The sequence below is a fragment of the Rhizobium terricola genome (genome assembly GCF_012927355.1).
GTDB lineage: Bacteria > Pseudomonadota > Alphaproteobacteria > Rhizobiales > Rhizobiaceae > Allorhizobium > Allorhizobium terricola.
In genome coordinates this window covers 1-114,067 of sequence record NZ_JABBGK010000007.1, presented here as the reverse complement: position 1 = coordinate 114,067, position 114,067 = coordinate 1, and the positions used below count along the sequence as shown (strand labels likewise).

The 114,067-nt window shown below is 63.5% G+C and carries 105 protein-coding genes (1 of these 105 cut by a window edge); 54 read left to right on the top strand and 51 right to left on the bottom strand.

Annotated features, from left to right (window positions below):
• The 24 genes from HHL25_RS21250 to HHL25_RS21135 form a co-directional block, all read left to right on the top strand.
• Positions 1-371: the final stretch of an ABC transporter ATP-binding protein gene (locus HHL25_RS21250; protein WP_169595241.1), read on the top strand. The gene continues 478 nt to the left of window position 1, outside the view; only the last 371 of its 849 coding nucleotides appear in the window; its start codon lies beyond the left edge, outside the window; its stop codon occupies positions 369-371.
• Complete coding sequence (locus tag HHL25_RS21245) at positions 371-1,444, top strand: DUF2218 domain-containing protein (protein ID WP_169595240.1); 1,074 nt, start codon at positions 371-373, stop codon at positions 1,442-1,444. Before HHL25_RS21250 ends, HHL25_RS21245 begins: the two co-directional genes overlap by 1 nt.
• A gap of 232 nt (positions 1,445-1,676) precedes the next feature.
• Positions 1,677-2,702 carry an NADH-quinone oxidoreductase subunit B family protein gene (locus HHL25_RS21240; RefSeq protein ID WP_169595239.1) on the top strand — a complete coding sequence of 342 codons (1,026 nt, stop codon included), beginning with the start codon at positions 1,677-1,679 and terminating at the stop codon, positions 2,700-2,702.
• The gene (locus tag HHL25_RS21235; RefSeq protein WP_169595238.1) at positions 2,699-4,141 is read left to right on the top strand and encodes a nickel-dependent hydrogenase large subunit; all 1,443 of its coding nucleotides are present in this window, start codon (positions 2,699-2,701) and stop codon (positions 4,139-4,141) included. Before HHL25_RS21240 ends, HHL25_RS21235 begins: the two co-directional genes overlap by 4 nt.
• Before the next feature lie 249 nt (positions 4,142-4,390).
• Positions 4,391-5,473, top strand: coding sequence for a hydrogenase small subunit (locus HHL25_RS21230; protein ID WP_169595237.1), 1,083 nt, complete (start codon positions 4,391-4,393; stop codon positions 5,471-5,473).
• A 26-nt stretch (positions 5,474-5,499) separates the two neighbouring features.
• Positions 5,500-7,290, top strand: coding sequence for a nickel-dependent hydrogenase large subunit (locus HHL25_RS21225; protein ID WP_169595236.1), 1,791 nt, complete (start codon positions 5,500-5,502; stop codon positions 7,288-7,290).
• A gap of 12 nt (positions 7,291-7,302) precedes the next feature.
• Complete coding sequence (gene cybH, locus HHL25_RS21220; RefSeq protein ID WP_169595235.1) at positions 7,303-8,022, top strand: Ni/Fe-hydrogenase, b-type cytochrome subunit; 720 nt, start codon at positions 7,303-7,305, stop codon at positions 8,020-8,022.
• Positions 8,023-8,619, top strand: a complete 597-nt coding sequence (locus tag HHL25_RS21215) for a HyaD/HybD family hydrogenase maturation endopeptidase (RefSeq protein WP_169595234.1) — start codon at positions 8,023-8,025, stop codon at positions 8,617-8,619.
• Positions 8,620-8,630: 11 nt separating this feature from the next.
• Positions 8,631-9,206, top strand: a complete 576-nt coding sequence (locus HHL25_RS21210; RefSeq protein WP_169595233.1) for a HupE/UreJ family protein — start codon at positions 8,631-8,633, stop codon at positions 9,204-9,206.
• A 111-nt stretch (positions 9,207-9,317) separates the two neighbouring features.
• Entirely contained in the window at positions 9,318-9,614 is a 297-nt protein-coding gene (locus HHL25_RS21205; RefSeq protein WP_169595232.1) for a HypC/HybG/HupF family hydrogenase formation chaperone, read from the top strand.
• A 170-nt stretch (positions 9,615-9,784) separates the two neighbouring features.
• A complete protein-coding gene (locus HHL25_RS21200; RefSeq protein WP_169595231.1) occupies positions 9,785-10,234 on the top strand; it encodes a hydrogenase accessory protein in 450 nt (149 codons plus the stop codon).
• Positions 10,231-11,079, top strand: a complete 849-nt coding sequence (locus HHL25_RS21195) for a hydrogenase expression/formation protein (protein WP_169595230.1) — start codon at positions 10,231-10,233, stop codon at positions 11,077-11,079. Before HHL25_RS21200 ends, HHL25_RS21195 begins: the two co-directional genes overlap by 4 nt.
• On the top strand, positions 11,076-11,291 hold the full coding sequence (locus tag HHL25_RS21190; protein WP_169595229.1) for a rubredoxin: 216 nt from the start codon (positions 11,076-11,078) through the stop codon (positions 11,289-11,291). Before HHL25_RS21195 ends, HHL25_RS21190 begins: the two co-directional genes overlap by 4 nt.
• Positions 11,281-11,811, top strand: coding sequence for a [NiFe]-hydrogenase assembly chaperone HybE (hybE, locus tag HHL25_RS21185; RefSeq protein ID WP_169595228.1), 531 nt, complete (start codon positions 11,281-11,283; stop codon positions 11,809-11,811). Before HHL25_RS21190 ends, hybE begins: the two co-directional genes overlap by 11 nt.
• Positions 11,808-12,923 carry a hydrogenase assembly protein HupF gene (locus HHL25_RS21180; RefSeq protein ID WP_169595227.1) on the top strand — a complete coding sequence of 372 codons (1,116 nt, stop codon included), beginning with the start codon at positions 11,808-11,810 and terminating at the stop codon, positions 12,921-12,923. The genes hybE and HHL25_RS21180 overlap by 4 nt, the downstream gene beginning before the upstream one ends.
• Complete coding sequence (hypA, locus tag HHL25_RS21175) at positions 12,916-13,257, top strand: hydrogenase maturation nickel metallochaperone HypA (protein ID WP_169595226.1); 342 nt, start codon at positions 12,916-12,918, stop codon at positions 13,255-13,257. The genes HHL25_RS21180 and hypA overlap by 8 nt, the downstream gene beginning before the upstream one ends.
• Positions 13,257-14,174, top strand: a complete 918-nt coding sequence (gene hypB / locus HHL25_RS21170; protein WP_169595225.1) for a hydrogenase nickel incorporation protein HypB — start codon at positions 13,257-13,259, stop codon at positions 14,172-14,174. Before hypA ends, hypB begins: the two co-directional genes overlap by 1 nt.
• 3 nt (positions 14,175-14,177) lie before the next feature.
• On the top strand, positions 14,178-16,454 hold the full coding sequence (gene hypF / locus HHL25_RS21165; protein ID WP_169595224.1) for a carbamoyltransferase HypF: 2,277 nt from the start codon (positions 14,178-14,180) through the stop codon (positions 16,452-16,454).
• Positions 16,445-16,672 (top strand): HypC/HybG/HupF family hydrogenase formation chaperone, encoded by a 228-nt coding sequence (locus HHL25_RS21160; RefSeq protein ID WP_169595223.1) that lies wholly within the window; start codon positions 16,445-16,447, stop codon positions 16,670-16,672. Before hypF ends, HHL25_RS21160 begins: the two co-directional genes overlap by 10 nt.
• Positions 16,669-17,826, top strand: coding sequence for a hydrogenase formation protein HypD (hypD, locus tag HHL25_RS21155; RefSeq protein ID WP_169595222.1), 1,158 nt, complete (start codon positions 16,669-16,671; stop codon positions 17,824-17,826). The genes HHL25_RS21160 and hypD overlap by 4 nt, the downstream gene beginning before the upstream one ends.
• Positions 17,823-18,875 carry a hydrogenase expression/formation protein HypE gene (gene hypE / locus HHL25_RS21150; RefSeq protein ID WP_169595221.1) on the top strand — a complete coding sequence of 351 codons (1,053 nt, stop codon included), beginning with the start codon at positions 17,823-17,825 and terminating at the stop codon, positions 18,873-18,875. Before hypD ends, hypE begins: the two co-directional genes overlap by 4 nt.
• A gap of 3 nt (positions 18,876-18,878) precedes the next feature.
• Positions 18,879-20,564, top strand: coding sequence for an enoyl-CoA hydratase-related protein (locus tag HHL25_RS21145; protein ID WP_169595220.1), 1,686 nt, complete (start codon positions 18,879-18,881; stop codon positions 20,562-20,564).
• Complete coding sequence (locus HHL25_RS21140) at positions 20,561-22,015, top strand: sigma-54-dependent transcriptional regulator (protein ID WP_169595219.1); 1,455 nt, start codon at positions 20,561-20,563, stop codon at positions 22,013-22,015. Before HHL25_RS21145 ends, HHL25_RS21140 begins: the two co-directional genes overlap by 4 nt.
• Entirely contained in the window at positions 21,999-23,369 is a 1,371-nt protein-coding gene (locus HHL25_RS21135) for a sensor histidine kinase (protein ID WP_169595218.1), read from the top strand. Before HHL25_RS21140 ends, HHL25_RS21135 begins: the two co-directional genes overlap by 17 nt.
• Before the next feature lie 65 nt (positions 23,370-23,434).
• Here HHL25_RS21135 and HHL25_RS21130 read toward each other — a convergent pair whose 3' ends face one another.
• The 5 genes from HHL25_RS21130 to hutI are packed head-to-tail and all read right to left on the bottom strand — an operon-like array spanning position 23,435 to position 29,314.
• Positions 23,435-24,019 (bottom strand): HutD/Ves family protein, encoded by a 585-nt coding sequence (locus HHL25_RS21130; RefSeq protein WP_169595217.1) that lies wholly within the window; start codon positions 24,017-24,019, stop codon positions 23,435-23,437.
• A gap of 11 nt (positions 24,020-24,030) precedes the next feature.
• Entirely contained in the window at positions 24,031-25,704 is a 1,674-nt protein-coding gene (gene hutU / locus HHL25_RS21125; RefSeq protein ID WP_169595216.1) for a urocanate hydratase, read from the bottom strand.
• A gap of 13 nt (positions 25,705-25,717) precedes the next feature.
• Positions 25,718-26,518, bottom strand: a complete 801-nt coding sequence (hutG, locus tag HHL25_RS21120; protein WP_169595215.1) for an N-formylglutamate deformylase — start codon at positions 26,516-26,518, stop codon at positions 25,718-25,720.
• 1 nt (position 26,519) lies between these two features.
• Positions 26,520-28,055: a histidine ammonia-lyase gene (hutH, locus tag HHL25_RS21115; protein WP_169595214.1), complete on the bottom strand. Its 1,536-nt coding sequence runs from the start codon at positions 28,053-28,055 to the stop codon at positions 26,520-26,522.
• A complete protein-coding gene (hutI, locus tag HHL25_RS21110; protein ID WP_169595213.1) occupies positions 28,052-29,314 on the bottom strand; it encodes an imidazolonepropionase in 1,263 nt (420 codons plus the stop codon). Before hutI ends, hutH begins: the two co-directional genes overlap by 4 nt.
• A gap of 121 nt (positions 29,315-29,435) precedes the next feature.
• On the opposite strand from hutI, the gene HHL25_RS21105 reads away from it, so the two are divergent.
• Positions 29,436-30,782 (top strand): formimidoylglutamate deiminase, encoded by a 1,347-nt coding sequence (locus HHL25_RS21105; RefSeq protein WP_315853106.1) that lies wholly within the window; start codon positions 29,436-29,438, stop codon positions 30,780-30,782.
• A gap of 97 nt (positions 30,783-30,879) precedes the next feature.
• On the top strand, positions 30,880-31,599 hold the full coding sequence (gene hutC, locus HHL25_RS21100; protein WP_169595271.1) for a histidine utilization repressor: 720 nt from the start codon (positions 30,880-30,882) through the stop codon (positions 31,597-31,599).
• A 6-nt stretch (positions 31,600-31,605) separates the two neighbouring features.
• Here hutC (HHL25_RS21100) and HHL25_RS21095 read toward each other — a convergent pair whose 3' ends face one another.
• On the bottom strand, positions 31,606-32,718 hold the full coding sequence (locus tag HHL25_RS21095) for a histidinol-phosphate transaminase (protein ID WP_169595211.1): 1,113 nt from the start codon (positions 32,716-32,718) through the stop codon (positions 31,606-31,608).
• Between the two features lie 132 nt (positions 32,719-32,850).
• Here HHL25_RS21095 and HHL25_RS21090 point away from each other — a divergent pair, with 132 nt between their 5' ends.
• The 10 genes from HHL25_RS21090 to HHL25_RS21045 all read left to right on the top strand — a co-directional run bounded on the left by HHL25_RS21090 (position 32,851) and on the right by HHL25_RS21045 (position 43,737).
• On the top strand, positions 32,851-33,618 hold the full coding sequence (locus HHL25_RS21090) for an SDR family NAD(P)-dependent oxidoreductase (RefSeq protein ID WP_169595210.1): 768 nt from the start codon (positions 32,851-32,853) through the stop codon (positions 33,616-33,618).
• Positions 33,619-33,930: 312 nt separating this feature from the next.
• Positions 33,931-35,064: an ABC transporter ATP-binding protein gene (locus HHL25_RS21085; RefSeq protein ID WP_169595209.1), complete on the top strand. Its 1,134-nt coding sequence runs from the start codon at positions 33,931-33,933 to the stop codon at positions 35,062-35,064.
• Positions 35,065-35,098: 34 nt separating this feature from the next.
• Positions 35,099-36,214: an ABC transporter substrate-binding protein gene (locus tag HHL25_RS21080; protein ID WP_205927960.1), complete on the top strand. Its 1,116-nt coding sequence runs from the start codon at positions 35,099-35,101 to the stop codon at positions 36,212-36,214.
• A 124-nt stretch (positions 36,215-36,338) separates the two neighbouring features.
• A complete protein-coding gene (locus HHL25_RS21075) occupies positions 36,339-37,283 on the top strand; it encodes an ABC transporter permease (protein ID WP_169595208.1) in 945 nt (314 codons plus the stop codon).
• The gene (locus HHL25_RS21070) at positions 37,280-38,080 is read left to right on the top strand and encodes an ABC transporter permease (protein ID WP_169595207.1); all 801 of its coding nucleotides are present in this window, start codon (positions 37,280-37,282) and stop codon (positions 38,078-38,080) included. Before HHL25_RS21075 ends, HHL25_RS21070 begins: the two co-directional genes overlap by 4 nt.
• A gap of 39 nt (positions 38,081-38,119) precedes the next feature.
• The gene (hisD, locus tag HHL25_RS21065; RefSeq protein WP_169595206.1) at positions 38,120-39,448 is read left to right on the top strand and encodes a histidinol dehydrogenase; all 1,329 of its coding nucleotides are present in this window, start codon (positions 38,120-38,122) and stop codon (positions 39,446-39,448) included.
• Positions 39,449-39,451: 3 nt separating this feature from the next.
• On the top strand, positions 39,452-40,465 hold the full coding sequence (locus HHL25_RS21060; RefSeq protein WP_169595205.1) for a zinc-dependent alcohol dehydrogenase: 1,014 nt from the start codon (positions 39,452-39,454) through the stop codon (positions 40,463-40,465).
• A gap of 59 nt (positions 40,466-40,524) precedes the next feature.
• Positions 40,525-41,256, top strand: a complete 732-nt coding sequence (hutC, locus tag HHL25_RS21055; protein WP_169595204.1) for a histidine utilization repressor — start codon at positions 40,525-40,527, stop codon at positions 41,254-41,256.
• A 41-nt stretch (positions 41,257-41,297) separates the two neighbouring features.
• The gene (locus HHL25_RS21050) at positions 41,298-42,590 is read left to right on the top strand and encodes a hypothetical protein (RefSeq protein ID WP_169595203.1); all 1,293 of its coding nucleotides are present in this window, start codon (positions 41,298-41,300) and stop codon (positions 42,588-42,590) included.
• A gap of 1 nt (position 42,591) precedes the next feature.
• A complete protein-coding gene (locus HHL25_RS21045) occupies positions 42,592-43,737 on the top strand; it encodes an alpha-hydroxy acid oxidase (RefSeq protein WP_169595202.1) in 1,146 nt (381 codons plus the stop codon).
• Here the strand turns inward: HHL25_RS21045 and HHL25_RS21040 are convergent.
• The 10 genes from HHL25_RS21040 to HHL25_RS20995 all read right to left on the bottom strand — a co-directional run bounded on the left by HHL25_RS21040 (position 43,700) and on the right by HHL25_RS20995 (position 52,921).
• Positions 43,700-44,662 (bottom strand): DMT family transporter, encoded by a 963-nt coding sequence (locus HHL25_RS21040; RefSeq protein WP_169595201.1) that lies wholly within the window; start codon positions 44,660-44,662, stop codon positions 43,700-43,702. The genes HHL25_RS21045 and HHL25_RS21040 overlap by 38 nt on opposite strands.
• 67 nt (positions 44,663-44,729) lie before the next feature.
• Positions 44,730-45,305 (bottom strand): TetR/AcrR family transcriptional regulator, encoded by a 576-nt coding sequence (locus tag HHL25_RS21035; protein ID WP_169595200.1) that lies wholly within the window; start codon positions 45,303-45,305, stop codon positions 44,730-44,732.
• Between the two features lie 246 nt (positions 45,306-45,551).
• Positions 45,552-46,670: a DmpA family aminopeptidase gene (locus HHL25_RS21030; protein ID WP_169595199.1), complete on the bottom strand. Its 1,119-nt coding sequence runs from the start codon at positions 46,668-46,670 to the stop codon at positions 45,552-45,554.
• Between the two features lie 30 nt (positions 46,671-46,700).
• Entirely contained in the window at positions 46,701-47,462 is a 762-nt protein-coding gene (locus HHL25_RS21025) for a DeoR/GlpR family DNA-binding transcription regulator (RefSeq protein WP_169595198.1), read from the bottom strand.
• Positions 47,459-48,136 carry an adenosylcobinamide amidohydrolase gene (locus HHL25_RS21020; RefSeq protein ID WP_205927959.1) on the bottom strand — a complete coding sequence of 226 codons (678 nt, stop codon included), beginning with the start codon at positions 48,134-48,136 and terminating at the stop codon, positions 47,459-47,461. The genes HHL25_RS21025 and HHL25_RS21020 overlap by 4 nt, the downstream gene beginning before the upstream one ends.
• A 65-nt stretch (positions 48,137-48,201) precedes the next feature.
• On the bottom strand, positions 48,202-48,903 hold the full coding sequence (locus tag HHL25_RS21015; protein ID WP_169595196.1) for a cysteine hydrolase family protein: 702 nt from the start codon (positions 48,901-48,903) through the stop codon (positions 48,202-48,204).
• 10 nt (positions 48,904-48,913) lie between these two features.
• Positions 48,914-49,720 (bottom strand): ABC transporter permease, encoded by an 807-nt coding sequence (locus HHL25_RS21010; RefSeq protein ID WP_169595195.1) that lies wholly within the window; start codon positions 49,718-49,720, stop codon positions 48,914-48,916.
• Positions 49,721-49,723: 3 nt separating this feature from the next.
• Positions 49,724-50,620, bottom strand: coding sequence for an ABC transporter permease (locus HHL25_RS21005; RefSeq protein ID WP_169595194.1), 897 nt, complete (start codon positions 50,618-50,620; stop codon positions 49,724-49,726).
• 1 nt (position 50,621) lies between these two features.
• The gene (locus HHL25_RS21000; RefSeq protein WP_169595193.1) at positions 50,622-51,752 is read right to left on the bottom strand and encodes an ABC transporter ATP-binding protein; all 1,131 of its coding nucleotides are present in this window, start codon (positions 51,750-51,752) and stop codon (positions 50,622-50,624) included.
• A gap of 29 nt (positions 51,753-51,781) precedes the next feature.
• Positions 51,782-52,921, bottom strand: a complete 1,140-nt coding sequence (locus HHL25_RS20995; RefSeq protein ID WP_169595192.1) for an ABC transporter substrate-binding protein — start codon at positions 52,919-52,921, stop codon at positions 51,782-51,784.
• Between the two features lie 305 nt (positions 52,922-53,226).
• Between HHL25_RS20995 and fabG the strand changes: the two genes are divergently transcribed.
• A complete protein-coding gene (gene fabG, locus HHL25_RS20990; protein WP_169595191.1) occupies positions 53,227-54,000 on the top strand; it encodes a 3-oxoacyl-ACP reductase FabG in 774 nt (257 codons plus the stop codon).
• 58 nt (positions 54,001-54,058) lie between these two features.
• Here the strand turns inward: fabG and HHL25_RS20985 are convergent, their stop codons facing one another.
• Complete coding sequence (locus HHL25_RS20985) at positions 54,059-55,387, bottom strand: aspartate aminotransferase family protein (RefSeq protein ID WP_169595190.1); 1,329 nt, start codon at positions 55,385-55,387, stop codon at positions 54,059-54,061.
• A gap of 10 nt (positions 55,388-55,397) precedes the next feature.
• The gene (locus HHL25_RS20980; RefSeq protein ID WP_169595189.1) at positions 55,398-56,387 is read right to left on the bottom strand and encodes a phosphotransferase enzyme family protein; all 990 of its coding nucleotides are present in this window, start codon (positions 56,385-56,387) and stop codon (positions 55,398-55,400) included.
• A gap of 272 nt (positions 56,388-56,659) precedes the next feature.
• On the opposite strand from HHL25_RS20980, the gene mog reads away from it, so the two are divergent.
• The 4 genes from mog to minE all read left to right on the top strand — a co-directional run bounded on the left by mog (position 56,660) and on the right by minE (position 59,583).
• The gene (gene mog / locus HHL25_RS20975; RefSeq protein ID WP_169595188.1) at positions 56,660-57,181 is read left to right on the top strand and encodes a molybdopterin adenylyltransferase; all 522 of its coding nucleotides are present in this window, start codon (positions 56,660-56,662) and stop codon (positions 57,179-57,181) included.
• A gap of 561 nt (positions 57,182-57,742) precedes the next feature.
• On the top strand, positions 57,743-58,480 hold the full coding sequence (gene minC, locus HHL25_RS20970; protein WP_169595187.1) for a septum site-determining protein MinC: 738 nt from the start codon (positions 57,743-57,745) through the stop codon (positions 58,478-58,480).
• Positions 58,481-58,510: 30 nt separating this feature from the next.
• Positions 58,511-59,326 carry a septum site-determining protein MinD gene (gene minD, locus HHL25_RS20965; RefSeq protein WP_169595186.1) on the top strand — a complete coding sequence of 272 codons (816 nt, stop codon included), beginning with the start codon at positions 58,511-58,513 and terminating at the stop codon, positions 59,324-59,326.
• Positions 59,323-59,583: a cell division topological specificity factor MinE gene (gene minE, locus HHL25_RS20960; RefSeq protein WP_169595185.1), complete on the top strand. Its 261-nt coding sequence runs from the start codon at positions 59,323-59,325 to the stop codon at positions 59,581-59,583. The genes minD and minE overlap by 4 nt, the downstream gene beginning before the upstream one ends.
• Before the next feature lie 83 nt (positions 59,584-59,666).
• On the opposite strand, the gene HHL25_RS20955 is transcribed toward minE, so the two are convergent.
• A complete protein-coding gene (locus HHL25_RS20955) occupies positions 59,667-60,128 on the bottom strand; it encodes an Lrp/AsnC family transcriptional regulator (protein WP_169595184.1) in 462 nt (153 codons plus the stop codon).
• A gap of 127 nt (positions 60,129-60,255) precedes the next feature.
• Between HHL25_RS20955 and alr the strand changes: the two genes are divergently transcribed.
• The 3 genes from alr to recQ all read left to right on the top strand — a co-directional run bounded on the left by alr (position 60,256) and on the right by recQ (position 64,639).
• The gene (alr, locus tag HHL25_RS20950; protein ID WP_169595183.1) at positions 60,256-61,374 is read left to right on the top strand and encodes an alanine racemase; all 1,119 of its coding nucleotides are present in this window, start codon (positions 60,256-60,258) and stop codon (positions 61,372-61,374) included.
• Between the two features lie 23 nt (positions 61,375-61,397).
• On the top strand, positions 61,398-62,648 hold the full coding sequence (locus HHL25_RS20945; RefSeq protein WP_169595182.1) for a D-amino acid dehydrogenase: 1,251 nt from the start codon (positions 61,398-61,400) through the stop codon (positions 62,646-62,648).
• A gap of 131 nt (positions 62,649-62,779) precedes the next feature.
• The gene (gene recQ, locus HHL25_RS20940; protein WP_169595181.1) at positions 62,780-64,639 is read left to right on the top strand and encodes a DNA helicase RecQ; all 1,860 of its coding nucleotides are present in this window, start codon (positions 62,780-62,782) and stop codon (positions 64,637-64,639) included.
• Between the two features lie 13 nt (positions 64,640-64,652).
• On the opposite strand, the gene HHL25_RS20935 is transcribed toward recQ, so the two are convergent.
• The 9 genes from HHL25_RS20935 to HHL25_RS20895 form a co-directional block, all read right to left on the bottom strand.
• Complete coding sequence (locus tag HHL25_RS20935) at positions 64,653-67,058, bottom strand: polysaccharide biosynthesis tyrosine autokinase (RefSeq protein WP_169595180.1); 2,406 nt, start codon at positions 67,056-67,058, stop codon at positions 64,653-64,655.
• A 107-nt stretch (positions 67,059-67,165) separates the two neighbouring features.
• Positions 67,166-68,071 (bottom strand): UTP--glucose-1-phosphate uridylyltransferase, encoded by a 906-nt coding sequence (locus tag HHL25_RS20930; protein WP_169595179.1) that lies wholly within the window; start codon positions 68,069-68,071, stop codon positions 67,166-67,168.
• 5 nt (positions 68,072-68,076) lie between these two features.
• Entirely contained in the window at positions 68,077-69,081 is a 1,005-nt protein-coding gene (locus HHL25_RS20925; RefSeq protein ID WP_169595178.1) for a glycosyltransferase family 2 protein, read from the bottom strand.
• Complete coding sequence (locus tag HHL25_RS20920; RefSeq protein WP_169595269.1) at positions 69,078-70,007, bottom strand: glycosyltransferase; 930 nt, start codon at positions 70,005-70,007, stop codon at positions 69,078-69,080. The genes HHL25_RS20925 and HHL25_RS20920 overlap by 4 nt, the downstream gene beginning before the upstream one ends.
• Before the next feature lie 14 nt (positions 70,008-70,021).
• Positions 70,022-71,044, bottom strand: coding sequence for a glycosyltransferase family 2 protein (locus HHL25_RS20915; protein WP_169595177.1), 1,023 nt, complete (start codon positions 71,042-71,044; stop codon positions 70,022-70,024).
• On the bottom strand, positions 71,034-72,251 hold the full coding sequence (locus HHL25_RS20910) for a glycosyl transferase family 1 (RefSeq protein ID WP_169595176.1): 1,218 nt from the start codon (positions 72,249-72,251) through the stop codon (positions 71,034-71,036). The genes HHL25_RS20915 and HHL25_RS20910 overlap by 11 nt, the downstream gene beginning before the upstream one ends.
• Before the next feature lie 33 nt (positions 72,252-72,284).
• Positions 72,285-73,067: an endo-1,3-1,4-beta-glycanase ExoK gene (exoK, locus tag HHL25_RS20905; RefSeq protein ID WP_169595268.1), complete on the bottom strand. Its 783-nt coding sequence runs from the start codon at positions 73,065-73,067 to the stop codon at positions 72,285-72,287.
• A 15-nt stretch (positions 73,068-73,082) separates the two neighbouring features.
• Positions 73,083-74,162 carry an acyltransferase family protein gene (locus tag HHL25_RS20900; RefSeq protein WP_169595175.1) on the bottom strand — a complete coding sequence of 360 codons (1,080 nt, stop codon included), beginning with the start codon at positions 74,160-74,162 and terminating at the stop codon, positions 73,083-73,085.
• Positions 74,163-74,608: 446 nt separating this feature from the next.
• Positions 74,609-76,087 carry a lipopolysaccharide biosynthesis protein gene (locus HHL25_RS20895; RefSeq protein WP_169595174.1) on the bottom strand — a complete coding sequence of 493 codons (1,479 nt, stop codon included), beginning with the start codon at positions 76,085-76,087 and terminating at the stop codon, positions 74,609-74,611.
• Between the two features lie 120 nt (positions 76,088-76,207).
• Between HHL25_RS20895 and HHL25_RS20890 the strand changes: the two genes are divergently transcribed.
• Complete coding sequence (locus tag HHL25_RS20890) at positions 76,208-77,173, top strand: glycosyltransferase family 2 protein (protein WP_169595173.1); 966 nt, start codon at positions 76,208-76,210, stop codon at positions 77,171-77,173.
• A 74-nt stretch (positions 77,174-77,247) separates the two neighbouring features.
• Positions 77,248-78,201, top strand: a complete 954-nt coding sequence (locus HHL25_RS20885; protein ID WP_169595172.1) for a polysaccharide pyruvyl transferase family protein — start codon at positions 77,248-77,250, stop codon at positions 78,199-78,201.
• On the opposite strand, the gene HHL25_RS20880 is transcribed toward HHL25_RS20885, so the two are convergent.
• From HHL25_RS20880 to HHL25_RS20870, 3 genes are all read right to left on the bottom strand, one after another.
• Positions 78,192-79,208 carry a glycosyltransferase family 2 protein gene (locus HHL25_RS20880; protein ID WP_169595171.1) on the bottom strand — a complete coding sequence of 339 codons (1,017 nt, stop codon included), beginning with the start codon at positions 79,206-79,208 and terminating at the stop codon, positions 78,192-78,194. The genes HHL25_RS20885 and HHL25_RS20880 overlap by 10 nt on opposite strands.
• 128 nt (positions 79,209-79,336) lie before the next feature.
• Complete coding sequence (locus HHL25_RS23730; protein WP_169595170.1) at positions 79,337-79,618, bottom strand: exopolysaccharide production repressor protein; 282 nt, start codon at positions 79,616-79,618, stop codon at positions 79,337-79,339.
• 129 nt (positions 79,619-79,747) lie between these two features.
• On the bottom strand, positions 79,748-80,062 hold the full coding sequence (locus HHL25_RS20870; protein ID WP_169595169.1) for a hypothetical protein: 315 nt from the start codon (positions 80,060-80,062) through the stop codon (positions 79,748-79,750).
• A 308-nt stretch (positions 80,063-80,370) separates the two neighbouring features.
• Between HHL25_RS20870 and HHL25_RS20865 the strand changes: the two genes are divergently transcribed.
• From HHL25_RS20865 to HHL25_RS20850, 4 genes are read left to right on the top strand one after another with little or no spacing between them, the layout of a single operon-like run.
• The gene (locus tag HHL25_RS20865; RefSeq protein ID WP_169595168.1) at positions 80,371-81,048 is read left to right on the top strand and encodes a sugar transferase; all 678 of its coding nucleotides are present in this window, start codon (positions 80,371-80,373) and stop codon (positions 81,046-81,048) included.
• Between the two features lie 58 nt (positions 81,049-81,106).
• Positions 81,107-82,375, top strand: coding sequence for a polysaccharide biosynthesis/export family protein (locus tag HHL25_RS20860; protein WP_169595167.1), 1,269 nt, complete (start codon positions 81,107-81,109; stop codon positions 82,373-82,375).
• Positions 82,376-82,382: 7 nt separating this feature from the next.
• Positions 82,383-83,690: an O-antigen ligase family protein gene (locus HHL25_RS20855; protein ID WP_169595166.1), complete on the top strand. Its 1,308-nt coding sequence runs from the start codon at positions 82,383-82,385 to the stop codon at positions 83,688-83,690.
• Complete coding sequence (locus tag HHL25_RS20850) at positions 83,687-84,661, top strand: acyltransferase family protein (protein ID WP_169595165.1); 975 nt, start codon at positions 83,687-83,689, stop codon at positions 84,659-84,661. The genes HHL25_RS20855 and HHL25_RS20850 overlap by 4 nt, the downstream gene beginning before the upstream one ends.
• 21 nt (positions 84,662-84,682) lie before the next feature.
• On the opposite strand, the gene HHL25_RS20845 is transcribed toward HHL25_RS20850, so the two are convergent.
• The 11 genes from HHL25_RS20845 to HHL25_RS20795 all read right to left on the bottom strand — a co-directional run bounded on the left by HHL25_RS20845 (position 84,683) and on the right by HHL25_RS20795 (position 94,806).
• Positions 84,683-85,876, bottom strand: coding sequence for a saccharopine dehydrogenase family protein (locus tag HHL25_RS20845; protein ID WP_169595164.1), 1,194 nt, complete (start codon positions 85,874-85,876; stop codon positions 84,683-84,685).
• Between the two features lie 48 nt (positions 85,877-85,924).
• Positions 85,925-87,436: an aldehyde dehydrogenase family protein gene (locus HHL25_RS20840; protein WP_169595163.1), complete on the bottom strand. Its 1,512-nt coding sequence runs from the start codon at positions 87,434-87,436 to the stop codon at positions 85,925-85,927.
• Positions 87,433-88,470: an aminoglycoside phosphotransferase family protein gene (locus HHL25_RS20835; protein WP_169595162.1), complete on the bottom strand. Its 1,038-nt coding sequence runs from the start codon at positions 88,468-88,470 to the stop codon at positions 87,433-87,435. Before HHL25_RS20835 ends, HHL25_RS20840 begins: the two co-directional genes overlap by 4 nt.
• A 46-nt stretch (positions 88,471-88,516) precedes the next feature.
• On the bottom strand, positions 88,517-88,864 hold the full coding sequence (locus HHL25_RS20830; protein WP_169595161.1) for a cupin domain-containing protein: 348 nt from the start codon (positions 88,862-88,864) through the stop codon (positions 88,517-88,519).
• Positions 88,865-88,880: 16 nt separating this feature from the next.
• Positions 88,881-89,222 carry a cupin domain-containing protein gene (locus HHL25_RS20825; protein ID WP_169595160.1) on the bottom strand — a complete coding sequence of 114 codons (342 nt, stop codon included), beginning with the start codon at positions 89,220-89,222 and terminating at the stop codon, positions 88,881-88,883.
• Between the two features lie 12 nt (positions 89,223-89,234).
• A complete protein-coding gene (locus HHL25_RS20820) occupies positions 89,235-89,597 on the bottom strand; it encodes a cupin domain-containing protein (protein ID WP_169595159.1) in 363 nt (120 codons plus the stop codon).
• Positions 89,590-90,885 (bottom strand): nucleotide disphospho-sugar-binding domain-containing protein, encoded by a 1,296-nt coding sequence (locus HHL25_RS20815; RefSeq protein ID WP_169595158.1) that lies wholly within the window; start codon positions 90,883-90,885, stop codon positions 89,590-89,592. The genes HHL25_RS20820 and HHL25_RS20815 overlap by 8 nt, the downstream gene beginning before the upstream one ends.
• Positions 90,886-90,902: 17 nt before the next feature.
• Entirely contained in the window at positions 90,903-91,961 is a 1,059-nt protein-coding gene (locus HHL25_RS20810; protein ID WP_169595157.1) for an ABC transporter ATP-binding protein, read from the bottom strand.
• A complete protein-coding gene (locus HHL25_RS20805; RefSeq protein ID WP_169595156.1) occupies positions 91,958-92,746 on the bottom strand; it encodes an ABC transporter permease in 789 nt (262 codons plus the stop codon). The genes HHL25_RS20810 and HHL25_RS20805 overlap by 4 nt, the downstream gene beginning before the upstream one ends.
• The gene (locus HHL25_RS20800) at positions 92,743-93,606 is read right to left on the bottom strand and encodes an ABC transporter permease (protein WP_169595155.1); all 864 of its coding nucleotides are present in this window, start codon (positions 93,604-93,606) and stop codon (positions 92,743-92,745) included. The genes HHL25_RS20805 and HHL25_RS20800 overlap by 4 nt, the downstream gene beginning before the upstream one ends.
• A 129-nt stretch (positions 93,607-93,735) precedes the next feature.
• Complete coding sequence (locus HHL25_RS20795) at positions 93,736-94,806, bottom strand: polyamine ABC transporter substrate-binding protein (protein WP_315853105.1); 1,071 nt, start codon at positions 94,804-94,806, stop codon at positions 93,736-93,738.
• A 215-nt stretch (positions 94,807-95,021) separates the two neighbouring features.
• Between HHL25_RS20795 and HHL25_RS20790 the strand changes: the two genes are divergently transcribed.
• The 3 genes from HHL25_RS20790 to HHL25_RS20780 are packed head-to-tail and all read left to right on the top strand — an operon-like array spanning position 95,022 to position 98,773.
• Entirely contained in the window at positions 95,022-95,954 is a 933-nt protein-coding gene (locus HHL25_RS20790) for a GntR family transcriptional regulator (RefSeq protein ID WP_169595154.1), read from the top strand.
• A 19-nt stretch (positions 95,955-95,973) separates the two neighbouring features.
• Positions 95,974-97,242 (top strand): glycosyltransferase, encoded by a 1,269-nt coding sequence (locus tag HHL25_RS20785; protein WP_169595153.1) that lies wholly within the window; start codon positions 95,974-95,976, stop codon positions 97,240-97,242.
• A 55-nt stretch (positions 97,243-97,297) separates the two neighbouring features.
• Entirely contained in the window at positions 97,298-98,773 is a 1,476-nt protein-coding gene (locus tag HHL25_RS20780; RefSeq protein WP_169595152.1) for an aldehyde dehydrogenase family protein, read from the top strand.
• A 90-nt stretch (positions 98,774-98,863) separates the two neighbouring features.
• On the opposite strand, the gene HHL25_RS20775 is transcribed toward HHL25_RS20780, so the two are convergent.
• The 6 genes from HHL25_RS20775 to HHL25_RS20750 form a co-directional block, all read right to left on the bottom strand.
• Complete coding sequence (locus HHL25_RS20775) at positions 98,864-101,425, bottom strand: GcvT family protein (protein ID WP_169595151.1); 2,562 nt, start codon at positions 101,423-101,425, stop codon at positions 98,864-98,866.
• A 187-nt stretch (positions 101,426-101,612) separates the two neighbouring features.
• A complete protein-coding gene (locus HHL25_RS20770) occupies positions 101,613-102,110 on the bottom strand; it encodes a MaoC family dehydratase (protein ID WP_169595150.1) in 498 nt (165 codons plus the stop codon).
• A 17-nt stretch (positions 102,111-102,127) separates the two neighbouring features.
• Positions 102,128-103,777, bottom strand: coding sequence for a long-chain-fatty-acid--CoA ligase (locus HHL25_RS20765; RefSeq protein ID WP_169595149.1), 1,650 nt, complete (start codon positions 103,775-103,777; stop codon positions 102,128-102,130).
• A gap of 130 nt (positions 103,778-103,907) precedes the next feature.
• Positions 103,908-105,671, bottom strand: a complete 1,764-nt coding sequence (locus HHL25_RS20760) for an acyl-CoA dehydrogenase C-terminal domain-containing protein (protein WP_169595148.1) — start codon at positions 105,669-105,671, stop codon at positions 103,908-103,910.
• Positions 105,672-105,695: 24 nt separating this feature from the next.
• Positions 105,696-107,993: a 3-hydroxyacyl-CoA dehydrogenase/enoyl-CoA hydratase family protein gene (locus HHL25_RS20755; protein WP_169595147.1), complete on the bottom strand. Its 2,298-nt coding sequence runs from the start codon at positions 107,991-107,993 to the stop codon at positions 105,696-105,698.
• A gap of 2 nt (positions 107,994-107,995) precedes the next feature.
• Positions 107,996-109,117, bottom strand: a complete 1,122-nt coding sequence (locus tag HHL25_RS20750; RefSeq protein WP_169595146.1) for a thiolase family protein — start codon at positions 109,115-109,117, stop codon at positions 107,996-107,998.
• A 445-nt stretch (positions 109,118-109,562) separates the two neighbouring features.
• Here HHL25_RS20750 and HHL25_RS20745 point away from each other — a divergent pair, with 445 nt between their 5' ends.
• Complete coding sequence (locus HHL25_RS20745) at positions 109,563-110,207, top strand: TetR/AcrR family transcriptional regulator (protein WP_169595145.1); 645 nt, start codon at positions 109,563-109,565, stop codon at positions 110,205-110,207.
• 2 nt (positions 110,208-110,209) lie between these two features.
• Here HHL25_RS20745 and HHL25_RS20740 read toward each other — a convergent pair whose 3' ends face one another.
• The 3 genes from HHL25_RS20740 to HHL25_RS20730 form a co-directional block, all read right to left on the bottom strand.
• Positions 110,210-112,399: a methyl-accepting chemotaxis protein gene (locus tag HHL25_RS20740; protein WP_169595144.1), complete on the bottom strand. Its 2,190-nt coding sequence runs from the start codon at positions 112,397-112,399 to the stop codon at positions 110,210-110,212.
• 201 nt (positions 112,400-112,600) lie between these two features.
• On the bottom strand, positions 112,601-113,878 hold the full coding sequence (locus tag HHL25_RS20735; protein ID WP_169595143.1) for an L-fuconate dehydratase: 1,278 nt from the start codon (positions 113,876-113,878) through the stop codon (positions 112,601-112,603).
• Positions 113,879-113,906: 28 nt separating this feature from the next.
• Positions 113,907-114,067: fumarylacetoacetate hydrolase family protein (locus HHL25_RS20730; RefSeq protein WP_205927962.1), on the bottom strand; the 161-nt coding region annotated here is incomplete at its 5' end.

The following is a 114,067-nucleotide window of genomic DNA, read 5'->3' as shown; positions in this document are numbered from 1 at the left end:
CGGATCTGCTGCTGTTGGACGAGCCGACCACCTTTCTCGACATCAGCCACCAGGTCGAGGTGCTCGATCTTCTGACCGACCTGAACCACACCCGTGGAACCACCATCGTCATGGTCCTCCACGACCTGAACCTTGCCGCACGTTACGCCGACCATCTGGTTGCGATGGCGCAGGGACGCCTGCATGCCTCCGGCAGACCGGAGGACATTCTGACCGCAGAAAACGTGCGCGATGTCTTCGGACTGGAGAGCCGCATCATCGCCGACCCGACGTCGGGAAAGCCGATCATGTTGCCCATCGGCCGGCACCGGATGATTGCGGAACGGGACTATCCGGCACGAATGGACAATCTCGGGAAAGAGGAGCGGTGATGAACGGAGTTCAGGAATTCAAGCTCACGGGTACCGCCGTGCCGATGAACCCATCGGCCATGCTCGATGAGATCTGCGAGCATTTTGTCGAGCACTCCGATGTCCGGCGAAACGGGAGAGCCGTCCAGCTGACGAGCGAGACGGGAACCGCGGATATCCGCATCGAGGACGACCGGTTGCTGATCGCATTGACAGGCCCGAGCGAGGAGGCACTGCAGCTGAGCCGCAACAATATCGCCGAGCACCTCTTCTACTTCGCCGGCGATGACCCGTTCGAGCTGACCTGGTCCGATCCTTCACGGATCAAGGTCGTGCCGAACATCCACGAGGCAACGGTGGTGTCCGCCGAAGACGTGACGCCGCACATGCGTCGGGTGAAGTTCGCTTGTGCCGATGTCGCGCCCTTTGTCGGCGGCGACATGCATGTGCGCCTGCTTGTACCGCCGAAAGGCAGGACACCGGTCTGGCCTGGCCTGCGCGAAGACGGGCGTGTAGATTGGCCGCAAGGCGAGGATGAACTGCTGGTACGGGTCTATACGATCCGGGCCGTCGATCCGGAACGTCGTGAACTCTGGGTCGATTTCCTCCAGCATCGGGCGCCCAGCGTCCCGACCCCGGGCGCCGACTTCGCTCGCGACGCGCTGCCGGGCGACAGGGTAGCGTTTTTGGGGCCGGGTGGCGGGGACCTCCCCGTCGCCTCGTCCATTCTGCTGGCCGGCGACGAGAGTGCGCTTCCCGCGATCGCCCGCATCGCTGCCGAGGTCACTCCGGGTACCCGGATGCAGGCGATAATCGAGGTGAAGAATGCCGCGGAGGAACAGCCGCTGCCGACAGCGGGTGAGCTCGCAGTCACCTGGCTTCACCGCGATGGTTATCCGTCCGGTTCGTCCGGCAAACTTGTCGCCGCGATCCGGGATGCGATCACCGCGATTGACGAGGAGACCTTTGTCTGGGTGGCCTGCGAGAAGGAGGATGTGCGGACGGTTCGCCGCCTCCTCAAGCAGCGGGGACATGACCGGAAGCGGATGTATGTGGCCTGGTATTGGGAACGCGACGGCGGTGGAAAAGACTGAGCATCGAACGGTGCCCGCTTGATCCACAGGTTTCGGCTCCAGACGACCTTGCGCATCGAGCAGAAAAATAGCCGGATATTGAATATGCCAGCCGAGGGCGTCCCGGCATCTTCAATGCGCTGATATGTCTGACCCTATGACGATCGCTCGGCCACTGGCATCCGTCAGGCGGCGGACTGTTGTCCGAACGCTTGGTTGACCGACCCGCTCCGAGATGCGAGGTTCGCCAACTATGTTCACCGGCAAGACCACAGTTGATCGACCGAAGAGCTTGCTTTGGCTGCAAGCCGGCAGTTGCGGCGGATGCACCATGTCCGTGCTGGACAATGGCGCCCAGGGCTGGGCGCGTGAACTGAAGGCCTTTGGTATCGACCTGTTGTGGCACCCATCCCTGAGTGAGGAGACGGGCGTCGAGGCAATCGAGATTCTTGAAGCTGTGGCCGAGGGCCGCACGCCACTCGATTTTCTCTGCATCGAAGGCTCAATCCTGCGCGGTCCAAACGGCACCGGTCTCTTCAACCGCCTCGCCGGTACCGACCGCACCATGTTCGAATGGGTGAAGCGTCTGGCACCCCACGCCGAATATTGTCTGGCGGTCGGCACCTGCGCATCCTATGGCGGCATTCATGCCGCCGCTCCGGACCCGACCGATGCCTGCGGACTGCAATATGAGGGCTCGCTTTCGGGTGGGGCGCTCGGCAGCGATTTCCGCTCTCGGTCCGGCCTGCCGGTCATCAACGTGGCAGGCTGCGCGCCGCATCCCGGCTGGATCATGGAGACGATCGTCGCCTTGCAGATGGGCGATTTCGACGACCGCGATCTCGACCGGCTCGGCCGGCCGAAATTCTACGCCAAGACGCTTGCCCATCACGGCTGCGAGCGCAACGAATACTATGAATTCAAGGCGAGCGCCGAAAAGTTCTCCGATCTCGGTTGCATGATGGAGCATCTTGGCTGCAAGGCGACGCAGGCGGTCGGCGACTGCAACCAGCGCGGCTGGAACGGCGGCGGCTCGTGCACCCATGGCGGCTTTTCCTGCATCGCCTGCACCTCGCCGGCCTTCGAGGCCGCGACGGGCTTCCTCGAAACGACGAAGGTCGGCGGCATCCCGGTCGGCCTGCCCCTCGACATGCCGAAAGCCTGGTTCGTCGCCCTTGCGGCCCTGTCCAAATCGGCGACACCGGACCGTGTGCGCGAAAACGCCACCTCTGATCGCGTCATCCTCGACCCCCGGCGCAACGGGAAGTCTGGCGAATGAGCCGCGTCGTCGCAGGGCCGTTCAATCGCGTCGAGGGTGATCTCGAGGTAACCCTCGACATCAGCGACGGCGTCATCAACAAGGCCGAGGTCACCACTACGCTCTATCGTGGTTTCGAGCAGATGCTTGCCGGGCGACCGGGCCTCGATGCCCTGGTGGTCGCACCGCGCATCTGCGGCATCTGTTCCGTGTCGCAGTCGATTGCCGCTGCCGCTGCCCTGCGCGACCTGGCGGGCGGCCGCGCCGCGCCGAACGGCTATCTTGCCGCCAACCTGGCGCACGCGGCCGAAAACATCGCCGATCACCTGACCCATTTCTACCTGTTCTTCATGCCGGACTTCGCGCGTGACGAATATGCCGGGCGTCAGTGGTTTGGCAGTGCCGTCGAGCGCTTCAAGGCGGTGAGTGGCGGAGGCTCGGCCGAATTCCTGCCGATGCGAAAGCGTCTGCTGGAGGTCATGGGCGTCATCGCCGGCAAGTGGCCGCATTCGCTGGCCTTCCAGCCCGGCGGTACCACGCGGGCGATCGATGTCGGCGAGCGTGTCCAGTTGGCGACCCTTCTCGGCGAGTTCGAGGTGTTTCTCGAGAGGGTGCTTTACGGCGTGCCGCTGGCGCAGGTCTTTTCCATGGAGACGGAGGACGAGCTTGCCGCCTATGCGGGCGAACCCGGTGGCGACTTCCGCTTCTTCCTGCGCCTCGCCGACGATCTGGCCTTGTCGCGGCTCGGCATGGGACCGGGCAGGCTGTTGTCCTACGGCGCCTACCACACGGCGGACGGATCGCTGATGCCCGCGGGTGTAGCGTCAGCCGACGGCACGGTAGCGCCTCTCGATGTCGAAGGTATCTCCGAGGACGTCGCGCATTCGTGGTTCATGAAGACCGGGGACAGGCCGTGGGATTCCGAGACCGTGCCGACCGCGGAGAAGGAAGGGGCCTATTCCTGGGCCAAGGCCCCGCGGCTGGCCGGTTATCCCGCGGAAACCGGCGCGGTCGCCCGGCTCGCGGTTGCCCGGCATCCCCTGATCCTCGCCCTCATTGCCCGCGACGGCGGTACCTCGGTGCGAACCCGGATCGTCGCCCGGTTGGTCGAGACTGCTTTCCTCGTCCACAGCATGCAGGGGTGGCTCCGCCAGCTTCGGCTGAAGGAAGAGTTCTGCAGTCATTTCGCCCTGCCGCATGAGGCAACGGGTGTCGGGCTCGTGGAAGCCGCCCGCGGCGCGCTCGGTCATTGGGTGAGCCTCCGTTCCGACAGCATTGAGCGCTATCAGATCATTGCCCCGACCACTTGGAACTTCTCGCCGCGCGATGTCGCCGGTGTTCCCGGGCCGCTCGAGAGCGCCTTGGCCGGCCTCGACACCGGCGGCCTCGGTGCGAAGTCGGCCGCCCTCCAGCATGTGATCCGGTCCTTTGATCCCTGCATGGTTTGCACGGCACACTAAGCCTGGCCGGCAGCGGCGCCCGAAGCCGGCAAGACCGTTTGCAGCGATGTAAGCCACCTTTACGGCCAGCTCTCCTGCTGACGCCGGGCTGCCATTCCCGAATCCAGAAATAGTTCATTTATATCAATAGTGTGACAGGGAAGTTTTCGACGCGGTCCCAATTGGTCCGCTTCTTGCTGTTCCTTCCTGAGACAGAACTGCGACGTCCGTCGGGCGCCGTGATCGGGGATGGAATGCCGGAGGAGCACTATGGCAACTGCTGAGACTTTCTATGACGTCATTCGCCGCCAGGGGATCACCCGGCGCAGCTTCACCAAATTCTGCAGCCTGACGGCCGCCAGCCTGGGCTTCGGTCCTGGTGCTGCGACGGCAATGGCCGAGGCGCTTGAGACCAAGGAGCGCGTCCCGGTCATCTGGATGCACGGGCTCGAATGCACCTGCTGTTCGGAAAGTTTCATTCGCTCGGCGCATCCGCTGGTCAAGGACGTCGTCCTGTCCATGATCTCGCTCGACTATGACGACACGATCATGGCGGCAGCCGGGCACCAGGCCGAAGCGATCCTCGAAGAGACCAAGGAGAAATACAAGGGCAAGTACATCCTTGCTGTCGAGGGAAACCCGCCGCTCAACGAGGACGGCATGTTCTGCATCGACGGCGGCCGCCCCTTCGTCGAGAAGCTGAAATGGATGGCGGAAGACGCCATGGCGGTCATCGCCTGGGGCGCCTGCGCGTCCTGGGGCTGCGTTCAGGCGGCCAAGCCGAACCCGACCCAGGCCACCCCGATCGACAAGGTCATCCGCGACAAGCCGATCATCAAGGTGCCCGGCTGTCCGCCGATCGCTGAGGTGATGACCGGCGTCGTCACCTTCATCACCACCTTTGGCCGGCTGCCGGAGCTCGACCGCCAGGGGCGCCCGAAGATGTTCTATTCGCAGCGTATTCACGACAAGTGCTACCGCCGCCCGCATTTCGATGCCGGCCAGTTTGTCGAGGAATGGGACGATGAGGGCGCACGCAAGGGCTACTGTCTCTACAAGATGGGCTGCAAGGGTCCGACGACCTACAACGCCTGTTCCACCGTCCGCTGGAATGGCGGCGTTTCCTTCCCGATCCAGTCGGGCCATGGCTGCATCGGCTGCTCGGAAGACGGCTTCTGGGATCAGGGCAGCTTCTATGACCGCCTGACCAACGTCCACCAGTTCGGCATCGAGTCGAACGCCGACAAGATCGGCATGACCGCAGCCGGCGTCGTGGGCGGGGCAATTGCCGCGCATGCGGCCCTGACCGCCGTCAAGCGCGTCACCACGAAGCGCGAAAAAGCCGACGCTTAAACAGATCCGGGGTAGGAAACAGCATCATGACCATTCAAACGCCGAACGGCTTCTCGCTGGACAATTCCGGCAAACGCATCGTCGTCGATCCCGTCACCCGCATCGAGGGTCACATGCGGGTCGAGGTCAACGTCGACCAGGACAACATCATCCGCAATGCGGTCTCGACCGGCACCATGTGGCGCGGCATCGAGGTGATCCTCCGCAATCGCGACCCGCGCGACGCCTGGGCCTTTACCGAGCGGATCTGCGGTGTCTGCACCGGCACGCACGCCCTGACCTCGGTGCGCGCGGTTGAAAACGCGCTTGGCATCACCATCCCGGAAAACGCCAACTCGATCCGCAACCTGATGCAGCTCGCGCTGCAGGTTCATGACCACGTGGTGCACTTCTACCACCTGCATGCGCTTGACTGGGTCGATGTCGTTTCGGCGATTTCGGCGGATCCAAAGGCCACCTCGGCGCTGGCGCAGTCGGTATCCGATTGGCCGCTCTCCTCGCCGGGTTATTTCAAGGACATCCAGACCCGTCTGAAGAAATTCGTCGAATCGGGACAGCTCGGCCCGTTCAAGAACGGCTACTGGGGAAGCCCGGCCTACAAGCTGCCGCCGGAGGCCAACCTTATGGCGGTCGCGCATTATCTCGAAGCGCTCGACTTCCAGAAGGAGATCGTCAAGATCCACACCATCTTCGGCGGCAAGAACCCGCATCCGAACTGGCTGGTCGGCGGTGTTCCCTGTCCGATCAACATCGACGGCACCGGTGCGGTTGGCGCGATCAACATCGAGCGCCTGAACCAGGTGACTTCGATCATCGACCAGCTCATCGAATTCAACGACAAGGTCTACGTTCCAGACGTCATCGCCATCGGCTCGTTCTACAAGGACTGGCTCTACGGCGGTGGCCTGTCGAGCAAGAACGTCATGTCCTACGGCGACGTGCCGGAGCATGCCAACGATTATTCGGAAGCCAGCCTGAAGCTGCCGCGTGGCGCGATCATCAACGGCAATCTCGCCGAGGTCCTGCCCGTCGACCATGCCGACCCCGAGCAGATCCAGGAATTCGTTGCTCATTCCTGGTACAAGTATCCGGACGAGACCAAGGGCCTCCACCCGTGGGATGGCGTCACCGAGCCGCACTATGAACTCGGCCCGAACGCCAAGGGAACCAAGACCAACATTGAACAGCTCGACGAGGGCGGCAAGTATTCCTGGATCAAGTCGCCGCGCTGGCGCGGCCATGCCATGGAAGTCGGGCCGCTGGCGCGCTGGATCATCGGCTACGCCCAGAACAAGGCGGAGTTCAAGGATCCGGTCGAAAAGCTGCTCAAGGACCTCGACCTGCCGGTCTCGGCGCTGTTCTCGACGCTCGGCCGCACCGCCGCCCGCGCGCTGGAGTCCCAGTGGGCCGGCTACCAGATGCGGTACTTCCAGAACAAGCTGATTGCCAACATCAAGGCCGGCGACCAGAGCACCGCCCATGTCGACAAGTGGAAACCGGAGACCTGGCCGAAGGAGGTCAAGGGCGTCGGCTTCACAGAAGCGCCGCGCGGTGCGCTTGCCCACTGGATCAAGATCAAGGACGGCAAGATCGAAAACTACCAGTGCGTCGTTCCGACCACCTGGAACGGCAGCCCGCGCGATCCGAACGGCAACATTGGAGCCTTCGAGGCGTCGCTGCTCGACACGCCGATGGCCAATCCCGAACAGCCGCTGGAAATTCTCCGCACGCTGCATTCCTTCGATCCGTGCCTGGCATGCTCGACGCATGTCATGAGCCCGGATGGACAGGAAATGGCCAAGGTTCAGGTCAGGTGAGGAGGAGCCGCCATGAGTGTGAACAAACCACTGGCGGGCGACTCGCACGGTGAGGCCGTCGTCGAGCGCGAAACCGTCTACGTCTACGAAGCACCAGTGCGCATCTGGCACTGGGTGAATGCCTTCGCTATCTTTATGCTGGCCTTGACCGGCTATTTCATCGGAACGCCGCTCCCGAGCATGCCGGGGGAGGCAAGTGCACACTTCCTGATGGGTTACATCCGGTTCGCGCACTTTGCGGCCGGTCAGATCCTGACGGTCTTCCTGCTGCTGCGGATCTACTGGGCCTTCGTCGGCAATCCGCATGCCCGGCAGATCTTCTACGTGCCGTTCTGGAGCGGGCAGTACTGGAAAGAATGGCTGCATGAGGTCAAGTGGTACAGCTTCCTCACCAGCCAGCCGAAGAAGTACATCGGCCACAATCCGCTGGCGCAGTTCTCGATGTTCCTGGCCTTCACCGTGCCGCTCGTCTTCATGGTCGTCACGGGCTTCGCACTCTACAGCGAAGGAGCCGGACGCGACAGCTGGCAGTATGCCCTGTTCGGCTGGGTGTTCTCGATCTGGCCCAACAGCCAGGACGTCCACACCTACCATCACTTCGGCATGTGGGTGATCCTGCTCTTCGTCATGATCCATATCTACGTGGCCGTGCGCGAGGACATCATGAGCCGCCAGAGCATCATTTCTTCGATGATCTCGGGCGAACGCCTCTTCAAGGATCGGGAGGACTAGATGGAGACCTCCGCTTCCTCCGGGCCGAGCATTCTCGTGCTCGGAATCGGCAACATCCTCTGGGCCGACGAAGGCTTCGGCGTTCGTGCTGTCGAGGCTTTCCACAAGGCTTACGAGGTGCCCGACAATGTCACCATCCTCGACGGCGGCACGCAGGGGCTCTACCTCGTGCAATTCGTCAATGATCACGACCGCCTGATCGTTTTCGACGCCATCGACTATGGCCTGGTTCCCGGCACGATGAAGGTCGTCGAAGACGACGAGGTCCCGAAGTTCACCGGGGCCAAGAAGATGAGCCTGCATCAGACCGGCTTCCAGGAGGTGCTGAGTGCCGCCGACTTCATGGGGCACTACCCGGAGCGCCTGACGCTCATCGGCTGCCAGCCGCTGGATCTCGAAGACTGGGGTGGTCCGTTGACCCCCCCGGTCAAGGCGGTCATCCCGGCGGCGGTCGAAACGGCGGTCCGCATTCTGCGCGGCTGGGGCGTGGCCGTGAAGGCAAGGCCGGAAGGGGTGGACGTTCTGCCGCTCCTCGAGAACGACATCGATTTTGAAAACTACGAGCGGCGCGTCGAACTGGCCGCACTCAATCCTTGAGGAGGAACCCAATGAACCACAAGACCTTGGCGATGACGCTTGCCGCGCTGGCGCTGCCAGGCGTAGCCAATGCCCATGTCGGCCTCCATACCGATGGGGCGCTTGCCGGAATCAGCCACCCGTTCGGTGGCCTCGACCATGTCCTGGCCATGGTTGCCGTCGGCTTCTGGGCTGCATCCCTCGGCGGGCGGGCCCGCTGGATCGTTCCCCTGACCTTTGTTGCCGTGATGGGGCTTGGCGGTGTCCTCGGCATTCTTGGAACCCAGCTTCCGATGGTCGAGACCGGGATTGCCCTGACGGTGGCCGTACTGGGTCTGTTGGTGGCCTTCGAAGTGAAAGTTCCGACTTCGGCCGCAGTCGGCATCGTCGGTCTCTGTGCGCTGTTTCACGGCCATGCCCACGGCAGCGAGCTTCCGTCAATGGCCAGTGCCGGCGGCTATGTGTTCGGCTTCATGGCGGCGACGATCGTCCTGCATCTGATCGGCATCGGCCTTGCATCGCTGCGTTTCGGCAGTGCCGGGCGGTTTGCCGGACGAGCAGCAGGCGCGGCCGTTGCCCTTGCGGGCGCCGCCCTGATGGCTGGTTGATCTCTCCCGGGGCCTGAGCCCTCCCGGAAGCCGCGCGGACCCCGCCGCCGCGCGGCTTCTCCTTTCACGGAATCGGAAAACGTCGCGGGTATCACGAGGGAGACGGACGTCATGTGCATAGGAATTCCGATGCGGGTCATCTCGAACGGTGATTTCGTCGCCGAATGCGAGCGCCATGGCGTGATATCATCGGTTTCGCTCATGCTGGTCGGCCCCCAGGCTGCCGGAACCTATCTCCTGACCCATCTTGGCTCGGCCATACGCGTTCTCGATCCGGTGGAAGCGCGCGCGATTGATGATGCACTCGCCGGGCTTGCCGAGGCAGTCGAGGGCAGATCCTTCGAATCCCTTTTCGCCGACCTCGTTTCCCGCGAACCGGAATTGCCGCCGCATCTCCGTTCGGAATGAAAAGTAAACTTTCAGTATGGAAATTGACTTTCCACATTTTCGACGAAACTATCTCCGCGCCCTGAAAATTTCCCTTCCAGAACAACGGAATCTTTCTTTTCTCAGTTTGGCACGGCGTTTGCTGTTCAGTTTCTGAGAATGTTCTGAATAGTGAATCTGTGGAGGAGATAATGCCATCCAATCTGGTCCGCGCCCTGAGCGAAAGGGCGCGCCTGCCTATAGTCGATGAGACGAGCATCGATGCCTTTCTCTCGCCGGCAGCCGGCGAGCCCGAAAATACGGTGCTGTTCTTCACCGGCGATCCTGCGCAGCGGCCCGAAGCCGACGACGTTGCCGTCGTCCTCCCCGAACTCCTCCAGGCATTTGATGGCCGCCTGCGCGGTGCGGTCGTGCAGCGCGGCACGGAGGACAAGCTCAAGTCACGCTTCAACGTGGTGGTCCTGCCGAGTCTCGTCGTGACCCGTCGTGATCAGCCGGTCGGTGTGCTGGGCAAGATCCGCGACTGGTCCGAATATGTCGAGAAGATCGGCGGATGGCTGTCGCCCGATGCCCCGGTCATGCTGCCGTCCGGCGGACCGAAGGTGGAAATCACCCATGCTGGCAAGGAGATCGTAAGATGAAGGCAGGTTTCTGGGTTGCCCCCGAGGGCGAGGATGCCGCAATGACGGTAATGCCGATCGGCGCCGAACCGCCGCTGCGTGCACGCAAGCTGAATTTCCTTGCAACGAGCACGGCCGAGGAGATGATCCGGCGATGTCGCCGGACGGCAGAGCTTCTTCCGGAGCTCGCCGATGCGCTCGCGGTCCAGATGGCCGATCAACCGGGCAGGCTTTTCGACATCACCGACTTTCCCGACGACGACCGCGAGCTGATCACCCAGACCCTCGGCGAAGGTGAGGTGGCCGGTGTTGCTGCATTGGCTGGCGGAATTACGGCACAGATGCAGGAGGCCGTGATGGCCGGTGTCTGGCGTATCCGCTTCACCGACGCGGACGGCCGCTTGCTCGCGGATTACATCGAAGTGGCGAGCATTCCGGCCGCCGTGCGCCAGGCCTGCTCCGTGCTGCAGCCGACGGTCAGCCATGGTCCGGCTCCGGCTGGCGCGATGAACGTCATGCCGGTTCTCACCGAGATCGGCGACCGGACGGGCCGCTATCGTGAAGGAGACTCTGCTCACATCATCACGTTCTCACTCTTTCCGATGAGCCCCGAGGACATGAGCTTCCTGCAGGACACGCTGGGCGCCGGACCGGTACAGCTGACCTCGCGCGGCTATGGCACCTGCCGGATCGTCGCGACCGGCGTGCGCAATGTCTGGTCGGTCCAATTCTACAACGCCATGGACACGATCATTCTCGATACCCTGGAGATCTGCGACATTCCCGCCGTCGCGATCGCGGCGGAAGAGGATTTCCGCGATTCGGAAGTACGTCTGCGCGAGATCGAGGAGGCCTATTTCAAATGAGCGCCTTCGAGAACTTCGGCAAGCGCGAGACCGTGTCGGACGACGACCGCATGGAATGCGGCATCTGCTGGTATGTCTACGATCCTGCCGAAGGCGATCCCGTCTGGCAGATCCCCCCGGGCACGCCTTTCTCGGCGCTGCCCGAGGACTGGCGCTGTCCGAATTGCGATGCGCTCCAGTCGAAATTCATGAGGCTCGGCGATGCAGGCTGATTTGGCTGCGGACGAGCTAGCCGGCGGAGATCCGGCACTGGCGCTGGGGCAGCGGCTGGAGACGTGCTACCGGCACATCCATGCCACGGCCATGGCTGACGTGCCGATCTGCAATCCGGCGCTCGGCGTGGCGGCGACCGGTTTCAGGACCTATGGCGGGCGTGCCTTCGGCATCGTCACGACACCCTGGTTCATGAACCTGGTGGCCAGCGACCTGCCGGACGGCACGCCGTCTGCACCGACAGGCACCGGCATGACCGTACGCATCGGCTTGCCCGCCGGCGAGGTCGATTTCATCGCCGGCGAGCTCGATGGTTTCGGCAGGGTCGATTCCTGTTCGCTGTTTTCGCCAGTCTTCGAATTCGTCTCTATGGAGGCGGCGCTGGAAACGGCGGACGAAGCCGTTCGCGCCTTCTTCGATCCGGCCGCCCTCGAGCCACCACCGCCGCCACCCGCTGCCGTCAACCGGCGGGATCTTCTGCGCGGCAGCTTCGGAAAACGCGAGGAGGTGTCGGAATGACGTTTCTTCTCGGAGCTGGTGTCATCAGGATCGACGTGACGGTGTCGCGCGCGCTCGCATGCTCCGTGGCGGTCAAGGCGAACCGGCCCCAGGGTTTGACGCGGATGTTTGTCGGGCGCCGGCCCGAGGAGGCTCCCTTACTCGCGGGACAGGTCTTTTCGCTTTGCAGTTTCTCGCAGTCGGTCGCAGCGCGGCTCGCAGTTCTCAATGCGGCTGACCTCCCGATGGGCGATGACGAACGGCGGCGCGCCGCTGCTGGCCTGCTGGCTGAGAGGATTTTTGAATCCCTTAGGGCGCTGATCCTTCATTGGCCGGTTTCATTGCCCGAACCCCTGACGGCCGCGGCTGGAAAGCACTTGCGGGAAGCGCTTGCCGCATCGCAGGCGATCATCGCGGAAGTCAAGGCGAAGGATGTCGACCGCCAGAGACTGGCGGCGGCCGCTGCTCGCTTGTCCGGCGCAGCGACGGGCCTCGGTATTCCCGCGCAGGGTTCCATGCCGCTGGCCGGTACCGCCTGTGCGGCAATCCTCGGTGATGCCACCAGTGACCACGCCTTTGCGGGCCGTCGGCCCGACCGCCTGACGATTGCCGACGATGCGGAAGTTGTTGCCCGTCTTTGTGACGAAGCCGACTATGCGGCACTGCCTCATCTGTCCGGCCGGATTGCGGAAACCGGCGCCTATAGCCGGCCTGGCGGGGCCGACGGAAACCGGCAAAGCTCGCATCTTGCCGATCGTTTTCTCGCCCGGACCGGTGACGTTGGTCGCTGCCTGGGAGCACTTCACGCACTTGTCGAAACCGGCGAGCAGGACTGGGCCTTGCTCGCCGACTCTGGACCCAGCCCCGGGGTGGGCGGCTATGGCGCGGTGGAATGTGCGCGTGGCAGGCTCTATCATCAGGCCGAACTGGGTGCCGACGGCAGGCTTTCGGCCTACCGCATCCTTGCGCCGACGGAGTGGAACTTCCATCCGGCCGGCCCCTTCGTGGAAACCGTCCTGTCCTCGCGCATCGGCACGGGAGAAATGGCGGTGCGGTCGGTCTCGCGGCTCGCGGTGCTTTTCGACCCTTGTGTCGCCTTCGAGGTGGACGTCCGGGAGGCGACCCATGCATGAGATGTCATTGATGGAAAGCGTGATCGACATTGCCTGCGAGACGGCCCGGCAGAACGGCGCGACCAGGGTGAAGTCGATCCGTCTCGATGTCGGCGTGCTGTGCCATGTCGATCCGCATGCGCTTCTGTTCTGCCACGAGGCGGTCCGCCATGGCACGATCGCCGCCGATGCGGAGCTGGAGATCAACCGCGTTGCCGGACAAGGCTGGTGCCTCGACTGCGGCAAGACGGTCGCCTTGCAGGAGCGCTTCGGGGCGTGCCCGGACTGCGGAAAGTACCGCGTGCAGATGACTGCGGGCGATGAATTGAAGATCAGGGACATGGAGGTGATCTGATGTGCACGGTATGCGGTTGCGGAACTTCGACCATCGAGGGCCACAAGGGCGGGTCAGACGCTCATGGGCACGACCATCACCATGTGCACGACCACGAACATCACCACGGCCATGGGCACCATCATGACCATGATAACGCCCACCAGCACCATGCCGACGAGCACGACCATCATCACGCGGAAGATGGCAGCGTCCATTATGGGCAGGGGATCGCAGGGGTTCATGTTCCGGGCATGAGCCAGGAACGCATCATCCAGGTGGAGCGTGACATTCTGTCGAAGAACGACGCTTACGCGATCGAGAACCGGCGCTATTTCGGCGAGCATGGCATCTTTGCGCTGAACTTCGTCTCCAGTCCTGGTTCGGGCAAGACCAGCCTGCTGGTGCGTACGATCAGCGATCTCAAGGGACGCCTGCTCATCAACGTGATCGAAGGCGATCAGCAGACCTCGAACGACGCCGCCCGCATCCGCGAGACGGGCGCGCGGGCAATCCAGATCAACACCGGCAAGGGTTGCCATCTCGACGCCCATATGGTCGGTCATGCGACCGAGGATCTTGCTCCGGAGCCGAACTCGGCGTTGTTCATCGAGAATGTCGGCAACCTGGTCTGTCCTTCGGCCTTCGATCTCGGCGAGGCGCACAAGGTCGTGGTCCTCTCGGTGACCGAAGGCGAGGACAAGCCGCTCAAATATCCCGACATGTTCGCTGCCGCCGACCTCATGATCCTCAACAAGGCCGACCTGTTGCCGCATCTCGACTTCAATGTCGGGCTCTGCATAGCGAATGCGCTGCGCGTCAATCCGCGCCTGCAGACGCTCACCGTCTCGGCTCGCACCGGCGAGGGCATGGAGGCCTTCTACGCCTGGCTCGAAACCTCGGCCGCTCGCAGATCCACCCGGACAAAGGTGGCCTGACCGATGACGGCTGCGCTCGCACGATCGCTGGAAAGTCCGGTGCGCCGGCTGCGGCTGAGGGTGCGCGGCGCGGTTCAGGGCGTGGGCTTCCGACCCTTCGCCTACCGACTCGCCCGCTCGATGCAGCTTTCCGGCTTCGTCCTGAACGACAGCGCGGGCGTGTTGATCGAGATCGAGGGCGCTGCTGCCGGAGGCTTTTCCGAGGCTATGCGAAGCGGAGCGCCGCCGCTTGCCCGCATTGACGATGTCGACGTGATGGAACTCGCACCGGCCGGTGGCGAGAGCTTCGAGATTCTGGAGAGCCTCGGTGGCCGCACCGCCACGCGCATCGGTGCGGACGCCGCGACCTGTCCCGACTGTCTCGGCGAACTGCGAGACCGGGGAAGTCGTTTCTTCGGCTATGCCTTCGTCAACTGCACCCATTGCGGTCCGCGTTTCACCATCACCCGCGCGCTTCCCTATGACCGGGTGCAGACGTCGATGGCGCCCTTTCCCATGTGCCGGGCCTGCGCGGCCGACTATGCCGACCCTGAGAACCGGCGCTTCCATGCCGAGCCGGTTGCCTGTCCCGCCTGTGGCCCGAGGCTCAGCCATCCGATCGAAGACGTGGCCGTCGCCATCGAGACCGGGGCAATCGTCGCGTTGAAAGGCATCGGTGGTTTTCATCTCGTCTGCGACGCCAGCAACGACGGGGCGGTTTCCCGGTTGCGTCAGCGCAAGGCGCGCGACGAAAAGCCGTTTGCCGTGATGGTTGCCGACATCGAAGCGGCGCGAAGGCTCTGCATTTTGACGGACGTCGAGGAAGCCCTGCTGGCGTCCGTCGCCCGGCCGGTCGTTCTGGTTGAGGGGCGTGCGGCAGGACTTTCGCCGCTTCTTGAGCCGGGCCTTCGCCGTATCGGCGTGATGCTTGCCTATGCGCCGGTCCATCACCTGCTTTTCGATGCGCTGGCTTCGATGGATCCGCATCGTCCTGCCGCGCTGGTCGCGACCAGCGCCAATCCCGGCGGCGAGCCGCTGGTCGCGGACAATGCCGATGCCGAACGCCGCCTCGGCGCCATCGCCGACCTGATCGTCACGCACGACCGCGATATCGCCGTACGCGCCGACGATTCGGTCATGCAGGTGATCGATGGCGCTCCGGCCTTCCTCCGCCGTGCGCGCGGCTTCGTCCCGGAGCCGGTCGATCTTGGCGAGGACGGGCCATCGGTCATCGCGACGGGCGCGGACCTGAAGAATACCGTCTGCGTGACGCGCGGGCGGGAAGCGTTTCTCTCGCAGCATGTCGGCGGCCTCGACAATGCCGAGGCGATCCGCTTCCAGGAAGAGGCGATCGCCCATCTCTGTTCGATCCTCGACGTCAGGCCGGACTACGCCGCCTGCGATCTGCATCCGGATTTTCGTTCGGTACGGATCGCCGAAAGCCTCGCCCTGCCGCTGATCAAGGTTCAGCACCATCTGGCCCACGTCGCCGCCGTTGCCGCGGAACATCGTCTTGCCGGCCCGGTTGTCGGGCTGGCGCTGGACGGTCACGGTTTCGGGGCGGACGGAACGGCCTGGGGCGGTGAGATGCTTGTGGTTGACGGCAGCCAATGGCGGCGCGCGGGCTCACTCGCGCCCCTGTCTCTGCCGGGCGGCGACAAGGCGGCGCGCGAGCCGTGGCGCATGGGTGTCTCAGCGCTGGTTGCCGCAGGCCGCGTTGATCTTGCCGCCGACCTCTGGCCTGGGCATCCGGGCGTCTCGCAATTGGTGACGATGTTCGCCCGCGGCATGCAGCCTGCCATGACGACGAGCCTCGGCCGCCTTTTCGATGCGGCGGCAGCGATTGCGGGTGTCCGCCTCGTCCAGACCTATGAAGGGCAGGCGGCGATGGAGTTCGAGGCGCTGGTCGGCGAACCACGCTGTCTCGAGGGGGGCTTCGTCATCCGCGGCGGCATTGTGGATTTCGGCCCTCTTGTTCTACATCTGGCAGAGCAACAGCCCGGTCCGTCCGTGGCCGCCGATCTCTTCCATGGCACGCTGATCACCGGTCTTGCGGAATGGGCGGCCGCCGAAGCGCGCCGTCTTGGTATCAGGCAGGTCGCGCTTGGCGGCGGATGCATGATGAACCGCGTCTTCGCGGGTGGTTTGGCCCGGGCCATTCGAGCGCATGGCCTTGAACCGCATCTGCCACGCCTCGCACCCGCCAATGACGGCGGCATCGCGCTCGGCCAGGCGGCCCATGCGCGGCAGGTCATCATGCAAGAATCTATGCAAGGGGAGGAAGGCCGGACATGTGCCTAGCGATACCGGTTCAGGTCAAGGAAGTATTGCCCGACGACATGGCAAAGGTGACGCTCGACGGCGTCACGAAGGTCGTGTCCATCGCGCTCGTCGATGATGTGAAGCCCGGAGACTATCTGGTGCTTCATGTCGGCTACGCGCTCGCCAAGATCGACCCCGAGGAGGCGGAACGGACGCTTGCACTCATCCGCGAAGCGGCGCTGGGAGAGGTGGTATGAAATACATCGACGAATATCGCGACGGCAGGCTCGCCAAGGACATCGCCCGGCAGATCGCCGCGGCTGCCGATCCGGCGCGTTCCTATCATTTCATGGAGTTTTGTGGGGGCCATACCCATGCGATCTCCCGCTACGGCCTCGAAGACCTGCTGCCTTCCAATGTGCGCATGATTCACGGGCCGGGCTGTCCCGTCTGCGTACTGCCGATCGGCCGCATCGATGCGGCAATCGCCCTTGCCATGCGGCCCGAAGTCACGCTCTGCACCTATGGCGACCTGATGCGGGTCCCGGGCTCCAACGGTTCGAGCCTCCTGAAGGCGAAGGCCGCCGGTGCCGACATCCGCATGGTCTATTCGACGCTCGATGCCTTGAAGATTGCCGAGGCCGAACCGCACCGGGAAGTCGTTTTCTTCGCCATCGGCTTCGAGACAACGACGCCGCCGACGGCGCTGGCGCTCAAGGCGGCGATCGCAAAGAAACTTCCCAATTTCTCGATCTTCTGCAACCACGTGCTGACCCCGGCGGCGATCCAGAACATTCTGGAAAGCCCGGATGTGCGCAAGCTCGGCACGATCAAGATCGACGGTTTCATCGGCCCGGCGCATGTCAGCACGGTAATCGGCACGGAACCCTACGAGTTCTTTGCGGAAGAGTTCCAGAAGCCGGTGGTGGTCGCGGGATTCGAGCCGCTCGACGTCATCCAGGCGATCCTGATGCTGGTGCAGCAGGTCAATGACGGCCGGCACGAAGTGGAAAACCAGTATATCCGCGCAGTCACGACGCTCGGCAACGAAAAGGCGCAGAACGAGGTGGCGACCTTCTTCGAACTGCGCGAGAGTTTCGAATGGCGTGGCCTCGGAGAAGTGCCCTACGGCGCGTTGCGCCTCAGGCCGGAATATGCGCAGTACGACGCCGAAAAGCGGTTCTCGATGGTGACGCCTGCGGCAAGGGACAATCCCGCCTGCGAATGCGGGGCCATCCTGCGTGGCGTCAAGAAGCCGGCGGACTGCAAGCTGTTCGGCACGGTCTGCACCCCCGACACGCCGATGGGGTCCTGCATGGTGTCTTCGGAAGGCGCTTGCGCTGCACACTGGACCTATGGCCGCTTCCGGGAGAAGGCGCGCACGCAGGACGACGGGAGGGCCGTCGCATGAACGTTGCGATAAAGGCTTACAAGCGCAAGCTCGACATTGCCAACGGCCGGGTGGATCTGTCCCACGGGGCGGGCGGCCGGGCCATGGGCCAGTTGATCGAGGGGATCTTCCATAAGGCCTTCGACAATGAATGGCTGAGGGCCGGAAACGACCAGTCGGCCTTTGTCGTACCCGGTGGCCGCATGGTCATGACCACCGACGGCTATGTCGTCTCACCGCTGTTCTTCCCCGGCGGCAATATCGGCACACTTGCGGTGCACGGCACGATCAACGACATCGCCATGGCCGGCGCAGTGCCGCTCTATCTTTCCGCGAGCTTCATCATCGAGGAAGGCTTTCCGTTCTCCGATCTGGAGCGCATCGCCGAAAGCATGGGGGACGCCTCGCGCGAAGCCGGCGTTCCGATCATCACCGGCGACACCAAGGTGGTGGAGCGCGGCAAGGCCGATGGCGTCTTTATCTCGACGGCTGGCGTCGGCATGGTTCCGGCCGGCCTCGATCTGCGTTCGGACGCAGCCCGGCCGGGGGATGCGGTTATCGTCTCCGGCTCCATCGGTGACCATGGCGTCGCCGTCATGTCGAAGCGGGAAAACCTCGAATTCGACACCGCCATCGTCTCCGACAGCGCCGCACTGCACGGGCTCGTGGCGGCAATGGTCGAGGCGGGTGGCCAGCACATCCGCCTGATGCGCGATCCGACCCGCGGTGGCATCGCTGCGACGCTGAACGAGATCGCGAACCAGTCGAAGCTCGGCTTCCGCATCGATGAGGAGGCGATTCCGCTGAAGCCGGAAGTGGCGGCAGCCTGCGAGTTCCTCGGGCTAGACCCGCTGAACGTCGCGAACGAAGGCAAGCTCGTGGCGGTCGTTGCGCCGGAGGCTGCCGAGGCGGTTCTCGCAGCCATGCAGGCCCATCCCTTGGGGGCCGAGGCGGCGTTGATCGGCCATGCGGTCGCCGACGACCATTGTTTCGTGCAGATGGCGACCAGCTTCGGCGGTGGTCGGATCGTCGACTGGCTTTCCGGCGAACAGTTGCCGCGGATCTGCTGAACGATGCGCATCCTGCTTCTCTGCCACAGCTTCAACTCCTTGTGCCAGCGCCTGCATGTCGACCTCCGTCGGGCGGGACACGAGGTTTCGGTGGAGCTGGACGTCCACGATGACCTGACCCGCGAGGCGATTGCGTTGTTTTCGCCGGACCTCGTCGTCGCGCCTTTCCTGAAGCGGGCCATCCCGGCCGACGTCTGGCGCCGCACGCTCTGTCTTATCGTCCATCCCGGAATTCGCGGCGACAAGGGGCCGAGTGCGCTCGACTGGGCGATCCTTGATCAGCAAGAGATCTGGGGCGTGACGCTGGTCGAAGCCCGCGAGGAGATGGACGCTGGCCCCGTCTGGGCCTGGCGGGAATTCCCGATGCGCCCTGCGCGAAAGTCGAGCCTCTATCGCCATGAGGTGACCGAAGCCGCGGTGGCCTGCGTGTTCGAGGCCATCGGTCGACTGAAACGGCAGGAAGGCGCTGCCATGACGGCGAACTGGGGGCCTGGGCGCGAACGTCCCGCCTGCCGTCGGGCCGACCGGATGCTTGATCCGGCGCGACACACCGCGGAAGAGGCATTGCGTATCATCCAGGCATCCGATGGGGATCCCGGCGCTTCTCTGACGATTGCATCGGAGACGTTTCTCGCTTTTGACGCCAGCCTGGCATCCGGGCTCTGCGGAGCACCCGGCACGCTTCTCGGGCGTTGCGGCAAGGCCCTGGCTGTTGCGTTCCGCGAGGGTGCTCTGTGGATCGGCCATCTGCGTGCTGCACGGCCGGGAAGCCTCAAGCTGCCGGCGCTGACCCTGCTGGGTTCGGAAGCGATGGAACTCCCGATGGTGCCGGGACCGGAAGCCTGCCGGTACCGCGAGGCAGATGGTGTCGGCTACCTCGATTTCCGATTCTACAACGGTGCCATGTCTGCCGAAGACTGTGACGAACTGCGCGAGGCGATTTTTGCGGCCAGGGAGCAGGCACTGCCGGTGCTCGTTCTCCAGGGGGACGCAGATTGCTGGTCGAACGGGATCCATCTCGGCCTGATCGAAAACGCGGACAGTGCGGCAGACGAATCCTGGCGTAACATCAATGCCATGAACGATCTCGTGCGGGAGATCATCGTCTCGGACGACCGGTTGGTGATTGCCGCCGTTCTTGGCAATGCGGGTGCCGGGGGCGTCTTCCTGTCGCTTGCCGCCGACGAGGTCTGGATGCGCGACGGCGTCATCCTCAATCCGCATTACAAGGACATGGGGAACCTCTACGGTTCCGAGTATTGGACCTATCTGCTGCCCGCCCGTGTCGGCGAGGCGCGTGCCCACCGCGTGACGCAGGCGAGGCTGCCGATGGGCGCAGACGAGGCCCTCGAGCTGGGTCTCGCGACTCATGTGCTTCCGGTTGATGTTGATCTTGCCATGCGCGAAGTTCGTCGGCGTGCCGCCGAACTCGCGCGCGCGCCCGACATCGCCGACCGGATTGCGGCAAAACGCGAGCGCCGGATCCGGGACGAGGCCGAAAAGCCGCTCTCGGCCTATCGGGCCGAAGAACTGCAGCGGATGCGGCGCAATTTTTACGGTTTTGATCCGAGTTATCACGTGGCGCGGTTCAATTTCATCCGCAAGACGCCGAAGTCGCGCACACCGGTCACACTCGCCGTTCACCGTGCCGGAGGGGACACGGCGGGCCGCAGGAGGAAAGTCCAATGACAAACCCGCACGCTACCGTTCTTGTTGTCGACGACGAGGTGCGCTCGATCGAAGCGATCCAGCGGGTGTTGTCCGATGAGTTCGAGGTCATCGGCGCCCGTAATGCCAAGGAGGCGGAGGAGGTGCTGGAGGGCGAGATGGTGCAGGTGATCCTGTGCGATCAGCGCATGCCCGGTGAATCCGGCGTGGAATTCCTCAAGCGCGTGCGCGAGCTTTGGCCGGATACCATTCGCATCATCATCTCCGGCTATACTGACAGCGTCGACATCATCGAGGGCGTCAACAATGCCGGGATCTACCAGTACATCACCAAGCCGTGGAGCCCGGACAAGCTGATCGACTGCGTGCGCGAGAGCGCCAACCTCTGGCGCCTGCAGCACGAAGTCTCCGACATGCGCATCGAGGTGAAACCGGCGAGCGAGGCCTTGCAGAAGGTCATCAGCGATCGTCGCCGCAGCCAAGGCCAGTCCTTCGGCTTCGATCGCATCATCCACAGGCCGGAGAGCCCGCTGGTCGGCTCGATCTCGCTGGCGAAACGGGCCGCCCGCTACGATGTCTCGGTCCTTGTCACGGGCGCGTCCGGCACCGGCAAGGAACTCCTGGCACGTGCCATCCATCAGGAATCGGCCCGCGCCGATAGGCCCTTCGTGGTCGAGAACTGCGGTGCGCTGCCGGACGAGCTGCTCGAAAGCGAACTTTTCGGCTGCAAGAAGGGTGCCTATACCGGCGCCTACCAGGATCGTATCGGGCTCTTCGAACTCGCCGACAGCGGCACGATCTTCCTCGATGAAATAGGCGAGACCTCGCCGGCCTTCCAGGTCAAGCTGCTGCGCGTGTTGCAGGAGGGCGAAATCCGCCCGCTCGGGGCGCAGCGCCCACGAAAGGTGAATGTCAGGGTCATTTCCGCCACCAACCGGGACCTGCTGGCCGAAGTTGCCGCGGGCCGCTTCCGACGCGACCTCTACTACCGCCTCGCCGCCTTCCCGATCCACATGCCGGCACTTAAGGACCGCGTCGAGGACATTCCGGCGATCGCGGCCCGGATCCTGACCCAGATAAACCAGTCCTTCAACCGGCAGGTGGCCGGGTTCCATCCGCGTACCCTCGATCTCATGACGGGCTATGCATGGCCAGGCAATGTGCGTGAACTGCAGAACGAGATTCAGCGCATGACGGTGCTCTCCGACGGCAACGCGCCGCTGGCGCCGGATCTTCTGTCGCCGGCGATCCGCAACGGCGAAACCGTGGTAGCGCCGGTCTCGGACGGTGCACCGCGCCAGCTGAAGGACATGGTGGAGGAGATCGAACGGGCCGCGATCGAGGCGAGCCTTGCGCGGCACGAAGGCAACATCAGCCGCACGGCCGATGAACTGGGCTTGTCGCGGGTCGGATTAAGAAGCAAGATCGAGCGATACGACCTCAGGCGCTATCGCGATGACGAAACTGACTGATACGGCGGAACGTCCGGGTGGCGAGGATCTCATAGGCAAGATCTCTCTGCCGGGCGTCTTTGCGCTTGATGGTTCGAGCGAGGCCATGTGGGTGGATGTCATTCACCGCATGGAGGAGGTCTATTCCGAACTCCTGCGCAACGAGACGGATCTCGAGCGCAAGAATGCCGAGCTGGAGGAAGCGCAGACCTTCATCTCGAGTGTCGTGGCGTCCGTCTCGGATATCCTGATCGCCTGCGGCAGCGACGGCGTGATCCGCAAGGTCAACCCTGCATTCCTGACGCTGGTCGGGCTCGAAGAGGCCACGGTCATCGGTACGCGTATCTTCGATTATGTCGTCGAGACCGACCGCAAGGAGGCCGAGAGGTTGATGAGCGCCGGCCAGGAGGGGCGCGTTCTGGAAGGCGACCTGCATTTCAGGGCCGCTGCCGGGCGTGAGGAATGCCTTGCAATGCGCTGCGCCGCGCTGTTCGACGGTCGCCGGCGACGCTTCGGCGCCGTCCTGACCGGCCGTCCGATCAGCGAGCTCAGACAGGCCTATCAGGCGCTGCACCAGGCACATCTCGATCTGCAACGGGCTCAGCGAAAGCTGATCGAGCAGGAAAAGATGGCAAGCCTCGGACGGCTCGTCGCCGGCGTGGCCCATGAACTCAACAACCCGATCAGCTTCGTCTATGCCAACATCTACACGCTCGATCGTTATCGCAAGAATCTCGTTTCCTATCTCAATGCGGTGCACGAGGGTGCGGGTGACGACCAGATCGCCGAGCTGCGGAAACGCCTGAAGATCGACGCGATCCTCGCAGACATTGCCCCCTTGCTCGAAGGCACGATCGAGGGCGCCGACCGGGTGAGCGACATCGTCAAGAACCTGCGACGGCTTTCATTCAGCGAGACGGCGGAGCGCCGGCCGGTCGATCTCGACCGCGTGTTGCGCAATTCGGCCCATCTCGCCACGCGCGCCAAGAACTCCCGGGCCAGCCTGACGATCGACAGCGATCCCGACCTGTTCATCGACGCCCATGAGGGGCAGATCCACCAGGTCGTGGTGAACCTGATCGACAACGCACTCGATGCTGTCGCAAATCGGGCCGATGGCAAGGTGCACCTCAGCGCGAGGCGCAGGGGAAAAGCCGTCGAACTCGTCGTCAGCGACAACGGACCCGGTATCGCCGAGGCCGAGATGAGCAAGGTGTTCGAGCCTTTCTTCACCACCAAGGATGTCGGCGAAGGAACCGGGCTGGGGCTCTGGATATCCTTCACCATCGTGCAGGATTACGACGGCGAGATCACCGTCAATAACAATGCCGACGGCGGCGCCGAATTCCACGTGATCCTGCCGCTTTCCAGCTAGGAGACGTCCAGCTTCCGCGATCGAAAATACCGTCTGGATGGCGGAGGATCCGACAAGCTACCGTGTCATTCCCCGGAGGACGCCGCCCCGGTGAGAACGATCACAAAAGCGTTTGTGGGCCCGTCGGTCTCGATGGTCGTATGCTCGCCGGCCTGGAGCGTCAGCGTGTCGAAAGAGTGGAGGCGCGACCAGGTCCCGCCCGTCAGCACCTGCATCGCTCCGGTCGGGATGAAGAGGGTCAGATCGCTGGCGCGAAGCGGTCGTAAGCCGTGGATCGTCTCGTGCGACATGGCATGGGCGAACCGCCCGCGCCGCGTCATCACGTTCAGATCCATCGTGGGTCCACCGATGTTGCGGCTGGAAATCGTCCAGTCGCCGGGGAAGGCAAAAGGCGGTCCGCCGCGCGTCAGCGCGACGGTCCGGTTTTCGGGCAGGTCGAGCAACAGGCCGTCGCCGTCAAGCAGTGCGATCGTGCGGTCGACCCCGGGGAACAAGGAAAACGGACCATCAGCGCCGACATGCGCGATCGACAAACGCCAGTCGAATGCGTCGATGCCGCCGTCTTGCGGCACCACCATGATCTCTTCCGTCATGCCCTGGCCGTTCTTCCAGGGCATGCGGCTGTAGCTCTCGCGCCGGATGATCCGCATGGCGCTTCGCCTCAGTTGCCGAGGATGCCGGGCAGGCGAAGCCCCTTTTCCTTGGCACACTCAACGGCGATGTCGTAGCCCGCATCGGCATGGCGCATGACGCCGGTTGCCGGGTCGTTCCACAGGACCCGCTCAAGGCGACGGGCGGCATCATCGGTGCCGTCGGCGCAGATCACCATGCCGGAATGCTGGGAGAAGCCCATGCCGACCCCGCCGCCATGGTGCAGCGAGACCCAGGTGGCACCCGAAGCCGTGTTGAGCAGTGCATTGAGCAGCGGCCAGTCGGAGACGGCGTCCGAACCATCCTTCATCGCTTCGGTTTCGCGGTTCGGTGAGGCGACGGAGCCGGAATCGAGATGGTCGCGGCCGATGACGACCGGGGCTTTCAGCTCGCCGTTGCGCACCATTTCGTTGAAGGCAAGGCCGAGCTTGTGGCGATCGCCCAGACCCACCCAGCAGATGCGTGCCGGCAGACCCTGGAAGGAGATGCGCTCGCGCGCCATGTCGAGCCAGTTGTGCAGGTGCTTGTTGTCGGGGAGAAGCTCCTTCACCTTGGCATCGGTCTTGTAGATGTCTTCCGGATCGCCGGAGAGAGCGGCCCAGCGGAACGGGCCGATGCCGCGGCAGAAGAGTGGACGAATATAGGCCGGAACGAAGCCTGGGAAGGCGAAGGCGTTTTCCAGGCCTTCTTCCTTTGCGACCTGGCGGATGTTGTTGCCGTAGTCGAGGGTCGGCACGCCCATGTTCCAGAAATCGACCATGGCGGCGACATGGGTCTTCATCGAGGCACGGGCGGCGTGTTCCACCGCCTTCGGATCGCTTTCCTGCTTGGCGCGCCATTCGGCGACCGTCCAGCCGAGCGGCAGGTAGCCGTGGATCGGGTCGTGTGCCGAGGTCTGGTCGGTGACGATGTCGGGCTTCACGCCGCGCTTGACCAGTTCCGGGAAGATTTCCGCCGCATTGCCGAGCAGGCCGACCGACTTGGCTTCGCCGGCCTTCGTCCATTCGTCGATCATCGCCAGCGCTTCATCGAGCGTCTTCGCCTTGGCATCGACGTAGCGGGTGCGCAGCCGGAAATCGATGCGGGTCTCGTCGCATTCGACGGCGAGGCAGCAGGCGCCGGCCATGACGGCGGCGAGCGGCTGGGCGCCGCCCATGCCGCCGAGGCCGCCGGTCAGGATCCACTTGCCCTTCAGGTTGCCATTATAGTGCTGGCGGCCTGCTTCCACGAATGTCTCGTAGGTGCCCTGAACGATGCCCTGCGTGCCGATATAGATCCACGAACCGGCCGTCATCTGGCCGTACATGGCAAGACCCTTCTTATCCAGTTCGTTGAAATGCTCCCAGGTGGCCCAGTGCGGCACGAGGTTGGAGTTGGCGATCAGGACGCGCGGCGCATCCTTGTGGGTACGAAACACGCCGACCGGCTTGCCCGACTGCACGATGAGGGTTTCCTCTTCGGTGAGCGTCTTCAGCGTCGCGACGATCCGGTCGAAATCCTCCCAGGTACGCGCCGCGCGGCCGATGCCGCCATAGACGACCAGCTCGTGCGGGCGCTCGGCGACGTCGGGGTCGAGATTGTTCATCAGCATCCTGAGCGGCGCTTCGGTCATCCAGCTCTTGGCGTTGAGTTCGGTGCCCTGCGGCGCACGAACGTCACGGGTGTTGTGGCGTGGGTTGGTCATGGTCTTGTTCCTCTCAGGCAGCGAGATGGAGCGCGATCTCTTCGATGCGCTCAAGGATCGATTTCAGGTGGTTGCGCAGGCGCTCGGCCCGATCCGGGTCGTAGGCGAATGGGGGCTCTTCGGTCGTCAGATGGCTGCTCTGCGCGAGTTCCATCTGGATGGCGTGCACGCCGCTCTCGGGCTTGCCGTAGTGGCGCGTCGTCCAGCCACCCTTGAAGCGGCCGTTGACGATCGCCGTGTAACCTTCCGCCGCGCGGGCGATCTCGGCGACAGCCGTCTCGATGCGCGGATCGCAGGTCTGGCCCATGTCGGTGCCGATGTTGAAATCGGGAAGCCGTCCCGTAAACAGGAAGGGGATCAGCGAACGGATCGAGTGGCAGTCATAGAGCACGGCGATGCCATGGACCGCCTTGACGCGCTCGATCTCGGCGACAAGAGCCGCATGATAGGGTGCGTGGAAATTCTCCAGCCGATCGCCGATGTCGGCCTCGGTCGGTGTGGCGCCATCCTTCCAGATGGGCAGTCCGTCGAAATCCGTGTCCGGAACCAGGCCGGTGGTGTTCTGACCCGGATAGAGGCTGGCGCCTGTCGGGTCTCGGTTCGCGTCGATCACATAGCGGTGGAAGGTCGCGCGCACCGTCGTCGCGTTCGGCAGGAGACCGGCGTAGAGGTCATGGATGTGCCAGTCGGTGTCGGCCAGCAGTCGGCCGTTGTCGTTGAGGCGTTCCCAGATGTCCGCCCGCACCTCCGTGCCCGTGTGGGGGAACGCGAGAATGACGGGCGAAGTGCCGCGGGTGACGTCGAATGCCGCCATCTCAACCCTCCAGGGCCGGCAGCAGGCCACCCGACACGCTGGCCGTCAGCCTTCCGTCCGCCACCAATGCGCTGGCCGCGGCAAGATCGGGCGCCATGAAGCGGTCCTCGTCGAGCGTTGCGACCACGGCGCGCAGGGCGGCGATCGCCCTCTGCAGTTCCGGGCTTGTCGTCAGCGGCTCGCGCAGTTCCACGCCCTGGGCGGCCGTCAGCATCTCGATGCCGACGATCGAGAACAGGTTGTCGGTCATCTGCAGCAGGCGCCGCGCCCCATGGCAGGCCATCGATACATGGTCTTCCTGGTTGGCGGAGGTGGGGGTCGAGTCCACCGAGGCCGGATGCGCCATCTGCTTGTTTTCACTCATGAGCGCCGCCGAGGTCACTTCGGCGATCATCAGGCCAGAATTCAACCCCGGCTTCCGGGCGAGGAAGGCGGGCAGGCCATAGGAAAGGGCAGGGTCGACCAGAAGCGCGATGCGCCGCTGGGCAATCGCCCCGATCTCGCAAACTGCGATGGCGATCTGGTCGGCGGCGAAGGCCACCGGTTCCGCATGGAAGTTCCCACCGGAGACGACGCTGTCGTCGGACAGCACCAGCGGATTGTCGGTGACCGCATTGGCCTCGATTTCCAGCGTGCGGCCCGCCATGCGCAGAAGGTCGAGGCAGGCGCCGTCGACCTGCGGCTGGCATCGGATGCAATAGGGGTCCTGCACCCGCTCGTCCCCTTCGAGATGGCTCTGGCGGATGACCGAGCCGTCGAGGAGCGCACGCAGCGCCGCGGCTGTATCGATCTGGCCCTTGTGGCCGCGAAGCGTGTGTATGTCGGCGGTGAACGGGGCGGACGAGCCCATCGCTGCATCGGTCGACAGCGCGCCGGTGATCAGCGCCGCCTGCGCGGCCCGATGGGCGCGGAACAGACCGGCCAACGCCAGCGCCGTCGAGGCCTGGGTGCCGTTGATCAGCGCGAGCCCTTCCTTGGCGGCCAGCACGACGGGGACAAGGCCCGCACGCTCCAGTGCCACCCGGCCGGGCAGGCGCTCGCCGTTGTGGAAGGCTTCCGCTTCGCCCATCATGACGGCGGCCATATGAGCAAGCGGCGCGAGGTCGCCCGATGCGCCGACGGAGCCTTTTTCCGGAATCAGCGGCGTCACACCCCGTTCCAGCATGCCCTCAATGAGGCGAACGAGTTCCAACCGGACACCGGATGCGCCGCGACCGAGCGAGATCAGCTTCAGCGCCATGATCAGGCGAACCACATTTTCCGGCAGCGGATTGCCGACGCCGCAGCAATGAGAGAGGATGAGGTTGCGCTGGAGCGTCGCGACGTCGGCGGCATCGATCTTGATCGACGCGAGTTTGCCGAAGCCGGTGTTGATGCCGTAGACCGGGGCGTTGCCGGCCGCGATCTGTGCGATGCGGGCGGCGGCACGTTCTATCCCTGCGTCGAAGGCGCGGTCGAGCACGGCCGTCTCGCCGTTCCAGTAGATGGCTTCCAGTTGCTTCAGCGAAACCTCGCCGGGGCGCAGCGTCACGGTCATCGGTCTATTCTCTTTCCCTTGAAGACATGTGCGGACAGTGGATTGAAGCCGATGCGGTAGACGAGCTCCGCCGGGCTCTCGATGTCCCAGATGGCGAGATCGGCGGATTTGCCGATCCCGATCGTTCCGGTGGTTGCGCCAAGGCCGAGCGCCTGCGCGGCGACACGCGTCGTGCCTGCTAGGCATTCCTCGACGGTGAGGTAAAACAGCGTCGCCGCCATGTTCATTGCGAGCAGCAGCGAGGTGAGCGGCGAGGTGCCGGGATTGCTGTCGGTCGCGACCGCGATCGGCGTACCGGCCTGGCGCAGCAAGTCGACCGGTGGCTTCTTCGTCTCGCGGATCGCATAGAAGGCACCAGGCAGAAGCACGGCGACCGTTCCGGTCTCGGCCATCGCGCGCGCACCGTCGTCGTCCAGATATTCGAGATGGTCGGCCGAAAGCGCGCCGTAGGACGCGGCCATCCTGGCGCCGCCGAGATTGGAGAGCTGTTCGGCGTGAAGCTTGACGGGCAGACCAAGCGCCTTTGCCTTGTCGAACACCCGACGCATTTCGTCGACGGAAAAGGCAATCCCCTCGCAGAAGCCGTCGACCGCGTCGACAAGCCCTTCCGCATGGGCGCGCTCGAGCCCGGGCAATACCACGTCGGTGATGTAGTCGTCGTTCCGGCCCTTGTACTCGACCGGTGTCGCATGAGCGGCAAGATAGGTGGTCACGACGCGCACCGGCCGCAGGCTTTCGAGCGCGCGGGCGGCTCGGAGCATGCGCAGTTCCGCCTCGATGTTGAGGCCGTAACCCGACTTGATTTCGAAGGTGGTGACGCCTTCGGCGATGAGCGTGTCCAGCCGGGGCAGGACCGTCTCGACCAGGCCTTCAACGGTAAGCGCATTCGTGGCGCGCACGGAGGAGACGATGCCGCCGCCGGCGCGCGCAATGTCCTCATAGCTCGCGCCTTCAAGCCGCATCTCGAACTCGCGGGCGCGGTTGCCGCCATAGACGAGGTGGGTGTGGCAGTCGATCAGGCCCGGCGTCACCCAGCGGCCGCCGAGGTCGTGGGGTACGGAGTTCGCTCGCATATCCTGCGTCACGTCGGCCATTTCCCCGACCCAGGTGATCCGTTCGCCTCGGGTCTGGATTGCGCCACCGTCGATGATCCCGAGCCCCGCCTTCGACGGGTCGAGCGTCGCGATGCGCGCATTGGTCCAGAGCGTCTGTTGCTCCGGCGGTGTACCTTCCCAAGTTGCAGATTCGTTCCCGGCCATCTGTATTGACCCTTTCATTCGTTGAAAACATGTATATACATAATGAAGTGATTGGCAAGGCCGAATTTGAAATTGGCGGTGCGCCAGGCATACTGGTCCGCCCGAACCGGAGACGATGTCCGTGATGACGATCTATGCGAAGTCCGCGCTCTTGGCCGATGGATGGGCCTCCAATGTCAGGATCGACATCGACGGTGCGAGGATCGCGGGTCTCACCAAAGATGCCGACGCCGCGCCCGGTGATGATCGTCGTGACGTCGTCGTGCCGGCCCTTGCCAACCTTCACAGCCATGCCTTTCAACGCGCCATGGCCGGGCTTGCCGAAACGAGGGGGCCGTCGGACGACAGCTTCTGGAGCTGGCGGACCACCATGTATCGCTTCGCGCTGTCGATGACGCCGGATCAAGTCGAGGCGGTCGCCGCCCAGCTCTATATGGAAATGCTGGAGGCCGGCTATTCGCGGGTCGGCGAGTTTCACTATCTGCACAACGACAGGGATGGCGGCCACTACGGGGACATTGCCGAAATGGCTGGTCGTATCGTCGCCGCCTCGGCCGAGGTCGGCATCGGATTGACGCTGCTGCCGGTCTTCTATGCGCATTCCGGTTTCGGCGGGCAGGCGCCGATCGAGGGCCAGCGCCGCTTCATTCAAACGCCTGAGAGCTTCGGCCGGCTGATGGAGCGCTGCACTGCATTGGTCCACGCAATGCCCGGTGCCGTTCTCGGCATCGCTCCGCACAGCCTCAGGGCGGCGACAGAGGAGGAATTGAGCGCGGTGCTACCGCTTGCCGGCACTGGACCGATTCACATCCACGTTGCCGAGCAGGTGAAGGAAGTCGAGGACAGCCTGGCCTTCTCGGGCGCGCGCCCCGTCGAATGGCTGATCGACAACATGCCTGTCGATGGCCGCTGGTGCTTCATCCATGCCACCCACATGACGGATGACGAAACGCGGCGGATGGCGCGAAGCGGTGCGGTTGCCGGGCTTTGCCCGATCACCGAGGCCAATCTCGGCGACGGTGTCTTCAATGCCCCACTCTTCCTTGGCGAAGGCGGACGGTACGGTGTGGGTTCCGATTCGAACGTTCTAGTTTCACTGCCGGAAGAATTACGTGTCCTCGAATACTCCCAGAGGCTGATCCGCCGGGCGCGCAACGTGATTGCCGATCCGGGTGGTTCGACCGGCCGCAAGCTGTTTGACGGTGCTCGGATCGGCGGCAATGCGGCGCTCCAGTCCTCCACCGGTCTTGAGGTTGGCGGCGATGCCGACATCGTCGCGCTTGATGTCTCCGCGGCGCCGCATGTCGAGGGTGACCAGCTGCTCGATCACTGGATCTTTGCCGGCGGCATCAAGGTGGACGCCGTGTGGGCCGGCGGCCGCAAACAGGTCGAGGGCGGGCGGCATCTGCAGCGGGAGGCGATCACGCGCCGGTTCCGCACGGTGATGGCGGATCTGCTCGGCAGTTGAGCCGTCGAAGCGCGGCGCAATATTTCCTTTCTGTCGTGGCCGATGCTGGGCTACATCAGCGCGAGGCCCATACAGAAAGCGGCGAGTCGTGGCGGATATCATCGGCAGGGACCCGACCCTGCACCAGCGCATATTGAGCGATATCGAAGGCAAGATCGTTTCCGGCGAGTGGCCGCCGGGCCATCGTTTACCGTTCGAGGTCGACCTGGCAGCGCAGTATGACTGCTCGCGCATGACGGTGAACAAGGTGATGACGCAGCTCGCCAAGTCCGGCCTCATCGAGCGTCGCAAGAAGTCGGGCAGTTTCGTCACCCAGCCGCAGGCGCAATCCGCCGTGCTTGAGATCAACGACATCGAGGCCGAGGTTCGGTCGCTGAACCTTGCCTATTCCTTTGCGCTCAAACGCAGCGAAACGCGCAAGGCGACAGCCGCCGACGTCCGCCTCCTCGAGGTCTCGCCCGGAACCAGGGTGTTGTCGATGACCTGCGTCCATTTTGCCGGAACGCGGCAGTTCTGCGTCGAGGAGCGGTTGATCAATCTTGCCAACGTGCCGGAAGCGGAGACCGCCGATTTTGCCAGCCTTCCGCCCGGCCAGTGGCTGATCCGCCAGGTGCCCTGGAGCACGGCGGAGCATCGGATTCGGGCCGTTTCGGCTCCGGCCGACATGGCCTCGATGCTCGGCATATCCAAGGGGACGGCCTGCCTGGTCGTCGAGCGTCGCACCTGGAGTGGGCTCGGGCCGATCACGCAGGTCCGCTTCACCTATCCGGGCGACACGCATGCGCTCGTCGCCCGGTTCACGCCGGCGTCCCAATAGGCCGCGTTAGCCGGCCGTGCCGATGTCCTTCAGCGCACCGAGGAAGTGGTCGTTCTCCGCGCGGGATCCGATGCTCACCCGGATGAAGCTTTCGAAGCCCGGCTGCTTCCACGGCTTGACGATGACCCCGCGCCTGAGCAGCGCTTCGGCGACTTGGGTCGCGCCCGTCCGCATGTCGACAAACAGGAAATTGCATTTCGATGGTGCCGTTCGATAACCCAGCGCGTCGAGTGTGGCCTTCATGCGCTCGCGCTCGTCGAGGGCAAGCTCGATCGAACGCTTGAGGTGGTCTGCGTCATCGAGGGCGGTGACGGCCGATGCCTGGGCGATGGCGTTGGTGTTGAAGGGGGTGCGGGCGCGGTTGAGGAAGTCGCAAAGGCTTCCGTCACTGACGATGCCGTAGCCGATCCGCAGGCCAGCCAGACCGAAGGCCTTGGAGAAGGTGCGCAGGACCACCCAGTTGCGACCGCTATCCCTCAGCATCTCGACGGCGTTCGGATAGTCCTCGCCGGCGGCATATTCGGCATAGGCTTCGTCGACGACGATCAGCGTTTCCGGATGCAGCGCAGCGACGACCGACGACAGTTGCGCCGGCGTCAGCCAGCAACCGACCGGGTTCATCGGGTTCGAGAACATCAGCATGCGCGGCTTGCGGGAAACGGCATCCAGAAGTGCGTCCATGTCGACGGTGAGCTCCGCCGTGACAGAAATCCGCTCGACCTTGCCGCCCATCAACGTTGTGTAGTCTTCATGCAGGGGAAAGGACGGATAGAGGGTCACCACGGTGTCGCCGGGGCGGACCACCGACCGGCAGATGACGGCGATCAGGTCTTCGGAGCCGTTGCCCAGGATGACCTGGTTGTCCTCGACGCCGAAATCGGCGGCCAGTCGGGTGCAGAGTGCGCGACCCTGCGGATCCGGATAGAGCCGGGCCAGTTCACCGATGTCGGGAAAAAGCCGCCGCAGCGTTGGCGAGGGGCCTAGCGGGTTCTCGTTCGAGCCGAGCTTGGCGATGTCATCGACTTTGTACTTCGCCCTCACCTCCTCCAGCGTCAGGCCTGCATTGTAGGGAGCGATCGAGCGGATTTCCTCCCGGATGGGGCTTGAAGGGTTCGCCATTTTGCAGTCTCCATGAGGTGCGTTTGCCATGCCTCATTCATAGGTCCGGATTGTCGGTCTGTATATATGTATAGACATGTTATTGCGAAAATGCTGTGATCCCTGTCGGGGAATTCGAAACAAGGAGCCGTCATGACCCGTCCAATCTTCGACCTTTCCGGCCGCCGCGCGCTCGTGACCGGCGCCAGTCGCGGCATAGGTCAGTCCATCGCGGTCGCCCTGGCGGAGGCTGGAGCCGATGTGGCCGTCACCGCGCGGACGGTCGAAGGGCTGGTGGAAACGCGGGCACTCATTGAGAAGGCCGGCAGGCGCGCGGTGACGCTGGCTCAGGACGTGCGCGACGTCGAGGCCTGCGGAAGCGTCACCCGGGCGGCGGCCGACGCTTTGGGCGGCCTCGACATCCTGATCAACAATGCCGGGTTCGAGAATGTCCGGCCATCCTTCGACGTGGACGAGGCGCTCTGGGAGCAGATCCTGTCGACCAATCTGAAGGGTGCGTTCTTCTGCGCCCAGGCTGCGGGGCGAATCATGGCCGAAACGGGTGGGGGCGCGATCGTCAATCTCTGTTCGCTTACCTCCTATGTCGGCATTCCGACGGCGGTGCCGTATGGTGCCTCGAAGTCCGGGCTTCTCGGCGTGACACGCGCTTTGGCCACCGAATGGGCAACGCATGACATTCGCGTCAACGCCATTGCGCCCGGCTATTTTCGAACCGCCATGACAGAAGTCTTCTACGAGAACGACGACTGGCAATCGCGCATGCTGGACAAAATTCCCCAGCGTCGTTTCGGCAAGGAAAGTGACATCGGCGGCGTCGCCGTCTTCCTCTGCAGCGATGCTGCGGCCTACATCACCGGCCACTGCATTCCCGTCGATGGCGGCTATCTGGCCTCCATCTGACGCAAGCCGCACACGCCGCGCCCACGCGCTATCCGGCGGTGTAAACCGTACCGGACACGCGCGGAGCGCGCTTGCTTTTCCCGCGGCGGGCGACAAGACTGGTCGCCGCGATCGATCCTGTTTTTCGCATCTGCACAAATATTGGTCAGAAAAATTTGCGGCGCAAAAAATACGCAAACTTGGTTGACGGTACTTGTACGAATATGTATAGACAACTTAATGCAAGGGCCGGGCGGTCGCCTTCCGCCGGGTCGGTAAAATGAAGTTTCGCGGCGGCTTCGGTCGCTCGACGAAACAGGACAGGGGAATGTCATGGGCGTTGTTGCTGCAGACCTCCATCCGGCCGGATCGACCGGTCAGATCGCTGTTTCCGTCCAGGATGTTGGCATGGTTTTCGGCGATGTCCATGCCGTCAGGAATGCCTCGTTCGATCTGCCGAAGGGCAGGTTCCTGACGATTCTCGGCCCCTCCGGCTCGGGCAAGACGACGCTCCTGCGCATGATCGCCGGCTTCGATCGTCCGACCAGTGGCGAGATCTTCATCAATGGCCAGCCGGTCAGCGCCGTCCCGCCGCACAGGCGGGCGATCGGCATGGTGTTTCAGAAGCTCGCCCTCTTCCCCCACATGACGGCGGCCGAAAACGTCGCCTTCCCGCTCAAGATGCGCCGCCACGATGCCCGCACGATCCCGGAAAAGGTCGAGCGCTATCTCGATTTGGTGCGGCTCGGCGGCTATGGCGGCCGGCGCATCAACGAGCTTTCCGGCGGTCAGCAGCAGCGCGTCGCGATCGCCCGCGCCCTCGTGTTCGAGCCGGACCTGCTCCTGCTTGACGAGCCGCTCGCCGCGCTTGACCGCAAGCTGCGCGAGGAGATGCAGCTCGAATTCCGCCGCATCCAGAAGGAGCTTGGCGTGACGACGATCAACGTCACCCACGATCAGCGCGAGGCGCTGGTGGTGTCCGACGAGATCATCGTCATGAGCGGCGGCGAGATCCAGCAGAAGGCGCGGCCGGTCGATGCCTATCGCGCGCCGTCCAATGCCTTTGTCGCCAACTTCATCGGCGTCACCAATTTCATCGAGGGCAAGGTTGTCGATCTTGCCTCGCCGACGGTCGTGATCGAGGCAAACGGTTTGCGCCTTGCGGGTGTCGCAGCCGACGCCGCGCTTTCGGCGGGGGCTGCCTGTGCCGGCGCGGTGCGTGCCGAACAGATCCGAATCGCGCCGAAGGATGGACGACTTGAGGGCCTCGATACGGTCGTCGAAGGTCAGGTCGCGGATTGTATTTTCGAGGGCGAGCGCGTCGTCTATGAAATCCGGGTTCCGGGACTGGCCGGCGTGCTGATGCGCGTCTTCGACCACGATCCCGAATCGCATCTGCAGTTCGGCCCGGGCGACGAAGTTCGCCTCGGCTGGAATGCGCGAGATATGCATGTCTTTCAAAAATGACCCCGAGAAGGTCCAGCCAGAGGAGAATTCAGTAATGTCGAATGAAAAATTCCTGTCCGCGCAGATCCGCCGCCGGACGCTGCTTGCGTCCATGGCTGCGGCCGGTGCTTCCGCCGGTTTCTCGACCCTCGGTGTCGGCCGCGCCTTTGCCCAGGAACCGGAAAAGCCGGCCGAGATCATCGTGCGCGCCTGGGGCGGCAGCTGGGTCGATGCGCTGAAGGCCGGCGTCTCCGACAGCTTCACCAAGGCGACCGGCATCGCGGTGCGTCACGACCTGACCGAAGACAATGAAATCCAGCCGAAGGTCTGGGCTGCCGTCGCTCAGGGTCGCGTTCCGCCGATCCACATCAACTGGGATACCACGACGAACGCCACCAAGTCGGCGCTGCGCGGCGTGACCGAGGACCTGTCGGACCTTCCGAACCTCAAGAACGCCACCGCACTCGCCAAGCCGGTCGGCCTCGACGGCTATCCGATCGTCAACACCTACGGCTATGTCTACGTGCTGGCCTATCGCCCGTCGGCCTTCCCGAACGGCGCGCCGAAGTCCTGGAAGGATCTGCTTGATCCCAAGCTGAAGGGCCGCATCGCGCTCTACAATGACGGCATCGGCTTCCACTTCCCGGCCCAGGTCGCCGGCGGCGGCAAGCTCGAGGATATTCCCGGCAACATGCAGCCGGCCTGGGACTTCATTTCCAAGATCAAGGAACAGCAGCCGCTGCTCGGCGAGGACCCGGATTTCACCACCTGGTTCCAGAAGGGCGAGATCGACGCCGCTTGCACCATCTCGACCAATGCCCGCGAAGCCAAGAAAAACGGCATCGAAATCGCTTGGGTCGTGCCGGAGGAAGGCGCCAAGTTCGACACCGATGGCCTGTGGATCCCGAAGGGCCTGTCGGAAAACGAGCTCTACTGGGCCAAGCAGTACATCAATCATGCACTGACGAAGGAAGCCCAACAGATCTGGCTCGACGGCCTCGGCCTTCCGGGCGTCATCCCGGGCGTCAATCCGCCGGCTGACCTCGTGGGCGATCCGTCCTACCCGACGACCGAGGAAGAGTTCAAACACCTGATCCGCATCTCCTCCAAGGTTCAGGTCGAGAACGAAAGCCAGTGGTTCGCCAAGTTCAAGGAAATCATGCAGGGCTGATGCCTTGCCTGCCCGCCGCGTCCCCTCTGGCGGCGGGCACCCTCCTTTCGCGACTTAGAATTTTACGCAGTCCGGACGCAAAACCGCTTCGCACTTTTGCTGGAACTGCCTGAGGATCCGTAACATGCGCGCTCCCCGTGCCGCATATCCCCTGACGTGGCGCGTCATGGATGTGCTTGAACGCCTTGCGGCCATGCTCTGGTCATCGAATTTCCAGCGAGGCCTGCCTTATCTCATGCTGTTGCCCGCGCTCGTGCTCGTGGGCCTGCTTGTGCTCGGCATGATCCAGATCGGCGATGCCAGCCTCCGGACGCTCGACACCAATACCTTCCTGATGTCGGAAAACTACACGCTGGCAAACTACCAGCGCGCGCTGACGGAGAACTTCTTCGCGATCGTAGCCGGCCGCAGCCTGATGGGATCGGTGATCGTCACCGCGATCACGCTGCTGTTTGCCTTCCCTTACGCCTATCTGATGGTTCGCACACCATCCTCAGCACTTCGCAAGTTCCTGCTCGTCGCGCTCTTCCTGCCCTTCTTCATCGGCCAGGTGGTGCGCGCTTATGGCTGGCTGATCATTCTCGGCAACCAGGGCATGGTCAACGAGGCTCTCGGCCTCGTCGGCGTGCCGCCCATTCGCCTCCTGTACAACTATCCGGCCGTCCTGTTCGGCCTCGTCCAGTACATGCTGCCGTTCGCCGTGCTGATGCTGGCGCCCGCGCTGACCGCGATCCCGAGCGAACTGGAATCGGCCGCCGCCTCCCTCGGTGCCGGCTGGGTCCGCACCTTCCGTCACGTGGTCCTGCCGCTGTCGCGCCCTGGACTGGTCGGTGCCGGCCTTGTCGTCGTGACGCTTTCGCTCACCGATTTCGCCATCCCCGCCATTCTCGGCGGCGGCACCCAGGATTTCATCGCCAACGCGATCTACGACCAGTTCTTCCGCACCTCCGACCAGGGCATGGGCGCCACGCTGTCGCTGATGCTGGTCGCGGTCGGCTCCATGCTCGTCGGCGTGGTGTTCATGCTGTTCGGCGCCGGTACGCTCGCCATGGGGGAGACCCGCAAATGACCGGAAGCCGCAGCAAATCCATCACCCTCTGGGCTTTCGTCGTGACCGCGCTCGTCATGCTCTCGGCACCCACCATCGTCGTGCTCGGTGCGTCCTTCACCGCAGGCAACATCATCACCTTCCCGCCTGATGGCCTGTCGCTGCAGTGGTACGGCAAGATCGCGCAGGCCGCCGACCTTCGCCAGGCCTTTGTTCGCTCGCTGATCGTCGCCACGATCTGCACGGTGATCGCCATCCCCGTCGGCACGCTTGCCGGCATTGCGCTCGCCAAGTACCGGGTGCGGTTCGCCCGCTCGATCCAGATCTATCTGCTCCTGCCCTTCACCATCCCGCTGATCGGTTCGGGCATAGGCATGATGCTCGTCTTCGGCCAGATGGGTGTGGTCGGCAAGCTGTGGCCGCTCGGCATCGCCTGCTGCGTCATCAACCTGCCTTTCATGATCTGGGCGGTGACGGCGAGCGCCAGCAACCTGTCGCCCGATCTGGAACTGGCCGCCGCCAATTGCGGGGCGCCGCCGCTTCAGCGTTTCCTCTACATCACCTTGCCGGCCGTGCTGCCGGGCGTCATCACCGGATCGCTGCTGATGTTCATCCTGGCACTCAACGAGTTCCTGGTGAGCCTGCTGTTGGTCGATGCCCGGAGCGTGACGCTGCCCGTGCAGATCTACAATTCCATCCGCTCGATCATCACGCCGGATCTTGCCGCCATTTCGGTGGTGTTCATCGCCTGCGCCGGACTGGCGATCGCGCTGCTCGACCGCCTGGTCGGCCTCGACATCTTCCTCAAATCGAAATGACCCTTCGGCCCTTGCCGGCCACACCTCAAGGACAAGACGATGACCAACGTGTCTTTCTACGAATATTCCAAGCTCAACGCCGAAGAGAAGGCCGCCCTGCTGCGCCGTTCGGAAACCGATATCTCGAGCTTCATCGAGAAGGTCGCGCCGATCCTCGAAGCGGTGCGTACCGAAGGTGACAAGGCGATCGCCCGTTTTGGCCGCGAGCTCGACAAGGCCGATGTCACGGAAGCCAATCTCAAGGTGACCGAGGCCGAATTCGACGCCGCCTTCAAGCTGGTCGACAAGAGCGTTATCGAATCCGTCCAGTTTGGCATCGACAACATTCGCCACTTCCACGAGGAGCAGAAGCCGGAGGCCATGTGGCTGAAGGAAATTCGTCCCGGCGCGTTTGCCGGCGACCGTTTCACCCCCATCCAGTCGGTCGCGCTCTATGTCCCGCGCGGCAAGGGATCCTTCCCGTCGGTGACCATGATGACCTCGGTGCCGGCCGTGGTCGCCGGTGTGCCGAACCTTGCCATTGTCACGCCGCCGGCCCCGGACGGATCGGTTGATGCCGCGACGCTGGTCGCCGCGCGTCTCGCCGGCGTCGAGACCGTCTACAAGGTGGGTGGCGCGCAGGCCGTCGCCGCAGTCGCTTACGGCACTGAAACCGTCAAGCCGGCGCTGAAGATCGTCGGCCCAGGCAGCCCGTGGGTGGTCGCCGCCAAGCGCTCGCTGTCGGGCGTCATCGACACCGGCCTGCCTGCCGGTCCCTCCGAGGTGATGATCCTCGCCGACGATACGGTCCATGGCGGCCTTGCCGCGCTCGACCTGCTGATCGAGGCGGAACATGGCCCCGACTCCTCCGCCTATCTTGTCACCCATAGCCGTCGCGTCGCGGAAGAAGCGCTCGCCGCTCTGCCCGAGCACTGGGCGAAGATGACCGAACAGCGCGTCGCCTTCTCCAAGGCCGTGCTGACCGGCAAGACTGGCGGCATCGTTCTCACCTCGTCGATCGAGGAGAGCTACGCCTTCGTCAACGCCTATGCGCCCGAGCATCTGGAACTCTTGTCGGAAGAGCCCTTCATCCACCTCGGCCACATCACCGAAGCCTCCGAAATCCTGATGGGCACGCATACGCCGGTCAGCATCGCGAACTTCTCGCTTGGCCCGAACGCGGTTCTGCCGACCAGCCGCTGGGCCCGCACCTTCGGTCCGTTGTCGGTCACCGACTTCGTCAAGCGCAGCTCGATCGGCTACGTGACCGCGCCCGCCTATCCGGAATTCGCCAGGCATTCCCACAATCTGGCGATCTACGAAGGTTTCTCCTCCCATGCGCTGGCGGTTTCGCCAGTCCGGGATGCCTATCTGAAGAAGGGCGCCTGAGCCATGAAGGCCGTGCGGCTCCACGATGCCAAGGACCTGCGGGTGGAGGAGGTGACGGCGCCCGCCCCGCCACCACCCGGCTTCGTCAATCTCGACGTCCGGGCCGCCGGCATCTGCGGCTCCGACCTGCACAATTATCGCACCGGCCAGTGGATCTCGCGGCGGCCCTCGACAGCCGGGCATGAATTCTGTGGCCGCGTCACCGCTGTCGGCGAAGGCGTCAGCGACCTCGCCGTCGGAGACGTGGTTTCCGCGGATTCGCGGATGTGGTGCGGCACCTGCCCGGCCTGCACCAGCGGCCGAAGCAATGTCTGCGAGGCGCTGGGTTTCGTCGGTGAAGTCTGTGACGGTGGCTTTGCCGAGGAGGTGCAGCTGCCGGCGCGGCTGGTCCTGAGGCACGATCCCGCGCTCTCTCCGCACATCGGCGCCATGGCCGAACCGCTGGCGGTTGCGCTGCATGCGGTTCGCCGCCTGGCCGTCCCGGTCGGCGAGCCGGTTCTCGTCGTCGGCTGCGGAACGATCGGCGGGTTGAGCGCGCTTCTTCTGTCACGACTGCATGACGGGCCGCTGCTGGTCGCCGATCTGAACGCCGAGAAGGCCGCGCTTGTCGCCGGGGTGACCGGCGGTGCGGTCGTCGGCCTCGACAGAGCGAAGATCGAAACGGCGCTTTCCGGCGGCAGGCTGCGCCATGCGCTGGATGCCACCGGCAGCATTCAGGCGATCGCCCGCGCGCTCGACCTTTTGTCAGGCGGCGGGGCGCTGGCGCTGGTCGGCATCAGCCATGGCAAGCTCGACTTCGATCCCAACATTCTCGTCGAGCGCGAGATTTCTCTCGTCGGTTGCCACGCCTTTGCCGACGAGCTGCCGGAAGCCGTGCGCCTGCTCGGCGATCTCGCGCCCGCGCTGCAGCGTTTCATCGAGGTGTTGCCGGCCCTCGATGACGTGCCCGGAGCCTATGAACGCCTGCTGCGGGGCGAGAGCAGGGCCCTGAAGACGATCATCGAGGTGGCGGGCTAGTCTGCCCGTCGCGTCATCCCGGATGCCGGCCTGTCAGGCGGCGGTGGAGGCAGTGAACCATGAATACGCTTTCAGATTCCGCATCGCCGCTCTACGAGAAGGTGAAGGACTTCGTCCTCGGCAATATCGGCAGCGGCAAATGGGCCCGCAACAGCCGGTTGCCATCGGAGAACGAACTCGTCTCGACCCTCGGCGTCTCCCGCATGACCGTGCACCGGGCGCTGCGCGAACTCACCTCCGAAGGACACCTGCGCCGCATTCAGGGCGTCGGCACCTTCGTTGCTCCGCCGAGACCACAATCGACGTTGATCGAGATCAGCAACATCATCACCGAGATCAAGGCGCGCGGCAGCCGGCACCGGGCCGAGGTGGTCGTGCTCGAACGCATCGAAAAGCCGGAGGCGGAACTGCTGCTCGCCTTCGAGTTCGAGACGGTGAAGCCCGTCGACCATTCGGTCGTCATCCACTTCGAGAATGACCTGCCGGTCCAGCTCGAGGAACGCTACGTCAATCCCGACCTCGTTTCCGGCTATGTCGATCAGGACTTCACGGTGATCGCCACCTATGACTACCTGCAGAACGCCACGCCGTTGACTGAGGTGGAGCATCTCATCAGCGCTCTGCCGGCCGGTGCGGATCAGGCCCGCCTGCTGCACATCCGTCCGGGAGACTGCTGCCTGATCCTGCATCGCAAGACCTGGACTGGGCCAGTGGTCGCCACCGTCAACACGCTGACCTATGTCGGCAGCCGCTATTCGCTTGGCAGCCGCTACCTGCACGGCGGCAAGTGACCGCCGTTCCCCGCACCAGAAAACCATCCGGAAAGAATTCCATGAGCCAGCCCACGAGCCGCACCGCGGAAATCAGGAAGATCGCCAAAGCCGGGGACGGCAGGGCGGAACGATTGCTGGCTGAACTGCTGCGCGATCTTTTCCGGATCGACGCGGAAAACGTCACGATCAACCACGATCAGTACAGCCTCAACTCGCTCAACGGTTTCTTCGAAACCGCCGATGGTGCCTTCTTCTTCAAGTTCCACCAGGAGGAGGGCGAAGAGGTCATGAGCGGCGAATACTATCGCGCCGACATCCTGGCCCGGGCCGGCCTGCCGGTGGACCAGCCATTGCTGATGTCGGTGCTTCCCGGCGAACAGATCCTCGTCTATCGCCGTCGCACCGATCCGCGCTTTTCCGACGTCCTGAGGGCTCTGGACCTGAAGGACGAGCCGGCGGCGCGGGAAAGGGCCGTCGAGGCCGAACGCCAGCTGAGCGAAGCCGTGCTGAAGGTCTATCTCGACACACTGCATCCGGTCAGCGCCGACGCGGTGGCGGCAGAGCCGATCCACCGCCTGTTCTACGAACGGCTCATCGACCCGCCGGCCGGAACCTATCCGGGCGGGCGCATGGCGAGCTTCTATGTCGGCAAGGACTTCGCCTTTCCCGGCCTGACACTCGATTGGCACACGCTTTCGCGTTGCCGGTTCGTCGTGAACGGCATCGAATATCGGGACAGCATCGGGACCCTCTTCGATGCTGCGCATGAGCGGCTGGCCCCGACGCGCCTCGCGGATGCGGGCGGGGTGACGGCGCATGGCGACGCCCACAACGCCAATGTCTGGTATGAGGAACGCGATGGCGCGGCCCGGCTTTCCTTCTTCGATCCCGCCTTTGCCGGCGAGCACATTCCGACGCTGCTGGCCGAGGTGAAGACGACGTTTCACAACATCCTCGCCCACCCGTTGTGGCTCTATGATCCGGCGATGGCGGCGGAACGCTACACGGCAAGCGTGGCACGCGACGGCGATCTCCTGCGGGTCACCACCGACTTTGCGCCGAGCGCGGTTCGCCGGGCGCTTCTGGATGTGAAGGCTGAAGCGCTCTGGCGTCCGCTGCTTGCAGAACTGAAGGCGCGCGACATGCTTCCGGCCGATTGGCGCCGGGTCGTGCGGCTCGGCCTGTTCCTCTGCCCGACGCTGGTCATGAACCTGCGGGCCGGCGCCACGACCCATAACCCGGTTTCGTCTCTCGTCGGCCTCTCCATTGCGGTCATGGCCGGCAGCGAGCCGGTGGCTGGTGAGGATGCCATTTCACGCTTCTTCGACATGATCGACCCTGACAGAGACTGACATGACCCTGGTCAACATCCACGACTTCCGTGACCTCGCCCGGCGCCGCCTGCCGAAGATCTTCTTCGACTATATCGACGGCGGCTCGTTCGAAGAGGAAACCATGCGCGCGAACCGGGCAGATTTTGCCGGTTTCGAGCTGCGCCAGAACGTGCTGGTGGAGCCGCGACCGCAGGACCTTTCCACCACCTTTCTCGGAGCCCGTCATCCCCTTCCGTTCATGCTGGGGCCGGTGGGCTTCCTCGGGCTCTATTCGGGCAAGGGTGAGGCGAAGGCGGTGCGGGCGGCCCATGCAGCCGGCATCCCCTTCTGCCTGTCGACCTTTTCGATTGCCTCACTCGCCGACCTTCGGGCGGTCACGAAGGGGCCATTGCATTTCCAGCTCTATGCGCTGGAGGACCGGTCCCTGTGCGAGGAGTTCCTGCAGGCCGCGGAGCACGCTGGCGTCGATACCCTGTTCGTGACCGTCGACACTGCGATCACCGGCATCCGCGAGCGGGACGTGCGCAACGGCTTCCGGTCTTTGACGCGCGTGACGCCGGGTCTCTTCGCCCGCCTTGCCATGAAGCCGCGCTGGCTCGCCGATGTAGCCCTCGCCGGCATGCCGTCGGTCAGGGCGATCGAGCATCGGCCGGAATTTGGTCGCGGTGCGTTGGAACAGGCGGCCAATCTCTCCCGAGGGATCGACAAGACGCTCTCCTGGAAGGACATCGTCTGGCTGAGGGAGAGGTGGACGGGCAAGCTCGTCATCAAGGGCGTTCTTTCTGCCGAGGATGCCGTGAAGGCGCGTGATATCGGCTGCGATGGCGTGGTGATTTCCAACCATGGCGGCCGCCAACTGGACGGTGCGTCGAGCACGATCCGTGCGCTGCCGGGCATCCGGGAGGCTGTCGGATCGGACTTTTGCCTGATGCTGGACGGCGGCATTCGCCGCGGCTCCGACGTGATCAAGGCGGTCGGCCTCGGTGCCGACGGTGTGATGCTCGGCCGTGCCTATGCCTATGGCCTTTCGGCTGCGGGGCAGGAGGGGGTCTCCGAGATCATTGCGATCCTTGCGCGGGAGATTTCGATCAGCCTCGCCCTGATGGGGGTCGCCTCGATCGATGAGCTCAAGAGCCTGGGGACGGAGGCGGTTCGTCCGCGTTGACGTCCCGGGTGGTGGTCTTTCGGGATCGCGCGATCAGCATGATGCCGGCCAGCGAAACGAGAAGTCCGGCAAACATGGCGAGGGACAATGCCTCGTCAAACATCAGCCAGGCCCAGATCATCGTGACCGGTGGGCTGAGATAGAGGATAGCGGTCACTCGCGCCGGCGAGGACTTTCGCAGCGCGATATAGTAGAGGCTCCAGGAGCCGAAGGTCGCGACGACCACCAGCCACAGGATGCCGAACGCGAAACCCGGCTCCGCGATCGGCACAATGCGACCCTCCCGCCAGGCGAACAGCGCGAAGATCGCAGCCGCCGTAAGGCACTGGATGCAGAGGCTCTGGTGCACCGGCATCGCCACGGCCGGGCTGCGTTTCTGCAGGAGCGAGGCGAGCGCGAAGGCGAAAGTGCCGAGCGCGGGCAGCGCGTAGGACCAGAGCGGCACCATGCCGAATTCGAGCGACGCACCGGAGGCGATGAGCACGCCTGCGAGACCGACCGCCGATCCGAGCCACTGGCGCCCGTTCAGCCCCTGTCCGAGGATCGGCCAGGACAAGAGCGCGACCGCAAGCGGCAGCATGTCGGAGATCAGGGCCACGAGGCCCGTCGGAACGCCTTGTTCGATGGCGAGCGCGAAGCTTGCCAGATAGCCGGTCATGCCGATTGTTCCGAACAGCATGTGGGAGAGCACGTCCCTCCGCTTGAGCTTCGGTCCGACCGTCAGCGCCAGTGGCAGCAGCAGAAGCCCCGAAGCGAGGCTGCGCCACAGCAGAATGAGGAAGATCGGCGCATGCTCGACCGCAAAGCGAGTGCCGACAAAGCCGGCGCTCCATGAAATGACGAGCGCCGCTTCGAGAAGCAGCATGACAAGGATGGCGCCGGGCCTGGTTCTTGCGCCTGGCAGGCTGGGCAGGACGTCGGTCATGGTCTGGATCTTTTCGGACTATGGAAAGGGCGAAGGGTGAAAGACGGGCGCCTGGCGGAAATGTCCGTCAGAACTGCTCGAGCAGTGAGACGGCCATCCGACGCGCACTCTTCAGTCGGCCGTCATGACCATCGAGCCCGGCGCGGGACATGGCTCCCTCGAGGAGGTAGGACAGATGTTCGGCGGTCTCTTCGATGATCGGGCCACCCTCCGGCCTGAGCTCGAGGAGATATTGCCGGAACAGCCGCTCGACCTCTACTTTCTGCGCTGCGACGGTCGCCCGACCGGGATCGCCAACGCCCAGCTCGGCGGCGGCATTGAGCAGGCCGCAGCCGCGAAAGCCGCACTCATAAGCAAGATGGGCATGATCGACGTAGGAATCGAACACTGCCAGCACCCGTTCCTGCGGTGTTGATGCCCGTGCCAGCCGTTCTTCGCGGAACGCTCTCCATTCCGAGCAACGGCCATCGAGATAGGACTTCACGAGATCGGCCTTGGAGGAGAAGTTGTTGTAGAGGGTCATCTTGGCGACACCCGCCCTTGCCGTGATCGCGTCGATGCCGGTCGCCCCGACGCCTTCCGCATAGAACAGTTCTGCAGCGGCTTTCAGCAGTCGTTCCTTTGCCGTCGCCTTTTCGGTCATGTGCGTCTCCAATTGGTAGGTAGATCGATCTACCTAATTCGAGATGCTGTCAAGACCTCCAAGGCCCTCGGCGGCTGGTCGGCTGCGGTCGGCCCGGCGCCCGCGGCAGCGGAAACCGTCTCTTCTAAGCAGCCGTCATGTGGATGGGTCCGAACGCTCGTGGTCTGCGTTCGCGTTCACCCTCGAGGAGGAGCTCCCGCGTCCGCGAGCGAGTCGGTCAGGGGATGGAGACGGGCGGCGTGCTGCTCACTCGCCGCTGCGTCGCATCAGGTGCGCGACCGCCTCGGCATCGATCGCCGGGATGAGATAGCGGTCGTGGATCGTTCCGCCGGTCGTTTCCGCCGCGATCATCGCATTCACCACCGCCTCTTCCACGCTTTGCACCACGGCCTGATAGACCGGGTCAAGCACATCGTCATTGATCATGGCGATGGTCAGAACGGCCTCCGCCTTGTGACGCATCGGGTGGGGATTGGCGGTCGAGAAGGCAAGGAAGATGTCGCCGGAATTGTTGCCGCCGATCGTGCCGTTGCGGCCGATGCCGATCGCGGCACGGCGGGCGAGCTTCTGCAACTGGTGCGGCGCGAGCGGCAGGTCCGTGGCGATTACCACGATGATCGAGCCACGCTCGGAAAGGCCGGGATTGTCCTGCTTCGAGAGTTTGCCGACGGGCACGCCGCCGATCGTAAGCCAGTCCCGCTGGCCGTGATTGGCCTGCACCAGCGCCGCCACGGTGAAATCCGTGCCGTCGATGGCGATCCGCCGCGAGGCGGTGCCCGTGCCTCCCTTGAAGCCGTAGGCGATCATGCCGGTGCCGCCGCCGACATTGCCCTCGGCGACCGGGCCGGTATTCGCCCCGTTCAACGCTTCGAAGACATGGCCGGCCGTGACATGCTGGCCGTTGATGTCGTTGAGTAGGCCGTCATAGGTTTCCGCCACCACCGGCATGATCCACAAATGCTCGTCGCCTTCGTAGGTCGCGGCATAGCGGTCGATCATCCAGCGCACCGCGCCATGATGCGCCATGCCGACGCCATGGGTATTGGTGATCAGCACGGGGCCGATAAAGTAGCCGCCGTCCTCGATCCAATGCGAACCCGTCATCTCGCCATTGCCATTGAAGCGATGGATTCCGGCGAATACCGGAACGGGTTCGCCGGCCGTCGCATGCGGCAGGATCGCGGTCACGCCGGTGCGCACCGGCAGTTTGCGGCCGGGGCGGGGTGTTTCCTCACGGATCGTGGAGAACCCGACATGAATGCCTGCGACATCGGTGATCGCGTTCATCGGGCCTGGCGTCCCGTCGAAGGGGATACCGAAATCGCGGGCGCGTTTTCGCTTCTGGGAGGATGTGTCGGTGGCCATGCGTCCTGCCTTGTCTTCGCGCTCTTGCGGTCAGCAGATGGTGAGCATCACGCCGTTGTCGTCCAGGCTGGTCTTCAGCTCGTCCCCCGGCATCCTGTCCGTGACCACGTGTTTGATGTCGCGCCAGGGCGCATAACGGGCTGGAAACAGCCGGTCCTGCTTGGAATGGTCGGCGACGACGACGGTACTGGCGGCGCGCGCCACCATGGCGCTGTAGACCGCGCCACATTCGAGAAGGGCGTCCGACGGCCCGTCGGGACCGAGGCCGCTTGCGCCGAGAACGGCAAAATCCGCGTAGAAGGAGTTGAGAAACGACACCGCATGCGCGCCGATGGTGGCCCCCTCGGTGGCGTGATAGTCGCCGGGCAGCATGACCACCTTGATCGTCGGATTGATGGCCAGCACGGTTGCGACGCCGAAGGAGTGCGTGAGCACGGTGATGTTCTTCATCTCGACCGCGATGCGCCGCGCGGTGTGCACCGTCGTCGAGCCGGAGCCGATCATCAGGACCTGAGCGCCTTTCAGGATCTGTACCGCCGCTTTGGCGATCCGCTCGCGCTCGGCGACGAAGAGGGTGTGGCGTTCGGTGACCGATGGTTCGGTGGACAGCGAGCGCACGGCACCGCCATAGGTGCGGTTCAGCAGGCCCTGTTCGGTCATCTCGTCGAGGTCGCGGCGGATGGTTTCGGTCGAGACGTCGAGCCTTCGGGCGAGTTCGGCCACGCGCAGGCTCGGCGCCTGGTTGAGTTCGGTCAGGATGCGTTCCTGGCGCACGCTCTTCGGTTTCTTCATCGCCGCTTGCTCCCCTGCCGTCCGTCCGTCTTTTCGTCCACCCATTCCCGCCCGCCGGCGAGCACCGCGTCGTAGACCGCGCCGCCGATGGCCCGGCCGACATCGGTGTGAAGCCCGGCATAGGTCTCACGCCGATCGGCGACCGGGCAGGCGACCGCGATGCAGTCGGTTCCGGTGCCGGTGACGACGAGGCCGTCCCTGGTCCAGCCGAGTTCGATCACCGCTGCGGTGCGGGCCTCGGTGGCGATCGACAGGGCCTCGATCAGGCCCGCCTCGTCGAGCGGCTGGTCGATATGGGCGACCAGATTGATGGTGCCCGGCTGCCCGGAATGTGGCGTGTCCGCGCCGACGCGGCCGGCATTGGCAAGGCCGACGGTCGCCAGGCAGAAGGCCGACGCATCGCCGCTTTGCCGGACGGCCTGATGGTGTTTGCGCACGTCGCGCGAGGTCATCAGCTGTACCGCATCGCCGTAGCCCGCCGCCGTGGACCGGTCGCGAAGAAGGGCCGCCGGATCGACGCCGATCGGCAGGTCCGCTTCGGAGACTTCGAGCCAGGCGATGGTGTCGGCGCGGACAAAGCCCGGCCGGGTCAGGGACCAGCTCAGCACCGCCTGTTCGGCGGCGAAGCGGACGGCGAGGGTCTTGCCGATACAGAGGATTTCGGGCGCTTTCATCGGCCAAGTTGTGTCAGGAACGGCCAAGGGGGACAAGTCTCGGGCGCGCGCCATCCCCGACTGTCTCATCCCTTAGCGGCCGGCAGATAGCCGATCAGTTCGTCCGTGTTCATCACATTGGCATAGATCATGTGCAGCCGCTGGAGCTCGCTTTCGTGCAGCGCCATGGAGCCGGCGGCGCAGGCGTCATCGACGACGATCACGTCGAAGCTTTCGTCGGCGAGGCTGCGCACCGTCGAGGAGACGCACTGGTCGGTGAAGATGCCGGTGCACACGACATGGGTGATGCCCATATTGGCGAGCACGAGCCTGAGATTGGTGCCGGTCAGCGCGCTGTCGGTGGTCTTGGTGACGACGATCTCGCCGTCGCGCGGGGCGATCTGCGGCAGGATCTGCGAGGCCTCATCGTCCTTCGGCAGCAGCAGGTTGTTCCAGCCGGGCTTCTTTTGGCTGAGCGACCGGTCGCGGCCATCGGTGCGCAGACAGGCGATGCGCGCGAAGAGCACGTCGAGACCGAGCGTGCGGAACCGCTCCAGCAGACGCTGGTTGTTGGGGATGACGGTGCCGTACATGCGCTCGTGGAACGGCGTCCAGGCGTGATAGCGGGCAAGGTCGCCGGCCGACAGCGTCGCCGGGTCCGGGCGGTCGAGATAGGTGTTCTGCATGTCGATGACGAGCAGCGCCACCTTGCCCTTATCGAGCACCGGATCCTCGGGCTCCGGCGCGCCCTGGTAGTAGAAGGAACGGCGATCGGTTTTCCAGCTCATGCGATGATCCTCATGCTTCGGCCTGGCGGCGGCGCACCAGCATGATGACAAGCCCGCCGGCAAGCAACAGGGCGGCGGCCGAAAGCGTGCTCATCGTGCCGAGCGCCGGGACCATCGGGGAATAGCCGGCGACCATCTTCGAATAGAGCCATTTCGGGATCGTCGAGTCGACGCCCGCGGTATAGAGCGAAAGCGGGAAATTGCCCCAGGAGAGCAGGAAGGCGAAGAGCGCGCCCGACCAGATGCCCGGCCAGAGGATCGGCAGGGTGATCTCGCGCAGGATGAACCAACGGCTTGCGCCGAGGTCGCGGGCGGCTTCCTCCAGCGTCGGGTCGAAGGAATAGACCTGGATCGCGATGACCAGCGTCACCACCGGCACGATCCAGACGAGATGGGCGACGACGGCCGTCTGCCAGCTCGGATTGATGCCGAGCGCATTGAACCACAAGAGGAGGGCGAGCCCCAGCACCGGCTGCGGAAAGAAGACCGGCAGAAGGATCGCCTTCTGAAAGAGCTTGCGGCCCTTCCAGTCGTAGCGGGCGAAGGCGAGCGCGCCGAAGAAGGCGAAGACCACCGAGACCAGCGTGACGATGAAGGCGATCAGCAGCGAGTTCTGCACCAGCGTCTGGATTTCCAGCGAGGCAAAGGTCTTGCCCCACCATTCGGTCGAAAAGATGCGGATGGGGAAGGCGAAGTAGCGGCCCTTGGACAGCCCGGCCAGCGCGCCGCAGACGATCGGCAGGTAGATGGCGAGAACGACGAAGGCGGTCCAGAGCTTGACGAAGGCGCGGGCGCGGATCTGCGAGCGGGTTTCCATGTCTCACTTCTTTCCGAGAATGCGGTCGAGATCGAGCTTCGACAGGACGTAGAGGGCAAGCCCGCTGACGATGATGACGAGCAGGATGGCGAGCGCGGAACCCAGCGGCCAGTTCTGCGCATAGGTGAAGGCGACCTCGATGTCCTGGGCGATGGTGATGACCGACTGGCCGCCGAGGATCTTGGATTCTGCGATGGCGCCGGCGCCGAGCACGAAGGTGAGCAGCATGCCGATCAGGATGCCAGGCATGGCGAGCGGCAGCTCGATCTCGCGCCAGATCATCAGCCGGCCCGCACCCAGGTCACGGGCCGCATCGACGAGATCCTTCGGGATCATGGCGATGCCGAGCGACATCGGAAACAGCATGAAGGGCAGATAGACGTAGAGCATGCCGAAGAGAATGGCGCCGGGCGTGTAGAGGACTTCCGGGCCGCCGGAAAAGCCGAGCCATTTCAGGCCGCCGTCGAGCACGCCGTTCTTGATGAAGAACAGCACCCAGCCATAGAGACGGACGTTCTCCGAGACGAACAGCGGGAAGACGAAAAGCACGCCGACGAAGCCCGACCATTTGCCGAACATGCGGTTGAGGCCGTAGGCGATCGGATAGGCGATCACCGCCAGAAGCACCACGGTGGCGAATGCGTAGGCGAGCGACCAGGCGAACGACATCCACACCGTGTTGGAGGTGTCGAAGATCGCCGCGAAGTTGGCGAAGGTGAAGGAGCGAAAGACGTCAAAACTCTTCGGCGTGGCAAAGGCGTAGGCGGCCACCGTCAGCAGCGGAGCGAGGAAACCGAGCACGAGCAGGATGACGACGGGGCCGGCGGCGCGAAGGCCGGCGGAGATTGCGGGCAGCGCACTGGTGCGGCTTGCCGTATCCTCATGGGTAACAGCCGCCATGTCAGTCTCCCACCACGATCGCGTCGCTGGCGTCCCAGCCGATGGTGACGGTGTCGCCCGCGGAGATGCCGGCGACTGCCGTGCGGGCAGCCTCGACGAGATAGATCCGTTCGCCGGAATGCACCTGGTACTGCATGCGCGAGCCGAGCGAATACTCGTTGTAGATCTTGCCGGTGATCAGGTTGTCGGCGCTCGAGGGGCCGGTGACGAAGCGCATGGTTTCCGGCCGCACGATGACGGTCGCGGTGTCGCCGATCGCTTCGCCGACCGGTGCGACGATGATTGCCCGCCCATCGCCGAGCGCCCAGTCGCCGTCGCCGTCACGCTTCACTTCGAAGCTGTTCACCTCGCCGAAGAACTCCGCGACGAAGCGTGTTGCCGGCTTGGTATAGATTTCCTCCGGCGTGCCGATCTGCACGAGGCGGCCGCGGCTCATCACGCCGACGCGGTCGGACATGACCATGGCTTCCTCGAGCGAGTGGGTGATGTAGACGAAGGTCTTGCCGCTTTCGCGGTGCAGGTCCTTCAATTCCTTTTCCAACACCTTCTTCAGCTTGTAGTCGAGTGCCGACAGCGGTTCGTCGAAGAACAGCACGTCGGGATCGTAGGCAAAGGCGCGGGCCAGCGCCACGCGCTGCTTTTCGCCGCCCGAGCAGCGCATCACGTTCTTGGAATAGTAGCTCTCGGGCAGGCGCACCATGCGCATCAGCTCGAGCGCGCGGGCCTTGCGCTCGGCGGCCGGCATCTTGCGCACCTTCAGCGGGAACTCGATGTTCTCGCCGACGGTCTTGTGCGGAAAAAGCGCCAGCGACTGAAAGACGAGACATGTCGGCCGCTTGTCGGCCGGCACGTCGTTGATCAGTTCGCCACGCAGGGTGATGTAACCCTGCGACGGCGATTCCATGCCCGCCAGCATGCGCAGAAGCGTCGTCTTGCCGGACCCGGAGGGTCCGACAATGGTGACGAACTCGCCCTCCTTGATGTCGACATTGATGCCGTCGACCGCGGCGAAATCGCCGAAGATCTTGCGGACATCGACCAGCTGCAGAACCGGTGCCGTTGTGGCCTGGACTGCGTCTTCGGTCTCCGATGGGGTGTCGGTCAGGGTGGGCGAGATCATCGCAAGGCTCATTTCGTTTGCTCCGTCGGGACAGGACCGGCTCAGCCGCGCAGGCGCTTGGCCGCCGTCATCAGTTCCAGTGCCTTGTCGTAGTCGGGCACGATGTCGTACTCGGCCGAACGCGCCATGTCCTCTTCAAGGCTGTCCCACTGGATGGCGTCCAGCTCGTCCTTGGTGAAGAGTTCAAAGCACTTCGGATTGCCCATCTGGCTGACCGGGTTGAAGGTGCCCTCGGCAAAGGCCACCGTGTGGGCGACTTCCGGATCCTGGACGTATTTGAGGAATTCGACGGCGAGCGGCGACAGATCCGGATTGTTGACGGTGGAGGTGATCTCGATCCAGGAAATGCCGCCCTTGCCGTCGATCGGACCCTTGAGCGGGGTGATGGCCCGTAGATTCGGGTAACCATCGGCGCGGGCCGGCGATACGGAATAGGTGCCGCCCGTCATGTAGAGGTCGATTTCGCCGGACACGAGTGCCTGGTTGAGCGAGGCCATGTCGCCGACCATCTTGGCGCCTTTGAACACCTTCTCGGCGGTCGCAGAGAAGGCCTTGAATTCCTCTTCCGTGTGTTCCTTGAACGGATTGATGCCGGCGATCAGGAAGATGTTGAAGACGTTCCAGTCGTCGGACTCCTGGATGCCGTACTTGCCGGCGAGCGAGACGTCGTTGAAGAGGTCCCAGCCCTGTTCTTCCGCCGTCGTCTTGCTGACCTTGTCGGTGTTGACGACGAAGCTGTAGGGCCCGAAGCGCTGGGCCATGCCGAGTAGGTCCTTGCCGTCGTCGCTCATCGCCCAGCGATAAGGCGCCTTGAAGTCGGGCAGCATGGTGTCGAAAAAGGGCTCGAACTCGGCGCGCGGCAGCGGCTTGATCAGGCCGGCCGGCGCCATGACCTTGCGGGCCCAGGGATTGTTGACGTTGATGAGGTCCCAGATCTTGGTCTCGCCGGCGCGCAGCCGGTTGATCATGGTCGGGTCGTTGGTCAGGCTCTCGGCCTTGACGGTCGCCGACTGGCTGGAGCGGAAGGGATCGAGCACCTGCGCGGAATTGTAGCCTTCCCAGCACAGGATGTTGAGCTCCTTCTCGCGCGCCGCGAAGGCGCGGGTCGCACTTGCGAGCGGTCCGGAGAAAGCGGCCGCGCCCATCATCTGCATCATGTTGCGTCTGGAGATTTTCATCATTGTCGTTCCCCTTGTCATGGCCGGATTGATCGGCTCGTGGATGCCTTATGTTGGAAGTGTGTCGCAAAAATGTGTGGTTTACAACATGTATTTTGTTGTTCATTGTGCGTTGCGCAATGAGGCTATCGGGAGCATCCGGGTATCGTTCCCAATTTCGTGACGCAGCTTGAAATCCGCGTAATCACGCGCATTTGCTTTGCATTCCTTTTGTGCAGACGGCGTGGCGACGTTTTAATCTGACGCACGAAATTGATGCAGGTGCGACACTCAATTTGTGGAAATCACAACAATAAAGCGAGCAGGACATGTTGAAGTCACTTCAGGGCAAAACCGTCATCGTGACCGGCGCAAGCCGGGGTATCGGCAAGGGTATCGCCTTGCGTTTCGGGGAGGCGGGACTGAATGTCCTCGTCGTGTCGCGCAGCCGGGCCGATGCTGACGGGGTGGCGTCAGAAATCGGAGCGAATGCCTCGGGATTTGCCGCGGATGTCAGCACCGAGGAAGGGTGCAAGGCGATGGTCAAGGCAGCCGTCACCCGCTACGGCGGCGTGGACGTACTGTGCGCCAATGCCGGCATCTTCCCGGCGGCCAAGCTGGGCGAAATGACGGCGGCCGATTTCGACCACGTCATCTCGACCAATCTCAAGAGCACCTTCCTCAGCGTCTCGTCGGTGCTACCGGCGATGACCAGGGCAGGTGCGGGCCGTATCATTATCACCTCTTCGATCACCGGACCGATCACCGGCTATCCGGGCTGGGCGCATTACGGGGCGAGCAAGGCCGGCCAGCTCGGTTTCATGCGCACGGCGGCGATCGAACTGGCGCCGAAGAACATCACGGTCAATGCCGTGATGCCGGGCAACATCATGACGGAAGGCCTCGAGGGCAATGGTCCGGATTACATCGCCGCCATGGAGGCTTCCGTGCCGTTGCGCCGTCTGGGCACGCCGGCAGACATCGCCAATGCCGCCCTGTTCTTCGCCTCGGAAGAGGCGGCCTACATCACCGGCCAGTCGATCGTCGTCGATGGCGGCCAGATACTGCCGGAATCGGTCGGCGCGCTGGAAGCGATGGGCTGAAAACGGAAGAAGCCGGGCGAGACCGTCGCCCGGCTTGCCTGCGAGGTCTTCAGGCGCCTCAATGCAGCTTGAGAATGCTGTCCAACGTACCGGTGAAGAGATCGGCATCCTCGACGGAGAAGCACAGTGGCGGACGGATCTTCAGCGTTGCGCCATATTTGCCCGCAGCCCCGATGAGGATCCCGTTCTGCTTCAGCTGGTTGATCGCATGGGTCGCGAGCGCGGTGTCCGGAGCGCCGTTTTCCGGGTCGACGAAATCGAGGCCGATGAAGAGGCCCGCGCCACGGACCTCACCGATTTCCGCATGGGTCGCCCACAGGTCCGTCAGCGACTGCCTGAAATAGGCGCCGACCGTGTTCGCGCGCGCAACCAGTTCTTCCTCTTCGATCACCTTGAGGACGGCGTGACCGGCCGCCGCCGCCACCGGGTTTCCGCCGAAGGTGTTGAAATAGCCCGTTTCCTCGCAGAACGTCTTCAGGAGTTCCGGTCGGGTCACGACGCCGCCCATCGGGAAGCCGTTGCCCATGGGCTTGCCCATGGTGACGATATCCGGCGTCACGCCGTGCCGCTCGAAGCCCCAGAGTCCCCCACCCGTACGGCCGAAGCCCGGCTGGACCTCGTCGGCGATCAGCAGGCCGCCGGCGCGATGCACGACATCGGTGGCCGCCTTCAGGAAGCCCGCGGGATCGGCATAGATGCCGTCGCTCGAAAAGATCGTATCGATGATAAGCGCGGCAAGGCCGATGCCGCGCGAGTTCAGGTCCGAAATCGCCCCTGCGACCGAGGCCGCGAAACTTTCCTCGACGCTCATGCCGTCGCGGGCGGTCGGCGCGGGGATGATCGCCACGAAGGGGGCAGGCTTGCGCTTGCGCAGCGAGGAGGGGGAGATCTCCGTCACCAACGCCGTGTTGCCGTGATAGGCGGCCTCGGTGACGATGAAACCTTCCGCACCGGTCGCGATGCGGGCGATCCGCATGGCGAGATCGTTGCTCTCGCTGCCGGTGCAGGTCATCACCACATTGCTGAGACCCGCCGGAAACGTGGAGAGCAGCTTTTCGCTGTAAGCCTCGACGACGCGATTGAGGTAGCGCGTGTGGATGTTGAGTTCGCCGACCTGGCGTGCAACGGCCTCGACCACTTTGGGGTGGCAGTGGCCGACCGACGGTACGTTGTTGTAGACGTCGAGATATTTGCGGCCGTTGACGTCATACATGTAGGCGCCCCTGGCGCGCACCATCTCGATCGGCTGCTCGTAGAAGAGAACGGAGGAGGCGCCGAAGGCGGCCTGGCGCCGGGAAACGCGCTCGGCGAGATCCGGCGGAAAGCCTTCCGTCCGGGATGCATCGAAGCGGTTGAGGTCGAGGATTTCCTTGGTGGCGGTGCTCATTGCAGCCTCCTCAGCCGTGTTCTGCCAGGTAGCGCTCGGCGAGCGCCACGGTGCCGTCGGTATAGGCCGTGTCCATGGACTGCGCCGTGGGGGTCTCTGCATGCGAGGCGATCCACGCGGTGAGTTGCATGCGCCGAAGCATGATGAACATCGGAAGTGCCGCCTCGTGTTCCGGACCGAGCGGCGCGACGCGACGGTAACCTTCCAGCCATGCTGCCATCAATTCGGGGATGAAGGGCTCATGCTCCATGAAGCTGATCGCGGCGGCGAAGTCATAGGCGAACCAGGAGAGGCCACAATCGTCGAAATCGATGACGCCGAGCCGGTCGCCCTCGACCAGCAGGTTGGCGGCCCGCATGTCGCAGTGAACGAGGCCGAACCGGTCGGCGCCGTATCCATAGGCCCGGGTCTGCCTTTCCAGGAGCGCGTGGGTCCGCTCGAGAACCGCCTTGCCGTCAGGCGTCAGACCGAGGGCGGCGCGCCAGTCGCCCCAATAGGCGCCGCCGCCGATGATGCGCTCGAAATCCCATGTCTTGCGGATGAAGCGCTCCGGACGCGCCCAGCTTCGGCTGTGACCATGCAGGCGAGCATTGATCTCGCCCAGCGTCCGGTACCATTTCGCCAGGTCGGCCTCGGCATCCGGCTCCTTGCCGGCCATGAACTCGAAGGCAACGGCGCGGCGCATCGTCTCTCCGTCTGAAAAGACCTGCAGCAGATTGCCGTCGCTGGCCGCCATGGGCCGGGGGGTCGCAACGATTCCCGCCTCCCGCAGGGCCTCGATCCAGGCAAGTTCGGAGAGGATCTCCGAATCGGTGTGATAGTCGGGGCGGTGCACCCGGATGATCAGGTCGCGCCCGTTCCCCGGATCGGTCAGCCGGAACGTTGCGTTCTCGGAAATCGTCAGCAGCCTCAGACGCGAATCGGGCGAGGCGCCCCAGGCTGGGGTGAGGTCCTGCAGGCCGTGCTCAAGTCTGGAAAGGAAATCTGCATCGTACAACAAATCGGCTGCCTCAATCGCATTATAGTTGGCAAATCCAACATCATTAATGTTGGATTTGCAACATAAAAGATGTGAGGTCCATCTTCACATATGGCAGCGAATGCTGGCAGGAAGGCCGTCAGGCCGCTCTATTCTCGCTTGGCGGTCACGGAAAGAGTTTGTGAAGAGCCTTGTTCGGGTGGCGGTTTCATGCAAACCGGAAGGTCATCCGTCAGAAAACGCGCGATCCGTCAGCGGGTATCGCAGCACAAGTCCGTCTTCGGAGGTTCAAAATGCAGATTGCCATCGTCACCGTGTCGGATCGCGCCAGCAGTGGTGAATACGAGGATCTGAGCGGTCCGGCGATCGAGGGCTGGCTGAAGGAAACGGTCGTTTCTCCCTATGAGATCGTCCGGCGCGTCATTCCCGATGGTGTCGCCTCGGTCAGGGACACGCTGATCGCGCTCTGTGATCAGGAGGGCGTGGACCTCATTCTTACAACCGGTGGCACCGGACCTTCCCCGCGGGACGAAACGCCGGAAGCGATGCGCGAGGTTCTGGTGAAGGAACTGCCGGGTTTCGGCGAACAGTTGCGGCGTGCAAGCCTCGAACAGACGCCGACTGCCATCCTGTCGCGCCAGACGGCCGGCACGCGCGGCAAGACGCTGATCATCAATCTCCCGGGCAAGCCGAGCTCGATCCGTTTCAGTCTCGACACTATCTTCGCCGCAGTGCCCTATTGCCTTGACCTGATCGGCGCGGGCCGGATCGAGACCGACCCTGCCAAGATCAAGGCATTCCGCCCGCCCGTTTGAAGTACTGCTCGATACATCGTATCCACTGCATTCACTAAATATCGAGGGCTATCCTTTTTGTGAATTCCGTGGCACTCTGAGCAGGCTGGCGAACCCGCCCCCCTTACTTCGCCGGCAATAATCTCCCGCCTTCTTCGTGGAGGCGGGTTCTTTTTGATCGCATGCGATCGATGGAAAGGACCCTTGGGCGGGCGACACCCCCGACGTTTATCAGAACGCAGCCCATGCCGACCCGACGGCTTTTCGAATCAGCGGTAATCGCTACCCGTTGCAGGTGGAGTCCCGGCAGTTTTCGGTACGTGGCTCAATTGGCCGACCGGCACGCAACGGCGCGCCCGTGTCCGTGGAAAACCGGCCATGTGCATTGATCTCCCCCTCTTAAGCGGCCGAGCAAGTCCGGCAAAAAAGGCGGACGGTCATATCTGCCTTAAAATGTCTAAGGCTCGGGAAAATATGTATTTTCCTGAAATTTTCGGCGATCCGGCGCAACTGCATCGCGGCCGATGTTAACCATTTGTTAACCATCTCGAAGGTACCAAGGATAACCAATTCTTAACGCAGATGACCAAAGTGCTAACAGACGCCCGCTCGATCCGAATCAAGGGCCGCTCCTTTCTGGCGGTGGTGTTGTCGCCCGACCTTCCCCTCGAGGACTGGTTGGTGCGGCTCGACGATCTTGCAGCGCGCTCTGCCGGCTTCTTTCTTGGTCGTCCCGTCGTGCTCGATGTCACCGATCTGGAGATCGACCGTCCGCAATTGAAGGGGCTGATCGCCGAACTCGGCCGCAGGAATGTGAGCGTCATGGGCATTGAGGGCGGGCGGCCATCGCTGGTCGAACCCGGAATGCCCCCGGCGCTGAAGGGCGGCCGGCCGGCGGCGGATTTCGAGGTGGCCGTCGCAGAACCGGCTAACGAGGCTGCCGCCCCGGCAGAGGCCGCCAAGCCTGAGCCGCCGGTGACGCGCCAGGCGCTCCAGTCGCTGATCATCAGCGAACCGGTCCGCTCGGGCCAGTCGGTGATCTTTGCCGATGGCGATGTGACCATCATCGGGTCCGTCGCTTCGGGCGCCGAGGTGATCGCCGGTGGTTCCATACACATCTATGGCGCCCTTCGGGGGCGCGCGATGGCGGGATCGATCGGAAATGCGAGCGCGCGGATCTTTTGCCGCAAGCTCGAAGCCGAACTGGTCGCCATCGACGGCATCTACAAGATGGCGGAAGACATGCCCCAGAACCTCCGCGGACAACCGGTCCAGTGGTGGCTCGAAGGCGAAACGATCATGGCAGACAAACTCAATTGAGCCGCAGCCGGCCGAAGACAGGAGAGCAAGATGGGGAAGGTAGTGGTCGTCACTTCAGGCAAGGGCGGGGTCGGCAAGACCACCTCGACGGCCGCATTGGGTGCTGCCCTCGCACAGAGAAATGAGAAGGTCGTCGTCGTTGATTTCGATGTCGGCCTGCGCAACCTCGACCTCGTGATGGGCGCCGAGCGTCGCGTCGTCTACGATCTGATCAACGTGATCCAGGGCGATGCCAAGCTTCCGCAGGCGCTGATTCGCGATAAGCGTCTGGAAACCCTCTTCCTCCTGCCGGCTTCACAGACCCGCGACAAGGACAACCTGACGCCGGAAGGCGTCGAGCAGGTCATCAACGAACTGAAGCGCTATTTCGACTGGGTCATCTGCGACAGCCCGGCGGGCATCGAGCGTGGCGCGACGCTTGCCATGCGCCACGCGGACATGGCCGTGGTGGTCACCAATCCGGAAGTATCGTCGGTGCGCGATTCCGACCGCATCATCGGCCTGCTGGACTCCAAGACGGCAAAGGCGGAGGTCGGCGAACGCATCGAGAAGCATCTTCTGCTGACCCGTTACGACGCGGCCCGCGCCCAGCGTGGCGACATGCTGAAGGTCGACGACGTTCTGGAGATCCTGTCCATTCCGCTGCTCGGCATCATCCCGGAAAGCATGGACGTCCTGCGCGCCTCCAACATCGGTGCGCCGGTGACGCTGGCCGATGCGCGTTGCGCTCCGGCAATGGCCTATTTTGATGCGGCACGCCGGCTGGCGGGCGAAGCCGTGCCGATAGAGATTCCCGGCGAAAAGCGCGGGCTCTTCGGCAAGATCTTCGCGCGGAGGGCGGCATGAGCATATTCAGTCTGTTCCGTAAGCAGAGATCGGCGCCGATGGCGCGCGAACGCCTGCAGGTCCTGCTCGCCCACGAGCGTGCTTCGGTCGGATCCGACCTCGTCGCCGTGCTGCGGGAGGAAATCCTCGCCGTCATTGCCAGACACGTCCAGGTCGATGGCGATCGCGTTCAGGTCAAGATGGATCGTGACGAGCACGTCTCGATCCTCGAGATCGAGGTCGAAATCCCGCTCGACGCGGCACGCCTCGCTGCCTGAGCTTTGAAGACAAACGGAGCGCCGTAGGGCGCTCCGTCCGAGTCCGGGTCATGCGTTCACAGCGCTGCAGACCGCCTCCACCCCTAGCGTCGCTTCGGCGCGACGGCCAGCACGTTCCGGATCGAGAAGCTGGAATGAATGCGCAACACGCCCGGAAGCTTGGCAAGGATCTCCTTGTGGATCCGTTCGAAATCGCCTGGCGTCTCCACCTCGACCCGCAGAAAATAGTCGGACCCGCCGGTCATCAGGTAACATTCACGGATTTCCGGGTGTCTCCTGACGGCCTCCTCGAAGCGGTTGAGGTGGTCCTCGGTCTGCCGTTCCAGAGTGATGTTGATGATGACCGCAATCGCGCTGGTCTCGTCGCCAAGTCCGACCAGCGCGGTATAGCCGCGGATCACCCCGCCCTTTTCCATCAGGTGAATGCGACGCAGGCAGGCGGACGGGGATAGCCCGACGGCCTCGGCCAGCTTCGTGCTGCTGATGCGGGCGTCTAGCCGCAGCATGCGAATGATATTGCGGTCTATGGCGTCCAAGGCTTGCAAGGGAATTTTCCGATTTCGCGCGTGAATCTATCACTACGGTCAAGAATTGCTCGTTATTTGCATGATTTGCAAGTTTCACGATTGATATTTGCGTTACAGTTTTCTCAGGTTCTTACGGAGTGGCTTGATGGACGCGCAACGCTTCAAGGTATCGGCAAATGTGGGGTCGGCCGGACGGCTGACGATCGATCTCTCAGCCCTCCGGGCGAATTATCTCCGCCTCTGCGCAACGGTGGCTCCGGCTCGCGCGGCGGCCGTCGTCAAGGCCAACGCCTACGGTCTCGACGTTGCGCGTGTTGCACCGGTGCTCGACGCGGCCGGTTGCCGCGATTTCTTCGTCGCCCAGTATGGCGAAGCCCTCGAATTGAAGCCGCATGTTTCGGCAGAAGCCCGCATCTACGTCCTGAACGGTCTCCTGCCTGGTTTTGAAGGCGATTGCGCGACCCGTGGCATCGTGCCGGTGCTCAACTCCCTGGAGCAGGTGGAAAACTGGAACGAGCTGGCAAAGGCCCGCGGCCAGAAACTGCCGGCGCTGCTGCAGTTCGACACCGGCATGTCACGGCTCGGCCTGTCGATGGAAGAAGCTGTCCTTCTGGCGCACCAACCCTCGCTCCTGGATGGCGTCGACGTTCTCTACATCATGAGCCATCTTGCATCGGCCGATGAGGCCGAGAGCCCGCAGAATGCCGCGCAGGCGGCTGCGATGCGCGAATTCGCCGAGCTCTTCCCTGACCATCAGCTGTGCTTCGCCAACTCGGGCGGCATCTTTCTCGGGAGTGACCTCCACGGCGCGCTCGTGCGCCCGGGGATCGCCCTCTACGGCGGTCGCCCGACCGATGTCATCGACACCCCGATGCAGCCGGTGGTCAGCCTCGACGTGCCCGTCGTCCAGACCCGCACGGTGCCCGCGGGAACGCTGGTCGGCTATTCCGGCGCCTATGTGGCGAAGGCAGAACGCCGGCTCGCGACCTTGTCGGTCGGTTATGCCGACGGCCTTCCCCGCTCCCTGAGCGACCGCGGTGCAGTCTCTTGCGACGGTGTTCGCCTGCCGATCGTCGGCCGCGTCTCGATGGACAGCCTGATCGTCGACATCAGCGATCTGCCCGCCGGCCGGTTGAAGCTCGGTGATCACGTCGAAGTCATCGGCCCGCATCAGTCTCTGGAAGACCTTGCGGCGGATGCCGGAACCATCTCCTATGAAATCCTGACCGGCCTCGGTCGCCGCTTCCAGCGGCGCTATCGCTGAGCTCCATCGAAACTGGGTCTGCCATGAAAGTCACTATCCTCGGTGCCGGCGTCGTCGGCGTAACCTCCGCCTATTATCTCGCCAAGGCCGGTCATGAAGTAACCGTCATCGACCGTCAGGCGGGTCCGGCTCTGGAAACCAGCTTCGCCAATGCCGGCGAGGTTTCGTTCGGCTATTGCTCACCCTGGGCCGCACCCGGGATCCCGCAGAAGGCGCTGAAGTGGATCTTCATGGAACACGCGCCGCTGATCCTTCGCCCGAAGGTCGACGGGGCGATGATCTCCTGGATGCTCAAGATGCTGTCCAACTGCACGTCCTCGCGATATGCGATCAACAAGAGCCGCATGCTCCGCCTCGCGGACTACAGCCGCGTTGCCCTTGCCGAGGTCCGCAGCGAGACCGGAATTGCCTATGACGAGCGGATGCAGGGAACCCTGCAGCTCTTCCGCACCGAGGCACAGCTCGACGCCTCCGCAAAGGACGTAAAGGCACTGGCCGCGGACGGCATTCCCTATGAAGTCCTCGATCCGGAGGCCTGCATTCGCGTCGAGCCGGCCCTGCGCCATGTACGCGAAAAGATCGTCGGCGGCCTGCTGACGCCGAAGGACGAAACCGGCGACTGCTTCAAGTTCACCAACGCGCTTGCCGCGAAGGCCGAGGCTCTCGGTGTCGTCTTCGACTACGGACGCACCATCAAGTCGATTGTCGTCGAAGGCGGCGAGGCCAAGGGTGTCGTGACCGATCGTGGCGTGACAAGATCCGACGCGGTTGTCGTCGCGCTCGGCAGCTTTTCGCCGCTGATGGTCAAGCCGCTCGGCATCAGCCTGCCGGTCTATCCGGTCAAGGGCTACTCGCTCACCATCCCGATCACCGATGCGACCCGCGCCCCGGAATCGACCGTCATGGACGAGACCTACAAGATCGCCATCACCCGCCTCGGCGATCGCATCCGCGTCGGTGGCATGGCGGAAATCTCCGGCTATACCAACGATCTCGGCCTCGCCCGACGCCGTACGCTGGAGCATTCGGTGACCGACCTGTTCCCGGGTGGAGACGTGTCAAAGGCCGACTTCTGGTCGGGCCTTCGTCCGATGACGCCCGATGGAACGCCGGTCATCGGCGCGACCAAGGTTCGTGGCCTCTACATGAACACCGGCCATGGCACGCTGGGCTGGACCATGAGCTGCGGTTCGGCCAAGGTGCTGAGCGACATCGTGACCGGCAAGACGCCGGAAATCGAGACCAAGGATCTGGCAATCGCCCGCTACAACTGAGCCGGAACGAGCGGCAATTGACGGCCGGCACGAGGCTTTCGCTGAGGACGAAGGCGTCTGCCGTGTCGTCTCCACTCGCGGCAACGGCGCGATCTGTGCCATAGTGAACGCCTTCTCACGAAAGCGATTCCATGCCGCAGACGACAAACCGTATCGATTCCCTGTTTGAAAACGAGGGCGCGAAGAACCCGCTTGCGGTGCTCAAGCAGGTCTACGGCTATCCCGCCTTTCGCGGAAGGCAGGCCGAGGTGGTCGAGCGCGTAGTGTCCGGTGGGGACGCCGTGGTTCTCTTCCCGACCGGGGCCGGCAAGTCCCTGTGCTTCCAGATCCCGGCCCTCTGCCGCGATGGGATCGGCATCGTCGTTTCCCCGCTCATTGCCCTGATGCGCGATCAGGTCGAGGCCCTCAGGCAGTTGGGCGTGCGCGCTGCCGCCCTCAACTCATCACTGTCGCGCGAGGAGTATGTCGAGGTTCGCCGTGCGATCGACAGAGGAGAGCTTGATCTCCTTTATGTCACCCCAGAACGTATCGTCACGTCGGGCTTCAAGGACATGATCGGCAATGCCCGGATCGCGTTGTTTGCGATCGACGAAGCACATTGCGTCTCCCAGTGGGGCCATGATTTTAGGCCGGAATACCGCGAACTCGGGCGGCTCGGCGAAGACTATCCGGGCGTGCCGCGCATCGCATTGACCGCGACCGCCGACCCTCACACGCGCGAAGACATCATCGACAAGCTCGGTCTTCACTCGGCCGAGGTCTTCACGACCTCCTTCGACCGCCCGAACATCTCCTATGAAATCGTCGAGCGTGATCAGCCGCGCCAGCAGCTCCTGCGCTTCCTTTCACGCCATGAGGGATCGAGCGGTATCGTCTACTGCCTCTCGCGTGCGAAGGTCGAGGACACAGCCGAATGGCTGAACACGCAAGGCGTTCGCGCGCTGGCCTATCATGCCGGCATGGAGCGCCCGATCCGCGATGCCCATCAGGACGCCTTTCTGAAGGAGGAAGGGCTATGCCTGGTCGCGACCGTGGCCTTCGGCATGGGCATCGACAAGCCCAACGTGCGCTATGTCGCACATCTCGACTTGCCCGGATCCGTCGAGGCCTATTACCAGGAAACCGGGCGCGCGGGCCGCGACGGCCTGCCGTCCGACGTCTGGATGGCCTATGGCATGGCCGACGTCATCCAGCGGGGGCGGATGATCGATGAAGGCGGCTCATCCGACGAGGTGAAGCGTGTGGAACGCGCCAAGCTCAACGCCCTGTTGGCGATCTGCGAGACGCCGGGCTGTCGGCGCCAGGCGATCCTTGCCCATTTCGGCGAGCCGCATCCCGGCGGCTGCGGCAACTGCGACACCTGCCTGAAGCCGGTCGAGACCTGGGACGGAAGCGAAGCGGCCATCAAGGCGCTGGCGGCGATATACCGGACCGGCGAACGCTTCGGTACGGGACACCTGATCGACGTCCTGCTCGGCGTCGAAAACGAGAAGACGATTCGCTTCGGGCACGTGGACATGCCGGTCTTCGGTGTCGGCAAAGAGCTTTCGTCGAAAACCTGGCAATCGGTTTACCGTCAGTTGCTTGCTGCCGGCCTCGTCAGTGTTGATCATTCGGCCTTCGGGGCGCTTCGTCTTGAGCCGGACGCCCGGGCCGTGTTTCGGCGCGAACGCGAGGTGCGCTTCAGGAAGGACCGTCCGACAAGCGGCAAGGCATCGAAAGGGGCATCGGCGAGTTCCGCCAACGCACGGTCGATATTGGTGGGGTCGGATATGGAGCTCTTCGAGGCCCTTCGGGTGGCGCGCATGGCGATCGCGAAGGAGCTCTCGGTTCCGCCTTATGTCGTCTTTCCCGATACGACGCTGGTCGCCTTCGCGACCGACCGTCCGACGAGCCACAAGGCTCTCCTCGGCATCTCCGGCGTCGGCCAGTCGAAGCTCGAACGCTACGGCGACGCCTTCCTCGAAGTGATCCGCTCGCACCAGGAATGACCGTACAAGCCGATCAGGTTCGGACCGGCTGGGTCTCCGTTGTCGCGGCGGCGGCAGCCGGCGACGGCGGGCGCCGTGGCGGACCGACGTCCGGCATGCGCGACTGGTAGTATTTGTCATAGGCATTGCGGAACTTCTCCGGCCCCCCGAAGTCGCTGTATCGGGCGAGCTGATCCATGTCCGTCTTGTTGAGAAGCACGCCGAGGATCTTGGAGGCGATCAGAGGTTCGGCATCCAGCAGATCGGAAACCAGGCGGGTCGGCGTCTTGCCCCACTCCACGACGAACACGAAGCCATCGACCTGTCCGGCAAAAGCCTTGGCATCAACGACAGGTCCGAGCGGAGCAAGGTCGACGATGACATAGTCGAAGACCTGGCGGGCGCTGTCGATGAGGCTCGACATGCCGGAAGACGCCAGAAGCTCGTTGGTGTGCGGAAGCTGCTCGCCATAGGGGCGCGGCAGGATCGGTAGGATGGCGAGTTTCGATTGCGGGTCGACCCGGACGAGGCTGGTCCAGGACGCATCGCCGATGACGGCCTCCACGAGCCCGGCCTTGGGAACGGGCCTCAGCATGCGGCTCAGCCTCGGATTGCGAAGATCCGCATCGATCAACAGGGTGCGCTTGCCGCTTGCCGCGAGAAGCGCTGCGAAATTCGCCGCGACCGTCGTTTTTCCCTCGCCTGGCAGCGCCGAAACCACGCCGATGACGCGGCTCGCCCGGCCCTGAAGAACGATGTCGCAGGCGAGCTTGGCGTTTCTCAGTGTCTCAGCAAAGGCGGAACGCGGCGCCTCGAGAACGAGACGCGTCATACGCTCGAGCGGCAGTTCGGGCGGCGGCTCGGGCGCAGGTTCGCGACCCCGCTTTATCCATGCATTGAGCCTGTCAAATGGCTTCTTCTGCGCGGCTCCGACAAGCGGCAGGTAGCCGAGCGGTGTCTGGCCGAGCACGGAACGCACGTCGCCGCCGAGCCGGAAATATCGCTCGCGTATCTCCTGCACGAAGGCGAGCCCACCGCCGGCCATCAGGCCGAGCACGACAGAGAGCGCCAGGACCATCGTTTTCTTCGGACTCGACGGTGAAACGGGCACACCCGCCTCTGATATGACGCGGGCTTCTGCAATCGGGAATGACTGCTGTTGCGAGGCCTGTTCGTAACGGTCCAGATAGGACTGGTAGAGCGACTTGAGTGCCGTCGCCTTCTGTTCGAGTTCGCGCAGCTGAACGAGCGACTTGTTCGCCTCGGAATTCTTTCCAGTGACCCCCGCGATGCTTTCCCGCAGCGACTTCTCCCGGGACTGGGTCACCTCGAATTCGTTGCGGTAGCCGTCGGCGAGGCGCTGGATTTCCTGGAAGATCTGCTGGGCGACGTCGCTCTTCTCCGTCTTGAGCGCGACCGCTTGCGGGTGGTCGGCGCCGAAGCTTCCGGTCACCTCGCGTTCGCGTTGCTCGATCGACAGATAGCGCCCTCGCAATTCGCGGATCACGGTGTTATCCGTCTCTCCCGAGCCGATCATCGCATTCTTGACCGCATTGTCCGGGCCTTGGTCGATGATCGCCTTGAACTGGTTGTAGCGCGCCGAGGCCCGTGCCACGTCGGCCTGGGCGATGATCAGCTGGCTGTTGAGGTCGGTGAGCTGCTGTTCGGACATCAGCTCGCCGCGCGTGGATGTGAGCCCGTTCGCCGCCTTGTAGCGTTCGGCCTCGAGCGAGGCCGCCTGGCCCCGTTCGCGAAGATTGTCGAGCCGGCCCTGCAGCCACACGGAGGCGCGCTCGGCGGCGTCGAAATTGGCGTTGAGCTGGTCTGCCAGATAGGCATCGGCATAGGCGCGAGTGACCTTGGCGGCGAGCTGTGGGTCTGGCGAGCGATAGGAAAGTGCCACGACCGCACTGCGGCCGACCCGTTCGACCGCGATGCCCTGCTGCAGCATGGCGGCTGCCTTCTGTCGCCGGCCTTCGAGTGCCGCCTCGTCGGACACGGCGGAGAGAAAGAGGCTGACCGTCCCGCGCAACCAGGACTTGGCTGTTCCCGCCAGAGATTTCGGGGGATCGAGAATGGTTTCATTGTCGGCAAGCCCGGCCTCGTCGACGACGCGCAAGGCGAGCTTGTTCGATTTCAGGATTTCGACGGCGCTGGAGATCTGTGTGTCTGCCTGCTGTTTGCTCTGTTGGGAGGCGAGTTCCTCTTCCGCATAGCGGGAAAGCTTCTCGTCGAGCAGGATCTGCGTCATCGAGGTATAGATGGGGGTGGTGACGAGCAGGTATGCGATACCGAGCACGACGAAGACGGCGGTGGTAAGACCGATCGTCGTTGCACGCCTCAGGATCGAGGCGAACAGCCGGTCGAGATCGATGAAGGAATCGGCGTCGTCCTTTTCCCGGTGCAACACGCCGTTCAATGGCAGGGTTCTCTGGTTCATGGGCGCGTTCGTCTCCAAATGGGGGTTCCTGCCGGGGCGAATGCCCCCGCCGGCCAGTCGTTGAACATGGGGCCGGCGTCCACGGAAGGAGAGACCGGCGGATCGCTTCACGCTGCCTCTATCCGGCATTCGTGGTTGAGCACCATCTCGCGCACGGAATCGAAGACCAGGCCGCTGATGTCGGTGCGTGCGAGCGCGAAGGCAACGTTGGCTTCGATGAAGCCGTGTTTCGAACCGCAATCGAAGGTCCGCCCGTCATAGGGATGGGCGTGGAAGGGCTGGCGTTTCGACAGCGTCACCATGGCATCGGTCAGCTGGATCTCGTCTCCGGCACCGCGCGGCTGATGGGCGAGGATCTCGAATATCTCCGGCTGAAGGATGTAGCGGCCGTTCAGGTAATAGTTGGAAGGCGCTTCGTCCGGACGGGGTTTTTCCACCATGGCGGTAACCTCGAAGCCGTGGGGCACGGGCGATCCCTTGCCGACGATCCCGTATTTGGAGGCGTCTTCCGGAGAGCATTGTTCGACCCCGAGAACATTGCCGCCCGTCGTCGCATAGAGGTCGGCAAGACCGGCCATGCAGCCGCGCGTCCCATAGGAAATCATGTCCGGCAGAAGCAGGGCGAAGGGCTCGTCGCCGATCAGGTCGCGGGCGCACCACACCGCGTGGCCGAGGCCAAGCGGCGCCTGCTGGCGGGTAAAGCTTACCGATCCCGCGACGGGCAGCATCTCGGCCAGCTCGGAAAGCTGGGCTGTCTTGCCGGAGCGGGAAAGCGAGGAAACGAGCTCCGGCGTGTCGTCGAAGTGATCCTCGATCGCCTGCTTGTTGCGGCCGGTGACGAAGACGATGTGTTCGATGCCGGCCTCGCGCGCTTCCTCGACCGCGTATTGCACGACTGGTCGGTCGACGATCGTCAGCATTTCCTTCGGCATTGCCTTGGTGGCAGGAAGAAATCGTGTTCCGTTGCCGGCAACGGGAATGATCGCTTTCCTGACGGTCTTCTTGAGGTCCATGGCACTTATCCTTTGCTGGCGTGAGGGCCGTTGGCCGGGTTGTGGCGTTTCGATGGGGTTCCTGAGGGGCGGCCTTTCGCGCTGATGAGCCGCCTCAGGCGAACGGCGATCGGCATCCGGAGGTGGCGAAGGGCGGTGGGATCTAAGATCGCCGTGCACAGCGCGCCGGTATAGGAACGCCGCTTCAACTGATCGACCAGTGTCAGGAAGGAGCGCGCCTGCCGCAGGCTTCGGTGACGCAGATGTTGTGCGGCAAACGCCTTCCGATCAAGGCGGTAGCGGCGCAGGAAGGTCGCATCGGCGGCCAGCATGGCCTCCACATGGTGCACCTCAAGGGCGCGCGAGATTGAACCCTCGGTCACCGAATAGAGGTAGCCCACGCCGGGGCAGACGACACACTCGCCGCCGACCGCAAGGGCGGAAGCGAGCAGCATGTAGTCCTCGCCGATCCGCAGGCTCTCGTCGAAACGCAAACCATGATCGTTCAAAAAACGCTTGAGGAAGACCGGCTTCATGTAGCCGAAATTATACTCGGCGCGGAAAAGCACATTCGAACCGATGAAATCGGCGAGTGTCAGGAACGGAAGTGTCGCAAGATCGAGTTCGTCGAACATCGCACGCGAGTTTCCATCTGCTGTGACGACAGCGAGGTTATCGACGGCAATCTCGGCGCTACCTGCTTCCGCCTTGTCGATCATGTGGGCCAGACGGTCCGGACGCATCGTATCGTCCGCGTCGAGAATTGCGATCCAGCGACCTTCGGCGATATCGATGCCGGCATTGCGCGCGCCGCCCGGCCCCAGGTTTTCTCGAAGCGGCACGAACCGGAGGCGCGGGTCTTCGAAGCCCGCGACGACCGTGCGTGTCCCGTCGGTGGAGCAATCATCGATCACGATGACCTCCAGCGAGACGTCTTCCTGCCCAAGCGCGCTGGCGATCGCGCGCTCGATCGTTCCGGCTGCGTTGAAGGCTGCGATGATGATGCTGACGTCCGGTGTCGACACGGTCATGATGCTGTCGTCCCCAGTTGTCCGTATTGGTGAATTTCGCGCACGCCGGCGAGGCCCGCCACGACGCCCGAATGCAGAACCGCACGAAGGGCATAACGGTTCCGCGGAATCGGGAAGGGTGCGCAGGCGATGGTGGCGAGCGCACAGAACCCGAGCTTGGCTCCGGCGAGAACCACCTGTTGTAACCGGTGCCCCGCGGTCCCGTTGGCGGCCAGCAGGCGGCCATGCGTCTGGCCCATCCGGTAACGCCGCCTGGTCAACCAGGAAAAGCGCGCCCGTAGCGGCGGGACCGGTTCATGGACGATCGCGTCGGCGGCAAAGTCGATCCGCCCGCCGGCACGGTGCATGTTCGTGAAGTAGTCGGTATCCTCGCCACCGCTCTTGCCGAGCGCGAGTTTGAACCGGCGTCCGGCAAGCGAATGGGATCCGGTCCTCAGAAGCGCATTGCAGGTGTAGCCCGTGCGGATCCGTCCCGCGACCCAGACTGGCGCGGTCGAATGGAAATCACCCCGGCGCATCCATTCCGGCGCGTCGATCTCGTATTCGGCGACCACCGGGCCGAGCACGGCGTCCGCTCCCGTCGCCTCGGCGACAGCCAGCAGATTGACCAGCCAGAACTTCGACGCTGTCTCGTCATCGTCGATGAAGGCGAGGAAGTCGCCGTCGCTGTTGTCGAGGCATGCATTGCGGGCGATCGAAATATTGGCCGCAGGGCAATGCAGGTAGAGGATCTCGAACGGCACGGTTGCCCGCATGGCCTCGACAAGCGGGCGGGCGCTCGGTTCGGTGTCGTTGTCGGCGATGATGATGCGCATCGAAACAAGTTCCGGCACCGCCATGATCGCCAGTGAGTGGAGGGTCTGCTCCAGCGCCGGGCGACGGAAGGTGCAGATGCCGACGTCGACGCGCAATGGGGCGGGGTGCATGTTGGGCGAAACTGTCATCTCGCGATCTCCCGTCGTTGCGCATAGGCGGGCTCGGGGCGGCGAGGGGCAAGGAGTTCGCGCCAGAAGCCGGCGGACCAGGCCAGATGCATGACCATCGCCGAAAGGGCGGCGAGCGGGCCATATGGATTGCGCTGCCCGACCGCCAGCCAGGCGCCATGAGCGATGCAGGCACCCGCCCAGGCGAAAAAGGGAATGACCGCCGCCCAGTTCATCACCGCGAGCAGGGCGCCTGCCGTCACCGGTGCGACCGCAAGAGGGATCATCTGGCGCAGGCTGGGCCAGGCGCGGTGTTTGAGGATGTTGCGGGCGCGCCCCCGGCCATAGCCGAAATACTGACGGAAAAGCGGGATCACCCGGGTGCGGGGATAGTAGACCATGCTGGTCTTGTCGGTCATCCAGATTCGATAGCCGGCTTTGTTCAGCCGAAAATCGAGTTCCGCATCTTCGTTGTGCTGGAAGGTCTCGTCATAGCCGCCGATTTGCCGGAAAGCCGAGATCCGCATCAGGGCGTGATGCCCGTGATCCGTCCAATGACTGGCGGCGCCGGTGCGGTGTCGGGATCCGCCGTTGCCGAGCTTCGAGTTCTGCGCAAGTGCAGTGGCCTTCTGAAACCTGCCGAAGCCAACGGTCTGCATGCCCACGACCACGGAGTCGGCATCGGTCACGCATGCTTCCTCGACAAGTATCTGGCAGTAGTCGCGCGGATAGTCGCCATGGGCGTCGATGCGGATGAGGTAGTCGCAGTCGTTTCCACAAGCTGCGACTGCGCCGTTGACGGCCGCGCTCTGAATGCGTTTCGGATTGTCGAGCAGGGACACCTTCGGATTGGCGGTGGCGATCCGGGCGACGATCGCACGGGTTCCATCCGTGCTGCCGCCGTCGGCAACCACGATCTGTGCATCGAGATCATCAAGCGCACCGCCGAGATTTTCGATCACGCCTTCGATATGTTCGGCTTCGTTGAGGCAGGGGATGACGATCAGGCACCGCACCGATCCGCGTTCGTCATTCGTCATGATAGCTCTCCTTTGCGATGGCGCTCGACGGGAGCGGAAAGGTCACCCGTTCCGCACGACCGCCGCCGGCAAGATTCGACAGACGCTTCACCAGCCGTTCGCAGTCGGTACGATCGAAGGTCCAGGGCGCAGGCCCCTGGGCGCGGATTCGATCGCAGGCCTGATGATGGGCTGCGTCGGTCATGGTTTCGAACAAAGCGGTGAGGCTCGCCGGATCGGCAGCGGGAAGGATCAGGCCAAGGCCTCGCTCTTTCAGAAAGCGTGCGGTTTCGGTTCCTTCGAGCGCGATCGGAACGGCACCGTGCCGGCAGCTCTCGTAGAGCCGGTTCGGCAGGAGCCAGGACGAGTTCTTTCCCTCCTCGAAGAAGTCGATCGCCCAGGAGAAATGAACCCCCGCATAGATTCGCGTGAGGTCTTCCGGGTTCCGGTAAGGTCCGTGGAAGGACATGAAGGGCTCGTCGCGCATGAAGCCGTCGAAGTCGTCGAACTCGGAGTAAGCCGGCCGGCCTCGCAGCACGACCTCCGCCCGACCGCCCATGGCATGGGAAAACGCGGACAGAAGCGTGAGCGACTTCGCGCAGCGCAATGCTCCGAACCATCCGATACGCCAGGGCTGTGCGGTCATCCGGGTAGGAGGCGATGGCGGAGGAAAATCGTCACCATCATCGTCAAGATCGAGGACCTGGTTCTGCAGGAGTAGTGTCGGCAGGTCGAGGCCCGAGAGCGGGCGGAAATAATGCTCGACGAAGGCTGGAGAACTCGTGATCAGCAGCTTCGCCCCGCGTCCAAGCCTCGCTTCGGCACCGCGCATGACCGATCCGACCACATCGTCGCGCAGCATCAGGCGGTGGATGTCCAGGCATTCGTAGGCGATCGGAACCGTGCTTCCGAAGAACGCCGCCGCACGGTTCGCAACGGCGAGCATTTCGAGATTGCGTGCCACGATGACGTCGGGCTTCGGCACAGCGCGCAGAACGGTGCCGATGGACAGGCAGGACTTGGCGACGGCACCGATGCGCTGACCGAAACGCCCGTCGGACGTCACCCCGAGTTCGATCGGATTGACGCCGTCGATGGCCGCCAGCGGGTTCGCCGCGCGGCGAAAGCCGGCAAGCGTCACTTCCGCCCCGCCGGCAACGAACATCATCACGCGGCGGCGAACCGCGGGGTCGGCGAGGTCATGGACCAGATAGAGCAATTTGAGCATCGGAACTCCGTTCTCTTGTCCGTGGAACGTGCGTCAGTTCAGCTTGCAGACGATGGATTCCTCGAACTGGCAGGCCTCGCCTGCAGCCGTGAAGGCAAGGCGATCGATCTGCATTTTCGAGGGAGCCGAATAGGACATGTTGCCCATCCAATCCTTGAGCGTGTCGGTGCCCCACAGGCTGAAGAAGATCTTCTGGGCGTTTTGCGGGATCTTGGTCGGATCGGTAACTTCGTGGACCATCCGGCCGTTCACGAAGTATCGCAGGCGGTCCTTTTCCCAGACGAAGGCATAGTCGTTGAAGCCGGAAGCCGCGCCGCCGGGCACGTCGGCCAATTCCTCGTTGCCCCCCTTGCCGCCCACATACTGGTTGAGCTGGACACGGGATAAGTCCTTACCCAGAACCTCGAAGTCGATTTCGTCATGCGGTTGCTTGTCGGCCGGCCCGATATAGGTGAAGAAGGCCGAGTTCAGCCCGGAAGCGTCCGCGGATTTCATTCGCGCTTCGTAGGTGCCGTAGCCAAACCGCTTGCGGGTCTGGATCTCGCCGCAGGCATAATCGCGCTCGCCGACGCTGCGCTTTTCGAAGGTCAGTTCGACCGCGCCGCCTGCAATACGGACCTGCTTCCTGGACCAGGTGCAGTTCTGGTGAGAGCCGTTGTTCCAGCCGTCCGATATGTACCAGATCGCCGGATCGAGCGCGTCGAAGGTCTCGACGAAGGAGGTGCCGCTGGATCCGTTCTGCGCTTCCGCCGTTCCGGCGAGGCAGGCCGTGGCGAGCATCATCGAAGCGAAGCGAATCGGTTGTTTCAGGTGCATCTGTCTCAAAGTCGGTTACCTCTGTTGGGACAAGATTTCAGTGGTCGGAGCGCTGGTCGGGCGTAGTGCCCCCCGAGAGGCGCTCAGGCGGTTGCCCGTCAGGACGGCCAGAAGGCGAGGAGCCACTCGGCCCATCACGGCGTGGGAGGTTGCCAGCAACGCGAGCGCAACAACCGGTGCGGAGAAATAGAAGAGGGGATAGGCATCGAGACCCGCCCTGTTCCAGGCCATCCATAGAGCCACGAGCAGCGGATAGTGGGCGCAGAAGATCCAGAAGCTGAGGCCACCGCCGGTGCCGAGGGCCTGTCCGGCACGGGTACGGATCAGCAGACTGGAAAGCGCCCAGGCCCCGACGATGCCGGAGATCGCAGTGACACCTCGGAGCATGTCGACCCAAACGGGATAGTCCGGACCGGTAACGTAGAGGATTGCTGCAAGCAGCACGGAAGCCGACCCGACGGCAATGGTCACCGGCCAGGCGTAGGCATCCAGTCGCTTTACGTCGAGACCATGCAGAGCGGCGTAGGCACCGAAGCTGAAGCCGAAGAGGATGGACTTCTTCAGGAAGATCCCGTTGGGCAACGGCAGCACGGCATAGGCGAAGAAGATCAGCAGCGTGGTCCGTGGATAACGCATGACCAGCTGACCGATTACCGGCGAAAGCGCCAGGCAGAGCAGGAGGTCGCGCAGGAAATAGAGCGGCAGATTGATGGGCCAGCCCTCGAGCGCGAGCGCTTGGTTTGCGATCTCGCGGGGCGTCGCGCCGATCACGTCGGGCAGATAGCCATGTCCGAAGCCGGCCGCCTGGGCGCTCAGAACGAGGAGCAGGAATGCACCGTTCCAGAGGAGAAACGGGACAAGCACCGTCTCCGCCTTGGAACGCATGACCTTGCCGTATCGGAAGCCGGAGAGGCCGCGACGAAAGAGCAGGTAGCCGGATATGGCACTGAGGCAGGGCACGCCGATGCGGAACAGGCTGTCGCCCAGATAGACACGGATCCAGTCCACGGCACCGTCGGTGCCCAGGTACGGACTGTGCGGCGGATCATAGGGAATGTGCACGAACACGATCCCGGCGATGAGCAGAATGCGCATCAGATTGATCCGCGATGATACGTTCGCGTCGACGTTCACGATGTCAGTCACCCCTATTGGGGACGCGATCAGATCGCGGCCGTTTCAACCAGAGCAGACTTGAGCCCGCATCCTTAGGCTAGGTTCGGGAGGGGGAGGAAAATATGGCGTTGCAGCGAAAATTGCGCCAAGGCCTGCTGCGGCGCAGCAGAGAAGATGCGGAGTTGACGCAACCACCGGCGGTGCGCTTTCCTCGCTCGGTTGTGAAAAAAGTCAGTGCTGGCGGCGTGTTAGACAGAAACCGAGCAGGCCGGCTTCCGGTCACATCGGTGCTAAGTTTCAGATGCAACTTTTTTCACGAGATGAGGTGTTCAGAGCGGCAAATTGCGCGGCCGTCGCAGCGATTGTGTCGCAAAGAAGGCAGCTTCGAGCCTGTGGCGCGTGTCGCGGTTCCCCTTCGATCGAGGCTATTCAGCGGCCGAAACGGCTGGGTTGGAGCCCCGCTTGCGAACCAGTTCGCCGAGTTTCAGGAGCAGCTGGCGTTCGAAAACCAGTGTCATGACGCTGTAGATCGCCCCACCGATGGCGATGCCGACGATGAGCTGGGCGGCCGGGTTGGGCATAAGGTGGCCATGGACGTCAAGGAGATAGCGAACGATCAGGGCCATTGCGATCGACGTCAGCATGGGCCGGCTCGTGACGAGAAGGCCGCGGAGGGGCGCGCGGTCCGCCCGGTAGACGACCCCGGTATATCCGACGAGCACGATCGCGTTGACGACGCATAGAGCAATCATCGCATCGACGAGTGTTCCGGCCATGGCCGCGTAGGCGACCGCACCGGTAGTCGCGGCGGCGCGGAAGACGGCCCACCAAAACAGCATTCCGCCGCGTCCAATTCCCTTGAGATAGGGGATATAGGTGCTGCAGGGCGTGAGAATGCCCTTGGACAACGAAAGCAGCGCCAGCACCGGCCATGCATGAGCCCATTGCTGCCCGAACAGGACGCGCATCGCGGGCTCGGCGAGCGCCCAGAGCCCGAACATCATCGGCGCGAGCAGGACGGTCGTCACCTGCGTGCTCAAGAGCAGCGCCTGAGACCGGCGCTCCCGATCATGCATCATGCTGCTGAACGCGGGAAAGAGAACGCCCATGACCGCAGAAAGCACGACCTGGTTCGGAATACTGGAAAACCGGTTCGCGGCAGAATAGGCCCCGGCGTCGGCAAGCCCGAGATAGCGTGAAATCACCACCATCGGCGACTGGAAGGTGATGAAGTTGGCGATTTCCGAGCCCATCATCCCGAGACTGAAGCGACCAAGGGAAACGACGCTGCGAGGATGGAAGACAGGCCGCGGCCTGTAGCCGGAAACCACATAGAGACCGACCAGGCGGATTGCCGCCGAAGAGAAGAGCTGGGCGATCAGGGCCCACACGCCCGCGCCGAGAAGAGCCAGACCGACCGCGATCAAAGCGCCGGCCGACTCCGAAATCATGCTCCACAAGGCATCCCGGGAAAACTGCATGCGTCGGGCGAGCAGGGCATAAGCCACGTCACCGGCCAGTTGAAGCGGAATGAGCAGGCTCATGATCCGCAGGAGGTAGCCGGCCTCCGGTGCTCCGCAGAGCGCAGCAAGTTCGTCGGCTGTCAAAAAAATGGCGAGTGCCATGGCGGCAGAGATGGCGAGATTGGTCCAGAAGACCGAGTGGATCGTGGCCATTTCCTCCTCGCGCTGGATCACCAGTCCGGAGGCAAAACCGGCGCCTCCGATCATGGCGAGGAACTGAACGAGGGCGAGCGCAACCGCCACGGCACCGAACTCCTCGGGCGAGAGGATGCGCGCCAAAATCGGCACGGTGACAAATTTAAGCCCGAATGTCCCTGTCTTGGATAGGACGCTCCAGCCGACGTTTCGGGTCACCGACTTCGCATTGACTGCTGGGGGCATGGCGAGATCCTGACGATACGGTGGTGGAAAATGCAATAAAATCAAGGCGCCTGGCAAGGCGGAAACCTGATGGGGCGGAGACCGCGTAACCTCTTTTAGATAAACCGCAGGGGCGAAAAGATGGCGAAGCTGACAGTTATCATTCCGTACTACCAGAAGGAGCCGGGCATCCTGAGGCGCGCATTGACCGCCGTCTTCGCCCAGACTTTCCAGGATTTCGACGTCCTCGTCATCGACGATCAGTCGCCGTTCCCGGCCCGCGAGGAACTGCTTGCGCTTCCGCCGGAAGAGGCCAGTCGCATAACCGTTATCCGGCAGCCGAACGCCGGACCGGGCGGTGCCCGCAATGCCGGCCTCGACGCCGTGAAGCCCGAAACCGAATATGTCGCCTTCCTCGATTCCGACGATGTGTGGTCCGCCGATCATCTCGAAAACGCCTATCGTGGGATGACCCGCTTCAAGGCGGATTGCTATTGGGCATCGATCACCGGCGGGGACGACTTCCACTACCATTTCGGCATTTCCGAACTCGCCGAGACGGAAGAGGTCCGGCAGCTGCAGGACGAGCCGCTGATGGTGGAGCTTCCCGAAATGACCAGCGTCATGCTGAAGAACTGGAGCTTCCTGCATCTCTCCTGCATGGTGATCGGGCGCAATCTGTTTCGTTCGATCCGCTTCGAAGCCGAGCTGAGGCTCGCTGCGGAGGACGTGTTGTTCTTCTGCGACTGCGTGCTTGCGGCCGATCGCGTCATTCTTTGCGACACGCCTGGCGCGGTCCGCGGCGAGGGCGTCAACATCTTTCATGCGATCGACAACGATTCGCCCCAGTTCCTGAGGCAGCAGTTCAACACCTGGGTAGCGCTCGATACTCTCGAAGAGCGTTTCTATGGGCGGTCAGCGGAGGTCGCATCGATCCGCAGCTACAAGCAGACCGCCAGGCGCCAGGCGCTCTGGAGCCAGGCCCGCCTGGTCAGGCGCCGGAAGATACCCCAGCTCAATCTGCTCGCCCGGTGGATCTGGCGAGATCCGCGTCTGCTCGGCAGCGCCGTTGAACTGGCGGCCGGGAAGCTCTCGCGCCAATCGTAAGGCGGCGGCCTTCGGCGACAATCTGTGGCAAAGGCCGATGGGATGTCCAAATCGGCCGCAACCAGGAGAAAGCCATGAAACCCTATTACTGGGAATCGCAGCACGGCAACTTCGGCGACGATCTCAATCTCTGGCTCTGGGATTTCCTCCTGCCGGGGTTTCGCGATGCGCATCCTGATACACTTCTCGTCGGTGTCGGGACGGTCCTCAACACCGCGTTGCTGCCTGAAGAGGGGCGAAAACTGGTCATCGGCAGCGGGTATGGCTACGGGACGATCCCGGACATGCGCGACCGCGAGCGCTGGGATGTCCGTTGTGTGCGGGGTCCCCTCACGGCGGAGCGTGCAGGTGTGTCACCAGACATGGGGATCGTCGATCCCGCGGTCATGGTCGCCGAGATGCCCGAGTTCAAGGGACTCGCGAAGCGTCACCGCAAGAGCTTCGTACCGCATTGGGAGACGGCGCTTGCGGGCGTCTGGCCGGCAATTTGCGAAAGGGTAGGGCTGCACTACATCGACCCACGCGGAGAAGCGCGCTCCGTGATCCGCGAGATAGCCCAGTCGGAGACAGTCATCGCCGAATCCATGCACGGGGCGATCCTTTCGGATGCCTTTCGTGTCCCGTGGGTTGCCGTATCGACGTCGAGAAGCATCAACAGCTTCAAGTGGAACGATTGGGCGAGAACCGTCGGGGTCCGCTACGCGCCGCGCCGCATTCCCGTTTCGACACGGGCCGAGGCGAAGCTGAAGGGAGGGCGCTTCTGGGGCATGGCGTTCCAGGGCGAGCAGACGGCCTCGGTCGGGGATCCGAACAGCCGCATCATCGGAGAGGATGTGCTCGTCGCAGCAAGCAACCCGCGCCACACCACGCTGCGCGTCGCCGCCAAGCACGCGCTCGCGCTGCCGTCGACCTTTGCCCTCTGGCAGGCAAGCCGCGACGAACCCCAACTCAGCAGCGATTCCGTGCTCTTCGATCGCAAGGCGCGGTTTCTGGCTGTCCTGGACGGTGTGCGTCGGGACTATTTTTGAGGGACCTGGGTCCCGGGTAAAAGATACCGTAGTCTGGCCCCATCGTCCTGGAGATCATTGCCGGCAGCTGATCTTTTGCGGAATCGTTCGACCTTGTCGGCAACAACGCCCGCAGTGATGGACGGCAGTGCCCGCGGTCGCAAGAACGCATAAGCGAGCGCAGCACCCCGCCCTTTGCTGTTCTTCAGGTCGAGAAAGTGCCGCAACTCGTAGCGACCCCGCACATGCCGCTCGTGCCGGCGGATCAGGTCGGAGACGTCGCGACTGAGGTCGGCCGAGCCCAGGATGGCACGATCGGCCTCGTAGAGGCGTCGGAGATCTTCCGTCCGGTGATGTCCGCTCAGCGAGTTTCGCCGCACCACCGCACCGTAGCCGCAAACATGGCTGACCCGGTATCGCGCGCCCTTGGTCAGGGCGCGAAGGTAGAGGTCGTAATCCTCCCCGAGACGCAGATCCTCCCTGTACCGCAGACTGTTCCTGTCGAGGAAGTCGCGCCGCATGACGGGTTTCAGGAAGCCCGTCTCGCCGCGGGCCTTGCCACGCCGCGAGATGTTTCCCTCGATAAAACGCGCAGTGTCGATCAGCATCGACGCCGGCTGGAACTCTGCGACCGCGAGGTTCGCCTCTTCGGCACGTCGCTCATCGATGAACGCGATGTTGTCCGCGACGAAATCCCAGTCGGAAAGCGAGAGAAGGTGGCGAAAGCGCCCGGGAAGGAAGAAATCGTCGGCGTCGAGCACGGCGATCAGCGGTGCGGAGGAGGAGGCGATCGCGTGATTTCGTGCCGCAGCCGGTCCCCGATTCTGTTCGAAGTGAACCACACGCAGCCGGTCGCTGCCGTCGTCGGCCGCCTGCGCGGTCGCGCCCGTTGCATCGCTTGAGCCGTCGTCGATGACGAAGACCTCGGCAACTTCAGGCTCGTTGAGCGCGGACCGGACCGCGCGGGCAATGGTGGGGGATGCGTCCTTGGCGGCGATCACGACGCAGATGGATCGTGTGGTGGCCATGCCTCACTCCTTTTCCGATGGGGAGCACTCTCCCGAACCGTCAGGGTTGATGGAGCAGCCAGCATGGCGGGTGATCGTGACGCAAAAGGGGCGATATGTGCGGTTTGCGCCGAAGACGGTTTCAAACGCTACGGATTGGAATGACCAGGTGTCTTGAGGGAGGAAACCTGCGCCGCCTTGGCGTCCGTGTCCGTTTTCACCGTTTCACTGGTCGAGGCGGCGCTTGCCTTTTCTCTGGACGCTTTGGCGACGAGATAGAGAACGCCGGCGAAGTAACCGACCTGCAGCAGGACAGCGCAGATCAAGGTTTGCAGCGCCGTGCTGCCGATCGATCCGGTCAGCGCATAGGTTCCGATCGCAAAAACGACCAGTGCGCCAATCATGCTCAGGAAGACGCGAGGTCCGTACATCAGGCGGCCTCATGTCTGAACATCTGTTTCATGGCAGATCTGCCTTCTCCTCTAAGGCCGCCGAACATATATATTAGGACAAGCCTTTCACTTCAATGTCTTTGCTGAAGCAGGAGTCGTGAGTTCGGCTCACGCTTTGTTCATAGGAGATTTGGCTTTCGGCTCCGTTACTGCGTCGCGGCAGAATTCAGGGGCCGCAGTCCAATTAATAGTCGGCCCCGCCCGCGGTTCCTCGTCGGCTCTCAATTGGGCCGGCATTGCCACAGTTGCACCCGTGTGGAGCGCTTCAGCACCATCCCCGCCGCGGACCAGGGCCTTCTTGCGATCACGTTTTGTTACAACATAAGAAAATTCGAATTGAAAAATGTGCGTCGCAACATAATGTTGCGACGCAAATAAATCCCGATCGGCCTGTATTGTCTCCCTCCGATTTTCGTCGGTCATGCCTGCCCCAGTATTGTTCGGTCAAGTTGCGGGCATCCGGCGATTAAAATCCAGTAAGAGAGCATGAAGCTCCGGAAAGAGAAAGACCCGGCGCGGAGCTTTATACGTCAGGCGGCTCCATTCGTCGTGGTTTATAATTGTTTCAATTGCAATCATTCGATCATCCATGCCTGCCGATCCCGGTGCATCCGGCCGTTGCCTTAATCTTTTGGCGGCGCGGACAAATTGTGACCACAGACTGCAACTTGGATAGTGCGCTGCGTCCCGTGGGACCCGACCAATCGCAAAACGTAAATGGAGTCACCTCTATGAAGTCCGCGACTCGATCGGCCAGTTCGCCGTTTATCCGCACGTCTACGCCCGGATTGTCTCCGGTAGGCGGAATCTCCAAGAGGGGATTCGACATCACGATGGCCACTTTGGCCCTCGTCTTTCTCAGCCCGATCTTCCTGATGCTCATGGCACTGGTGAAGTTTTCTGATGGTGGCCGTGTATTTTATGGCCACAGCCGCATCGGTCACAGCGGCCGCCCCTTTCGTTGCCTGAAGTTTCGCACCATGCGTGAGGACGGCGACCGCATCCTCAAAGCTTACCTGGAGGACAATCCGCAAGCCTATGAGGAGTGGCGGGCGACACGCAAACTCCAGCATGACCCGCGCGTGACGACCGTCGGGGGCGTCCTGCGAAAGCTCAGCCTCGACGAGCTTCCGCAACTGATCAACATCCTGCGCGGCGAGATGAGTATAGTCGGACCACGACCGGTCGTCGAAGATGAACTCGAACTCTATGACGCGGCGGCGCAATACTATCTGCAGAGCCGCCCGGGTCTGACCGGTCTCTGGCAGGTCAGCGGCCGCAACGATGTCTCCTACGAATCGCGAGTCGCGCTCGATTCGCACTATGTCCAGAACTGGTCGCTCATGACGGACATCAAGATCATCGGCTTGACCGTTCCCGCAGTCTGCCTCTCGCGCGGCAGCTACTGAATTCCCGCATGGTCCACGGCTCGTGGACGAGACTGCTCAACAGCCAACGGGGAACCACATGCAAGAACTCTCTCAGAGAGGGGTGCGTCAGCGCCCCGGAAAAGTGTTTTGTTTCGCACGTGTCGCAACATGCCTTGCGCTGCTGGCCACATCTTTTGCCAGCGCTCACGCAGAAGACTATCGCCTGGACGTCATGGACAAGCTGCGTGTCCGCGTCGCCGAATGGCGCACCGCCGAGGGTGCCGTCCGTGACTGGGCGACCGTCAGCGGAGACTATACCGTCGGAGCCTCCGGCGCGGTCTCGTTGCCCTTCCTCGGCGAACTGGAAGCCACGGGAAAGACCACCGCAGAGGTTGCCGATGAGATCGGCAACAGGATGCAGCAGCTCTTCGGTCTGCGCGACCGCCCGTCCGCTTCGGTCGAGCTGGCCCAGTATCGGCCGATCTATCTCGCCGGGGAAGTCCAGACTCCGGGCGAATACCCTTATGCGCCGAACCTCACCGTATTGAAGGCGCTCAGCCTCGGCGGCGGCCTGCGGCGCGGTGATGCCGGCCAGCGGTTTGCCCGGGACTTCATCCGTGCGGAGGGTGATTCCAGCGTGTTGGTTGCCGAACGCAACCGTCTGCTGGTGCGCCGTGCCCGCCTTCAGGCCGAGATTGCCGACAAGGCCGAGATCGCTTTGCCGGCCGAGCTCAAGGAGGCGCCGGGGGGCGCCGAGTTGTTGGCAAGCGAAACGGCATTGATGAAATCGCGCGAAAAGCGCCTCAAGCTGCAACTGACGGCGCTCGCCGATCTCAAGACCCTGCTGCGCAACGAAATCGATTCGCTCGGCAAAAAGTCGGAAACGCAGTCGCGCCAGCTCAAGCTGGTCGAGAGCGATCGAGAGAAGGTCTACAACCTGTCCGAACAGGGGCTGACCGTGAGTTCGCGGCGGCTTGCCATCGAGCAGCAGGTCGCCGACCTGCAGGCGGGGCTCCTCGATATCGACACCGCGTCCCTGAAGGCGCGTCAGGATATCAGCAAGGCGAGCCAGGACGAGACCAACCTCACCAATGACTGGGATGCCCAGCTGGCTCAGGAGCTGCAGAACACCGAGCGCGAACTCGATACCGTGGCGCTGAAGCTTGGAACAAGCCGGGATCTGATGGCGGAAGCGATGATGCAATCCGCAGACGCGGCGACGGTGGCCAGACAGACGGCGGCAAGCGTCACCTATGCGATCGTCCGTGAAGCCGACGGTCACGCCAAGGAAATCCCTGCCGACGAAAACACCAGGGTGCTGCCGGGCGATGTCGTCAAGGTCACCGCGGCATTGGCGATGCGGTGACGGCGCCATGCGGATCGCGAAATACAGCCTCATCTGCCCGGGCGAAAACCGGACCTATGGCGTGGCTGCGATCGCGCTGTCGCTGTTCGTCTTCGCCTATTCGTCCCGCTTTGGTCAGGTCTCGGTTCTGGCCTACTACGCACTGTGGTTGCCGCTGGCGCTCATCGATTACCGCCGTGTCCTCGGCAACTACGCGCGTTATGGCTGGATCTTCGCCTTCGCGATCTTCGCCTGTCTCTCGGTCTTCTGGTCTGCTGCGCCCGGGCAGACAGCGCGCACCGGTGTGCAGTACCTCTCCCACGTGATCTGCGCCCTGATTGCCATGCGGGTGATCGACATTCGCACATTGGTGCGCGGCGGAATCCTCGGGGCGGGATTGGTGCTCGCTTATTCCCTGCTGTTCGGCGTCTACCATCTCGATCCATTGGACGGCAGCTACAGTTTCGTCGGCGCGTTTGCGTCGAAGAACCAGCTCGGCTTCTACGCGTCGCTTGGCCTGCTGTTCGGGTTCGCGGCGGTCGTGATGCTCGCTGAGCGCGGTTTCTGGATGCTCTCCAGCGGTGCCGTGATGCTGATTGCGGCCTATTCGCTGCTCGCATCCCAATCGGCAACATCGGTGCTGACGACGGCAGCCGTGATCGGCGTCGCCTTCAGTGTACAGGTGCTTCAGGCGCTTTCGCCGCGCAATCGGAAGACGCTGTTCTTCGTCGGCGTGGCGATAGCCCTCTTCGGCGGTTTCGCCTTTCTGAATGCCGGTGGCGCCGATCTCGTTCTCGGCGCGTTCGGCAAGGATTCGACCCTGACTGGCCGCACCTATCTCTGGCAGCAGGGTCTCGAGGCGGCAGCGGCCAATCCCTATTCCGGCACCGGTTACCAGGCCTATTGGGTCCAGGGTTTTTCAGAAGCCGAACGGCTTTGGGAAGAATTCTTCATCGGCTCGCGCTCTGGATTCCATTTCCACAACACCTTCATCGAGGCCGTGGTCGAAACCGGGGTCGTCGGGCTGCTCCTGCTCTGCCTTCTCCTGGTGGTGACCGTTACCGGGCATCTTCGCCGACTGTTGAGCAATGCCTCGGATCCGGAGTCGGCGGTCCTTTTCGCCATCATGTCGCTTCTCGTGATGCGTGCCTTCGTCGAGATCGACGTGTTGACGCCGTATCATGTGGGCTCGTTCCTGCTCTACGTCTCTGCCGGGAAGCTGACCGAGGCGAGGCGCAATCTCTCGTGGCGGCGGACACGGATCGCGGGCCGCCATGCTGCGACCCGGGACCTGGGGTCCACCGGCGATGCACTGGCCGCGAGGGCGAGCCTGTGACGCTCCACGGCATCCAGTACCTGAGGGCCGTGGCGGCAATCGCGGTCGTGCTGTTTCATGCCGCAGAAAAGACGGGCTACCATTTCGCGATCGGTGCCGCCGGGGTCGATGTCTTCTTCGTCATCAGCGGCTTCATCATGTGGGTGATCGGTGCTCGCCGCGAACCGACGCCGCTGGAATTCCTCTCCGCCAGACTGCGCCGCATCGTACCGGTCTACTGGCTGGCGACCGGGGTGATGATCGCCGGAGGGTTGGCGGGCCTGTTTCCCAATCTGGAATTGACCAACGAACACGTTGTTGCATCGCTGTTCTTCATCCCGGCCCGCTCTCCGAGCACTGGAGAGATCTGGCCCGTGCTGGTTCAGGGGTGGACGCTCAACTATGAGATGTTCTTCTACGCCGTCTTCGCGGCCTCTCTTCTCCTGCCCCGGTCGTGGCGGCTGTCGACAATCGCCATTTTGTTTACCGCGCTGACCTTCGCCGGCTTCATGGGCTTGAGCGATAACGCAATACTGGTCACCTACACGCGGCCGGTCATCCTGGAGTTCGTCGCGGGAATGGTCCTGGGTCAGGCATGGCTGAGGGGTCGCGTGCCGGGCCGCTCAACAGGTCTCTGGCTCGTCGGAATATCGATAGCCGGCTTTGCATTAATCGGAATTCGTGGTCTTCCCTTCGATGCCCTGATCTGCGGCCCGTTGAGCACGGCCCTGGTGCTCGGCGTGCTCGCGCTGGAGAAAGCCGCAGGACTGCCCAGAGCAGCGCTGCCAGTCTTTCTCGGCGACGCATCCTATTCGATCTATCTCTGGCACACCTTCGCCATATCGGTCGTCGCCAAATTGGGATCGTCCTTGTCCGTAACTCCCGCCGCGACATTCCTGATCGCGGCGGCATCCGGTATTCTGATCGGTATCGTGGCGTACCGGCTGCTGGAACAGCCGGTCCACCAGTTCACGCGCCGCCTCGCGCAGTGAGTTTTGCTGTTCGCCGGCCGTTCAGTCGTCGCTCGAACGGGTGCTGATGATGAACTTGCGCTTTTCCAGCTCCTTGAAATAGGAGGGCACGTCGAAATACTCTTCCGGCGCCCAGACGCCCGGCTTCATGGCGTTGGCAAGGATCAACTGGGCGGCAATCGAACCGTTCATCGAGGTGCAGGCATCGACATAAGGCGCATACATCGCGTCCGGCTTGACCACGACTTCGACGGTGACCGTCCGGGCAACGCCGTTCTTGCGGCCCTTGCCGACGGCGAAATGGATCTCGTGGCTGTCCTGCGACGGAATTTTGTCGGCGTTCTTCTTGATGTTGCGCTCGATCACCTTGTTCAGCACGTCGAGCGGACGAACCTTGACGCCACCAACCTCAACGGGTTCGTTGAAGTCGCCGAAGCCCGCCTTGACCAGGCCGACCCAGGCCTCGTGTTCGCGATGCGGCAGGTGAAGCTTCCAGGAAAACTCCTTGATGCCCTTTTCCTTGATGCCGTCTGCGAGGGGCACGGTGAGCTGTTCTGAATGCGGCGAATGCATGAACTCGCAGCGTCCCCAGGGTTCGGGCAGGTCGAGGAACTCGCTGCCGCTCATCGGCGGGCAGGTGACGTGCTTGCCGTCGTAGAACTGCGTGCTCTCATGGGCATATTCCGCCAGCACCGTCGAGACGCTGTAGGGCGGAATGAGCACCGGGTTCTCGTCGCCGACCAGTTCGGCGGCCCAGTAGAGATTGATCTTGTCGATCTCGTCCAGTTGATCGGCCACCGCACGGCAGATCACGTTCGACATGCCCGGATCGGCGCCGACACCGATGACGGCAGTGACGCCGGCAGCTTTGAAGCGCTCATGCTCGGCCAGCTGCTTGACGGTGAAGGTACCAAGGCCACCGAGGTCGATATAGGCGACCTTGGCGGCAAGCGCCGCTTCGAAGATCGTCATCTGGAAACCGAGCAGGGTCGGCACGCAATTGATGCAGATGTTCGCGCCGGCGATCGCCGCATTCAGGGCGGCAGGATCGGTGACGTTGAGGTCGACGAGCTCGATGCGCGGATCGGCAAGTTCCGCGGCCAGTGCTTCCATCTTGTCGCGGGCCGCATCGCAGACGCGGATCGTCTTGATGTCGACGATGGTGCGCTCGGAGACGAGATCGCGGACGATGCCGGCGCCCATGAAACCGGCACCGCCGAGGAGTGTGATGATCATTGTGAAAGTCCTTTCATGAAATGTGCGGCCGTATCGGCTGCGAAACGTTCAGGCGTGCTTTCGGCCGCCCGTCTCGTAGAACCAGTCGTCCGGATAGGGGTACCACCACTCCTGCCGCACCGGCTTGTGGTCGATGATGACCATCTTGGAACGGCGGAACGCGTCGAGCCCGAGCCTTGAAAGCTCGCGGCCGATGCCGGATTTCTTCCAGCCGCCGAAGGGCAGGGCGTCGTTGTCGATCAATGGGTTGTTGACCCAGACCATGCCCGCTTCCAGGCGATCGGCGGCGTCCATTGCTTCTTCCAGCGAGGTGGTGAAGACCGAGGCGCCGAGGCCGAACTCGCTGTCGTTCGCCTTTTCGAGCGCCTGATCGAAATCTGCCACCCGCATCACGGCCGCGACCGGGCCAAAACACTCCTCGCGCATGATCGCCATGTCGGGCGTGCAGCCGGTGAGGATGGTCGGCTCGTAGAACCAGCCGACAGGTTCCGACGGTGGAATCCGTCCGCCGATCTCGACCTTGGCGCCCTTGGCGACGGCGTCATCGACCAGCCGGATCACCTTGGCGCGGGCCGCCTCGGAGACCAGCGGGCCGATCTCGGCCTTGGTCAGGCCATTGCCGATGCGCAAGCGCTTCGTCTCGGCGACGAATTTTTTGATGAAGTCATCATGTACAGCGTCGACGACGAAGAAGCGCTCGGCCGAGGTGCAGACCTGGCCGGACATGTGGAAGGCGGCGGTGACGGCACCGGCGGCCGCCACGTCGAGCGGCGCATGGGCGGTAATGATCATCGGGTCGGAGCCGCCGGCTTCGATCACCGCCGGCTTCATCTGGCCGGCGGCGGCGATCGCAACGGCGCGACCCGCCGCGACCGAACCGGTGAAGGCGACGGCATGCGTCTTCGGCGAGGCGATCAGCGCCTCGGCGAGCGCGACCCCACCGGGCAGGCAGGCAATCAGGCCTTCGGGCAGGTCGGCGAAGATCTGCATGAACTCGAGTGTCGACAGCGTTGTGGCCGGCGCCGGCTTGATGATGCAGCCATTGCCCGAGGCGAGCGAGGCCGCGACGGTCCAGCACATCAAAAGGATCGGGAAGTTGAACGGCATGATGTGGACGGACAAGCCCAGCGGCTCGTAGCGGGAAAACTGGAAGGATCCGGTCTGCGTCGTGCCGGCGACCTTGCCCGCCTCGTCGCGGGCCATCTCGGCAAAGTAGCGGAAGGCGCCGGCGCAATTGGCCACCTCGCCGATCGCCTCGGGATAGGGTTTGCCCATCTCCCGCGACATGATTTCGGCGCAGGCCCGCATGTCGGTCGCCTCGATGCGGCTGGCGATCCTGTGCAGGATGGTTGCGCGGGTCTTCGCGTCGAGGACCTTCCATTTACGCTGGGCGGCCGTCGCGACGTCGAGGACGGCCTCCATCTCGGCCGGTGTCACGTCACAGATGACGCCAACCTTTTCCAGTCGCGCGGGATCGATGACATCGCTCGTGCGGCCGAGGCTGCTCTGGTAGGTGCCACCGGCAAAGTAGGTCGGTGCGGAAATGTCGTAGCTGTTCATGTCGGCCTGCCTGTTTCGCAAGGGATCGGGGATTGCGGCGCGCTCGGTGCGTGGCTGCGCCAGAGGGGAAGCGTCTCGTCCATCAAGGCCCGGATCGGGTCTAGCCCCGCGTGTTCGAGGGCTCGGTCGAGCAGTCGGGCGACGCGTGGCAGATGCACAAGGTAGCCATGCTTGCCGTCGCGTTTCGACAGCCGCTCGAAATTGCCGAGGATCTTGGTGTGGCGATGGGCGGCAAGCAACCAGTATTCGGCGATGAAACGCCGGCGATCGAGGCCGGGGCGGCCCGCGAGGTAACGCTCGACAAGCCGCTCCTCGAGCGCCGGGTCGATATCGCGGCGGGCATCCTGCGTCAGGGACACGAGATCGTAGGCCGCGGACCCGATCAGCGCATCCTGGAAATCGAGCAGCCCGCAGGCGGCAACGCCATCGCGGCCCTCGATCACCATCAGGTTGTCGACATGGTAGTCGCGCAGAACGAGAGCGTCGCGGCAGTCGGCCACACCCGCGAGCGTGGTCTCCCAGAGGTCGAGGAAACGGATCTTGAAGCCGTCGACATCAACACCCGGCGCGCATTGCGGCACGAACCAGTCGGTGAACATGGCCAGCTCTTCGAACAGCGGACCATGGTCATAGGAAGGTACATCGACCTCGGTCGCGCCCGGCGCTTCGTGCAGATGCACCAGCGCGTCGACGGCCAGAGCGTAAAGCTCCTCTTCCGACCGCCCGGCTGAAAGAAGCTGCGTGAACGTGCCGTGGCCGAAATCCTCGATCAGCGCCAGTCCGCGCTCGAAGTCGACCGAGAAGACCGTCGGAGCCGAGAGCCCGAGCGCCTTGAGGTGGCGGCTGATCCAGACGAAGGCTTCGAAGTCGGGCGCGCCCGGCTCGACTTCCATCAGCAGCTTCGGGGCGACTTCGAGCCGGTAGTAGCGGCGCGGCGAGGCATCCGCCGGCAGCGCCCGGGCTTCCGGCTTGGCTTCAAAATGCGCGGCAATGAACTCCCGGCGTGCATCCGGTAGCGTTTGGCTTTGCAGCATGGTGGTTCTCTGGTTTGAATGGGCCGACGAGGTCGTCGGCCGGTCATCAGCGGATCATGTAGACCTTCTTGATCGTCTCATGGACGGTGCAGACACCCTTCCAGTCCTTGGGGAAGAAAGCGGCGGTGTCGGGAGTGATCTCGATAACCTCGCCGGACTCGTGCACGTAGGTGCTGCGGCCTTCGAGGAAGTGGCAGAATTCGTCGCGGGTCACGTGGCATTCCCATTTGCCCGGCGTGCAGACCCAGAGCCCGCATTCGCTTTCGCCGTTCGGGCCCTTGTGGATCAGTCGGCCGGAAACGTGGCTCTCGCCCTCGATCATGGTCGGGATGATGCCCCAGTCGACGAGGTCGGACTGTTCGAGCGGTTTGTACATCAAAGGTGCGCTGGTCATTTTTCAGTTCCTGAGGTCAGCGGCTCATGAAAGCCTTGGACAGTGCTTCGGTGATGATCGACGTGCCGGTCCAGCCGGCGGGAAAGAAGACGATCGACCCTTTGGCCACGGCGATCTCCTCGCCGCTTTCGTGGATGTAGAGGCCGCGCCCGCCGAGGAAGACGCAGAACTCGTCGCTGGCGATCGTCACCTTGCGGGTGCCCGGCGTGCACGACCAGATGCCGCATTCGCTCGATCCGTCGGCATTGGCGCTGAGGATCTTGCCGCTCATGCGCGGAGCGCCGGCAGTCGCGGTCGGGCTCAAGCCCCAGTCGTCGAGCGGTACGTCGTCCGCGTTGGTCCATGTTGGTGTGGTCATCGGGGAAGCGCCTCAGGCCAGCATGTAGATGTTGCGCATCGTCTCGTGGACCGTGCATTCCCCGGTCCAGCCGGCCTTGAACATCACGGCCGTGCCGGCCGACACTTCGACAACTTCGCCATCGTCGGAACGATAGGTCGCAGAGCCTGCAACGAAGTGGCAGAACTCGTCGCGCGGGATCGACAACCGCCAGCGTCCGGGCGTGCAAACCCAGATGCCGGTTTCCGGCTGGTTGTTCGGCCCCTTGAACAGCAGGCGTCCGGTCGATTTCGAAACGCCTTCGAGGGCATCCGACTGCACGCCCCAGTCGACCAGGTCGTCGAAGGTGGTGGCGCCATGGATATGCGGCGCCGAGGAGTTGAGCGTATCAGCCACTGTATTTCCCCGTCTTGACGAGCTCGTCCAGGATGCCGGCGGCCTTCTGCGGGCCGTTCTGCCCCTGCATGTGCTTCGAGGCGGCGGCGAGCTTGGCCTTCATCGTCGGGTCGTTGATCATGTGGTCGAGCTTGGCGGCGAGTTCCTCGTCGGTCCAGTCGTAGCGCGGCATCTTGAAGCCGTGACCGGTCTCATCCACGCGGGTCGCGTTGTCATGGCCGTCCCAGACATAGGGCATGATGATCGCCGGCTTGCCGAAGTAGAGGCACTCGGTGAACGAGTTGTTGCCGCCGTGATGGATGACCGCGTCGACCAGCGGGATGACCGAAGGCTGCGGGAACCAGCTGTCGATGATGACGTTGTCGGGCAGGTTCTCGTACTGGTCCTTGTAGTCGCCGACATTGACGAGCGCGCGATAGGGCAGCTTGCCGACGGTGGCGATGATCCGCTTCAGGAGGTCCGTGTCGCCGGCGCCGAGGGAGCCGAAGCTGACATAGAGCAGCGGCTTGTCGTTATTGGCCTTGAAGGCCGGGACCTCGTAGGGCTTCTCCGAGCGCACGCAGCCTTCGAGATACTGGAACTGGCTGGGGCTCAGCGGATGTTCGCGTTCGAACTTCACCGGCTCGGGATAGAGCAGCAGGTTCATGAATGGCGAGGCTTCGAAGAACTGACCGATCGGATAAGCTTCCTCCCCGGTCGATTTCAGGAATTCGTTGAAATCGTCATGGATCGGCTTGATGACTTCGTTGAAATGATCGCGATAGGCCGCGTGGCAGGCATAGTCCTTGGCGCCGCAGCCGGAGAGATGCGGCGGGATCTTGGGATCCTCGATCTCGTTTTCCGAGCAGGAGATGATGCGCACCCACGGCTTGCCGTACTGCTTGATCGCCGGAAACAGGATGACGTTATCCACGCAGATGAGGTCCGGCTTGATCTTTGCCAGCACGCCCGGCAGGTCTTTTTCCGCCCATTTGGCGCTGTCCACGATCGCGGTCCAGCAGTCCTTCACATAATTGTCGATCTGGTCGTAGGGGCTCTTGCGGAAGTTCGGAATGTGCCCGTTGATGAAGTCCTCCCAGAACTTGGCCATCTGTTCCGGCGGCATCGGTTCGGACAGGTTCACCGGATGGGCCTCGAAGCCGTAGCCCTGATAGACGGACACGAAGCCCGGATCGGACAGGAAAACGGCCTTGTGGCCGAGCGCCTCGACGGCCTGTGCGATGCCGACGGAGTTCAGCGCCGGTCCGAAGGCCGCTTCGGGAAAGAATGCGATCGTCTTTTTCGACATGGGGTTCCCCTCGTTTCTTAGTTCTTGAATAGCCGGGTGCGATCGGGATCGATCGTGATGTGGATCGGGTCGCCGACGCTGTGGGGCACGGCGGCATTGGCCGAGACCCGGACCTGCAGCGGCGTCTGGCTGGCCGCGACCTTGACGTGAAGCACGCGGTCGAGGCCGTGATAGGCCATGTCGACGATCTTGCCGGCGATGCCGGTACCGCCTGCCGACACCATGATGTTCTCGGGCCTGATGGCGAGCGTGGCCGGCCCCCGGATCTCGGTGGAAAGCTTGACGCTGATGCCATCGGTCGCGAAGCTTCCGTCCTGGCCGACCGTGCCGTCGATGAAGTTCATCACGCCGATGAAGTTGGCGACGAAGCGATCCGACGGCGTCTCGTAGACCTCTTCCGGCGAACCGCACTGCAACAGCTTGCCGTCCTTCAGGATCGCCATCCGGTTCGCCATGACCAGGGCCTCTTCCTGGTCGTGGGTGACGATGATGAAGGTGATGCCAACCTCATGCTGCAGCCGTTTGAGTTCGAGTTGCATGCGCTCGCGCAACTTCTTGTCGAGCGCGCCAAGCGGTTCGTCGAGGAGAAGCACCTTCGGGCGCTTCACCAGCGCACGGGCAAGCGCCACGCGCTGCTTCTGCCCGCCTGAAAGCTGGTCAGGCTTGCGATCGGCATACTGGCCGAGATCGGTGACGCCCATGATCTCCTCGACCCGCCGGGAGATTTCGGCCTTCGGCAGCCTGTCCATCTCCAGGCCGTAGGCGAGGTTCTTGGCGACAGTCATGTGCGGAAAGAGGGCATAAGACTGGAACATCAGGTTCAGTGGACGCTTCTCGGGCGGCAGCGGTGCGATGTCCGTTCCTTCGAGCAGGATGCGTCCTCCGCTCGGAGCCTCGAAGCCGGCCAGCATTCGCAGAAGCGTGGTCTTGCCGCAGCCGGACGGGCCGAGCAGGGCGAAGAATTCGTTCTTCCGGATGTCGAGGGACACACCATCGACGGCCGTGACCGGGCCGAAGGTCTTGCGCAGACCGTCGATCTTCAGGATCGTTTCGTGTGTGGTCGAAGTGTCGGTCATTGCATCTGTTCTTTGTTGAGCCATTGGGAGACGAGCAGCGCCAGCGCGCTGACTCCCATGACGATCGTGGCAAGGGCGTTGATTTCCGGCGTGATGCCGAAACGGATCATCGAGTAGATCTGGATCGGCAGCGTGATCGAGGAACGGCCGGCGCCGGCGGTGAAGAAGGCGATGATGAATTCATCGACCGAGAGTGTGAAGGCGAGCAGGCCACCAGCGACGATCGCCGGCAGCAGCACCGGGAAGGTGACGCGCCAGAAGGTCGTCCAGCCGGAGGCGCCAAGATCACGCGAGGCCTCGACGATCGAATAATCGAAATGCTTCAGTCGCGCCCGGACCACGGAACTGACGAAGGCGAGGTCGAAGATCACATGGCTGATGATGATCGTGTGCAGTCCGAGCGTGACGTTGAGCAGCGAGAAGAAGGTGAGGAGTGCCACCGCGAGCACGATGTCGGGAATGACCATCGGCGCGAAGGCGAGAGCCTCGAGTCCGGTGCTCTTGCGGCGACGCGTTTCCATGCCGAGCGCCAGAAGCGTGCCGAGCGCGGTCGAGATCAGCGTCGCGAAGATGGCGACCACCAGCGTGTTCCAGGCTGCGCCGAGGATCTCGTGATTGCCGGCGAGCGCCGCGTACCATTTGAGCGAAAAACCGGACCAGCTGGTCGGCAGACCGGCCTCGTTGAACGACAGGCCGACGAGAACGGCGATCGGCAGGTAGAGGAAACCGAAAACGCCGGCGAGGATGAGGCGCCCCGGCAGCCGCGAGGAATGGGCCGTTCTCATGCTTCGGCCCTCCCGCGTTCACCGCCGGCATGCGCGGTTGCGCGGCCCTGCAGCATCAGGAGGATGATCATGACGAGGATCAGAACAAGGCCGAGTGCTGCGCCGAATGGCCAGTCGTTGGCGGTCAGGAACTGGTCGTAGACGACATTGCCGATCATCTGGAAACGACCGCCGCCGAGCAGGGCGGGCGTCACGAAGTTACCGATCGACAGCACGAAGACGAACACGCCGCCTGCGGCCACACCCGGCATGGTGAGAGGAAGGGTCACGCGCCAGAAGGTGCGGATCGGGCCGCCGCCAAGGTCGCGCGATGCTTCCATCAGTTCCGGGTTGAGCCGCGACAGCGTCGAATAGATCGCCAGAATGACAAAGGGCAGGTAATTGTAGACGAGGCCGACGATCACCGCGCCTTCGGTGTAGAGCAGCGACAGCGGTTCACCTTTGTAACCGAACCAGTTCAGCAAGTTGTTGATCAGGCCCTCGCGGTTCAAGAGCACCATCCAGGCATAGGTGCGGATCAGATAGTTCGACCAGAAGGGCAGCACTGCGAAAAACAGCAGCATGGGCTGGCTGAGCCGCGGTGCGCGGCTGATCGCATAGGCTGCCGGATAGGCGATCAGCACCGCGAGAAGCGTGGCGGTGCCGGCGATCCGGGCGGATGTCAGGAAGATCTTCGCATAGAGGGGGTCGGCGACGCGCGCGAAGTTCTCGAGCGTGAAGGTGTATTCGATGCCACCCCATATCCCGCGCTGGAAGAAGGCGTAGGAGAGGATCAGCAGGCAAGGTGCCACCATGAACGCCACGAGCCAGGTGACGGCCGGCGCGGCCAGCAGGTTCGATCGGGTGGATTGATAGGACATGCACGGGTTCCAGGCGATGGGTTTGCCTTGGCCGCCGAAAACGAGACCCGGCAGCCGAAGGGGTGCCGATGAGGGAGACCGACATCTCCCCCATCGTCTTGCAGTGTGCGGGTCTTTTCGACTGCGGCCTTAGTTGGCGGCCTTGATCTCGCTGACGGCGCGAGAATAGTCCTTCTGTGCGGCGCCGAGATCGCGCAGCAGTTCGTACTTGGTCAGTTCGGCCGGCGTCATCGCCATGTTCGGGTATTGCTCGAGCAGGGCCTTGTCGAGGCTCTCCATGGCGGCCCTGTTCGGCACCTTGTAGAGGATGTTCTCGGCCGCCCAGGCATGGTTGGAAGCATCGAGGATGAAGTTGATGAACTTCATCGCCGCATCCTTCTTCTCCGAATTCTTCATGACGACGATGGTGTCGACCCAGAGATCCGAGCCTTCCTTCGGCACGACGAATTTGATGTCCTTGTTCTCGGTGATGCCGTAGTTGCACCAGCCGTCCCAGGCATGCACCAGCGACGCTTCGCCGGATACCAGCTTGGAGTAGAAGGTCGTGTCGTCATAGGCGAGAAGCGTCTTCTTCGCTTCGATGAGGAGATCCTTGACTTCGGAGATCTTGGCCGGATCCGCTTCGTTGACCGAATAGCCCTTTGCCAGTTCACCCGCAGCCATCAGCCAGCGGTCGGTTGCCAGCATCGTGGTCTTGCCCTTGATGTCGTCGGACGGCTTCAGCAGGTTCATCCAGCTGTCAGGCGTGGTCTTCACCAGGTCGGAGCGATAGCAAAGGCCCGTCGTGCCCCAGGTGTAGGGCACGGAATAGGTGTTGCCCGGGTCATAAGCGAGGTTCGCCGCTTCGGGATAGAGATTGGCGAGGTTCGGAATGGCGGCGCTGTCGAGCGGCTCAACGAGGCCCTGATGGTTCAGGATCTCGGCGAAGGGAGAGGAGACGAAGACGACGTCATAGCCCTTGCCCTGGCTCGCCATCAGCTTGCCCATGATTTCTTCGTTGGTGGCGTGGTTGACCACCTCGATCTCCAGGCCGGTCGCGGCCTTGAAGGTTTCGGCGATATCCTTCGCCATGTAGCCATCCCAGTTCGAGATGACGAGATCGGCAGCATTGGCCGTACCGGCGGCGCCGGCAAGCATGGTCGCTGCGAGCAGCTTCACGGCAAAGGCATTGGTCTTGAAGTATCCGCTCTTGGTTCGCACGGATCTCTCCCCTTTTTGATGATTGTTCCAACCTCATTCGGCGAAGCGTCGGTGGTCCGATCTCGTGTCGCCGTTGGTCGTCAGTATTATTTATAAAAAAAATACGTCAATAGGGATTTTACATTTTCTGAACTGGTGCCAAAATCGCGCTTGGAAGACTTGCGAAACGACGCCACAAAGGCCAGCATGCAGCCTTTGTGAGGGACGGGTGAAGTATGGCGACAGAGCCGGGACGCATTCATCACCGCCATGTGGAATTGGCGCAAAGAATACTGGATTTCGCCAGCGAACGCGGCATGTCGCCGGGCGAGCGGCTCGCCGAGCAGGCGCTTGCTTCGCACTGCAATGTGTCCAGAACGCCGGTGCGAAAGGCGCTTCAGGTGCTGGCCGAGCGCGAGTTGGTGACCGCGGATACCGAAGGCGGTTTTCTGCTCGCGGTCGATCCTGTCGCCCTGCCGCGGCTCGATGATGTCGGAGAGAATGACGGGGAGACGGAAATCTACGGTGCGATCTTGCGGGATCTTTCAGCCGGGCGGATCGCCGAAGCCCAGACGGTCGCAGGTCTCCAGCGGCGTTATGACGTATCGCGCCAGACGGTACAAAACGCGCTACAAAAACTCTCCGAGGACAATCTCGCCGAACGCGGCGCAGGCCAGCAATGGCTGCTCAAGCAGTTTGCGCTTGGCGCCGACGCGGTCGCCAAGTCCTACGAATACCGGCTTGCGACCGAACCGCTGGCGCTCACCTTGCCGGAATTCCGCCGCGACCTGCCGGCGCTGACGTCTCTTCGCCAATCCATGCTGATCCTCCGGAGCATGAGCGAGGCCGATTTCGACCGCAAACTGTTCGAGCGGACGGATTTCGACTTCCACATGCTGGTTGCACGCGGCTGCGGCAATCCCTTCATGGCCGAGGCGCTCGCCAACCACCATCGCAGGCGCCGCGCCAATGCATCAGCCGGTCATGTGAACACCTACCGGCTGATGCAGTCCAATCTCGAGCATATCCAGATTCTCGAGCAGATCGAGCGCGGCCAGATGGAGCTTGCCGCCGATCTAATGCGTGTGCATATACAGCTTTCGCAATCGCTCCGGCCTCGTCTCGCCGGCCGCGGCGTTCCTCCCGCCTTCAAGCTCGTTTCGCGATAAAGTCAGCAAATACAATCCCATGGCCCATCCGAAGACCATCGCCCTGTTCCCAGAAGCCAGCTACGGCGCCGCACTCAACTGCGTCGGTATTGCGCAGGAGCTTCGCCGGCTCGGCGCGCGTCCGGTTTTCATCTGTCATCCGGGTTTCAGCGGCGTGTTTGCCGAATACGGCTTTGCCGAGTATCAGCTCGGTGAGAGCGGCCCGGCCCAGACGACGGACTGGAACGATTTCATCAGCCGGCACCAGGACGCCTTCCGCCAGTCGCCCTTCGAACAGCTGACCACCTATGTCGGGCCGACCTGGGACGCCATCGTCGAGACGGCGATCGGCGTCGAGGAACCGTTGCGTCAACTTCTTGCCCGCCTGAAGCCTGATGCGATCGTACTCGACAACGTGGTAATGTTTCCGGCGATCGCGACGGCCGGTGTCCCTTGGATCCGCGTCGTGTCCTGCGCCGAAACGGAGATCCCGGACCCGCTCGTTCCGCCCTACCTGTCGGGCCTCGGCGGAACGCCGGATGCAGAGTGGAAGACCTTCTCGGCAACCTACGAAAAGGTCACTGCGGCGTCGCACAAGCGCTTTTCCGCCTTCCTCGCCGAATGCGGATTGAAGCCGCCGCCGGCACCGCTTTTCCTCGACGCCTCACCGGATCTCAATCTTCTGCTCGCCCCCGAGATCATCCGTCACCGCCGCGCCGCGCCACTCGATCCCGAACGTTTCATCTTCCTCGATGGCTGCGTCCGGCACGAGACGCCCTATCAGGCGCCGCGTTTTGCCAGCCACAACGACGCCGAACTGGTGCTGACCAGCTTCGGATCGCTCGGTGCGATGGATGTCGACATGCTGCGGCGGATGATCGACGTGTTCGCCAGCCTTCCCTATCGTTTCCTGGTCAATGCCGGCCACTGGCGCGACGAATACGTCCAGGTGCCGGACAACGTGTTCATCGACAGCTGGTTTCCCCAGCCGTCGGTCGTCGAGCAGTCGAGCCTCTTCATCCATCACGGCGGCAACAACAGTTTCTGCGAGGCGCTGTATTACGGCGTTCCGTCGCTGGTCCTGCCCTATTGCTGGGACGGCCACGACAATGCGCGCCGCGCCGAGGAGACCGGCGTTGGCAAACGGCTCGACCGGTATGACTGGGCGCCCGACGAGCTCTCCGACGTCATTAACGGCCTGCTGTCCGACCGGGCGATGCAGGCGCGTCTCAAGGAAAATGCCCGCAAGATGCAGGCCTTCGCCGGGGCAACGCGCGCCGCCGAGGCAATCCTGAAGGTGACCGGTTGAGCGGGCGCCGGACCCTGCTGCGGATGCCGAAAACAAAAGCCAAGAAGGGGAAATCATGAAGCAGAAGCTTTTCATCGATGGTGAGTGGGTATCGCCTGTCAGGGGAGGCACCTTCCCGGTCGTCAATCCGGCGACCGAAGAGGTTATCCACCAGGCGCCCGCGGGTACGGCCGAGGACATCGACCTGGCAGTCAAGGCTGCACGGCGCGCCTTTGACACCGGCCCGTGGCCGAGATTGAGTGGAAGCGAGCGGGCGAAATATCTGCGCGCGATCGCCGCGAGGCTTAATGAGCGCAAGCATGAGCTTGGGCGCCTCGAAGTGATCGACAACGGCAAGCCCTTGCCCGAGGCCGTCTGGGACATCGAGGACACCGCCGGCTGCTTCTCCTACTATGCTGATCTCGCGGAGGAACTGGACCGCAACCCGGAGGAGATCATCGCGCTGGCCGAGCCGCGTTTCTCGTCCAAGGTCGTGCGTGAGCCGATCGGCGTCGCCGGTGCGATCATTCCGTGGAACTATCCGCTGCTGATGGCCTCGTGGAAGGTTGCGCCGGCACTGGCCGCCGGCTGCACCATGGTGCTGAAGCCATCCGAACTCACACCGTTGACGGCGCTGGAACTTGCCGGCATTGCCGAAGAAGTCGGCCTGCCTGCCGGCGTCCTCAATGTCGTGACCGGCCTTGGCCCCGATGCCGGCCAGCCGCTGTCCGAGCATCCGGGTGTCGACAAGCTCGCCTTTACCGGGTCGGTTCCGACCGGTGCCAGGATCATGGCGGCGGCGGCCCGCGACATCAAGAATGTCAGCCTCGAACTTGGCGGCAAGTCGCCCTTCGTCGTCTTTGCCGACAGCGATATCGAAAAGGCCGTTGAATGGATCATGTTCGGCATTTTCTGGAACCAGGGGCAGGTCTGCTCGGCCACCTCCCGCGTGCTGGTCGAGGAGAGCCTCTATCCGGCGCTGATGGAGCGGCTGGTCGCCGAGACCGCAAAGATCAGGATTGGCGACGGTCTGAGTGACGGAACGCTGCTCGGTCCGCTGGTCTCGAGAGGCCAGTATGAAAAGGTTCTTGGCATGATCGAGCGCGGCCGCGCCGAGGGTGCCAAGGTCGCCTTCGGCGGCAAGCGTCCGGCTGGCCTCGACACCGGTTATTTCCTCGAGCCGACGATCCTCACCGACATGAACGAAGACAATTTCGTCTGGCGTGAAGAGATTTTCGGCCCCGTGGTCTGCGTCAAGACCTTCATGGACGAGGCTGATGCTGTCCGCATGGCCAATGACAGCAGGTTCGGCCTGGCCGCCGCCGTCATGTCGAAGGACAAGGCACGCTGCGAGCGCGTCGCCAGGGCCTTCCGTGCCGGGATCGTCTGGATCAACTGCTCGCAGCCGACGTTCACCGAGGCACCCTGGGGCGGCTACAAGCAGTCGGGGATCGGCCGCGAACTCGGCCGCTGGGGGCTTTCGAACTATCTCGAGACGAAGCAGATCACCTCGTTCAACAGCGAGGAACCGTGGGGCTGGTACATCAAATAGCGCCACCTCTGGACGAACGCGCCTAAGGAAAAGGGCGCCCGACCGGCCGGTCGGGCGCCCTTTCGATTGGCTGCAGGCGGAAGTCTCGTCTCAGCTCCGCGGCTTCAGGTTTTCCGGGTCGTAGAGCGGCTTGTAGCCGACGCCAGCGACCTCGACCGGATAGGTCTCGGCAAAATACTCGACATTCAGCTTGCGACCGACCTGGCAGAATTCCCAGGGCAGGTAGGCGAGCGCGATGTTCTTGCCGATGGTCGGGCCGTAGGCGATCGACGTCGTGTAGGAAAGACGACCGAGCGAGTCGACGAGCTGCTTGCCGGTTTCCGGGTCGAGAACCGGCAGTGATCCGACCGGATAGCGCTTCACGCCCTTCGCATCCGTGTTTTCCGTCATCACCAGGGTGCACAGCATGGCCGGCTGATGGTCCCGGGCCTTGTATTCGAGATGCTTGGCCTTGCCGCGGAAATCGGCATCCTTGACCTTCGGACGGGCGAGATCTGCCTCGATCAGGTTGTACTGGGTCAGCAGGTCGCCGTTCTGCAGGCGAAGGCTCTTTTCCATGCGGCGGGAATTGGCATAGGTTTCCACGCCGAAGGCCATGACGCCGGTGGAGCGCAGCGCATCCCAGACGGCGAGACCGTCCTCGTATTTCATGTGCAGTTCCCAGCCTTGTTCGCCGACATAGGAAATGCGGAAGGCAGCGACCGACTTGCCGGCGATCTCGATGGTCTTGATCGCGGCGAAGGGGAAGTTCTCGATGTCGAGACCGGCCGGATCCGCAACAACCTTCTTCAGGTTCTCGCGGGCGTTCGGACCCCAGATGCCGATGGTGATGAACTTTTCCGAGACGTCGGTGATCGTGACGTCGAGGCCACGGTCCTCGGCGACGCGCTTCATGTAATGGAAGTCGCGCGGGCCGGCGTCCGCCCCGTTCACGAGACGGCAGCGGTCGGCCATGCGGAAGACCGTGAAGTCGGCGCGCACCATGCCCTCGTCGTCGAGGAAGTGGGTGTAGATACCCTTGCCGATGTTCGCGTCGCCGCCGATCTTGGCGGCGCAAAGCCATTCGAGCAGCTCGACGTGATCGGGGCCCTCGATATCGACCATGTGGAAGTGGGAAAGGTTGACGATGCCGCAATCCTCGCTCATCGCCAGATGCTCGGCATTCGAGACACGCCAGAAGTGGCGGCTGTCCCACTCGTTCTCACGAACCGGAACGCGATCGCCGTACTTCTCCAGGAGATGCTCGTTGGCCTTGTAGCCATGGGCACGTTCCCAGCCGCCGAGTTCCATGAAGTAGCCGCCGAGCTCGACTTCGCGCTCGTAGAACGGAGAACGCTTGATGTTGCGGCCGGTCGCATAGGGCTCGCGGGTGTGCACTGCCGGGAAGTAGATCTTCTGCGCGGCCTCGTAAGTGCGGCCGTGGATGAAGTCTTCCGTCAACTGGTGCGGGTAGAAGCGGGCATAGTCGATCGAGTTGTGGTCGATCTCGGTGCGGCCGTCGGTCATCCAGTCGGCGATCAGCTTGCCGTAGCCGGGGCCGTCCTTGACCCAGATGGCGACGCAATACCACAGGCCGCGCACCTTCTGGCTTTCGCCGCAGGATGGCCCGCCGGCGGCGGAGACCTGCAGCAGGCCGTTGAAGGAATGGCTCTCGTTGTAGCCGAGCTCGCCGAGGATCGGCGTCAGTTCGATCGCGCGCTCAAGCGGTTCGAGGATCTGCTCCATTTCCAGGTCGCGCTGCGACGGCGACAGGCGCGCTTCGTTCTTTTCGAGAATGTCGCGCGGATGGCAGAGGCGTGGATTGTCGGTTTCGTAATAGCCCCATTCGATCTGGCCGCCCTCGGTGGTCTTCGGGTCGCCCGTGTCGCGCATATAGGCGGAGTTGCCCTGGTCGCGCAGCAGCGGGAAGCCGATTTCCTTGCCGGTGCCTTCGAACTCGTTGTACGGACCGAAGAAGGTGAGCGGGTGATCGACCGGCATGACCGGCAGGTCTTCGCCGACCATTTCGGCGATCAGGCGGCCCCAGATACCGGCGCAGACGATGACGTGGTCGGCCATGATCGTGCCGCGGTGGGTGACGACGCCCTTGATGCGGCCGCCTTCGACGATCAGAGACTGGGCCGGCGTGTTACCGAACATCGTCAGCTTGCCGCTCTTTTCGGCGGCGTCGACCAGCTTGCCGGCGACCGTCTGGCTGCGCGGAATGACGAGGCCGGCATCTGGGTCCCAAAGGCCGCCCTGGACCATGTCTTCCTCGATCAGCGGGAACTTTTCCTTGATCTCGGCCGGCTCGATCAGACGTGCGCGGGTGCCGAAGGCCTTGGCAGAGGTCGCCTTGCGCTTGATTTCTTCCATCCAGGCGTCGTCGCCGGTGCGTGCGACTTCAAGACCGCCGATGCGGGCATAGTGGCCCATCTTCTCGTAGAAATCGATCGAGTATTGCGTCGTCCAGACCGACAGGTAATCGTGGCTGGTCGTGTAGCAGAAGTCGGACGCATGGGCCGTGGAGCCGATGTCGGTCGGGATGCCGGACTTGTCGATACCGACAATGTCGTCCCAGCCGCGTTCGATCAGATGGTGGGCGATGGAGGCACCGACGATGCCACCCAGCCCGATGATGACCACCTTCGCCTTGTTCGGAAATTCTGCCATAACTGCACCCTCGATTTGGAACCGGGCCGGACTCTAGGGCCTGCAATCGCGGAACAGAAGCCTTTTTGCGACATTCTAGGAATGCAGCACGACCAGAATCCGCGAACGTCGGAAACATGACCGGCGAGGGAGCGGGACGAAGGCCAAACTGGCCTTCGTCAAGGCATTGATGGCCACGTTGCGACAGTCACCGTTCCGAGGCGGGGATTGCCACGTCCGACGTTGCTGCATCCCGGCGCCATACGATAATCTTCGGCGTGAAGACCTGAACGGTTTCTCCGTCCTGATTGATCGTCTCACTGCGAAAAGTGACGAGACCCCGCTCGGGCCGGGAGCGTGACGGCGCGATGGTCACCACCTCGCTTTCGACATGAATGCGATCGCCGGGCCGTGTCGCCTTCGGCCAGGCGATCTCGCCGCCCGCCCCGATCAGGCCACCTGCGAGGGGAAGGCTTCCCACCAGCAATCGCATCGTCGTCGCCGCGGTGTGCCACCCGCTCGCCGCAAGGCCACCGAACAGGCTCTGCTCGGCCAGTTCCTCGTCGAGATGGAAGAACTGCGGGTCATAGCGACCCGCAAAGTCCAGGATCTCGTCGAGTTCGAGAATGTGGGCAGCGCTCGTGAAGCGCTGCCCGATCTCAAGATCTTCGAGATAGAGCCTTTTGCCCTGCAGGATGGCGCTCATGTCTCTTGATCCCCGCTTCAGCCGATCAGCGTCGCGTCCGGCGATCGCTTGGCATACTCGTCGAGAACGATCTGGCGGATCGCCGTCTTGAGCAGCTTACCGGTCGCCGTGTGCGGCAGTTCCTCGACGATGATGACGTCGTCGGGAATGCTCCACTTGGAAATCTTGCCGGTATAGACGTCGAGCATGTCGTGGCGGGTGAACGTCTGGCCGGGCTTGACCACTACGACGAGAACGGGACGTTCGCCCCAACGGGCGTCGGGAGCGGCGACCACGGCCGCTTCCTTGATCGCCGGGTGAGCCTGCGCAATGTTTTCCAGCTCGATCGAGCTGATCCACTCGCCGCCGGATTTCACCACGTCCTTGGTGCGGTCGACGATCTGCACGAAGCCGTCCTCGTCCATGGTGACGACGTCGCCCGTGTCAAACCAGCCTTCGACGGCATGCGCCGGGCTCTTGTCCGTGTTGTAGTAGCCGGACGCCACCCAGGGGCCACGCACCAGCATGGCGCCGAAGGCCTTGCTGTCGCGCGCCACTTGTTTTCCGTCGCTGCCGTCGATGCGGAATTCCATGCCGAACAGCGGGCGTCCCTGCTTGGATTCGAGCATGAGCCGCTGCTCCGCCGAGAGCTTTTCGTGCTTGGGGAGGAGCGTCGCCGCAAGCCCGATCGGGCTCGTTTCCGTCATGCCCCAGGCATGGCGAACCGTGACGCCCATGTTGTGGAAGCGGCTGATCATGATCGGCGGCGTGGCGGAGCCGCCGATGGCGACGCGCTTCAGGCTCGTGAACTTCTGGCCATGGGCATCCATCCAGTCGAGCAGGCCGAGCCAGACCGTCGGCACGCCGGCGGTCGCCGTCACGCCTTCGCTTTCGAACAGCGAATGCAGGCTGGCGCCATCGAGGTTCGGGCCGGGCATCACGAGCTTCGCCCCGACCATCGGGGCCGCGAACGGCAGGCCCCAGGCATTGACGTGGAACATCGGCACGACCGGCACGACCGCGTCATTGGCCGAAAGGCTGAGCACGTCCATGAAGCTGATCGCCATGGCATGCAGCACGCTGGAGCGGTGGCTGTAGAGCACGCCCTTCGGATCGCCGGTGGTGCCCGAGGTATAGCACAGGCCGGATGCGGTGTTCTCGTCGAACACCGGCCATTCGAACTCGTCGGGCTCTTTGGCAATCAGCGTCTCGTAGCAGACGAGGTTCGGCAGCACCTCCGACTTCGGCATATGCGCCTCGTCGGTCATGATGACGACGGCCTTCAGCGGTGCCAGCCGGTCGGCCAGCGCCTCTAGGATCGGCAGGAAGGTGAGGTCGGAAAAGAGCACGCTGTCGCCGGCATGCTCGATGATGTAGCCGATCTGCTCGCGGAAGAGCCGCGGGTTGATCGTGTGGCACACGAAGCCCGAGCCGGAAACACCGTAATAGAGCTCCATGTGGCGATAGCCGTTCCAGGCAAGCGTGCCCACCCGGTCGCCATGCTCAAGGCCGAGCTTCTTGAGCGCGTTGGCGAGCTTCTGGCTGCGCTTTGAAAGATCCGCATAGGTGTAGCGATGGATGGGACCTTCTACGGTCTTCGAGACAACTTCCGTGCCGCCGTGATAGGTCGCTGCGTGACGCAGGATCGACGACACGAGCAGCGGTGTATTCATCATCATGCCAAGCATGGTCTTCTCCTCCCGAGATAGAGTAGTTCCAGCAAAAGTGTGAGGCGGTTTTCGTCAGAAATTACGTGGAAACAAAGAGATAGAGCATTGAAGGCGACTTCGTTTTCGCCGGAAATGCTCTGGGTCTCGATCAGAACAGGTCGGCGTCGAGCGCCATGATGTCGGCGGCGCCGGCGCGGATGGCCGCGTCGAGCGCCACGGTCTGCGGCAGCAGGCGGGCCGCAAAGAAGCGGGCAAGCGCGAGCTTGCGCTGCTTCAGCGGCGTCGTTGCGTCGGCCGAGGCTTTTTCGGCCATGCGCACCCAGAGCCAGCCGAAGCTCACCAGCGCGAAGAAGCGCAGGTAGTCGGTGGCGCTCGCTCCGGCCTCCACCGGATCGGCACCCTTGGCCAGCAAGTCTTCCGTCAGTTTTTCGAGCCGTGCAAGGGCCTCGATGACAGAGGCCTTCACCGTTTCCAGTTCGGCCGGACCCTTCGTGGTCGAAAGGTCATCGCGCACCAGCGCGAAGAAGCCGCGCGCCACGGCGCCGTTTTCCATCGGCAGCTTGCGGCCGACGAGGTCCATGGCCTGCACGCCGTTGGTGCCCTCATAGATCTGGGCGATGCGGGCATCGCGCACATACTGTTCCATGCCCCATTCGCGGATATAGCCGTGGCCGCCGAACACCTGCTGCGACTGGACGGCGATCTCGAAGCCGAAATCGGTGAAGGCGGCCTTCACCACGGGCGTCAGCAGCGCGACGAGGCCGTCGGCCTTGCGGCGGGCTTCCGCATCCGGGTGACGGGCGGCGATGTCCATCTGCAAGGCGGTCCAGATGGCGAGCGCGCGGCCGGCCTCGGTCAGCGAGCGGCCGGTCAGCAGCATCTTGCGCACATCGGCATGCTCGATGATCGGTACGGGGCCGCGCGCACCGTCGGCGGAGCGGCCCTGCAGGCGCTCGCGGGCATAGGCGACGGCCTTCTGGTTGGCGGCCTCGCCGATGCCGAGACCCTGGATGCCGACGAACAGGCGTTCGGCATTCATCATCGTGAACATGGCGTTGAGGCCGCGGCCGGGCTCTCCGACCAGCCAGCCGATGGCGCCGTCATAATTCATCACGCAGGTCGGCTGGGCGTGAATGCCCATCTTGTGCTCCAGCGAGCCGACCGACATGCGGTTGCGCTCACCGAGTGAGCCGTCCTGCCTGACCAGGAACTTGGGCGACAGGAACAGGCTGATGCCCTTCACGCCCTTCGGTGCATCGGGCAGGCGTGCCAGCACCAGATGCACGATGTTGCCGCCGAAATCCTGGTCGCCGGAGGAAATGAAGATCTTGGTGCCCTTGATGGCGTAGGAGCCGTCGCCCACCGGTTCGGCGCGGGTGGTGAGCAGGCCGAGATCGGTGCCGGCGGAGGATTCGGTGAGCGCCATCGCGCCCGTCCATTCGCCGGAGATCATCTTCGGCAGATATGTCTGCTTCAGCTCGTCGCTCGCATGATGGGCGATCGCCTCAACCGCGCCGCGCGTCAGGCCCGGAAACAGACCGAAGGAGAGGTTGGCGGAAGACAGCATCTCGTCCAGCAGGATCTGCAACGCGCGCGGCAGGCCCTGTCCGCCGAATTCGGGATCGCCTGACAGCCCGCCCCAACCGGCCTCGACAAAGGCCTTGTAGGCGTCGGCGACGCCCCTAGGCGTCGTCACCAGCCCGTCTTCCAGCTTGCAGCCTTCCTCGTCGCCGGGGCGGTTGAGCGGTTCGAGGATTTCGGCGCAGAACTTGCCGCCCTCCTCGAGAACGCTCGTTGCGAGTTCCGTATTGACCTCTTCAAAGCCGGGAAGGGCGGCCATCTGCGCGTCGAAGTCGAAGACCTCGCCGAGCAGGAAGGAGATGTCGTCGACGGGAGGGATATAACCAGCCATGGGAGTTTCCTTGCCTCTTCTTGTTCAGTTGCGCAGCGGTTTGCCGGTCGAAAGCATGTGCTTGACGCGGTCCACGGTTGCGGGTGTTGCGAGCAGGTCGACGAATGCCTCGCGCTCCAGCGCGATCACATCGTCTTCCGTGAGCGGTTTCAGCGGATCGGCGGAAGGGCCGCCGGTCAGAACATTGGCAAGCGCCCGCCCGACTACCCCGTCATGCGCGGTGGCCCGACCGGCGAGCGCTTCGCTCTCGATGATGTTGTGGATCGCGGAAGCTCCCGACGGGCCGGCCATGGCGATCACCGGCGGTTCCGGCGCGACATAGCCTTCGGCGAGCGACAGCGCCTTTGCCTTGGCGTCGGCAATCAGCCGGCTGCGGTTCATGGTGATGCCGTCGGTGGCCTTGAGATAGCCGAGGTTGCGGGCATCGAAAGCGCTGGCCGAAACCCTGGCCGGCGCGATCAGGTTGAAGGCCGCAATCGCAGGCGCGACCGGCCCGCGCAGCAAGGCGGTCGATGCCGAGAAGCGCAGCATCATTTCCTTGCAGCCGCCCCAGCCTGGAACGACGCCGATGCGGGTTTCGACGAGGCCGATGGAAAGTTCCGCATGGGCCTGGATGGCGTCGCAGTGGAGCAGGATCTCGCAGCCGCCGCCGAGCGCCAGCCCGGCTGCCGCACCGACCACCGGGAAGGGGGCGTATTTCACCGCCTTGAAGGTGCGGTGGCCATGGTCGATAAAGGCGCCCAGAGCCTCGCGTCCACCCTCTTCCACCGTGTCGAGGAAGACGCGCAGGTCGGCGCCGGCGCTGAACACGGCAGCGTCGCTGCCGATCACCAGCGCCTTGAAGTCCTTTGCCGTTCGTTCGACGGCCGTGTTGATGGCGTCGAGAAGGGCGGGATTGTAGGTGTTCATCTTGGTACGGAACTCGAGGCAGGCAACGCCGTCGCCGAGATCCCAGAGGCTCGCCGCACCCCAGTCCTCGACCGGATTGCCGGCGAGCTTGAGGTCGGAAAGGAGCTGCACGCCGTCGCCCTTGGCAATCGGTTCGACCGTGCCGTCAGGCAGGAGGTTGGCGCGCTTGCCGTCGACGACCGAATAGAAGCCGCCCTTTTCGGTTGCGAGCGACAGGTAGGCGGGGACAGTAACGCCGCGCGTTTCGAGCCGCGCCTTCAGCCAGCCGGCGCCGAGCCGGTCGATCAGTTCGAACGGACCCTGCTTCCAGCCGTAGCCGGTGCGCATGGCCTCATCCACGGCATCCGGCGTGTCGGCGATATCCGGCACCAGCGACGCGGCATAGGCGAGCGCCTTTTCCATGACGATCGCAGCATAGCGGCCGCCGAGGCCGGGATGTTCCATCAGCGCACGCGGATCGCCGCCCGAGGCATCGAGGCTCTCGGAGGAAACCGCCTTCTGCGGCCGGTAGTCGCCGGTTTTCAGATCGGTCACGTCGCGCGACTTGCGGTCGGGCGAAAGCCGCACGAAGCCGGCGCCGCTTTTGCGGCCGAGACGGTTTTCCGCGATCATGCGCGCGATCAGCGCCGGTTCGGCGTCGTAGTCCTTCACCGCATCGCCTTCCGGCGTCGCGTTCTGCAGGCTGCGCAGGATGGTCGGCATCAGGTCGATGCCGACGAGATCCAGCAGGCCGAAGATGCCGGTGGAGGGAATGCCGAAGGGCTTGCCGATGATGGCGTCGGCTTCCTCGAGATCGAGGCCGAGTTCGATGGCCTCGTTTTGCGCCACCACCATCCAGTAATTGCCGATGCGGTTGCCGATGAAGCCGGGCGTATCCTTGCAGACGACAACGCTCTTGCCGAGGTCGCGATCCGCGAAGTCACGGATCGTCGCGGTCACTTCAGGCTTGGTCGCCTTGCCCGAGACGAGTTCCAGCAGCCGCATGATGCGCGGCGGATTGAAGAAATGGGTGATGAGGAAGTCTGCGGCGAAACCTTCCGGCAGCCCATCGACCAGCGAATGCAGCGGAATGGTCGAGGTGTTGGAAGAGACGATGGAGCCCTTCTTCCTGATGCCGTCGATGGCGCGGTAGAGCGTCTGCTTGATTTCCAGCTTTTCCGCGACAGCCTCGACGATCCAGTCGGCGTCGGCGATCAGCGCGAGGTCGTCCTTCGTCGAGCCGGTGGTGATGCGCGCCGCGAAGGCCGGGTCCATGAAGCCATTGGCCTTGAGCTGGCGGGCGACGCCGCCGTCGGCGAACTTCTTCTCCATGTCGAGCAGCACCACGTCGAGCCCTGCATTGGCGAGATGGGCGGCGATGCCCGAACCCATGACGCCCGCGCCGATGACGGCGGCTTTTTTGATCTCAGCCATGATCAAGCGGCCTCCAGAACCATGGCGATGCCCTGACCGCCGCCGATGCACTGGGTGGCGAGCGCATGGCGTCCGCCGTCGCGCTTCAGGAGCAGCGACGCCTTGCCGACGAGGCGGGCACCGGTCGCGCCCAGCGGGTGGCCGAGCGCGATTGCGCCGCCGTCGCGGTTGAGGCGGGTGGGATCGATGTCGAGGTCACGGCAGCAGGAGAGAACCTGCACGGCGAAGGCTTCGTTCATTTCGATCACGTCGAGTTTACCTGCGGAAATGCCGGCGCGCTTCAGCGCCTTGCGGCTGGCCTCGACCGGGCCGATGCCCATGATCTCGGGCGCGCAGCCGGAAATGGCATATCCTGAGATGCGCGCGAGCGGTGTCAGGTTATGGCGCTTCACGAAGTCTTCCGAACAGACCAGCGTCGCGGATGCGCCGTCGGTGAGCGGCGAGGAGTTGCCGGCCGTGACCGAACCACCGGCCTTGAAGGCGGTCTTGAGGCCCGCGAGCTTTTGCGTGTCCGTCTCGCGCGGACAGCCATCGGCGGTGACATCGCCGATAGGGGCGATCTCGGCGGCGAGCCTTCCATCGGCGCGGGCGGCGAGCGCCTTTTTCTGGCTCTCCAGCGAATAGGCGTCCTGTTCTTCGCGTGAGATACCGTAGCGGTCGGCGAGGTTTTCGGCGGTCAGTCCCATGTTGAGGAAGGCCATGCGCTGGGCGTCGCTCCAGGCCGGGTTCGGCATCGGGTTGAAGCCCATCATCGGCACGCGGCTCATGCTTTCCACGCCGCCCGCGACGAAGGCGTCACCCGCGCCCATGGCGATTGCGCCGGCGGCCATCTGGATCGCCTGCATGGAGGAGCCGCACCAGCGGTTGACCGTGGAGCCGCCGACCGATTGAGGAAGTCCGGCGATCAGTGCGGCGCAGCGGGCGATGTTGAGACCCTGTTCGCCCTCGGCAAAGGCGCAGCCGAGGTTCACGTCCTCGATTTCGGCCGGATCGATGCCGGAGCGGCCGACCAGCGCCTTGATGACGGCGGCTGCGAGATCATCCGGGCGAACGCCGGCAAGCGCGCCGCGATAGGCGGGCGCAAAGGGGCTGCGCAGATAGTCGACGATATAGATTGCGTTCATGGTCTTCTTCTTCAGGTTCTCGTCTGGCGGGGTTACGCGACGCCTCTGACGCCGATCTGGCTGGAGCGCGGCTTTGCCCGTGTGGCTGGTTGGTTCTCGAGCGGTTGCCCTGCTTCTTTCACGTGGTGGGTGGGTCTTCAGGTGGGATGAAGGGGTTCTTCATGCCGCGCGGCGGACCGCACTTTTTGCCGGGTGCCTAGGACCGGTGACTTCAAACCGAAACGGCTCGCCGTTTCGCCGCTTTGTGCAATTGCCTGAGACAATCCGATCAATCGTCCGTCCTCCAACAGGAAACAACATGTATCAAACGATTGTTACAGTTCGCAAGTGCGAAATTTCGGATGCCTCGATCCGGCCAGAATTCGCCGTTTGGGAAAAACGCCGGTCTGCGCTAATAGCGTTGACGAGATGGGATCGTGCACAACAAGAAATGCCGGGAGAGCCAATGACTGAAGGGGACGGCCAGGACAAGACGCGCCCGCTGCAGAGCAGGCTCGGCGGAGCGTTGGCGCAAAGCGATCTCAGCGAGCGCCACCGGGATATCCTGGAGGCCGCGGCCCTTCTCTTTGCCGAGCGCGGCTATGCTGCGACCTCGGTGCGCGACATCGGCGAGCGTGTCGGCCTGCTCGGCGGCTCGCTCTATCACTACATCAAGTCGAAGGAAGCACTGTTCGTCCGCATCCACGATCTCGCCTTGCAGGTTGCCGAGGACCGGATCCGTGCAGCCATGGCCAGCATCGAGGATCCCTGGGCAAGGCTCGAGGCGGCCTGTGTCACCATGATGGAAATCCAGCTCGACCCCGACTCCTTGACCATGCCGCTGATGAACGATTTCGCCTCGGCACCGGCAGAGATCCGCAGTCGGCTCGTGGAGAAGCGCGACGCCTTCGAACATATCTTCCGCGAGCTGATTGCCGATCTGCCGCTCGATCCGGCGCTTGACCGTGGCGTCTATCGCCTGCTGCTGCTCACCTTGCTCAACAACATCAGTGGCTGGTATCGGCCCGGCCGCATGACGCCGGAAGAAATCGGCCGCCAGATCGTCCGCATCTTCCGGCATGAGGCCGACGAGGTGACGGCCAAGCGATGATATTATGCTGAGCGCGCAAAGACCCCGTTTGCCGATTTGGCTGGGCTCGCGATGCGCTGCCCCTCGTCGGTTCGGAAGGCCCCGAGCTGGCCGCGCAGCTTGCCCGTTTCCCTGGCGAGGGATTGGGTGGCCGCATTGGTCTCCTCAACCATGGCCGCATTTTGCTGCGTGATCTGGTCGAGCTGACCGATCGTCGCGCTGATTTCCGCGAGCGCAACGGACTGTTCCCTGGACGATTGCACGATGGTCTCGACCTGCTGGTTGATCTGCTGCACATGCGTTTCGATGCCGGCAAGCGCCTCACCCGTGTGCCCGACCAACGCCACGCCGCTGGCCACGTCGCGAGACGAGCGCTCGACAAGTCCCTTGATTTCCCGTGCCGCTACCGCTGAGCGCTGGGCAAGTTCGCGGACCTCCTGGGCAACCACGGCAAAGCCCTTGCCGGCCTCACCGGCGCGGGCCGCCTCGACGCCGGCATTGAGCGCCAGGAGATTTGTCTGGAAGGCGATCTCGTCGATAACACCGATGATTTGTCCGATCTGGTCCGACGATCGTGCGATCTCCCGCATGGCCGAAACCGTGTTGGCGACGATTTGCGTTGCCTCCGCCGCATCGTTGGTGGCGGTACCAACAGCAGATCGTGCCTCCTCGGCACCGCTTGCCGACATCTTCACGGCGGTTGCGACTTCTTCCAGCGCGGCAGCCGCCTCCTCGAGAGCCGCTGCCTGGCCGGCCGTGCGACGGGCCAGATCGTCGGCGGCGCCCTGAAGGTCTTTGCAGCCGTCGTTGATTGACGTGGCATTCGAACTGGCCACGGACACGAGCCTCTCGAGAGTGTTCATTGAAGCGTTGAAAGCGATCCGCAGCGGTTCGAGGCTTGAGGACAGCGGCTGCTCGATGCGATGTTGGAGATTGCCGTCGGCGAGCGCCCCAAGCCCCTGGCCGAGTTCGGCGAGCGCCAGTTCCAGTTCTTCAGCCCGTCGTGCGCGCTCCCGTTCGACGCTTTCTGCCTCCGCCTGCCGCTCTGCGGCGCGTTGCAGATCCTCTATGCGCTCTAGCTCGACCTTATGCTTCGCGGCCGCGATGGCATGACCGACCGCGCGTGCCATCGCCCCGGTCTCATCCTTCGAGTCCATCGCGTCGATCGTGACGTCGGCCTTGCCGCTTGCCAGGTCTTCCACCGCAGACGTCAGTCTCCGCATCGGACGCACGACGCCGAGCCCGATCCAGATCGACAAGATGAGCGCCGACGAGCCGGCAATTGCCAATATGGAGCCGATGAGCACGAGCGCCGTGGTCTCGCGACGCGCCAGATTGACGGCATCCTCGCGGATCCTGGACATGATTTCCTTCTCGACCTGCCGCATGATGTTGATGCGGTCTGTCGCGGCGGCATACCACTTGCCGGCGTCCCAGCCTGAAAGGTCGGCATGCTCCCCGGCTGCCAGCAACCGTGAACGGATCGCGGCGAGCTCCCTCTGGGCGTCGGGGCGGATGGCTTCAAGGGTCGCTTCGGCCGTGAGATTGACTGTGCTCAAACCGTCCAGCAGGGTGGATTGTGCACCGTAAAGAGCGGAGAGCCGCAGGATCGTTGTACCGTCGATTTGACCCGACGAGAGAACGCCGTTCCCGAGTGCGCGTTCCTGTCCGGCATACTCCTTGGCGAGCGACAGCTGATTGTAGGCATTGATCTCGTTGCCGAGTTGTCCCGCCATGCCGCTGTCGGCCAGTGATTGCGGGATGGCCAGGAGCCTGCCGACCAGTTCGACATAGGCCGCATTGCTCTGGGCGACCGTGACGGCGGTCCCGTCTATCTCTCCGCGGATCTTCAGAACGTCTTCGTGCAGGAGCCGTCCGATGTTTCTGGCGGCGTCGCCGAGGTAAGCGGTGTCTGCTGACTGCAGCGCGACGGCAAGTTCGTCGAATCGGGCGCGGGCTTTTGCGAGCCGCTCGCGGGCCTCCGTACGCTTGCTGCCGAGATATCCCGCGCTTTCTCCGCGTTCGGTCTGCAATTGATGGACCGTTTCGCCGACGGCCACGATGTAGTCGCTGACGGTCACCAGTAATGTGGCCTGGCGATAGGATTCCAGGTTTCTGCCGATGCGATCATAGGCGAGCCCGGCGACGAGAAACAGGGGAAGGGCGACCGCAAGCAGAATCCGCTTGGTGATCGAGACATTGGACAAACGCATGGACGACAGCTCCGAAGATACCGGCGTCATGCCGAGCGGCCACGGTTCATCCGTGGCAAGGAAGTTCGAGCTTGTCGGTAGACGGTATAGCGCCTGGCGTCTTTGTTGTGTCGCAAAGAACTCAACCGAAGCGCGCAAGGGTTGGCTGGCAGATGCCAGCGAATTTCGGGCGGCTCCGCAGGGCCGCCCGAAATTCGGCAATTAGCCTTCGAAGCGATAGCGCTCGATCGATTCCGGCTTCATCTCGATCGAGAAGCCTGGCAGGGACGGCGGCATGTAGGCGGCGTTCTCGATCCGGCAGGGATCGATGAAATGCTCATGCAGGTGATCGACGAACTCGATCACGCGGCCTTCCTTCGTGCCGGACACGGCCACATAGTCGATCATCGACAGATGCTGGACATATTCGCAAAGGCCAACGCCGCCGGCATGCGGCCAGACCGGAAGGTTGTACTTCGCCGCCATCAGCAGCACCGCCAGCACTTCGTTCAAGCCACCCATGCGGCAGGAATCGATCTGCACGATATCGATCGCGCCGCCGGCGATCATCTGCTTGAAGACGATGCGGTTCTGGCACATCTCGCCGGTCGCGACCTTGACCGGGGCGACCGCCTCGCGGATCGCCTTGTGACCGGCGATATCGTCGGGGCTCGTCGGTTCCTCGATGAAGAACGGTTTGTAGACCGAAAGTTCCTTCACCCAGTCGATCGCCTCTCCGACTTCCCAGACCTGGTTGGCGTCGATCATCATGTAGCGGTCGTCGCCGATCACCTCGCGCGCGATCCGGAGACGGCGCTTGTCGTCCTCGAGGTCACGGCCGACCTTCATCTTGATATGGGTAAAGCCCTGGTCGACCGCCTCCTGGCAGAGGCGCCGCAGCTTGTCGTCGTCATAGCCGAGCCAGCCCGCGGACGTGGTGTAGCAGGCATAGCCCTCGTTTTCGAGCGTGGCGATGCGCGCGGCCTTGCCGGCTTCGGCCTTTTTCAGGATCGCCAGCGCTTCGTCCGGCGTCAGCGCATCGGTGAGGTAGCGGAAATCGACGATCGAGACGATCTCTTCCGGGCTCATCTCGGCGACGAGGCGCCAGACCGGCTTGCCGGCCTGCTTGGCAAGGAGATCCCATACGGCGTTGACAACGGCGCCGGTCGCGAGATGCATTGCGCCCTTGTCCGGGCCGATCCAGCGCAGCTGGCTGTCGCCGGTGATGAAACGCCAGAAGCGGCCCGGATTGGCCTTGATCCAGTCGAGATCGAGACCGACGACGAGATGCTCCAGTGCATCGATCGCCGCGCAGCAGATTTCGTTGCCGCGGCCGATGGTGAAGGTAAGCCCGTGGCCTTCCAGCCCTGGCGCGTCCGTGCCGAGAACGACATAGGCCGCCGAATAATCCGGGTCCGGGTTCATCGCGTCCGAGCCATCGAGGCTCTGCGAGGTGGGGAAGCGCAAGTCGATCGAGCGCAGGCTGGTGATTTTGGTCATGGGTCTATGCCTTGGTTCTGCGATTGTATTACGCGTCGGCCCTGAACGTCTGCTTCTGCGTTCCGAGGCCATGGATTCCGAGTTCGACGGTGTCGCCGGCTTTCAGGTAACGGGGCGGCTTCATGCCCATGCCGACGCCGGGGGGTGTGCCGGTGGAGATGACGTCGCCGGGATGCAGGCTCATGAACT

Bases quoted from the DNA above. Each gene is read 5' to 3' on its own strand.
- HHL25_RS20845 (WP_169595164.1), bottom strand. From the start codon at position 85,876: ATGATCATCACACTCCTCGGCGGTGCCGGTTTCATGGGCGCCGGCATC.
- HHL25_RS21045 (WP_169595202.1), top strand. From the start codon at position 42,592: ATGACCCTGGTCAACATCCACGACTTCCGTGACCTCGCCCGGCGCCGC.
- hutC (WP_169595204.1), top strand. From the start codon at position 40,525: ATGAATACGCTTTCAGATTCCGCATCGCCGCTCTACGAGAAGGTGAAG.
- HHL25_RS20800 (WP_169595155.1), bottom strand. From the start codon at position 93,606: ATGTCCTATCAATCCACCCGATCGAACCTGCTGGCCGCGCCGGCCGTC.
- HHL25_RS21205 (WP_169595232.1), top strand. From the start codon at position 9,318: ATGTGCATAGGAATTCCGATGCGGGTCATCTCGAACGGTGATTTCGTC.
- alr (WP_169595183.1), top strand. From the start codon at position 60,256: ATGGACGCGCAACGCTTCAAGGTATCGGCAAATGTGGGGTCGGCCGGA.
- HHL25_RS21005 (WP_169595194.1), bottom strand. From the start codon at position 50,620: ATGGCGGCTGTTACCCATGAGGATACGGCAAGCCGCACCAGTGCGCTG.
- HHL25_RS20805 (WP_169595156.1), bottom strand. From the start codon at position 92,746: ATGAGAACGGCCCATTCCTCGCGGCTGCCGGGGCGCCTCATCCTCGCC.
- HHL25_RS20770 (WP_169595150.1), bottom strand. From the start codon at position 102,110: ATGAGCGCCATCCTGCAGGGCAAAAGGCTCTATCTCGAAGATCTTGAG.
- HHL25_RS20900 (WP_169595175.1), bottom strand. From the start codon at position 74,162: ATGCGCATTCTGCTCATCGCCGGGATCGTGTTCGTGCACATTCCCTAT.
- HHL25_RS21200 (WP_169595231.1), top strand. From the start codon at position 9,785: ATGCCATCCAATCTGGTCCGCGCCCTGAGCGAAAGGGCGCGCCTGCCT.
- HHL25_RS20870 (WP_169595169.1), bottom strand. From the start codon at position 80,062: ATGACCGACGAAAATCGGAGGGAGACAATACAGGCCGATCGGGATTTA.
- HHL25_RS20945 (WP_169595182.1), top strand. From the start codon at position 61,398: ATGAAAGTCACTATCCTCGGTGCCGGCGTCGTCGGCGTAACCTCCGCC.
- HHL25_RS21040 (WP_169595201.1), bottom strand. From the start codon at position 44,662: ATGACCGACGTCCTGCCCAGCCTGCCAGGCGCAAGAACCAGGCCCGGC.
- HHL25_RS21130 (WP_169595217.1), bottom strand. From the start codon at position 24,019: ATGCGGATCATCCGGCGCGAGAGCTACAGCCGCATGCCCTGGAAGAAC.
- hutH (WP_169595214.1), bottom strand. From the start codon at position 28,055: ATGACCGTGACGCTGCGCCCCGGCGAGGTTTCGCTGAAGCAACTGGAA.
- HHL25_RS21240 (WP_169595239.1), top strand. From the start codon at position 1,677: ATGTTCACCGGCAAGACCACAGTTGATCGACCGAAGAGCTTGCTTTGG.
- HHL25_RS20750 (WP_169595146.1), bottom strand. From the start codon at position 109,117: ATGAACGCAATCTATATCGTCGACTATCTGCGCAGCCCCTTTGCGCCC.
- HHL25_RS21160 (WP_169595223.1), top strand. From the start codon at position 16,445: ATGTGCCTAGCGATACCGGTTCAGGTCAAGGAAGTATTGCCCGACGAC.
- hutU (WP_169595216.1), bottom strand. From the start codon at position 25,704: ATGACCAACCCACGCCACAACACCCGTGACGTTCGTGCGCCGCAGGGC.
- HHL25_RS20860 (WP_169595167.1), top strand. From the start codon at position 81,107: ATGCAAGAACTCTCTCAGAGAGGGGTGCGTCAGCGCCCCGGAAAAGTG.
- hypB (WP_169595225.1), top strand. From the start codon at position 13,257: ATGTGCACGGTATGCGGTTGCGGAACTTCGACCATCGAGGGCCACAAG.
- HHL25_RS20890 (WP_169595173.1), top strand. From the start codon at position 76,208: ATGGCGAAGCTGACAGTTATCATTCCGTACTACCAGAAGGAGCCGGGC.
- HHL25_RS21000 (WP_169595193.1), bottom strand. From the start codon at position 51,752: ATGAGCCTTGCGATGATCTCGCCCACCCTGACCGACACCCCATCGGAG.
- HHL25_RS20775 (WP_169595151.1), bottom strand. From the start codon at position 101,425: ATGGCAGAATTTCCGAACAAGGCGAAGGTGGTCATCATCGGGCTGGGT.
- HHL25_RS23730 (WP_169595170.1), bottom strand. From the start codon at position 79,618: ATGTACGGACCTCGCGTCTTCCTGAGCATGATTGGCGCACTGGTCGTT.
- HHL25_RS20790 (WP_169595154.1), top strand. From the start codon at position 95,022: ATGGCGACAGAGCCGGGACGCATTCATCACCGCCATGTGGAATTGGCG.
- HHL25_RS20740 (WP_169595144.1), bottom strand. From the start codon at position 112,399: ATGCGTTTGTCCAATGTCTCGATCACCAAGCGGATTCTGCTTGCGGTC.
- HHL25_RS21025 (WP_169595198.1), bottom strand. From the start codon at position 47,462: ATGAAGAAACCGAAGAGCGTGCGCCAGGAACGCATCCTGACCGAACTC.
- hutI (WP_169595213.1), bottom strand. From the start codon at position 29,314: ATGGCCGGGAACGAATCTGCAACTTGGGAAGGTACACCGCCGGAGCAA.
- HHL25_RS21180 (WP_169595227.1), top strand. From the start codon at position 11,808: ATGACGTTTCTTCTCGGAGCTGGTGTCATCAGGATCGACGTGACGGTG.
- HHL25_RS21210 (WP_169595233.1), top strand. From the start codon at position 8,631: ATGAACCACAAGACCTTGGCGATGACGCTTGCCGCGCTGGCGCTGCCA.
- hypF (WP_169595224.1), top strand. From the start codon at position 14,178: ATGACGGCTGCGCTCGCACGATCGCTGGAAAGTCCGGTGCGCCGGCTG.
- HHL25_RS21030 (WP_169595199.1), bottom strand. From the start codon at position 46,670: ATGGCCACCGACACATCCTCCCAGAAGCGAAAACGCGCCCGCGATTTC.
- HHL25_RS21135 (WP_169595218.1), top strand. From the start codon at position 21,999: ATGACGAAACTGACTGATACGGCGGAACGTCCGGGTGGCGAGGATCTC.
- hybE (WP_169595228.1), top strand. From the start codon at position 11,281: ATGCAGGCTGATTTGGCTGCGGACGAGCTAGCCGGCGGAGATCCGGCA.
- HHL25_RS20885 (WP_169595172.1), top strand. From the start codon at position 77,248: ATGAAACCCTATTACTGGGAATCGCAGCACGGCAACTTCGGCGACGAT.
- HHL25_RS21075 (WP_169595208.1), top strand. From the start codon at position 36,339: ATGCGCGCTCCCCGTGCCGCATATCCCCTGACGTGGCGCGTCATGGAT.
- HHL25_RS21140 (WP_169595219.1), top strand. From the start codon at position 20,561: ATGACAAACCCGCACGCTACCGTTCTTGTTGTCGACGACGAGGTGCGC.
- HHL25_RS20935 (WP_169595180.1), bottom strand. From the start codon at position 67,058: ATGAACCAGAGAACCCTGCCATTGAACGGCGTGTTGCACCGGGAAAAG.
- HHL25_RS21215 (WP_169595234.1), top strand. From the start codon at position 8,023: ATGGAGACCTCCGCTTCCTCCGGGCCGAGCATTCTCGTGCTCGGAATC.
- HHL25_RS21245 (WP_169595240.1), top strand. From the start codon at position 371: ATGAACGGAGTTCAGGAATTCAAGCTCACGGGTACCGCCGTGCCGATG.
- HHL25_RS20825 (WP_169595160.1), bottom strand. From the start codon at position 89,222: ATGACCACACCAACATGGACCAACGCGGACGACGTACCGCTCGACGAC.
- HHL25_RS20760 (WP_169595148.1), bottom strand. From the start codon at position 105,671: ATGGCTGGTTATATCCCTCCCGTCGACGACATCTCCTTCCTGCTCGGC.
- HHL25_RS20830 (WP_169595161.1), bottom strand. From the start codon at position 88,864: ATGACCAGCGCACCTTTGATGTACAAACCGCTCGAACAGTCCGACCTC.
- HHL25_RS21145 (WP_169595220.1), top strand. From the start codon at position 18,879: ATGCGCATCCTGCTTCTCTGCCACAGCTTCAACTCCTTGTGCCAGCGC.
- HHL25_RS21070 (WP_169595207.1), top strand. From the start codon at position 37,280: ATGACCGGAAGCCGCAGCAAATCCATCACCCTCTGGGCTTTCGTCGTG.
- cybH (WP_169595235.1), top strand. From the start codon at position 7,303: ATGAGTGTGAACAAACCACTGGCGGGCGACTCGCACGGTGAGGCCGTC.
- HHL25_RS20835 (WP_169595162.1), bottom strand. From the start codon at position 88,470: ATGCTGCAAAGCCAAACGCTACCGGATGCACGCCGGGAGTTCATTGCC.
- hutG (WP_169595215.1), bottom strand. From the start codon at position 26,518: ATGGCGGCATTCGACGTCACCCGCGGCACTTCGCCCGTCATTCTCGCG.
- HHL25_RS21225 (WP_169595236.1), top strand. From the start codon at position 5,500: ATGACCATTCAAACGCCGAACGGCTTCTCGCTGGACAATTCCGGCAAA.
- HHL25_RS21015 (WP_169595196.1), bottom strand. From the start codon at position 48,903: ATGAGCTGGAAAACCGATCGCCGTTCCTTCTACTACCAGGGCGCGCCG.
- HHL25_RS20865 (WP_169595168.1), top strand. From the start codon at position 80,371: ATGAAGTCCGCGACTCGATCGGCCAGTTCGCCGTTTATCCGCACGTCT.
- HHL25_RS20840 (WP_169595163.1), bottom strand. From the start codon at position 87,436: ATGAACAGCTACGACATTTCCGCACCGACCTACTTTGCCGGTGGCACC.
- HHL25_RS20780 (WP_169595152.1), top strand. From the start codon at position 97,298: ATGAAGCAGAAGCTTTTCATCGATGGTGAGTGGGTATCGCCTGTCAGG.
- HHL25_RS20755 (WP_169595147.1), bottom strand. From the start codon at position 107,993: ATGGCTGAGATCAAAAAAGCCGCCGTCATCGGCGCGGGCGTCATGGGT.
- HHL25_RS21010 (WP_169595195.1), bottom strand. From the start codon at position 49,720: ATGGAAACCCGCTCGCAGATCCGCGCCCGCGCCTTCGTCAAGCTCTGG.
- HHL25_RS21190 (WP_169595229.1), top strand. From the start codon at position 11,076: ATGAGCGCCTTCGAGAACTTCGGCAAGCGCGAGACCGTGTCGGACGAC.
- fabG (WP_169595191.1), top strand. From the start codon at position 53,227: ATGTTGAAGTCACTTCAGGGCAAAACCGTCATCGTGACCGGCGCAAGC.
- HHL25_RS20930 (WP_169595179.1), bottom strand. From the start codon at position 68,071: ATGGACCTCAAGAAGACCGTCAGGAAAGCGATCATTCCCGTTGCCGGC.
- HHL25_RS21195 (WP_169595230.1), top strand. From the start codon at position 10,231: ATGAAGGCAGGTTTCTGGGTTGCCCCCGAGGGCGAGGATGCCGCAATG.
- hypD (WP_169595222.1), top strand. From the start codon at position 16,669: ATGAAATACATCGACGAATATCGCGACGGCAGGCTCGCCAAGGACATC.
- HHL25_RS20915 (WP_169595177.1), bottom strand. From the start codon at position 71,044: ATGACGAATGACGAACGCGGATCGGTGCGGTGCCTGATCGTCATCCCC.
- HHL25_RS21035 (WP_169595200.1), bottom strand. From the start codon at position 45,305: ATGACCGAAAAGGCGACGGCAAAGGAACGACTGCTGAAAGCCGCTGCA.
- HHL25_RS21085 (WP_169595209.1), top strand. From the start codon at position 33,931: ATGGGCGTTGTTGCTGCAGACCTCCATCCGGCCGGATCGACCGGTCAG.
- HHL25_RS21060 (WP_169595205.1), top strand. From the start codon at position 39,452: ATGAAGGCCGTGCGGCTCCACGATGCCAAGGACCTGCGGGTGGAGGAG.
- HHL25_RS20735 (WP_169595143.1), bottom strand. From the start codon at position 113,878: ATGACCAAAATCACCAGCCTGCGCTCGATCGACTTGCGCTTCCCCACC.
- HHL25_RS21090 (WP_169595210.1), top strand. From the start codon at position 32,851: ATGACCCGTCCAATCTTCGACCTTTCCGGCCGCCGCGCGCTCGTGACC.
- HHL25_RS20745 (WP_169595145.1), top strand. From the start codon at position 109,563: ATGACTGAAGGGGACGGCCAGGACAAGACGCGCCCGCTGCAGAGCAGG.
- HHL25_RS21080 (WP_205927960.1), top strand. From the start codon at position 35,099: ATGTCGAATGAAAAATTCCTGTCCGCGCAGATCCGCCGCCGGACGCTG.
- hypE (WP_169595221.1), top strand. From the start codon at position 17,823: ATGAACGTTGCGATAAAGGCTTACAAGCGCAAGCTCGACATTGCCAAC.
- HHL25_RS20765 (WP_169595149.1), bottom strand. From the start codon at position 103,777: ATGCTTGGCATGATGATGAATACACCGCTGCTCGTGTCGTCGATCCTG.
- HHL25_RS20920 (WP_169595269.1), bottom strand. From the start codon at position 70,007: ATGCACCCCGCCCCATTGCGCGTCGACGTCGGCATCTGCACCTTCCGT.
- HHL25_RS20895 (WP_169595174.1), bottom strand. From the start codon at position 76,087: ATGCCCCCAGCAGTCAATGCGAAGTCGGTGACCCGAAACGTCGGCTGG.
- HHL25_RS20810 (WP_169595157.1), bottom strand. From the start codon at position 91,961: ATGACCGACACTTCGACCACACACGAAACGATCCTGAAGATCGACGGT.
- HHL25_RS21020 (WP_205927959.1), bottom strand. From the start codon at position 48,136: ATGAAAGCGCCCGAAATCCTCTGTATCGGCAAGACCCTCGCCGTCCGC.
- HHL25_RS20815 (WP_169595158.1), bottom strand. From the start codon at position 90,885: ATGTCGAAAAAGACGATCGCATTCTTTCCCGAAGCGGCCTTCGGACCG.
- minE (WP_169595185.1), top strand. From the start codon at position 59,323: ATGAGCATATTCAGTCTGTTCCGTAAGCAGAGATCGGCGCCGATGGCG.
- minD (WP_169595186.1), top strand. From the start codon at position 58,511: ATGGGGAAGGTAGTGGTCGTCACTTCAGGCAAGGGCGGGGTCGGCAAG.
- HHL25_RS21235 (WP_169595238.1), top strand. From the start codon at position 2,699: ATGAGCCGCGTCGTCGCAGGGCCGTTCAATCGCGTCGAGGGTGATCTC.
- HHL25_RS21095 (WP_169595211.1), bottom strand. From the start codon at position 32,718: ATGGCGAACCCTTCAAGCCCCATCCGGGAGGAAATCCGCTCGATCGCT.
- HHL25_RS20910 (WP_169595176.1), bottom strand. From the start codon at position 72,251: ATGCTCAAATTGCTCTATCTGGTCCATGACCTCGCCGACCCCGCGGTT.
- exoK (WP_169595268.1), bottom strand. From the start codon at position 73,067: ATGCACCTGAAACAACCGATTCGCTTCGCTTCGATGATGCTCGCCACG.
- HHL25_RS21050 (WP_169595203.1), top strand. From the start codon at position 41,298: ATGAGCCAGCCCACGAGCCGCACCGCGGAAATCAGGAAGATCGCCAAA.
- HHL25_RS20985 (WP_169595190.1), bottom strand. From the start codon at position 55,387: ATGAGCACCGCCACCAAGGAAATCCTCGACCTCAACCGCTTCGATGCA.
- HHL25_RS20855 (WP_169595166.1), top strand. From the start codon at position 82,383: ATGCGGATCGCGAAATACAGCCTCATCTGCCCGGGCGAAAACCGGACC.
- HHL25_RS20880 (WP_169595171.1), bottom strand. From the start codon at position 79,208: ATGGCCACCACACGATCCATCTGCGTCGTGATCGCCGCCAAGGACGCA.
- HHL25_RS20785 (WP_169595153.1), top strand. From the start codon at position 95,974: ATGGCCCATCCGAAGACCATCGCCCTGTTCCCAGAAGCCAGCTACGGC.
- HHL25_RS20925 (WP_169595178.1), bottom strand. From the start codon at position 69,081: ATGACCGTGTCGACACCGGACGTCAGCATCATCATCGCAGCCTTCAAC.
- recQ (WP_169595181.1), top strand. From the start codon at position 62,780: ATGCCGCAGACGACAAACCGTATCGATTCCCTGTTTGAAAACGAGGGC.
- HHL25_RS20995 (WP_169595192.1), bottom strand. From the start codon at position 52,921: ATGATGAAAATCTCCAGACGCAACATGATGCAGATGATGGGCGCGGCC.
- minC (WP_169595187.1), top strand. From the start codon at position 57,743: ATGACCAAAGTGCTAACAGACGCCCGCTCGATCCGAATCAAGGGCCGC.
- hisD (WP_169595206.1), top strand. From the start codon at position 38,120: ATGACCAACGTGTCTTTCTACGAATATTCCAAGCTCAACGCCGAAGAG.
- mog (WP_169595188.1), top strand. From the start codon at position 56,660: ATGCAGATTGCCATCGTCACCGTGTCGGATCGCGCCAGCAGTGGTGAA.
- HHL25_RS21230 (WP_169595237.1), top strand. From the start codon at position 4,391: ATGGCAACTGCTGAGACTTTCTATGACGTCATTCGCCGCCAGGGGATC.
- hypA (WP_169595226.1), top strand. From the start codon at position 12,916: ATGCATGAGATGTCATTGATGGAAAGCGTGATCGACATTGCCTGCGAG.